Raw genomic sequence first — 91,352 nt, forward strand, 5'->3', positions numbered from 1 at the left:
CAAGAAGAAGGCGACCGCCAAGAAGACCACCAAGAAGGCGCCCGCGAAGAAGGCCGCGAAGAAGAAGGCGGCGAAGAAGAAGGCGGCGAAGAAGAAGGCACCCGCCAAGAAGGCCGCCGGTGGCAAGACCACGGGCAAGGCGGCGCGCGAGGCGCTCGGTTCCGTGAAGGGTCTGGGACCTGCGAAGGTCGACGCGCTGCTGAAGGAGTTCGGCTCCCTCGAGGACATCAAGGGCGCCAGCGAGTCCGACCTCGCCAAGGTCAAGGGCGTGGGCGACACGCTCGCCAAGCAGATCCAGAAGGCCCTGTAGACCGCTGCCAGCTCCGACTCACGCCCCGGGCTCGCCCGGGGCGTCGTCGTCCAGCGACCGCCGCGCCCCGACTCGCGCGGCCCGCTCGAGGGGGTTGTCGCGGTAGCCGTGGCGCGCCCACCACCACGCGTACAGGGGGATCAGCAGCGGACCGAGCCGTTCGGCTTGACGTACGTGCGTCGCCTCGTGCGCCAGCAGCAGAGCAGACGGCTGATCGTGGCGCGTGAGGATCACCTGACCGACGGCGTTCGCTGTGGTCGGCACGATGCGGAACAGCCACGACGCGCCGCCGTCCGCCGATCGGAACACCCAGCAGCCCAGGTCGTGATCGCGTTCGGGGCGCCGCCCGGAGGCGAACCCGATCACCGCCCCGACGAGGGTCAGCGGGGCCGACCAGGCCGCGGCGAGCACACGCCCCGTCCGGGTCCTCGGCCTACCGGGGATCCAAGCAGCGGTGGCCCGCGCCAGCGGGCCCTCACGGGCCGGCGGGGTGGTCCGGGTCGCGGCCGTGACCGGCGCGAGCAGGCCCCGGTCGACCAGTGACGCCTCGTGACGTTGCCGCAGGATGCCCACGACCCCGGCGGTGACCAGGGCGGCAACGGCGAGCCGGGCGGGGGGCACGAGCTCAGGCCCGTACGTCGACGGTGGCGTGCCCGAGCTCGCCGAGGTCGACCGCGACACCGCCGGTGACCGCCTCCCTCCGCACCTCGTCCGCCAGGACCTCGGCGGCGACCACGTCGTACCAGCCTCCCTCAGCCAGCAGGCGGTCGAGGTCGGGGCTCGACACCTCGACGATCACCTCGATGCGGTCGTTGAGCGCGAGGTCGAGCGCCTTGCGGCGGTCGTTCAGTGCCCTCACGAGCTCACGTGCGGCGCCCTCGGCGAGCAGCGTGTCGTCGAGGTCGAGGTCGAGCGCGATAGAGGTGCTCGCCTCCGCCGCGAGCTCCCAGCCCGTCCGAGGGGTCTCCACCACCTCGACCATCTCCGGTGTCAGCGACCAGGACACGCCGCCCACGCTCAGTTCGGCCGTGCCCGCTGTGCGCAGCGTCTCGACGACACGCGCGACGTCCGCGGGATCGGCGCCCGAGATCGCCTCCGCCACACGGGGGGCATCCTTGCCGAACACCGGCCCCAGGCCGCGGAAGTTGGGCTTGAGGGTGCGATCCACGAGCTCGTCGGAACCGGTCGCCAGTTCGATCGTCTTGACGTTCAGCTCATCCGCGATCTCGTCGACGAGCGTGGCCAGACCCTTGCGCTCCTGCTCGGGGACCGTGACGAGCGCCCGGCGGAGCGGCTGGCGTACCTTCACCCCGGAGCTGTTGCGGGCCTGGCGACCCAGCTCGACCACGCGCCGGGCGGTGCTCATCGCAGCGCGCAGCTCGTCGTCGCGCCACGCCGCCTCGGCGGCCGGGAAGTCGGTCAGGTGCACCGAGACGGCGGCGTCCGCGTCCCAGGAGGCCACGAGGTCGTACCACAGGCGGTCGGCGATGAACGGGGTGAACGGGGCGAGCAGTCCCGCGAGCGTCCGTAGCGAGGTCCAGAGCGTGTGGTAGGCGGCGGACTTGTCCGCTGGGTCGTCGTCGATGGCGCGCCAGAAGCGCCTCCGGCTGCGCCTGACGTACCAGTTGGAGAGGTCGTCGACGAAGCTCTCGATGCGCCGACACGCCGTCGTCACGTCGTAGCGGTCCATGGCCGCGTCGACCGTGTCGGCGAGGTCGGCGAGCTCAGCCAGGATCCAGCGGTCCAGAAGGGGGCGGTCACCGACCACCGGCGCGGAGTTGCGTGGATCGAAGCCGTCCAGGCGGGCGTAGGTCATGAAGAAGTAGTGCGTGTTCCACAGGGTCAGCAGAAAGCGGCGGACGACGTCCTCGACGGTGTGGTGACCGACGCGGCGGTTCACCCACGGGTTGCCCTCGGCGAGCATGAGCCAACGCAGGGCGTCGGCCCCGTGGGCCTCGATCAGCTCGAACGGATCGATCACGTTGCCGAGCGACTTCGACATCTTCTTGCCGTCCTCGTCCACGATGTGGCCCAGGCACAGCACCGTCCGGAAGCTCGAGGTGTCGAACAGCAGCGTGGACTCTGCGAGCAGCGTGTAGAACCACCCCCGCGTCTGGTCGATGGCCTCGGCGATGAAGTCGGCGGGGAAGTGGCGTTCGAACTCCTCGTGGCCCTGGTGGGGATAGCCCCACTGGGCGAAGGGCATGCCGCCGGAGTCGAACCAGGCGTCCGCGACCTCGGGTACACGGCGCTGGGCGCCTCCACACTCGGGGCAGGTCAGCTCGATCTCGTCGACGTACGGTCGGTGCGGGTCGAGCTGCGACAGGTCGCGCCCCACCAGCTCCCCGAGGTGGGCACGTGACGAGGCCACGGTCACGTGCTCGCAGCTGTCGCAGCGCCAGAACGGCAGGGGCGTGCCCCAGTAGCGGTCCCGCGACAGAGCCCAGTCGACGTTGTTCTCGAGCCAGTTGCCGAAGCGGCCCTCGCGGATGTGCTCCGGGTGCCACGAGATCCCGGCGTTGTTGGCGAGGAGACGGTCGCGCTGCGCGGTCGTGCGGATGTACCACGACGGCTTCGCGTAGTACAGCAGCGGCGTGCCACAGCGCCAGCAGAACGGGTAGGTGTGCTCGTAGCGGCCGCTCTTGACGAGCACCCCGAGCGCGTCGAGTTCCTGGGTGATGGCGTCGTCGGCGTCCTTGACGAACCGGCCTTCCTGCGACCCCCTCGTGAACCGTCCCTCGAGGTCGACGGCGGAGACGACGGGCAGGTCGTGCGCGCGCCCGATCGCCATATCGTCGGCACCGAACGCCGACGCCGAGTGGACCAGCCCGGTCCCGTCGGTGGTCGTCACGAAGTCGCCGGTCACCACGTAGCGGTAGTCCGTGTCGACGTCGACGAACTCGAACGGCGCCTGGTAGTGCAGACCCACCAGCTCATCGGCCGTGACGTCGCGGACCACCTCGGTCTCGTCGCCCAGCACCGGGGCGCGCAGGTCGGCAGCGATGACCAGCAACCGTCCCTCGTGGCGGACGAGCTGGTAGGCGATGTCGACCCCGACCACCACCGCGTTGTTGGCGTGGAGGGTCCACGGCGTCGTCGTCCACACGAGCAGCGAGGCGCCCTCGTCCGCCAGCGGTCCGTCGAGGAGCGGGAACCGCACGTACACGCTGGGATCGGAGGCGGTCGCGTACCCCTGGGCGACCTCGGCGTCCGACAACGCGGTCCCACAGCGCGCGCAGTAGGGCGTGACCCGGTGGTCCTCGTGGATCAGGTCCCGGTCCCACAGCTCCGCGAGTGCCCACCACAGCGAATCCACGTAGCTGGCGTCCATGGTCCAGTAGGCGTCATCGAGGTCGACCCAGAACCCGATCCGCTCGGTGAGGTCTGCCCAGACGTCGACGTACTGGGTGACCGAATCCCGGCACCGCCGGTTGAACTCCTCGATGCCGAAGCGCTCGATGTCGGACTTCGAGTTGAGCCCGAGCGCTCTCTCGACCTCCAGCTCGACCGGGAGCCCGTGGCAGTCCCACCCGCCCTTCCGGAGGACGAGGTGACCCTTCATCGTGCGGTAACGCGGGAAGACGTCCTTGAAGGTGCGCGACTCGACGTGGTGGGTACCGGGCCTGCCGTTGGCGGTCGGAGGGCCCTCGTAGAAGGTCCACACGGGCCCTTCGGCGCGCAGGGCGACGCTGCGGTGGAACACGTCGTGCTCGCGCCACCGGGAGAGCACCTCGGCCTCGAACGCCGGCAGGTCGGGGCGGTTGGGGACGTCGGGCCAGACGGTCTCGGGGTCGGTCATCTCGGGCTCTCGTCTCGCCCCGCTCCCCGGAGCGGCGGGTGGTCACCGTGCCCCGAGGGACGACTCCGCCGGGGCGCGAGCCGCGGTACCACCCTCGTTGACGGCTCGTGGGAACCGTCCGCTCTAGGAGGCCTGTGCGCAACCCTCCTGGCGGCTGTCGGGCCGCGCGGCCGGAGCCGCATCCGTCCGGACCTACTTCCGATCTGTGGTACCGCTTCGCTGCTTGATCACTCTCGGTTCGGCCCGGCCGCTCGGAGGGGATGACGTCGGGGGCTCCACCCGCCGGCTCCCACCGTCCCGGCTCGCTCGTGGGGGAGTGGTCCCCGCGCCGTGTCCTCGTCGACGCGTTGCGCGACATCCTACGCTGTCCGACACGCCGTCTCGCGATCGCGGGCGGGGAGCCGGGGCGCTCAGCGGGTGATCGGTACCCGAGCTTCACGCGGCTGGAACCTGGCGGTAACCCGGACCCCGTACCATGAGGACATGACCACCACCACCGAGACCACCATCCGCCCCGGTACCGACCCAGATGCCGGACTCGTCCGGCTCCGAGCCCGTCTGCTGGACCAGGCCTACCTGTTCGACGACCCCGCGGCGTACGCGGCCGGCGTCGAGGACACCCTGCGAGCGCTCGAGCCGCCCGCGGACACCGCCCCGCAGCACGTCTGACGCCCCACCATCGGTGACGCGGGCGCCGTGGTAGCGTTCGCGCCCCATGGCGACCACCAAGAAGACCTCCTCCAAGCCCAAACGGGCCCGGAAGCCGACGAAGACGCAGCTGAAACAGCTGCGTGCGCGGCTCGAAGAGGAGCGTGATGAGCTCGTCGCACAGAGCGACGAGCTCGAGGCTGCCGCGGACGTGACCCAGTGGCGCGACGCGGGCTTCGATGACGACGCCGCGGACACCGGAACGGCGACGTTCGAGCGCGAACGGGCTCAGTCGCTGGCGCTGAACGCTCGCCGCCTCCTCGAGCAGATCGAGGACGCGCTGAGGCGGATGGACGAGGACGCTTACGGTCGCTGCGAACGGTGCGGCAACTACATCGAGTTCGCACGGCTCGAGGCCATCCCCTACGCGACGCTGTGCATCGAGGACAAGCGGCGGGAAGCGCACGGCTACTGATCCATGCCCGTCCTCAGCCCGCTCTCCGGTCCGCCACTCCGTCCGTCCGCCGGCCCCGGCTGGCCCGGTGAGGGCGACCGTGGCGCGTTCGCGCGCGTGCTCGCGCGGGTGGAAGCCGCCGGTGCGGGACGCAGCGCGGTGTTCCTGGGTCTCATGACGGCGGCCGTCGCGTTCCTGTTCGACCAGCAGACCAAGCACCTCGCGGTGAACCAGCTCAGCCGGACGCGCCCCGTCGAGGCGCTCGGGCCGCTGCGCTTCCACCTGACCTTCAACGAGGGCGGGGCGTTCGGGACCACGGTGCCCGGGGGGCGCTGGTTCTTCCTGATCGTGACCGTCGTCGTCGTCGTGATCGTCGTGCGCAACCTGCCGACGGTCGAGCGCGGCGGCCAGGCGGTCGCCTACGGGTTGCTCCTCGCGGGCGCGCTCGGGAACGCCGCGGATCGCGTGTTCCGTGGCGATCACCGCGTCGTGGACTTCCTCCAGCTCCCCGGTTGGCCCATCTTCAACATCGCCGATGTCGCCATCACTTCCGGTTTCCTGCTGCTGCTGCTCCTGCTGTGGCAGCACGATCGCGCCACCGCCGCTGAGCAACGTCCGCAGCCGCCTCCGCCGCTGGGCTCCGCCCCGCCGGGACAGCGGCCGAGCCGGTGAGCGAGCACGCCCCTCCTCGGCGCTTCCGCGTGGACAGCGGCCAGGACGACGAGCGTCTCGACGTCGTCGTCAGCGCCCTGCTCGGTGACTCGCGGACCTCCGTCGCGGCGCGGATCCAGCGGGGCGACATCAGGGTCAACGGACGCCAGCCCGCCAAGTCAGAGCGGCTCCGGGAGGGCGACGTGATCGAGGTCACCGCCCCCGCCCCCGAACCGACCGGTGCGGCCGGCGTCGCCCCGCCACCGGTTCGCTACGAGGACGACCACATCCTCGTGGTCGCCAAGCCCCCGGGGCTCGTGATCCACCCCGGAACGGGACACCCGGCGGGGACCCTCGTGCAAGCGCTCGCGGAGGCGGGCTACGACCTCGCACCGGCTGGCGGCCCCACGCGTCCGGGGATCGTTCACCGCCTCGACCGTGACACTTCCGGTCTGCTCGTGGTCGCCAAGACCGACGGCGCGTACCACGGACTGGTCGAGGCGCTGCGCGAACGCGCGGTTGAACGCCGCTACGTCGCCCTCGTGCAGGGCGTGCCAGGGGCATCGACGGGGCGGATCGACGTCCCCATCGACCGCGACCCCCGCGACCGCAAGCGCTTCGCTGCGCTGTCGCACGGCAAGCCGGCCGTGACGCGGTGGCAGGTGCTCGGCGAGGGCACCGTGCCTGGCCTGGGGGCAGGACGGGACACGGTGACCCTGGTGGCCTGCACGCTCGAGACCGGCCGGACCCACCAGATACGCGTCCACATGGCCTACGCCGGTCACCCGATCGTGGGCGACCCCGTCTACGGCGCCACCGGGGACGTGGCGTCAGCGCTGGGTCTGCAGCGACCCTTCCTCCACGCCGCGCGGCTGGGTCTCGACCACCCCATCACGGGGGAACGCGTCGAGTTCGAGGAGCCGCTCCCCGATGACCTCCGCGCTGCCGCACGGCGCGCCTCGTTAGAACCCGGTTGAAGGGGTCAGCCGGACGAGTCCGAGGGCTCAACCGCGTCTACGGACCGTACGGGACCGCTGCCCCGCCCCACACCGCTCACGACCCCGAGGGATGCGGCGAGCACGCGGACGCTCGCACCGATCACGGGCAGCGGACCGCCGCGGCACCGCCCGGTCCGCGATCAGGGGCTGGGCGCCATCGACGACCGTGTGGTGCCCCGGATGCAGCTCGCCGCACGGCGCGCCGCCACCCGACTCGCCGCTCCGATCCGAGCCCTCGACCGCCTCGATCGTGCCGTGCTCGGCGATCGCGCGGTGCGTCGCATCTACCGGGCACGCGGCGCGGTGACGCTGCTGCTCGTGGCGATCGCGTTCACCGGCACGCTCGTGCACCTCGATCGACTGCCGGAGCAGCGTGAGCAGGAGCGTGCGCGGCGGGAGGCCGCCTCGGAACAGGACGTGCGTCGCCCTGGCCAGGGTCCGTCCGGGCCCGAGGACGCGCTCGCCGGCGGGGCGCAGGTCATCGGCCCCGGCCTCGGCCAGCCGCTGGAGGAGTACGTCGCGCAGCGCCGCGCGGCGCTGTCGCAACTCGACCCCGCGAGCGAACCCCGTGTGGCGGTGGTGTCGTTGCGGGAGTACGTCACCCCCGAGCAGGTCCTCGAGCTGCTCCCCGACGACGCGTCGCTCCGCTTCGCGCAGATCCGCCTGCCGGCCGAGGGTCTGACGCCGGTCGAGACCGAGGTCATCGGGGGTGACCTGGCCGGCAGCATCGAGCGGGCGATCGAGGTGCCGATCGCGGAGCTCGCAGCCGAGGAGGAGGACGCACGCACGCTCCTGGAGTCCGGCACGGTCGAGGACGAGGAGTTCCGGCGCGACCTGCAGCTGCGGGTCGAGGAGCTCGCTGCGGTGCGCAGCCTGGTCAACTCGGGTTCGGGTCTGATCTTCGCCGTCGTGATCGAGGCGTCCGTGGAGGACCTACTGGCGCTCTCGGAGGCCGAGAGCGTCCGACTGGTCGACGTCGGGGCGCCCGAGACCGATCCGGACAACTCGGGCTTCTTCGGGTTGCTCCCCGAGGACGCCGAGGTCGCCACCTACGGGGAGGAGGGCTGGTAGTCTCGCGGTGAACCACATCCGTGTGACTTCCCCCGCACGGGCACCGAACCGCTGACCGCCGTTGACCACCGCACCACCGGAGCCGTACGTGGGGACCGTTACGACCGCCCAGGATCCCGACCAGCCGGGCGGGCCCTCGGAACCGTTCGTCCACCTGCACGTCCACACCGAGTACTCGATGCTGGACGGAGCGTCGCGCATCGACGAGCTCATCGGGGCGGTCGCCGCGGCCGGGCAGCCGGGGGTCGCGATCACCGACCACGGGGTGCTGTTCGGGCTCGTGGACTTCTACGAGACCGCCACGGCCGCAGGCGTCAAGCCCATCCTCGGATGCGAGCTGTACCAGGCTCCTCGCTCACGGCACGACCGCGCCGCCCGCTCGAGCGGCGGCGACCCCTACTACCACCTGGGTGTCCTGGCGATCGACGATGCCGGTTACCGCAACCTGGTGCAGTTGTCCACGAAGGCCTACCTCGAAGGCATGTGGTACAAGCCGCGCATCGACCGCGAGCTGCTGGCGCAGCACAACGAGGGGCTGGTCGTCCTGTCCGGTTGCCTCGGTGCCGAGGTCAACCAGCACCTGCTGCACGACGACCGGTCCGCGGCGCGGCAGGCCATCGGCGAGTTCGTCGACATCTTCGGGCGAGATCGCTTCTTCGTCGAGCTGCAGGACCACGGGATCCCGGAGCAGCAGCGCACGAACCCGCTCCTCATCGAGCTCGCTCGCGACTTCGGTCTTCGGCTCGTCGCCACCAACGACACGCACTACACCGCTCCTGAGGACGCCGAGGCTCACGATGCCCTGCTGTGCATCCAGACCAACGCGCAGATCGACGATGAGGATCGGTTCCGCTTCAAGGGCAGCGACTTCTACCTCAAGTCGGCCGCGGAGATGCGTCAGCGGTTCCGCGAGATCCCCGAGGCCTGCGACAACACCCTCCTGATCGCCGAGATGGCGGACGCGAGGCTCGAGTTCGGGCTCGACCTGTTGCCGGCGTTCCCCTGTCCCGACGGGATGGACGAGGCTGCGTACCTGCGCCACACGGTCTACGAGGGCGCGCGACGCCGTTACGGCGATCCCCTGCCCTCCGAGGTGGCTGACCGTCTCGAGCACGAGCTCCGGGTCATCGTGCAGATGGGCTTCCCGGCCTACTTCCTGATCGTCGCCGACCTCTGCGACCACGCCCGCGCCAACGGGATCCGTGTCGGCCCCGGCCGCGGCTCCGCGGGCGGCAGCGCCGTGGCGTACTGCACCGGCATCACGAACATCGACCCCATCGAGTACGGCCTGATCTTCGAGCGCTTCCTGAACCCGGAGCGCATCTCGATGCCCGATATCGACATGGACTTCGACGATCGGCGCCGGGCCGAGGTGATCCACTACGCGGCCGAGAAGTACGGTCACGACCACGTGGCGCAGATCGTCACGTTCGCCACCATCAAGGCCAAGTCCGCCATCCGTGACGCTGCCCGCGTCCTCGGCTACCCGTTCCAGGTCGGCGACAAGCTGTGCAAGGCGATGCCGCCGCCGGTCCTCGGCAAGGAGCCGCCGCTCGAGCAGGCCTTCGAGCACTCCGCCGAGCTCCGCGACGCCTACGAGGCTGACCCCGACGCGCGGCGCGTGCTCGATACCGCCAAGAAGCTCGAGGGCCTCCGCCGGCAGCACGGCATCCACGCGGCCGCGGTCGTCATCGGGGCACGACCGCTCACCGAGACGGTGCCGCTGCTGAAGACCGACCGCGACGAGATCGTCACGCAGTACGAGATGGGGGCGGTTGAGGCCATCGGCCTGCTGAAGATGGACTTCCTCGGCCTGCGCAACCTGACCGTCATCTCCGACACCGAAAGGCACATCCGCGACAACCGCGGGATCGAGGTGGACGTCGATGGCGGTCTAGCGCTCGACGATGCCGCCGCCTTCGAGATGCTCGCGCGGGGCGAGACGCTCGGGGTGTTCCAGCTCGACAGCTCCGGCATGCAGAGCCTGGTGCGCCTGATGAAGCCCGACAGCTTCGATGACATCATGGCGCTCGTTGCGCTCTACCGACCGGGTCCTCTGGGCGAGCACATGCACGTCGAGTACGCCGAGCGCAAGCACGGCCGCAAGGAGGTCGTGTACGACCATCCCGATCTCGAGCCGATCCTGGCCGAGACCTACGGGATCATCGTCTACCAGGAGCAGGTGCTCCGGATGGCCGTCGACATCGCCGGGTACACGATGGGTGAGGCCGACAAGCTGCGCAAGGCCATGGGGAAGAAGGACCCCGAGGTCATGGCCCAGCAGCGCAGCAAGTTCGTGGACGGTGCTGTCGCGAAGGGCTACGAGCGTCCGTTCGCGACCCAGCTGTTCGACCAGATCGAGAGGTTCGCCGGGTACGGCTTCAACAAGTCGCACTCGTGCGGCTACGGCCTGGTCGCGTACCAGACGGCGTGGCTCAAGGCCAACTACCCGGTCGAGTACATGGCGGCGCTGCTCACGTCGGTCAAGAACAACAAGGACCGTCTCCCCCTGTACCTCAACGAGTGCCGCCGGATGGGCATCACCGTCCTGCCGCCCGATGTCAACGAGTCCGACGTGGACTTCTCGCCCCGCGGCGAGCAGATCCGGTTCGGGCTCTCCGCCGTCCGCGGTATCGGCGAGACCGTCGTGGAGCAGATCATCGCGGCGCGGCGTGAGCACGGCCGGTTCGAGGGGTTCCGTGACTTCTGCGACAAGGTCGATGCGGCCGTGCTCAACCGCCGCGTCATCGAGTCACTGGTCAAGGCCGGCGCGTTCGCGACCCTGGGGCACACCCGCAAGGGCCTGCTCGGAGCGTTCGAGCCGCTCGTCGAGGCCGCGGTCGCCCGCAAGCGCGCCGAGGCCGCCGGGCAGTTCAGCCTGTTCGGTGAGGACGCGGGGCCTGGCGGCGACGGGACGGTCGAACTCGAGGACGGGGTGATCATCCTCGATGACGAGTTCGACAAGCAGCAGCTGCTGGTCTTCGAGCGCGAGATGCTCGGCCTCTACGTCTCCGACCATCCGCTCTTCGGTGCGGAGCGCCTCATCGACGAGATGACGGACCACACCTGTGCCGACCTCCGAGAGGCCGAGGACGGCGGGGCGGTCAAGGTCGGCGGTGTCCTGACCGGACTGGTCAAGAAGTTCACGCGCAAGGGCGACACCTACCTGATCGCGACGCTCGAGGACCTCTCGGGGGCGGTCGAGGTCGTGTTCTGGCCACGCGTCTACCAGGCCGCTCATGAGCTGCTGGCCGAGGATCAGGTCCTGGTCGTCACGGGGCGGCTCGAGTCCCGCGACGAGACCGTCAAGCTCACCGCGAACGAGGTGAGCGCACCGGACCTGGCCGAGGTTCGCGGGGCACCCGTCGTCGTCCACCTCGACGTGGTCCAGTGCACCGACGAGGCCGTCTCACGTCTACGCGCGGTCCTGTCACACCACCCCGGGCACGTGCCCGTCCACGTGCACCTCCACCACGGCGGCGAGCGCGCGGGGGAGTTCCGGCTCGGGGACGCCCACCGCGTCACGCGCCGACCGGGACTGTACGGCGAGCTCAAGTCCGCCTTCGGGCCCGACGTCGTCGAGGACGAGATCGGCACACGGACGATCACGGTCGATGAAGCTGAGCCCCGCGTCCGGGTCGGCGCCGCCCCCTGACCGACGTGGGGTCCCCAGAGGCGGTCCGCTAACGTCGCGCAGCCTCCCGGTGGAAGTCCGTCCCCCGTGCCACGTCTCGACGTCCTCGACCTGCGTGACGACCGTTCGGATCCGACCTCGCGGCTGCCCCGGCCGCGGATCGACACGGCGGCTGTCGAGGGCGCCGTGCGCGCCACGCTGGCAGCTGTCCAGGAACGCGGTGACGACGCGGTCCGGGAGCACACGCGCCGCTTCGATCGGGTCGACGTCACCGACCTGCGCGTCCCGGACCCCATCATCGAGGCGGCGTCGTCGCGTCTCGATGGTGCGGTGCAGGACGCCATCGATCGGGCCATCGACCAGGTCCGCTGGTTCCACGAGCGGGCGCGGCCACGCGATTGGGAGGACGCGCGGGACGGTGCGCGGATGGGACAGTGGTACCGACCTATATCGCAGGTCGGCGTGTACGTGCCGGGCGGCAAGGCGGTCTACCCCTCGACCGTCGTGATGACGGTCGTCCCTGCGCAGGTCGCGGGTGTCGCGGGGATCGCTCTGTGCTCACCCCCCCAGGCGGACGGCTGGCCGCACCCCGCGATCCTCGCCACCGCCGCCCGCCTCGGCGTCCGTGCCATCTTCCGCGTGGGCGGGGCGCAGGCCATCGCCGCGATGGCGCTCGGGACCGAGACCATCCCCGCCTGCGACAAGATCGTCGGTCCCGGCAACATCTACGTCGCCACCGCCAAGCAGCAGGTCCAGGCCGCGGGCCTGTGTGGCATCGACGCGGTCGCGGGCCCGACCGAGATCGCCATCATCGCCGACGAGAGCGCCGACCCGGGTCTCGTGGCCGCGGACCTCGTGGCGCAGGCGGAGCACGACGAGCTGGCCACGTGCCTTCTGATCACGACCGACCCCGGACTCGTCGATGCGGTCGAGGCGGCGCTGGAGACCGAGATCTCCGGCACTCGTCACCGCGCCCGGGTCGAGGCCGCGTTCGAGGGCCAGGGGACGGCCGTCGTCGTCGCCGACATCGAGCACGCGGTCCTCGTGGCGGAGGCGTTCGCACCGGAGCACCTCGAGGTCCACACCGTGGAGGCGGCCGCGGTCGCGGCGCGTGTCCGCTACGCGGGGACGACGTTCATCGGTCCGGACACCCCGGTCTCGCTCGGCGATTACGCCGCCGGACCGAACCACACCCTGCCGACGATGGGCACGGCGCGCTTCTCCGGTGGGCTGTCGACCTCGTCCTTCCTGGTTCCCGTGAACTGGGTGCAGTACGACCGCACCGCGCTGGCGGACCTCGCGTCCACGGTCGAGCGACTGGCCGCGACCGAGGACCTGCCGGCGCACGCTCGTGCCGTCGCGATCCGGCTGGAGGGCGGATCGTGACCGGTCGAGCCTCACCCCCCAGGCCGGCAACGCCGGCCCCTCCCCCCTCAAGGGGGGAGGTATGACCGGTCGAGCCGACCGCGTCCCCGTCAGAACGGACCTCGAGGACCTCGAGCCGTACGGGGCACCGCAGCTCGACGTCCCGGTCCGGCTCAACACGAACGAGACGGCGGAGCCGCCGCCGTCCGAGTACCTCGAGGCCGTCGCATCGCGGCTCGGCGACCTCGGGCTGAACCGCTACCCCGATCGCAGCCACGCCGAGCTGCGCCAACGGCTCGCGGAGGCGCTCGGCACCACCGCCGAACGTGTCTGGGCCGCCAACGGTTCGAACGAGATCCTCCTACAGCTCCTCCAGGCGTACGGAGGCCCCGACCGCCGTCTGCTGCTGTTCCGGCCCGGGTACTCGATGTACCCGGTCATCGCACGCGTGACCATGACACCGATCGTCGAGCACGACCTGCCCGAGGACTTCGTCCCCACCGTGGAGACGGTCGAGAAGGCAGCCGATCGACACGCCCCGCACGTCGTGTTCCTCGCCAACCCCAACAACCCCACCGGGATCCGTGCCGAACGCGAGGTGATCCGCGCGCTGCACGACGCGGCACCACAGGCGCTCGTGGTGGTCGACGAGGCCTACGTCGAGTTCGGCGGCGTGTCGGTCATCGACCTGATCGAACAACTGCCTCGGCTCGTCGTGGTCCGCACCTTCTCGAAGGCCTTCCGCCTCGCTGGTCTGAGGCTGGGCTACCTCGCCGGACAACCCTGGGTCGTCGACGACGTCCGCCGTGTGCGCCTTCCCTACCACCTCGACACCATCAAGCAGCTGGCCGCGATCACCGCCCTCGAGATGCAGGACGTCTTCCTCGAGCACCGTGCCAGGGTCGCCGCTGAACGGACCCGGATCACGGGGTCGCTGCGCACCATGCCGGACGTCGAGCCCTTCCCGTCCGATGCCAACTTCGTGTTGTTCCGGCTCCCGCAGGCGAAGCGGGCCTTCGAGGCGATGCTCGAGCGGGGCGTGCTGGTACGCGACTTCTCGGACCGGCCCCGGCTGGAGGGCTGCCTGCGGGTGACCATCGGCACGGTCGCCGAGAACGACGAGTTCCTGGCGGCGCTGCGCAAGGTCGCCGGGTGACCGCCTCGCGAGGGTGAGCCGGCGGGGTACCGTGCTCGCGATCCGAGGAGGTGGACGATGACGCGGCGCGGCCGCATCGAGCGCAGCACGGGCGAGACGAGCATCCTCGTCGAGGTCGACCTCGACGGTTCGGGAAACACGACGATCGCGACCGGTGTCCCGTTCTTCGACCACATGCTCGACCAGCTCGGTCGTCACGGCCGCCTCGACCTGACCGTCAAGGCGGAGGGTGATCTCGAGATCGATGCTCACCACACCGTCGAGGACGTCGGGATCGCGCTCGGACAGGCGCTCGCCGAGGCGTGGGGCGACCGTGCGGGTGTGGAGCGCTTCGGCGACGCGCACGTGCCCATCGACGAGGCCCTGACCGAGGTCGCGATCGATCTGTCGGGGCGCCCCTACCTCGTCTACGACGTGGTGACGCCGGTCGAGGTGGTCGGCACGTTCGAGACCACGCTGATCAGGCACTTCTTCGAATCCGTCACCGCCAACGCCCGTGTGACCCTGCACGTGCGCAACCGATCGGGCGACAACACCCACCACGTCTACGAGTCGGTGTTCAAGGCGGTTGCGGTCGCGCTACGACGTGCGGTCGCGGTCACGGGAGCGGGCGTGCCATCGACCAAGGGCGTGCTCGAGTGAGCGAGGCAGGTCCGCGGGTCGCGCTGCTCGACTACGGGGCAGGCAACCTTCGCTCGGCGCAGCGCGGACTCGAACGTGCGGGCGCACGGGTCACCGTGACCGACGACGCCCCGACCGCCGCCCGCGCCGAGGCGCTCGTCGTCCCCGGGGTCGGCAACTTCTCCACGTGTCTCCACAACCTCCGATCAGCAGGACTCGCCGATCTCGTGATGCGCTGGGTGGAGCAGGATCGGCAGGTCCTCGGCATCTGCGTCGGGATGCAACTGCTGTACGAGCACTCTGAGGAAGGTGACGTCGCCGGCTTGGGGGTCCTTCCGGGACGGGTCGTGCGCTTCGACTCCGAGGTCGTCGTGCCACACATGGGCTGGAACGTCGTGCACGAAGCGCGCCCCGACTGGCTGCTCGCGGGCGTCGATGGGGAACGGTGCTACTTCGTGCACAGCTACTACGCCCAGCCCGAAGAGCCGTCGCACGTCGTTGCCACGGCGTCGTACGGGGGCGAGTTCCCGTGCGTCGTCCGGGTCGGCAACGTCGTCGGGACCCAGTTCCACCCCGAGAAGTCCGCCGACGTGGGAGCGCGTCTGCTGCGCAACTGGGTCGCGTCCGTCCGGGAGGAGGCACCCGCGTGAGTCTGACGCTGTACCCGGCGGTCGACATCAAGGACGGGCGCGCGGTCAGGCTCACCCAGGGGAGGGCCGAGCAGGAGACGGTCTACGACGCCGACCCGGTCGCGGCGGCGCGTCGCTGGGCGGATGCCGGTGCTGAGTGGCTCCACGTGGTCGATCTCGACGCCGCCTTCACCGGCGAGCCGCGGAACCGCCACCTCATCGCCGCCATCGTCGAGGCCACGGGTCTGCCGGTGCAGGCCTCCGGTGGCGTCCGGACCGTGGCCGACGTCGAGGCATCCCTCGGGTACGGGGCGCAACGGGTCGTCATCGGCACGATGGCGCTGCAGCAACCGTCCTTCGTCGCCGAGGTCCTCGACCGCGTCGGGGCGCGCATCGCGGTCGGACTCGACGCCGAGGGACGGACCCTGAAGGCACGGGGATGGACCGAGGAAGCGGGCGATCTGTTCGACGCTCTCGCGACGTTCACGGAGATGGGGGTGCCCCGTTTCGTCTACACCGACATCACCAAGGACGGGATGCTGACGGGACCGAACGTCGAGATGCTGCGACAGGTCGCTGACGCCACGTCCTCGATGGTGACGGCCTCCGGGGGCGTCTCCACGCTCGACGACCTGCAGGTGCTGGCGGCGTGTCACGAGCGCGTCGATGCCGTCATCGTCGGCAAGGCCCTGTACGCGGGGGCGTTCACCCTCCCCGAAGCGCTGACGGTGACGCGCACGTGAGCGACGGTCTGGCTATCCGGGTCATCCCGTGCCTCGACGTCACCGGCGGCCGGGTCGTCAAGGGTGTCCGGTTCGTTGAGCTGCGGGACGCCGGCGATCCGGTCGAACTCGCCGCCGCCTACGACGCCGAGGGTGCCGACGAACTCGTCTTCCTCGACATCACCGCCTCCTCCGACGACCGGGGCACGATGGTGGAGGTGGTCCAGCGGACCGCCGAGCAGGTGTTCATCCCGCTCACCGTGGGTGGGGGAGTACGGACGGCGGAGGACGTCCGGGCGATGTTGCGGGCCGGAGCCGACAAGGTCGCGCTGAACACCGCAGCGGTGCAGCGTCCCGAGGTGCTGTCGGAAGCCGCTGACCGCTTCGGGTCCCAGTGCGTCGTGGCGGCGATCGATGCCCGCGCACGGACGCTGGGTGGCTGGGAGGTGGTCACCCACGGCGGCCGGACCCCGACCGGCCGCGACGCCGTCGAATGGGCCGCGGAGTGCGAGGTGCGCGGGGCGGGCGAGATCCTGCTCACGTCGATGGACCGCGATGGCACGAAGGAGGGCTTCGACGTCGACCTGCTCCGCGCGGTGACCGACGCCGTCAACCTCCCCGTGATCGCCTCGGGCGGGGCGGGGACCGCCGAACATATGGCCGAGGCGGTCACCGTTGGTCACGTCTCGGCCGTCCTGGCCGCGTCCATCTTCCACTTCGGCGAGCTGCGCGTCGACGAGGTGAAGCGGACGATGGCCGATCACGGCCTGCCCGTCCGGTTGGTGCCGTCCCGACGTTGAAGGCAGCGCGGCGGTCTCCCGGGAACCCGCGCCAGCGGTGGTTTCCCAAGCCCGCGGAAACCACCGCGTGGCGTGGGTTTCCCAAGCGGGTCAGTCGGTGCGCTCCACGACGAAGAGGTCGACGCGGTAGCGCATCGTCGAGCGCGCGTGGAGCCGGACGTCCCAGGGCAGATCCGGCACCTCGTCGAGGAGCCGCAAACCCGCGATCGCATCGGGTCCCTCACCCGACAGCAACCGGCGCAACACCGTGGGGCTGTCACCGTCCTGCTCAGGGCCGGGGCGTCCGCCGAGCCAGTGCGCGGGGTCGGTCGCGTTGGGGGCCCAGTCGTACGGGCTGGAGACGATGGCCACGCCCCCCGGCTGGAGCAGGTCGTGGAGCGCCTGCAGGTGGGTGTACGGGTGCTGGATGCAGTCGACCAGGTTCAGGCTGGTGATCAGTCCGAAGCGCTCGGCCTGGACCGGCAGGACCGCGACGTCCGCGACCCAGATGTCGACGAGCTCCGAGTGCTCGACGGGCACGTCGAAGGACCGACGCTCGTAACGGGTCCCAGTCACGCGCAGGTCGTAGGCGACGTGGCCCGTGTCGATGATGAGCATCGCCGCCCGAGCGAAAGACACGTTGAGCTCGATACCGAGCACGGCCTCCCCGGTCGCTTCGGCGAGGCGCAGGCTCGTGCGACCGAGGCCCGCGCCGAGGTCCAGAGCCGGTCCGGAGACCTCACGCCCCGTGCCCCGCGTGACCTCCAGCCCTCGCTCGAGCAGCGCGAGGACGCTGGCCTCCTTGGGGCCGTCGCCGGCCGGGTCGAGGTCGCCCCAGTGCCCCCAGGTGTAGGTCGACAGGTTCTGACGGCGCGCGTCGAGCGGGCTGCCGGGCCCGCCGGCGTCACCGAGCAGCACCGCGACGTCGGTGTCGATGGCATCCGGGTGGACGAGGTTCAGGACCTGGTTCTCGACCACGCCGGAGAGGTCGGCCACGATGACCGGCACGCCGTGGAGGAGCGGGTGGCGAGCGCCGCACGCGTCCATGTCGCACGCCAGCACGCCATCGCCGCTCAGGTCGGTGTCCTGGACCGGTGCGAGGTGGCCGCTGCGACAGACGGGGCACCCCGGCGTGAAGTGTTCGAGGTGAAGGGCGCGCACGCCCTCAGCCGCCGATCTGGACCGTGGGAACGCCCGGCGGGATGATCTTCCCGGTCGGCGACGGGATGGGCGCGATGCAAGTCGGGAAGTTGACGATGTCGCCGACCCGAGCTGCGGGCCTGCCGCCGATCGTCACCGTCATCGAGCCCTTCAAGATCGTCCCGGGGCCGCCCGGTACGCACGGCGGCACGGTGCACGGCTTGGTCATCGCCCCGACGGTCATCGCCGGCTTGTTCCCGATCATCACGTTCGGGACGGGTGGGCCCACGAGCGCCTGCGGGATCGGCGGGTGCGGCATCGGCGTTGGAGTCGGCGCCGGCGGGTGGATCGGTGCATGGCAGTGCGGGGCATCGTGCAAGGCGTTGTCGCCCATGACCGCTGCGGGTGGCACCGTGCTCTCCTCTCCGCGCCCGAGGGTACGGCGTGGGGAGAGGGCCGACAACGGGGGCGGACCCGATCCTGCCCGTAGGGGCAGCCGATGGTTCCCCGCGCGTACCCTGCGCCGGCCGAACCCGGAAGCCGTCGTGTCACACCAGGCCCCGCCGCCCACCGAACACTTCAGCGACGAGTACGCCGCCATCGCCGAGGTCTACGACCTGTGGTCGGCCGACATGACCGCCGACGTGCCCTTCTACGTCTCCGAAGCGGTCGCTACGGGTGGCCCCGTCCTGGAGGTCGGGGTGGGAACGGGACGGGTCTCGGTGGCCATGGCGCGGGCTGGCGTCGACGTCGTCGGCATCGACGTGTCGCCCTCGATGCTGGGTCGAGCTCGCGACCGGGTCGAGCGTGAGCGCCTTGGAGACCGCATCGAGCTCATCGAGGCCGACATGCGCGGCTTCGAGCTGGACCGAACCTTCAAGCTCGCTGTGTTGCCCTACCGCGTGCTGGCTCACGCGCTGACGCCTGATGAGCAGCTCGCGACGCTGCGGAGCATCCGGGCGCACCTCCCGCCAGGCGGGCGTCTGGTCTTCAACCTCCCCGTCCCCCGCCCCGACGATCTCACATCCCACGACGGGTTGCGACGCGAGGGCCGCTACCGGCTCGACGATGGTCACGAGGCGGTGCTGTGGCGCCACGCCGACTACGAGCCCGGCACCCAGCGCATCCGCTTCCACTTCGTCGTCGACCATCTCGACGCCGAGGGTCGGGTGACGGACCGGGTGCACGGCGAGTCGCTCGTGCGCCAGAGCTCCCCGGGCGAGCTCGAACATGCGCTGGCGCGGACCGGGTTCGAGATCGTCGACCGTTGGGGCTGGTTCGACCAGCGCGCGTTCGGTGCCGACTCACCGGAGATGGTCTGGGGCGCCGTGCGGACCGAGGGCTGGATCAACCCCGGTCGTTGATCGCGGCAACGGCGAGTCGCACCGCGTCCTCCGCTGACGACGCGCGGAGCAGATCGTCGGACGTCCCATCCGGCCGCGTCAGGATCCACGTCGCAACACCCACGACCGGGACACCCAGCTTGCGCGCCAGCGCGATCTCCGACAGGGTCCCGTACTCGCCGCCGAGCGCTATGACGGCGTCGACCGTCCGCACGATGAGCGCGTTGCGCATCTCACCCATGCCCGTCGGGATGGCGATGGTCACGTGCGGGTTCGCGCTGCGTCGGTCGTCGCCCGGCAGCATCCCGACCGTGATGCCACCGGCGTCGCGGGCACCACGGCAGGCGGCCTCCATCACCCCACCGAGCCCGCCGCAGACGAGGATCGCGCCCGCCGACGCGACCGCCCGACCCACGTCGGCGGCGGTGGCGTCGAGGGCGTCGTCGGAGGTGCCGGCGCCCACGACGGCGATGTAGAGGCCGGTGGGGAAGAGGTCGCTGTCCACGCTGCAGACGGTAGCCGTGGTGGGGCCGGCGCTACGCTCGCCCCCCGCTCCCACCAGGAACCACGTATGGGACTCACCGAGGCGCAGTTCGCTGAGCTGAAGTTCGACGACCAGGGGCTGATCCCCGCGGTCGTGCAGCACCACCGGACCGGCGAGATCCTCATGGTCGCGTACATGAACGCCGAGTCCCTCGGCAGGACGCTGGACGTCGGCGAGACCGTGTTCTGGTCGCGGTCGCGCCAGGAGCTGTGGCACAAGGGCGCGACGTCGGGCAACACCCAGCCGGTCACGCGGATCCTCTACGACTGTGACGGCGACTGCCTCGTCGTCCAGGTCGACGTCCCCGACGACAACGTCGCCTGTCACACCGGGGAGCGGACGTGCTTCTTCCGCGACCTCGGCGAGGTCGCCGGGTGACGAGCGGGCCCGACCGCGACGACTTCCTCCGGCTCGCGGGCGACCACGGCGTCGTGCCCGTGTGGCGTGAGATCCTCGGGGATCTCGAGACCCCGCTGTCGGTGTACGCCAAGCTCGCAGGCGACGGACCCACCTTCCTGCTGGAGTCCGCCGAGCACGGCGATCGTTGGGGTCGTTACTCGTTCGTCGGCACCGATCCGTTCCTCGTGCTCCGCGGCAGTCGTGGCATCGCCAGCTGGGAGGGCGACCCCCCGCCCGCCGCGCGCGATGTCGAACAGCCGCTCGCGGCTCTCGCCGCAGCGACCCAGGCGTTGCACGCGCCGAAGCTCGATCAGCTGCCCCCCCTGCACGGTGGTGCCGTGGGGTACATCGGCTACGACGCGGTGCGCGAGATCGAGCGCATCCCCGACACGGGCGTCGACGATCTCGCCATCCCCGACCTCCTGATGATGTTCCCACGTCACGTGGTCGCCCTGGACCACCTCCGTCAGGTCCTGACCGTGGTCACCAACGTCGTCATCGGGGAGGATCCCGGGTCCCAGTACGACGCGGCCGTGGCCGCGACCGACGCGATGATCGAGCGCCTCGCCGGCATGGCGGCGCCCGGACGACCCGTCCAGCCACCCGTCGCAGAGCCCGTCGACGATGCACGCTCCAACATGGCACCGCACGAGTACGAGGCCATGGTCGAGCGGGTCAAGGAGTACATCCGCGCCGGTGACACGTTCCAGACCGTCGTCAGTCAGCGGTTCGCCGTCGAGACCTCCGCGGACCCCTTCGACATCTACCGCATCCTGCGCGTCGTCAACCCCTCGCCGTACCTGTTCCTCTTCGACCTCGGGGGCTGGCACGTCATCGGTTCCTCACCTGAGGCGCTCGTGCAGGTGCACGACCGTCACGTCGAGACGTGGCCGATCGCCGGCACGCGCCCGCGTGGGGAGACGCCGGAGGAGGATCGGGCCTACGAGCGCGAGCTGATCTCCAGCGCGAAGGAGCGTGCCGAGCACGTCATGCTCGTGGACCTGGGACGCAACGACCTCGGTCGCGTGTGCGAGACCGGCACGGTGCGTGTGGACGAGATGATGACCGTCGAGCGCTACAGCCACGTGATGCACCTCGTCAGTTCCGTGGTCGGTGAGTTACGTCAGGACCTGGGACCCGTGGACGTCCTGCGATCGGTCTTCCCCGCGGGGACGGTGTCCGGCGCCCCGAAGGTCCGGGCCATGCAGATCATCGACGAGCTCGAGCCCACCCGCCGCGGCGTCTACTCGGGTGCGGTCGGGTACGTCGACCTGTCCGGCAACCTCGACACCTGCATCGCCATCCGCACCGTCGTCGTCAAGGACGGCGTCGCCTATGTCCAGGCCGGCGCGGGCATCGTGGCCGACAGCAAGCCCTCGGACGAGGAGCAGGAGTCTCGGGACAAGGCACGAGCGCTGTTAGCTGCGGTCCGAGGGGCCGAACGGCTCGCGTCGTCGGCCTGACCGAGGTGGCCACCCGTGTCCTCCTCGCCACCGTGGCGGTGGCGGTCGCGTGCTCCAGTGGGCCCGTCACCCCGACGGGCTCGCCGACTACGGCGGCGTCGCCGGTCGCGCCGACCGTCGATGTCACGACGACGATGGGGCCCGGTCCGGCCCTTTCCACGAACACGGGTGCCCCGTCGCCGGCCCCGGCGTTCGGGGAGTTCGATACGCGGCTGGCCGTGGGGTTCGCCGAGCGGTTGGTCGCCGCGACCGGTCCGCGTCCCGCAGGATCGGCCGGGGACATCGCCGCGCGTGAGCTGCTGGCGTTGACGTGGGCGACCACAGGCTGGCACGTGGTGGCCGAGCCGTTCCCACTCCCGCAGGGCGGCGAGAGCGCCAACCTCGTCGCGTGGCGGGGGGACGATCCGCGCGGGGGTCCGCACATCGTCGTCGGCGGCCACATCGACACGGTTGCGGGCTCACCGGGCGCCAACGACAACGCCTCCGGGATCGGTGTCCTGGTGGCCCTGGCGGACGAGCTGCGCGACGAGGACGTCGGCCCTCTGGTGCTCGTCGCGTTCGGGGCGGAGGAGAAACAGCCGTCGACGCCCCGTGAGCACCACATCGGTTCGAAGGCCTACGCGGCCGGGTACGCCGACCGTGTCACCGCGATGCTCTCGGTGGACATGATCGGCCACGGCAGCCCCACCTGCCTGTGCTGGTACCGCGATGGACCCGCGACCCTGGCCCAGGAGCTGGCTGGGCTCGCCGACGACGGCTTCCACGTCGAGGCCCGTGGGGACATCAGCGATCACGTCCCGTTCGCCGAACGGGGTGTGCCGGCCGTACTGCTGTGGACGGGCCGGTCGCCGGGCTACCACGGTCCCGGCGATACGGTGGAGCTGCTCCGACCGGGGGACATCGAGCGCACCGGCGAGCTCGTCCTGCGGTGGCTCCGGATGCGCTGAGAGGAGGTGCGCACTTGAGTGACACGGTGTCGATCGGTCCGCGCTTCAACGGACCGCCGGGTTCCGCCAACGGCGGTTACGCCTGCGGGGTGGCGGCTGCGTTCATCGACGGGACCGCTCGCGTCACGCTGCGGCGACCACCACCGCTCGCCACCGAGTTGGAGGTCCACCACACGAACGGCTGCGTCGAGCTCCGCGAGGGTGATCAACTCGTCATCGAGGCCGAACCCGCGACGCTCGAGGTCGCGGGTCCCCCCGTCGCCGTCGACCTCGAGACCGCCGACGACGCGACCCGTCGTTACCCGGGGTTCGACCGCCACCCCTTCCCCACGTGCTTCACGTGCGGACCGCGACGGCCTGACGATGACGGGCTGCGGATCTACCCGGGCCGTGTCGAGGGCACCGACCTGTACGCCTCTCCGTTCGTCCCCGACGCGTCGGTGGCCAATGCCGCCGGCCAGGTCTCGCCGGAGGTCGTCTGGGCCGCGCTCGACTGTCCATCCTCCTTCCCGTTCACCGGGCTCGGTGTCGTGGCCGTGCTCGGTCGGCTCGCGGCGCGGCTCGATCGCCCACTGGTGGTGGGAGAGCGTTACGTGGCGATCGGGTGGCCGTTGGGGCGGGAGGGTCGCAAGCTGCACTCGGCGTCGACCATCACCGACGGGTCCGGTGCGCCCCTCGCGATCGCCGAGGCCACGTGGGTGATCCTGCGTGATCAGCCCGCGCCTTGAGTTGATCGGGGCGGCCACTCGGTCACCCCGTAGGATGCGGTCCCTTGACGACCTACCTCGACGGACTGCTCGACGGCGCTCGTGCCCGCGTTGCCGCGGCTCGCGCCGCGCTCCCACTCGACGAGTTGCGGGAGCGTGCCAGCGCCGTGAGTCCACCGCCGTCGCTCCTGGAGGCGCTGGGTCGGACCGGCGTGCAGGTCATCGCGGAACTCAAGCGGGCGTCGCCATCACGTGGCGATCTGGCCCCCAGTGTCGACGCGGCGGGTCAGGCGCGTGCATACCTCGCCGGTGGCGCGGCTGCGGTGTCCGTCCTCACCGAGCCCGACCGGTTCAAGGGATCGCTCGACGACCTTCACGACGTGGCCACGCTCGGTGCTCCGACGCTCCGCAAGGACTTCCTCGTGGATCCCTACCAGGTGTGGGAGGCGAAGCGGGCCGGCGCATCGGCGGTGCTCCTCATCGTGGCGGCACTCGACGACGACCTGCTGGAGGTGCTGCTCCGCGAAGCCCGTGACGCCGGTCTGGATGCGCTCGTCGAGGTCCACGACGCGCCGGAGGGCGCACGAGCCGTTGCTGCTGGCGCGGCCATCATCGGTGTCAACGCCCGCGACCTGCGCACGTTCGAACTCGATGACGACGCGTTCGCGCGCATCCGACCGCAGCTGCCGGACAGCGTCGTGACCGTGGCCGAGTCCGGGATCAGTGGACCGGACGACGTCGCGCGTGCCGGGCGCGTGGGAGCGGATGCGGTGCTCGTGGGCGAGGCGGTGGTCACGGCCGACGATCCGACCACGGCGGTGGCCGCGCTCGTGGCCGCCGGCCAACGGACGACGACAGGATGATCAGGTGAGCGAGCTACCGGCCGAGGAGTCCGGGCGACCGGGCTACTTCGGGCGCTTCGGTGGACAGTTCGTACCCGAGGCGCTGTCGGGAGCGCTCGCGGAGCTCGAGAGCGCTTGGGACCAGGCACGTGACGACGACGCTTTCACGACCGAGCTCGACCGGCTCCGCCGCGAGTACGGCGGCCGTCCCACACCGCTGTACCTCGCCGAGCGGCTGTCGGAGGCGGTCGGCTTCACCGTCTACCTCAAGCGCGAGGACCTGGCCCACACCGGCAGCCACAAGCTGAACAACGTCGTCGGCCAGGCGCTGCTCACCACGCGCATGGGCAAGCCACGCGTGATCGCCGAGACCGGTGCCGGACAGCACGGCGTGGCGACCGCCACGGCGGCGGCGCTGTTCGGGTTGGAGTGTGTCGTCTACATGGGGGCCGAGGACTGTCGACGGCAGCGCCTCAACGTGGTCCGCATGCAGCTGCTCGGCGCCGAGGTGGTACCGGTCGAGGCGGGGACGCGAACGCTCAAGGACGCGATCAACGAGGCGATGCGCGACTGGGTCACGAACGTCGCATCGACCCACTACCTCATCGGGTCGGTGGTCGGTCCCCACCCGTTCCCGCTCATCGTCCGTGAGCTTCAGCGCATCATCAGCACCGAGGCGCTCACCCAGTTCGATCAGCGCGAGGGCGGCTTACCCGATGCGGTGATCGCGTGCGTCGGGGGCGGCTCGAACGCGATGGGCAGCTTCGCCGACTTCATCGGACACGACGCCGTCCGCCTGATCGGTGTCGAGGCGGCCGGCGACGGGATTGGGTCAGGTCGCTCCGCCGCGACCTTGACCGAGGGTCGCGAGGCTGTGCTCCACGGTACCCGGTCCGTCGCGCTGGTCGACGCGGACGGCCAGGTCCTACCCGCCCACTCGGTCTCCGCCGGCCTGGACTACCCCGGCGTCGGACCCGAGCACGCGTGGCTGGCCGACACCGGACGTGCCACGTACGTCGCGGCGACGGATGCGGACGCGCTCGACGGCTTCCGGCGTCTGTGCGAACTGGAAGGCATCATCCCCGCCCTCGAACCGGCACACGCCGTGGGGTGGCTGCTGCGACACGGGCGGGACCACTTCACCGCCGACGCCAGGGTGATCCTTACCGTCTCGGGCCGTGGCGACAAGGACGTCGACGAGGTGGTCCGTGTCCTGCGCGAGCTCGGTCGGGGCGAGGGACTCGGGGTCGCCACGGAGGACGACTGATGGCGGGGCGCGAGGACGTCGAGCACGCGTTCCGACGGACCGTTGGTCAGGGTCGCGCGACGTTGGTGATCTACCTGCCGGCTGGGTACCCGGACATGGACACATCTCGCGCATGCCTCGAAGCAGCAGCCCACGCCGGGGCCGACGTGCTGGAGGTGGGGATCCCGTTCAGCGACCCGATGATGGACGGACCGACGATCCAGGCCGCGACCCAAGCAGCGCTCGAGCGTGGCTACACGGTGGACGCCGACCTCGAGATGTGCGCCGCGCTCACCGAGGCGGTCCCCACGCCGGTGCTGGCCATGACGTACTACACGATCCCGGATGCGCGCGGACTCGACCGCTTCGCCGATGACCTCGCGTCGGTGGGGATCGACGGCGCGATCCTGCCCGACCTGCCAGCTCAGGAAGCGCAGCCATGGCTCGATGCGGCAGCTCGGCACGATCTCGCAACCGTCTTCCTGGCGAGCAGTGTCTCCGCGGAGAGCCGGCTCACTTCGATCGCGGCGATCAGCACAGGTTTCGTCTACGCCACGGGGCTGTTGGGTGTCACCGGCGTGAAGGACGTCGACCACGGCGACGCGGCCTCGTTGGTGAAGCGTCTGCGGGCCCTCACGAACGCGCCTGTGGCGGTCGGCGTGGGGGTCAAGACCGGCGAGCAGGCTGCCACCGTCGCTGGCTACGCCGATGGGGTCATCGTCGGGTCGGCGGTCGTTACCGCGGCCGGGGACGGCGACCCTGCCGGGGCGCCGGAGCGCGTGGCCGCGCTGGTCCGCGAACTCCGTGCCGGCATCGAGCGCGCAGCCTCGTGATCTCGGCACCGGTCCGCGCCCCGGCCCTCGCCGCCGGAGACCGTGTGGCGGTGGTCGCCCCGTCGGGGCCGATCCTCGATGAAGGTGCGGTGCGCGCCGGGCTCGACGTCCTCGCGTCGTGGGACCTCGATGCGGTCCTGATGCCGCACCTCCACGCGCAGGTCGGGCACCTCGCGGGGACGGACGGGGAGCGTGCCGCCGATCTGAACGCCGCCATCCGGGACCCCTCGATCCGAGCCATCTGGGCCGTTCGCGGCGGGTACGGCGCGGGGCGGATCGTCGACCTCGTGCGGTGGCAGTCGCTGCGTGAGGACCCCAAGCTGCTGTTGGGCTTCAGCGATGTCACCGCCTTGCTCGTCGCGGCGTGGGAGCGGACCGGGTTGATCACGATCCACGCCCCGTCGGTGAGCGGCCTCGCCGGTGTCGTGGGCACCGCAGGGGAGGCGCACCTGCGACGCCTGGTGTCGGCCACGGAGGCACCGGGCGAGGTGGTGTGGGCGTCAACACCACCGACGAGCCTCCACGACGGGCGGGGTGCAGGCAGGTTGGTGGGTGGCAACCTGGCCATGCTGTGCTCGTTGCTCGGAACGGTGGACGAGCCCGACACCCGCGGGACGATCGTCTTCCTCGAGGAGGTGGGGGAGCCCCCGTACCGCATCGACCGGATGCTGATCCAGCTCCTGCGTGCCGGCCTCCTCGACGAGGTCGAGGGCCTCGTCATCGGCCGCCACGTGCGGTGCGATCCAGCCCCCGGACGTGCGTCGTTGAGCGCCGACGAGGTCGTGGCCGACGTCCTCGGTGGACTGGGCATCCCCACGATCGTGGACGCCCCGATCGGTCATCACGCGGGACAGTTCGCGCTGCCGCTGGGTGTCCGCGCCACCCTCGACGCGGACACGGCCTCGCTCACGCTCCACGAACCGGCGGTCAGCTGACGTTCAGCCGTAGGTGCGGACGAGGAACCCGTCACGCGGAGCGGCGACGTCGGACCAGTCCGACGGGTAGGTGACCACGGTCGCGTCTCCGTCGGAGACGAAGCGACGTCCCGGCTCCTCGTCGAGCCAGGCGACCCACTTGTCGAACTCCTCGACGAACGCCTGGACGCGCTGCACCGACCGACGGTCGTACTCGACGTGGTGGGGTGACCTGGTGGGCATGAAGCCGACCTCGAGCGCGATGTCGTGCTCGTAGGCGAACCCGTCGTGCTCGCCGCGCAGCGCGAGATCCGGGTTCTGCGGCCAGATGCCCTGGGTGAGGGTCATGACCCGGACGTGGTAGTCGTCGCCGACGACCGCTGCCAGCTCCGCCTCCGCCCGGGCGAGGTTGGCGACGACATCGGCATCGCTCAGCTCGCTGAGGTCGTCGTGGGTGTAGGTGTGGTTCGCGAGGTCGAAGCCGTTGGCGACCAGGTAGCGCAGCTTGCGCTCGATCAGGTCCCGGTCGGTCTCCCGGAACGGGTAGGGCCAGTAGAACGAGAACACCGCCCGGGCACGCCACGTCGGATCCTCGGCCTCCATCGCCTGCAGGATCCCCACGACCGAGTCGGGGTCGGGGGTCGAGCCGTCCGGGCCGAAGTACAGGTGCTCCTTGTAGGAGTCGTCGAAGGTCAGCAGGACCGGAGTCGTGCCGGCCGGGATGGGGAAGGTGCCCTCGATGAACTCCGAGGCGGACACGGGGCGGTAGCCGCGCTCGTACAGGACACGGAGCTGCGCCCGGAACGTGGCGATCGAGTTCTCCCAGCGGCCGTCCACGTCCTGGATCTTGTGCCACTGCACGACCAGCACGCGGCCGAGCTCGTTGACGCCGAGCTGCGCCGCTCGCTCGTCGGTGAGGTCCGGCCCGGTTCCCTCCGTGGGCTGACTCGAGCGATCCGGCGTCGGTGAGGCCGTCGGGGCCAGCGCCGGCGACGGTGCCCGCGTGGCCGTCGGTGTTGGGGAGGCGACCGCGGCGGCCTCCGACGCGACCGGGGCCGCAGGCTCGGCGCCGCCGCCGCAGCCGGTGGCCAGCGCCCCGGTGGCCGCCAGCAGCGCGAGGCTACGCCGCACCGGTGCCACCCTCGGTCGGCTGCTCCGTCGGCTGCTCGGTCGGCGACCGCTCCGGCTCCGTCGCCGGCGGGTCCTCGGGCGGGGCGGTCGGGTAGGGGACACCGGGGAACGTGCCCGCGGAGTTGCCTTCGCCGATCAGCGACGGCGCGACATCGAGCCCCTCGACGTAGCCAGGCCAGCGACGCCGGTCGGCGCCGGGCGCCACCGCGGGATCACGGGTACGGGGAGGTGGCACGAACCCGGGGTCCGCGCGCGACTCCTCGGTGGGCTCGAGCGCCTCCTCCGAGAAGCGGTTGGAGGCGTTCCACAGCATCCACCCCTCGATGCCGTTGTCGTAGACGGCGCGCTTCTGGTCGAGGACGCGCTGGGGGGAGTGGCCGCGCCCCATCCACACCGGGGCGAAGTCCTCGATCCAGGGCCGGATCTTGGCGCGCAGCCCCTGGCTGCGCATCTGGGCCTCCTGCATCGCGTTCCACACCGTCTCGTAGGGGTGGTCCACGGGGTGGGGTTGCAGGCCGTAGTTCCCTGGGCCGTAGTGGCTGGGGTAGACCATGGGGGAGACGTAGTCGAGGTGCTCGGCGAGACGCTCGAAGACCTGACCCGTGCCGTCGCCGTCCCACGACCAGTTGTAGGTGGTGAGGCCGAAGATGTCGGCGGACACGCGCACGCCGGCTGCGTGCAGCTGCTGTCGTGCCGAGGCGAGGAAACGCGTGATGGCATCGGGGTGGCGCCACACCTCACGGGGAGCATCCGCTGGACGGCCCGGGAAGTCGAAGAACTCGCTGGGTCCGTCACCGCCGTTGGGGAATCGCACGTAGTCGTACTGGACCTCGAGGAAGCCCATCTTCGCGGCCTCGATACCCACGTCGATGCAGTACTGCCACGCCTCGTCGTTGTAGGGGTTGAGCCAGTACTGGCCGTCACGGCCCTGCCACGGGCCGCCGGTGCGCGTGTCGACGACGGCGAGGTCGGGGCGCGCCTGCGCGACGTAGCTGTCCTTGAAGCACACGACGCGCGCGATCGGGTAGCCGCCTGCCCTGCGTAGCTCCATGATCCGGTCGCGGGGGCTGGCATCGGGGTGCCACGAGGCGCCGCCACCTTCGACGGCGAGGGGGACGACGGGCATGTGCCAGGCGAGCTGGCCCTTGTCGTCCTTCACGTCGATGACGATGGCGTTCAACTCCGTATCGCGGATGAGCCCCATCAGGTGCTCCCAGCGCTCCCCCCACAGGCTGTGCATGGTGGAGTACATCCCGCGGACGATGGGCCATTCCGGAGGCAGTGGGTCGGGGTTCTGGGTGACGCGCGTCGCGAGCGCGTGATCCGACCGGGCGACCACGGCGAGGTCGGCTGGGCTCGGCGAAGCGGACGGCGCTGGACCGGCCGGTGCCGTTGGCGACGCCGGGGCGGTGGTTGCCGCAGCGACCGGTTCACGCTCGGCGTCCGTCCGGCCGAAGGCCACGACGAAGGCGGTCGCGAGCGCCAGCAGCGTGATGAGCACGCTCCAGCGCAGCCACGGGCGGGCGGGTCGGTTGGGCCCGTCTCCGGGCACGTCGGCACCTGTGGTCAAGGGCGGGTTCCCCCGTCGTCACGCGGTCGTGCCCCCCGCGGACGGCGAACCGTAGCAGCGGCTCAGCGCAACACACGCAAGCGCCGCACCGCTACCTTCAACCCCGCGCGGAGGAGGGAGCGTGGTGGACGCTGGCGGTGCGACGATGGCCCGTGAGCTCATCGAGGCGGCCGAGCGTGTCACGGTCCTCACCGGCGCGGGCATCTCGACCGAGTCGGGGATACCCGACTACCGCGGCCCCCAGGGCGTGTGGACCAGGAACCCCGAGCGCGAGAAGCTGTCGACGATCGACAACTACGTCGCCGATGCCGAGATCCGCAAGGAGGTGTGGCGGTTCCGGCTCGCGCACGAGGCGTGGGAGGCAGAGCCCAACGACGGACACCGCGCGCTCGTCGACCTCGAGACGGCGGGCAAGCTGCACCTGCTCGTCACCCAGAACGTCGATGGCCTGCACCACCTCGCCGGGACCTCTCCCGACCGCATCGTCGAGGTCCATGGCACCATCCGCGAGGCGCTGTGCCTGTCGTGCGGTGACCGGATGCCGATGGAGGCGGCACTGGACCGGGTCCGGGGCGGCGAGGACGACCCGCACTGTCGTGACTGTGGCGGACTGCTGAAGTCCGCCACCATCTCCTTCGGTCAAGCCCTGATCGAGGAGGATCTGCGTCGTGCGCGGGCGGGCGCCGAGGCGTGCGACCTCTTCCTCGCCATCGGCACGTCGCTGCAGGTCTTCCCCGTCGCCTACCTGCCCGGCATAGCGCTCGACGCGGGCGCGGACCTCATCGTCATCAACGCCGAGCCGACGCCCTACGACGACGCTGCGGCGGTCGTGCTCCGAGGCCGCATCGGCGAGGTTCTGCCCGGGCTCGTCGCGGACCTCGCGGGCGAGCGGAGACACGCGTGATCCCTCGCTGTGCCCGGTCGGCGCTGTGGTTCGGCGCGCTGCTGGTGGCGATGTGGGTCCTGGCGGCCTCGGCGTCGGCCCAGGCCGAAGGACCACTCGTGTCGGCACATCGGGGCGGGGCCGCTTACGCCCCCGAGAACACGATGGTGGCCTTCGAGAACGCGAGCCGGCTCGGAGCCGACGTCCTCGAACTCGACGTCGTGCTCAGCGGCGACGGTGAACTCGTGGTCATCCACGACAGCACCCTCGACCGGACCACCGACTGCACCGGCGAGGTCGCGGCCAGGACGGTCGAACAGCTCGGGGAGTGCGACGCGGCGCACTGGTTCACACCCGGCGTCGCGACCACGGTGAACGACACGACGGCCGAACATCCCCTACGCGGTAGCGGCATAGGCATCCCCACCCTCGCCGACGTGCTCGCGTGGGCGGCGACACTCGACCCGGTCCCGCAGCTGTTCATCGAGTCGAAGAACCTGCCGACCGAGGCCGGTTTCGACCCGACCGGGACCGCGATCCCCTCGGTGCTGGTGCCGCAGATCCAGGGCTCGGGCCTGGCGGATCAGGTCGCGATCCTGGCCTTCTGGCCGGCGGACCTCGAGACGGTCAAGATGCTCGATCCCAGCATCCGCACCCACTTCCTCACGACCCACGAGTTCGGCCAGACCGCCTTCCAGAATCTGGCCTACGTGACCGCGCGCGGACACGACATGTCCGGCCCCAACCACCAGAGCCCCGACCTGAACGAGGCCTACGTCGAGGCCACGCACGCAGCCGGCGTCCCGACCGTGCCGTGGACCGTTGATGCGGCGGAGCGGATGGACGAGGTCATCGTGCTCGGCGTCGACGGCATCACGACCAACTACCCCGCGTGTCTCCTCGACCGGCTGGGTCGTCCACGCCCCGCGGATGTCCGACCTCCCGAACTGGTCGCAGCTGGGTACGGGGCGGTGCCGGTCTGCGGCGGCGACGCGACTGGTGACGCCGACCCGCCGACCGACGACGACCCACAACCGCGGCCCGACCAGGACACGCTGCCCGGCCCAGAGGCGCCGCTCCCGGTGTCGGGCGGAGGTGGGTCCGCGTTCGCGCTGACCGCGGGCCTCGGCGTGGTCGTGCTCTCTCGCCGGCTGCGCGGGTGACGGCGATCGGACAGCATCGGCCGGTCAGGTGTCGAGGACCTCGGCGGCCGTGACCTCGGGCTCCGCCTCGATGTGCGTCAGCGGCAGGTCGTAGCGACGCTGGACCCGGTGGGGCAGGTCCATGTTGAGCCACCGTGACACCCCCGCAGGCAACGTCGACAGGACGATGGCGTCGTAGTCGCCGGCGCGTAGCGCGTCGTCGATGGCGTCGCCCGGACGGTGGTCGCCGATCTCGCCGGTCACCTCCGCATCGAGGCCACCGAAGCGCTCGAGCGCGCGCTCGAGCCGGACCTCCGCGAGGGTGATGCCCTCGCCCTCGATGCGGAAGTCGTGGTCGGCCGGTTCGGTGGCGGGGACGAGGAAGTGGAACGACGCGTCGCCGGGGGCCGCGAGTTCGGTGAGGTGCTCGCGCAGGCGCTCTCCGCCGAGGGTCTGGTTCGCGACGACGAGGTAGCGGGTCACGGGCTCCCCTCCGTGCCGATTCCACTCCCACCGTAACGCGGAACGGGACCGCTGTCGCGTGGCGGCGTCACCGTCGTCGTCACTACGGTTCGGGGCCGAGAGCGTGGGGGAGCCGATGGAGCACGGTGGGATCTGGACCGAGCCGTTCCAGGGGACGTACGGGGCGATGGCATCGCTGCGACTGCCGGGCAGGGCACGCATCCTGTCCGGCGGCTCACGGCCGCCCATCCACTACCTCACCGGACTGCGCCCCACCGAGACCGGTCTGGGAACGAGCACCTTCGTCATGCCCGCGACCGGTTGGTTGCAGCTCGGAGTCGGGACCTACAGCGGCGGGGCGATGGCGTGGGTCGCCGACGCCCCGCTCACGTCGGCCATCGTCACCGGACTTGCCCCGGGCTGGATCGCGACCACCTCCGAGATGTCGATGAACTTCCTGCGCGCGCCCCGCGTCTCCAGCGGCTCGTTCACGGGGCGCGCACGCACCATCCACGCCAACCGCCGCGTGGGACTCTCCGCTATCGAGGTCACCGACGCGGTGGGACGGATCGTGGCCCACGGCACCACCCGCGCCGTCATCGCCAAGGTTCCCGGTGTCATCGACGGCGACCTCGAGGAGTCGGCGCTGGAAGGGAAGACGGGGCCGGGCACCGGGCCGCCGCCGTTCGAGCAGGAGGCCGTAGGGTTCGTCGCCCCGCCGGAGTACTGGGGCGCGTTCACCGGACGCGAGAGCCTCCAGGAGGGGATAACGAACGACGAGGTGCTGCCTCCGGTGCACCACCTCACGGGTCTACGGCCGGTCGAGGCGTCCGACGCCCACACGCTCTGGACGCTGCCGAACACCGAGTGGCTGTGCAGTCCCGCGCCCTACCTCTACGGCGGGGCGATCGCGTGGTTCGCCGACCACGCCCTCATCGGGGCCTACACCGTGACGATGGAACGCGGCCACGTCGCCACGCCGCTCGACCTCAAGGTGCAGTTCCTGCGCCCCGTCTTCCCCAACACCGGGGACCTGCTGGCCCGGAGCGAGGTCGTGCACCGAGGCCGCAGCATCGTGGTCGCGCGCAGCGAGGTGACCGACCACGAGGGCCGCACCGTCGCGCTGGCGACCGGGTCCGCGATGGTCGTGCGGGGCGGGGTCCGGCGCCTCCTCGAGGACGATCCCGAGTCCCTCGCCGCCGACAGCGACCGCGGGGCGTAGCTGTCACAGCTAGCTGCTGTACTGGTCGGGTCCGAAGGGCGGGGGCGCCCGACGCCGGTGGGCAACCGGCACCGGAGCTGCTCAGCCATGCCCCGACCCCGATCCTGGACCGACGACCAACTCCGCGACGCCGTCGCCACCAGCACCACCTACCGCGAAGTCGTACTGCGACTCGGGCTCGCTCCCAGCGGCTACGCGTTCAGCGCCGTTCGTGGCCGTGCCGCGCAACTGGAGCTCGACGATAGCCATCTCGCGGTAACTGCATCCTGGACCGATGCCGACCTGCGCGAGGCGGTCACGCGAGCCAAGTCGTTGAACCAGGTCTTCGCGAACCTGGGCTTGCAGGTCGGCGGTAGTCAGTGGCTCACCATCCGGGAACGCATCAACGAACTCCGACTCGACACCAGCCACTTCGAAGTCGGCGTTCTCGCTCCACGCCCGCGGCGTGGTCGCCGCAGATCCTGGACCGACGATGACCTTCGTCGGGCCGTGGACGGAGCACGCTCGATCGCCGAGATACAGCGACGGCTGGGGCTGACACCTGGGGGGAGCTCGCACGAGACGATCAAGAGGCGGATGAGCGAACTTGGCTTGGAGACGAGCGCACTGAAGGGCCAGGGCTGGTCGCGTGGGGTACGCACCGGCACGGATCGTGGCCGCCCTTTGGACGAGATCCTCATCGAGAACTCCGACTACAGGAGCACACGGACTCTCAAGCGGCGGCTACTCCGAGTCGGATTGCTCGAACCTCACTGCGAGCTCTGCGGCGGTGACGAGTGGCAGGGACGACCCATGCCGCTGCGGCTCGATCACATCAACGGCGACCGTCGTGATCACCGACTCGAGAATCTGCGGTTGCTCTGCGCGAACTGCGATGCGCAGACGGATACCTACTGTGGGCGCAACATCGGTCGCTACAGCGAGGGGTAGCCTTGCGACGGCATGCCCCCGTACCCGAACTGGCAGCAGGGGATCGGCTCAAAACCGATCGGCGAAAGCCCATGTGGGTTCGAGTCCCACCGGGGGTACCAACTCGACGTACCGCCCCGCCGGTGTTTGGCCCGGTTCCGGGGCCAGCAGTAGGCTCGGCTGCCCGATGGCTCCGCGCTGGAGGGCGGAGGCGTCCCGCCCGACCGGCCCCTAGCATGCGTGAACCCCACCCGGGGACGGTCCACGACAGGTGACGCCACGGCCGACACGCGCGAAGCCAGACGCATCGAGGAACGCCTCGCTCGCGTCCAGGACGAGCTGAGACGCACGCGCAGTAACGTGCGCGTGCTGACCGAGCAGGTCGCCCACCTCGCCGAGGTGGCGGACGAGGCCGAGACGCGCGCGGTGGTCGCCGAGACGCCGCTGGCCGACCGCGAGTACCGGGTGGCGGCGGTGGACCGCGACAACCACGCGAAGCTGCTGGCCGAGGCTCGGGACGAGGTGGTGCGTCTCGAACGGACGCGCGACGAACTGCTGGATCGACTGCTCGACCTGGAGGGCTCGCGGTGAGCGACACGACGGGCACGGCCCCCGACGGCCGCCCCACGCGTGTGCTGATCGCCGAGGACGAAGCGCTGATCCGCCTCGATCTCAAGGAGATGCTCCAGGAGGAGGGCTTCGACGTCGTCGCGGAGGTCGCGGACGGTGCGTCGGCAGTGCGCCTGACGCGCGAGCTCAAGCCGGACCTGGTCATCCTCGACGTGAAGATGCCGGTGATGGACGGCATCCAGGCGGCCGAGGAGATCGCCAAGGAGCGGCTCGCCGCGATCCTGATACTCACCGCGTTCAGCCAGCGCGACCTCGTCGAGAAGGCGCGCCGGGCGGGTGCGATGGCCTACCTCGTCAAGCCGTTCCAGAAGCACGACCTGCTCCCCGCGGTCGAGATCGCGGCAGGGCGCTTCCGCGAGATGTCGGGGCTCGAGGCCACGGTCGACGACCTCCAGGGTCGGCTCGAGGCGCGCAAGCTGGTCGAACGCGCCAAGGGCGTGCTCATGGAGCACGAGGCGCTGTCGGAGTCGGAGGCGTTCCGGTTCATCCAGAAGCAGGCGATGCAGCGGCGCCTGACCATGCGGCAGGTCGCCGAGCAGATCCTCGACAAGTTCGAGGCCGAGAGCGCGGTCGACGACGCCTGATCCGCGGGGCCTCCTACCGGCGTAGTAGACCTCGGGGCGCGCTGCTCCTAGGCTGCCGCACGGGAGATACGCCGCGGCCATGCGACCGGCGGCGCCACCACACCCACACCTCGGATGACTCGAGACAGGTGCTCAAGCAGGCCGAAGGCCGGTAGCACGATGAGGACTGCTCAAGTAGCAAAGGCGATAGCACCATCACAGAGGGAGACACCATGCGTTCATCCAAGTTCCTGAAGGCGGCGGCGTTCACGGCTGTGCTCGCGATCGGCCTCACGGCCTGCGGCGGGGACGACGACGACACGACCACCGGCGACGCGACCGCCGAGCCCACGGGCGACGCGACCGCGGCGCCGACCGACGACGATGTCGACACCGGCGAGCTCAACCTCGTCGCCGACGGCACGCTGACCGTCTGCACCGACGCCCCGTACCCCCCGATGGAGATCGAGGACCCCGAGAGCCCGACCGGCTTCAGCGGCTTCGACATCGAACTGATGGGTGCGATCGCGGACAACCTCGGCCTCGAGTTCGCCGTGATCAACTCGGGCTTCGACCCGATCACGACCGGCTCGGCGTTCGCGGCCGGACAGTGCGACATCGCGGCCGCCTCGATCACGATCACCGAGGAGCGCGAGGAGAACATCGACTTCACCGAGCCGTACTTCACGGCGGACCAGTCGCTGCTCGTGAAGGCGGACTCGGGCATCACGAGCTTGGCTGACCTCGCGGGCCAGACCATCGGCGTGCAGTCGGGGACGACTGGCGAGGCCTACGCCAACGAGAACGCCCCCGAGGGGGCGACCGTGCAGTCCTTCGATGACCCGGGCGGGCTGTTCCCGGCGCTCGAGGCCGACACGATCCAGGGCGTCCTGCAGGACATCGTGGTCAACCAGGGTCGTGCGCTCGAGGACGACACCGTGGTCGTGGTGGAGACCTTCCCGACCGACGAGCAGTACGGGTTCGCCGTGGCCGAGGAGGGCAGCGACGCGCTGCTCGAGGCTGTCAATGGCGCGCTCGAGACAGTGCAGAACGACGGCACCTACGACGCGCTCTTCGACGAGTGGTTCCCGACCGCCTGATCCCCGGGAACACCGTGGCGATGAGGGGGACCCGACTAGGGTCCCCCTTGTTGCGTCCCGGAGGATCGAGGAGGGCGACGTGACGCCCCGCCAGCGGGCGCAGCTGATCCGCATCGTCTTCTACGTCGTGCTGATCGCCGGTACGGCAGCGGTCGTCTTCCTGGGGTGGCGCAACTGGGCCACTATCCAGCGAGGGTTCTTCCAGCCCGACATCGCCAGGGCCATGTTCCCCGAGGTCATCACGATCGCGGCGAAGAACACGATCATCTACACGGCTCTCGCGTTCTCGTTCGGTCTCGTCGTAGGTCTCGTGCTCGCGCTCATGAAGCTGTCTACCATCGCCCCGTACCGGTGGATCGCCAACGTCTACATCGAACTGTTCCGCGGCTTGCCAGCGCTGGTCACGATCATCCTGGTCGGGTTCGGGCTACCCATCGCCCTCGGGATCAGGATCCCCGGCGGTGTGCCGGGGAAGGCCAGCATCGGGCTGGGAGTCGTGGCGGCGGCGTACATGGCCGAGACGATCAGGGCGGGCATCCAGGCCGTCCCGCGCGGTCAGATGGAGGCGGCCCGGTCACTCGGTATGTCGTACGGCCGCGCGATGGTGTCGATCGTGATCCCGCAGGCCTTCCGCATCATCATCCCACCGCTCACGAACGAGCTCGTCCTGCTCATCAAGGACTCGTCGCTCGTGTTCGTGCTCGGGACCACCCCGGTGACCAAGGAGCTCACGAAGTTCGGTCGTGACCTGATGTCGCAGCACTTCAACGGGACGCCGCTCACGGTCATCGCTCTGGCCTACCTCGCGATCACGGTGCCGCTGACACAGATCGTGGCCGGTCTCGAGCGGCGCCAAGCCCGCGCCCGCTAGGAGCGAACGATGAGCGCTGACCCCTTCCCGGAGGTCCACTCCGGACCGGCCATCGATGTGGTCGAGCTCCACAAGAGCTTCGGGGATCTCGAGGTACTCAAGGGGATCGACTTCCAGGTGGCTCTGGGCGAGGTCGTGTGCGTGATCGGTCCGTCCGGATCCGGCAAGTCCACGTTGCTGCGTTGCGTCAACCGTCTCGAGGAGCCCACATCGGGGCGCATCCTCATCGAGGGGATCGACATCACCGATCCGGACCTGAACATCGACGCGGTACGGCGCAAGATCGGGATGGTGTTCCAACAGTTCAACCTCTTCCCACATCTCACGGTGCTGCGCAATCTGACGATCGCCCAGACGAAGGTGCTCAAGCGTGACAAGGCCGAGGCTGTCGACGTCGCTCAGGCGATGCTCGAGCGTGTCGGTCTGGTGGAGAAGATCGATGCCTACCCGAACCACCTGTCCGGGGGACAGCAGCAGCGCGTCGCGATCGCTCGTGCGCTGTGCATGAACCCCGACATGATGCTGTTCGACGAGGTGACGTCGGCGCTCGACCCCGAGCTCGTCTTCGAGGTGCTCGAGGTCATGCGGACCTTGGCGTCCGAGGGCATGACCATGATGGTGGTCACTCACGAGATGGGCTTCGCGAAGAAGGCTGCCGATCGCGTCGTGTTCATGGACGACGGCGTGGTGGTGGAGGATGGTCCTCCTGCCCAGGTCATCGGAGAACCCCATGAGCCCCGCACGCGCGAGTTCCTCTCGATGGTGCTGAACCGCTGACACCGAACGTTGAGCCGCTGAACCCGTCGGACCGGTTCAGCGGCTCAAGCTTCGGCGTAGGCCTCCAGGATGGCGTCGCTGAGCACGGGCCAGCGCTCGGCCGCCGGCCAGTCGTCGAAGCTCATGCTCGCCAGCTCGACGCAGGCCAACTCGGCCTCCGGATCGACCCACAGGAACGAGCCGCTGCCGCCGAAGTGGCCGAAGGTGCGAGGCGAGTTGCGGCTGCCGGTCCAGTGGGGCTGCTTGCGGTCGCGGATCTCGAAGCCGAGCCCCCACGCGTTGTCCTCGTGACGACCGAAGCTGGGTAGGACACCGCTGAGACGGCCGAACTGCGGAGTCGTCGCGGCGGTGAACAGCTCGTCGGGGAGCAGCGTCGGGGCGAGCAGCTCCGCGGCGAACGTGACCAGGTCGTCGAGTGGCCCGATGAGGCCGTGAGCGGGGGAGCGGTCGCCGAGTTCGGTTGCCTCCATGCCCAAGGGGCGCAGGACACGCTCCCGGAGCAGTGCCGCCGGCTCCAGCCCGGTTCGTGCCGAGACGTGCCGGGCCAGCACCTCGTACCCCTCGTTGGAGTAGACCCGCCGGTCGCCCGGCGTGGTCGTCATCGTGCTGCCGAGCCCGGGGAGTCCGGAGGCGTGGGCGAGCAGGTGGCGCAGCGTGGACCCTTCCGGCCCGGCGGGCTCGTCGAGCCGCAGCGTGGCGTCGTCGACCAGCGTGAGGACGGCGTACGCGTAGACCGGCTTGGTCAGCGACGCCCACCGGTACGGCTCGTCCGTCGGCCCGCGGCTCGCTCTCACGCCGCTGGGCTCCACGACCGCGACCGCGACCGTGGGCTCCCAGTCATCGACCTGCTCGAGGGGATCCACAGCCCCGCATGCTATTCGGGTCGTGCTACCGGCCTCCGGCCTGCTTGAGCACGGTCGGGTCGTGCTACCGGCCTCCGGCCTGCTTGAGCACGGTCGGGTCGTGCTACCGGCCTCCGGCCTGCTTGAGCACGGTCGGGTCGTTACGGGCCTGGTGCGTGACGGTGCTCAGGCGTCGACACCGGCCTCCAGCAGCTCCTTGAGCTTGGCCAGGTCGGACTGCACGTCCCGGGTGTAGAGCTTGACGACGAGGGGGTCGGTGAGCTTGCCGAAGAACCCTCGGAGTGAGCCGGACTCGTTGCGGAAGGTGACCTTCGTTCCCTCGCCCGCGTCCTCGAGGGTGGTGCGGATCATGAACTCGACCGGTGCCTCGATGCTCTTCGTGGCCCAGATCCTGCCGTCCTCGATCTCGGTGATCTCGGCCGTCCAGTGCATCTTCTTGCCGGCCACGCGGACCGTGCCCTTGTTGATGTTGCCGACCTTCGGCTCTGGGTCGTCGTACTGGAAGTCGATGAGCGACCCCTGCCACAGCACCTGGTTCTCAGGGTTGATCATGAACGCCCACACCTCGTCGCGTGGGCGGTCGATGTGGATGGATTCCTCGATGAGCGGCATAGCGGGTTCCCTTCGGTCATCCGGCTGCCCCACTCTCGCGCTCGATCGCGCCCACCGCAAGGGGAACCGCCGCATCTACGCCGAAAGGACGCCCCGCCCCCGTGTGGACCGGCGCGCCGCCCCGTGTGGACCGGGCCCCCGCCTCAGCGGCGCCGTCGTGCGGTCGCCAACGCCACCAGCAACGCCCCGATGGCCACACCGCCACCGGTCGTTGGAAGGGGGGCACGGTCAGGTGTGGGTGCCGGCGGAGGTGGAGGAGGAGGCGGCGGTGTCGCCGGAGCCGGGGGTTGCCACAGGCCGACGCCGTCCGGGAAGTCGAACCCGGCCCCGAGCGTCTCGGGTGCCAGCGGCTCACCATCTGCGTCGAAGCGGATGCGACGGACGGTCCCGTGGCTCGGTGCCGGCTGAGCGACGAGGATCCCGAGGTCGGCGTAGTACAGCGAGCCGTCGGTACCGAGCGCCAGCCCGAACGGTGTGCCGGTCGTCTGGGCCGGTGGTCCAGGTGCCCGCAGGATCTCGCGCACGAACCCCCCGTCGCGGTCGTACTCGGCGATGACCCCGTTGAAGACCGACGAGACGTAGAAGCTGTCCCGGCCGCTGTCGATGATCGCGCTCGGCGTGAGCACGTGCTCGTCCTGCTGGATGAACGGCTCCTTGGTGATGCGGCCCTCGTCGACCAGCGGCGCGCCGGTGCCGTCCGTGCGACCGCAACCGCCGGCGGCATCCGGGCCCGTCGGCCAGCGGCCGTCGTAGCGGTAGATGCCGCCGGGGTTGCCGGCCTCGTCGGGGCGGTTGGAGGCGACGTACACCGCGTCGTCCTCGTCGACCCAGATGCCTCCAGCGGTGGCGATGCCGACATCGATCTTGCAGTACGCGACCTCGAACGAGTTGAACGGGGGGAACCACACGATGAGCTGGCCGTTGCCTGGGAAGCCGGGGAACTGGTCGCCGACGTCAGAGGTCAACACGCGGCCATCCGACAGGAACCCGCAGCCGTAGTTCTCGGGGTTGCTCTGGGTGTCCTGGAACGTCGGGGCGAGCTTGCCGACGTGCTCGTACGTCAGCGCCCCGATGCGGTCGCCCTCGAGGCGGATGATGCCCCACCCCTGTGTGCCTGCGCCCCCCTGATCGGTGTCCTCGCCGGCGATGATGCGACCGGACCCGTCCGGAAAGGCGCAGATCTGGGCGTTGATGTCCAGCCCCCGGGCTGGATCGTCACCCGACGAGGGGATCACGACCTGGTGGCGGAGCGTGGAGACGTCCCAGGCGTGCAGCCGGTCGCCCTCGCCTCCGAGCAGGATCCCGCTGCCTGCGCCGGCCGTGGCCGCCGTGTGGCCAACAGCTGCGAGTTCGAACGCGTGGACCGCCCCCGTCGCACCTAGTGCTTCGTCGAAGGCGGCGAGGCACAGGTCCGAGAAGATCGGGACGTCCTTCGCGCAGGCGTCCGATGACGACGTCCCCGAGCCGATGTACACGCGGTCGCCGACGATGGCCGGGCTGGACGAGATCGGACCCGCGAGCGGTGCAGTCCACAGCTGCATGCCGCTGGTGCCGTGCCAGGCCTTCAGCTCGTTGTCGAGCGCACCCGCGATCACGATGCCGTTGGTCGTGGCGGTCGCCGCGTACGTCGGTCCGGCCACTCCGCTCCACATCACCTCCCCGGTGCGACCATCGAGTGCGTGGAAGTACGGCGGCCCTCCGATGGCGGTTCCCCCGAAGACGTCTCCGCGGGACGTCGCGGTCGAGCCGATGAAGCCTCCGATGGCGAAGTCCTCGTTGACGTTGCCGGGCTCCGCCACCTGGGTGGACCACAGCTCCTCGCCGGTGTCCGGGTCGAGGGCGTAGTAGACGGCGTTCTTCTTCCCGATCCCGAGGATCTCGCGCCCCGCCCTGTCCCGGAACAGGTTGGGTGTCGCGCCGAAGTCGGTGTCGTCGCGGTTCTCGGGTTCCGGTTGGAACGACCAGATCGGCTCGCCGGTCGGCAGGTCGAGCGCGGTCACCGCCTCGGTATGGGGGGTCCAGGGGTAGTCGTCGTGGGGGCAGTTGCCGGTGGCGAGGTAGACCTGCTCTCGGGCGTCGTCGATCGTCGGAGACGACCACACGCTGGAACACCCCGATGCCTCGTTGTCGAGCTCGGGGTTGAAGAACCACAGCGTCTCCCCGGTCGCCACGTCGAGCGCCCACAGACCACCCCGCACCCCGCCGGTCTGGTCGACGGTGCGGTTGTGGACGTCCATCCCGACGTAGACCACACCCTCGTGCACGACCGGTGACGACTCGATCTCGGTCTGCTCATCCGGCACGTCCGCGCCGAAGTAGCGCACCCACACCTGGGAGCCGTCCTCGGCATCCAGCGCGTACAGGCGCGGTCCCGCCCCGAACACGACCAGCGCCGTCGTCGCGCCATCCACCGTGACGTCCGTGACCGCAGCGGACGACACGATCGGGCCGAACGGCGCACCGGGCGCGGGTTCGGTGGTCACCTGCCACAGCTCAGCGCCCGTGTCGGCGTCGAGCGCGTACATCGTGCCGGTCCAGTCCCCGACGAACACGCGTCCGTGCCCGACGGCTGGCGAGGCGGTGACGGTCTTGGTGGTCTTGAACGCCCAGAGCGGACTGAGGCTCGCCACGTTCTGTGGGGCGATCGCGGAGGGGCAGCGGGTCTCGAACGTGCGCCGGATGTCGTTGCCGTACATGGCCCAGTCAGGGCAGCCGGGCTCGGACGTGGCGGTGGGGTCGGTGACCCGTGGCTCCTGGTCCTGTGCCCCCGCCGGGAACGCGAGGAGGATGCTGAGCGCGATGCTCGCGGCGGCGGTTCGTCTCACGTCCGCGATCTCCTGGGCAGCACGGTCACGTGCTCCGACGCCGCCACGCCAGCGCGAGACCCGCCAGACCGAGCGCCGCCGTGGCACCGCCGCCCGTCGTGGGCAGCGACGCCTCGGGTGCGGGGGCGGGCTCGGGCGCAGACGGGCCTGACGGCGGGGGTGTCGGGGCGGCGACCGGGACCTCGAGGATCCCGATCCCGTCGGGGAACGCCAGGCCGTCGTCGATGACCTCGGGATCACTGGGGTTGCCGTCGGCGTCGACGGTGATGCGGCGGACGTGACCGTTACTGTCGCCGGGTCCTGGCGGCGGCCCGAGCACGATGCCGATGTCGGCGTAGTACAGCGTGCCGTTGCGGTCGATGCCGAGCCCGAAAGGTGTGCCGGTGTCGTAGGGCGGCACGGGGTTGGTCGGCGAGGGAACGAGGATGGGACGGACGAACCCGCCGTCGGCGTCGAACTCGCTGATCTTACCGTCGAACACGCTCGACGCGTAGTAGCCCCCGGCGGGGGAGGGGACCACCGCGCTCGGCGTCTGCAGGAACGGGTGGCCGGCGCGGATGAACACCGAGCGCTCGACGCGACCCTCGTCTACCAGCGGCGAGCCGTTGGGATCCTGTCGCCCGCAGCCGCCCGCCGCGTCGTCCGCGGTCGGCCAGTCGCCCTCGTAGAGGTAGATCCCCCCGGGGTTGCCGACCGGGTCGGCGAAGTCGGGGCGCTGCGCCCCGACGAACACGCGGTCGTCCTCGACCAGGATCTGGCCGGCCGTCGGGATGGTGACGTCGATCTTGCAGTACGGGACGTCGGTGCGATCGAGCGGGGGGAACCAGACGATGAGCTGGCCGTTGGCGCCGGACTGAGGCTGCTGGTCGCCGACGTCGCTGGTGAGCAGGCGTCCATCCGACAGGAACCCGCAGCCGTAGTTCTCGGGATTGTCGGCGGTGTTGTTGTAGGTCGGGTCGAGCTTGCCGATCTGCTCCCAGTTGAACTCGCCGACATGGTCCCCGTCGAGCTCGAAGTAGCCCCAGCCCTGACCACCTTCGACCGTCTGTCCCGACTGCTGGCCGGTGTCCTCTCCGGCGATGAAGAAGTGGGGCGTCTCGGGGTCGTCGTCTCGGTAGCCGGGGTCGAAGCAGATCTGGGCGTTGATGTCGCGACCGCCGTCGGGGTCGTCGGCGGCCGACGGGATGACGGTCTGCTTCTCGAACGTGTCCGCGTCGTACGCGTTGAGGCGGTTGCCCTCACCGTTGAACACCGAGATGTGCACGTCCGGGCCCGCCGAAGCCGGAGCGGCGAAGAGCGCAGCCGCCAGGGCGAGCAGTGCGAAGCCGATCGTGGCCACAGCGGGCCCCTCTCGTCCCGTTGCTGACATGACCGTCAGTCTTCGACGCTAGCCGGTCGCATCCCTGTCGGCTCGACGGGTGGGGGATGGCAGCGGGCGAGACCGCGCTCTCGCCTGCGGGCGCGCCTCGATCGCTCCATCGACGACGCGGATGCGGCGTCGCCAATATCAGAAGAGCGCGTTGGCCAGCTCGCGGCGCCCCGTCTTCACCAGCGGGTCGGTGTCACCGAGGATGGTGAACAGCTGTACCAACTGGTCACGGGCCGCATCCCGCGTCGCTCCACCGAGCCTCACGGCCCTCAGGAGGTGATCGATCGCGGCGCGATACTCGCCGGTCGCTGCCAGAGCGCGGCCGAGCTCGAGCTGCGCCGCGGCGTCCGTCGGATCGGCGCCCGCGGCGGTGCGGAGGACGTCGAGGTCGAGGGAGTCGGCGAATGCCAGCTGGGCCTTGGCGGCGATCGCCTCGGCCGACACCTCGGGGCGATGCGGGGAGACGAGATCGAGCGCGCGCTGCGGGTCGTCATCGAGCACGAGCTCTGCGAGGCCGAGCGCCGCCCCGAGGTGCCTGCCGTCCAGCTCGAGCGCCTCCTCGAACGTTGCTGCGGCGCCGGCGGGATCGTTCGGCAGGCGCGCGGCCGCCTGGGTGGCCAGCCGGTCCGCCGCGGTCGGGGCGATGCGGTCGAGGAACGCCTCGATCTGCTGTGGGGGCAACGCGCCCGTGAACTGGTCGACCAGCTTGCCGTCCTTGAACGCCTTCACCGCGGGGATGCCCCGGATCCCGAACTGCGCAGCGAGCTGCTGGTTGCGGTCGACGTCGACCTTCGCGAGCACGATGTCCCCGTTCCGTGCCGTCACGGCCGCCTCGAGGGCGGGACCCAGGGTGCGGCACGGCCCGCACCACGCGGCCCAGAAGTCCACGACGACGGGGACGTCCTTCGACCGCTCGATGACGGCGGTCTGGAAGTCGGCCGTCTCGACGTCCTGCACGTGCGAGCTCGTGCTCACGGTGGGCTCCTATCGTTGGGTGGCCGTCAGGATGCGGAGGATGGCGCTCGGAGCCCCCGAACGCACAGTCGACCCCGTCCTGACGGTCGCACTCACAGGCAGGAACGCCGCTGGCGAGCGTCGAAGTCCCGATCGAACGATCCCACCCACCAACGGAGCACTCGATGCGTCGGTCCTCGATCGCCGCCCTGACGGCCGGTCTTCTCGTCGCGCTGGCCGCCCCCGCCTCGGCCCACCCCACCGTCCCCCTGGCGCCGACACTGCCCACCGACCTGACCCACGCCAAGACCGACAACCTCGAGTACCACGGACGCTTCCCCGAGCACACGGGGAACGCCGGGGGACGGGTTCTGGGGGACCGTTACTACGTCACCGACCCGCGGGGCGTGTACGTCTACGACGTCTCCACACCGGAGTCGCCCGAGCTGCTGGGGTTCACTCCGCTCTTCCAGCACGCGGCCGGCCTCGGAGCGACCGGGATCGCGCTCGCCCAGGAGGATCCCGACACCAACGGCGAGATCCTGCTCGTCGACGGCAGCCCGCTGCCCAACGGTGACACCGCCCTCCAGGTCGTCGACGTCAGTGATCCCGCTGAGGGCGTGGCGATTATCGGGACCGCCGACGTGACGGACCACACCTGGACCTGCGTCAGCGGCGAGGTCGATGGCGAGGTCAACAGCTGTGCCTACGCCTACGGACGGACCGGCTACATCGTCGACCTCACCGACCCGACGAACCCGACGCTGCTGCCGGGCCGCTGGCGCCAGCACGTCGGCTACGGATCGACCAGCAACGATCCGTACGCGCACGACCTGACCGAGGTCGCGCCCGGACTCGTCATCGCTGCCGGCGCGAGCCTGGTGTTCATGGACACCACAGATCCGGCCGCGCCGGTGCTCCTCAACCGGATCGAGCAGCCGGGCCGCTGGCACACCTTCGGGTACCACGCCGTCGAGTGGGCCAACGAGGGCCGCGACCCGATCCTCGTCGCCGGCACCGAGATCCCCCCGACCGCGGACGAGCGCGCTGGCAGCGAGTGCGACGAGGGACCGACCAAGGCCGCGGTCATCGACACGTGGGACACGACCACGTTCCTCGCCGCCTATGACGCCTGGAAGGCGGGCGAGGAGGGCGCGACGCTCGAGGACGTCCGCGCCGCGGAGTTCGCCTTGCTCGACTCCTTCGACGCCGGTTCGAGCGGGATCTTCCTCGACGGCGAAGCGACCGGCAACGTCCTCTACTGCGCCCACTGGATGGAACTGCACCCCGAGTTCGACGGTGGCGGCAAGATGGTCGTCGGGTACTACAACCGCGGGACCCGCTTCGTCGACATCGCCCCGGACGGGACGATGAGCGAGATCGCGTGGATCGTGGGGGCGGACGGCTTCACCGGATCGGCGCAGTGGGTCAGCGGCGACGTCGTCTACATCCACGACTACACCCGGGGGATGGAGGTCGTGGAGCTCGGCGAGGAGCCCGCCACGGGCGTCCACCACGCACAGGGCGATGCGGTGGCACCTTCGAGCGTGACCCTCCTGGCCGCGGAGGCAGGTGGCGGGGTCCCCGCCGCCAGCACGATCCCTGCCAGCTTGGGGCTTCTGCTCCTCGCCGTCGAGCTGTGGCGCCGTCGCCGGCACGCAGCAGCCGCGGATCTCACCGTCTGACCCGGTGACTACCCTCGGTCCCCATGACGGAGGCCGAGGAGCGACCCACGCTCGTCCTGTTGGACGGGCACTCGCTGGCGTACCGGGCCTTCTACGCGCTGCCCGATTCGCTGCGTACCCAGACCGGTCAGCTCACGAACGCCGTCTACGGCTTCACGAGCATGCTCATCAAGCTGCTGGGGGACCGCCACCCCGACGGCATCGCCGTGTGCTTCGACAAGGGCCGCGACGTGCAGCGCACGGCGGCCTACCCCGAGTACAAGGCCAACCGATCCCAGACACCGGACGAGTTCCGGACCCAGCTCGACCTGATCCGCGAGGTGCTCGCGGCGATGACGATCCCCGTCGTCGAGCTCGCGGGGGTGGAGGCCGACGACGTCATCGCGACGATCGCCGAGCGGGGCAAGGCCAAGGGCTTCCACGTGCTGATCCTCACCGGCGACCGCGACACGTTCCAGCTGGTCGACGACGACCTCACGGTGCTCTACACGGCGCGGGGCGTGAGCGACATCCGCGAGATGACCCCGCCGGAGGTCGAGGAGAAGTACGGCATCCCACCTGACCGGTACGTCGAGTACGCGGCCCTGCGCGGCGACAACTCCGACAACCTCCCCGGCGTGCCCGGGGTCGGCGAGAAGACCGCCGCGAAGCTGATCACCGAGTTCGGTCACCTCGACGGCATCTACGCCCACCTCGACCAGATCAGCGGCAAGAAGGTCCCCGCGATGCTCGCGGAGCACCGTGATCAGGTCTACATCAACCGCAGCATCATGACCCTGCGCCGTGATCTGGCCGACCTCGAGGTCGACCTCGCCGACCTGCGCATCACCCACATCGACGCCGACGCGGTCCGCGGCCTGTTCGGGACCCTGGAGTTCCGCGCCCTCTACGACCGGCTCGTCGACGAAGTGCTCGGTGATGTCGAGGAGGAGGAGGCCGCAGGCTTCGACACCGCGCCCCGCCACCTCGGGGCGGGCGAGCTGCGGGAGTGGCTCGACGGACTGACCGGACCTCTCGCCATCGTGCCCCTGACCGAGCGGCCCGTCCCGCACCTGCGCTGGGTGTCCATCGGCCTGGCGGCTGTCGGACGGAGCCCGGCCACGGCCGTGCTCGACGATCTGGCCGACGAGGACCGGGCCGCGCTCGCGGACGCACTCGCTGACCATGAGCTGCCGAAGGTGGTCCACGACGCCAAGGCACTCGACCACGCGGCGTTGTCGCGGGGCTGGGACGTGGCCGGCGTCCGCACCGACACGGAGCTGGCGGCGTACCTCATCAACCCCGAGCAGCGGAGCTTCGACCTCGAACGCATCGCGCTGCAGTACCTGTCCCGCACGCTCACGGTCGAGGACGCGGGTGACGACGAGGGCCAGCTGTCGCTGGGCGTCGAGGACGAGCCGTGGCACGAGCGTGCGCTGCGAGCGCAGGCGACCCTCGAGCTCGCCGAACACCTGCACGGCGAGCTCGTCGAGCGCGACCAGGTCGAGTTGCACGACGACATCGAACTGCTGCTGGCACCCGTCCTCGCGCGCATGGAACGGGCTGGCATCGCGATCGATCGCTCGGTGCTCGACGAGATCCGTGGACGGCTCGCCGAACGGGCGGCCGAGCTCGAGCGCGAGGTCTGGGACCACGCCGGCGAGCGCTTCAACGTGGGATCGGGACCGCAGCTGCAGGAGGTGCTGTTCGACCAGCTCGGGCTGCCCAAGACCCGGCGTATCAAGACCGGCTACTCGACCGACGCCACCCAGCTCCAGAACATCATCGACGCCCACCCGATCGTCCAGGCGATCCTCGACTGGCGCGAGGTCACCAAGCTGCTGTCGACCTACATCGACGCCCTCCCGCCGCTGATCGACGACGAGACCGGCCGGGTCCACACGACCCTCAGCCAGACGACAGCCGCGACGGGGCGGCTCGCCTCATCCAACCCCAACCTGCAGAACATCCCGGTACGCCGCGAGGAAGGCCGCGAGATACGCCGGGCGTTCACCGCAGGCGAGGGCTACGACACGCTGATGGTCGCCGACTACAGCCAGATCGAGCTGCGCATCATGGCCCACCTGTGTCAGGACGACGGGCTGCTCGAGGCGTTCGGGTCCGGCGAGGACATCCACGCCACCACCGCGGCCAAGGTGTTCGACCTGCCGCTCGAGCACGTCGACGCCGCCCTCCGGGACCGTGCGAAGGCGATCAACTACGGCTTGGCGTACGGCCTGACCTCGTTCGGGTTGAGCCAGCAGCTCGGCATCCCACCGGATGAAGCGCAGGAGATCGTCGATGCCTACATGGAGCGCTTCCCGGACGTCGCCGGGTTCCTGCGGGGCGCGGTCGAGACCGCGCGCAAGACCGGGTTCACCCGCACGCTCTTCGGGCGTCGGCGCTACCTGCCCGACCTGCTGTCGGACAACCGCAACCGCCGGGGCATGGCGGAGCGCATGGCCCTCAACGCCCCGATCCAGGGGACGGCCGCCGACATCATCAAGCTCGCGATGGTCCGGGTCGATCGTGCCCTCGCTGAGACCAGCCTGCGCATCCAGATGCTCCTGCAGGTCCACGACGAGCTGATCTTCGAGGTCGCCGACGACGATCTCGACGAGGCCCGGGAGCTCGTCGTCACCGAGATGTGCGCCGTCGCCGACCTCGACGTGCCGTTGGAGGTTGACACCGCCGCCGGCGTCACCTGGTTCGACGCCCAGAAGCACTGACCTTGGCGACGGCGCATCCGCGTCGCTGGTCACGAACTTGAATCTGAATACCTGGGCACATCAGCGTGTACCCAACCATTCAAGTTCGCGAGCCAGCGACGAGTCGCGGGCGGACCGTGAGGCGGTTTCTGACGCTCCCCGAGGGCCTCGCGTGTTCCTCGAGGTGCCGCCGGCGGGTGAGGTCAGGGCCGACTTCGTCGGGGAAGATCCGGTCTTCGTTGTTCACGGTCAGGACGGTGCCGTGCGCGTGCTCGACGCGGTGAGCCCGCACAGACGGCCAGACTTCCGCAAGGTGCTGGCGTGGTGCTAGGCCAGCGAGCAGTTCGAGGATCTGTGGCACGGGTCCCGGTTCGACCGGAACGGGACGTGGCTGCGCGGCCCCGCTCCGACGGGTCTGGCGAGCTACGTGGTGACGTGGTCAGGGTCAGGTCGCGTGCTGGTGGGAGAGCGGCAACCACCCCGCCTCGACCTTCGGACCAGGCCGAGCCGAGGGTCGAGGGCGAGCCGTGCGATGCGAAGACCGCGCTGTACGGTTCCGGGCATCCGGCAGATCCCGCAGTCCTCGACGGCGTGGTGGTTCACCACGCCTCGCCTGGGATCGGCCTGTGGTACCCGACGCCGGAGCGGATGCTGGGTCAGGTTCAGACGCACCCGAAGCAGATCCACTTTGTCCCCCGATCCGATCGGATATGCGATCAGACCGGGTGATGAAGTTGCGCAGCCGAGGGGGGAGGAACCCTGCCGCTGGTCAGGCGGTGGTCACACAGCGGGTGGGGCCCGCATCACGGTCCCAGTCGAGGCCGCCGGCGCCGACGTCGAGGACCTCGATCGCGTAGCGCCCTGCCGGCCCCGTCATCCGGAACTCGGCGGCGCCCATCACGTTCGTGTTCGCCGTCCCCGTCCCTGACCGCTCCGGTCCGTCGATACGGGCCTGGACGTAGATGTCGGGGCAGCGGCGCCCCTCGGCATCCTTCACGGTCAGGCGGAAGCGCACCCGGAGCTCGCCCTCACCTCGCGACTCGGGCTCGAGCGCCCGCAGATCGGCGACGACCAGCGGCTCGGCGAACAACCCCTTGCGGGGCAGGTCGTCGGGGATCTGGAAGAGCCCGTCGGGCTCGCGGGACGTGTCGGGCACGGGGAGCCTGTCGCGCGCGAGAACGGGCTCGTACGGTACCCTGCACGGCCTGGCAGCGTTGACGCACGCTCGCGTGCGTGCGATGCTCGCCACTCGCGTCGCCTGCCTGCAGCCGGTGTGAGGCAGCGGACGGGCGCAACAGACCCTCCCAGCCCCGCAGCGCTGTCGGCCTGCGCGACGCGGACAACCGACCTGACCGGACCGAACAAGAGACCGACCACCACATGGAACCGACCGACAGCCCGACGCCCGAACAGCCTACGACCGCTCCCGAGGCGTCGACACCCTCGCAGATGGTGGTGCTCAGCGATCCGGGACGTACCCACACCTCGACCGGCGAGGACATCGTCGAGCGAGACGTCAGCGACGAGGACTTCGAGTCGGCGCTCGAGGACACGCTCCGCCCCATGAACGAGGGCGACATCGTCGAGGGCGTCGTCGTCAAGATCGATCCCGACGAGGTGCTCCTCGACATCAGCTACAAGTCCGAGGGCGTCATCCCGCTGCGTGAGCTGTCGATCAAGGCGGACGTCGATCCCAACCAGGTCGTGCAGATCGGGGACGTGGTCGAGGCCCTCATCCTCGAGAAGGAGGACGAGGAAGGTCGGCTCGTCCTGTCGAAGAAGCGTGCCCAGTACGAGCGCGCCTGGGGCACGATCGAGCGCATCTACAACGACGACAAGACCGTCCAGGGCACCGTCATCGAGGTCGTGAAGGGTGGTCTGATCCTCGACATCGGACTGCGTGGCTTCCTGCCCGCCTCGCTCGTCGAGATGCGGCGCGTCCGCGACCTCAACCCCTACGTGGGTGAGGTGCTCGAGTGCAAGATCATCGAGCTGGACAAGAACCGCAACAACGTCGTGTTGTCGCGGCGCAAGTTCCTCGAGGAGACCCAGTCCGAGTTCCGTCAGGAGTTCCTCCAGACGTTGCAGAAGGGCGAGGTCCGCAAGGGCGTTGTCAGCAGCATCGTCAACTTCGGGGCGTTCGTGGACCTCGGTGGTGTCGACGGCCTCGTGCACGTGTCGGAGCTGTCGTGGCACCACATCGACCACCCGTCCGAGGTCGTCGAGGTCGGTGACGACGTCGCCGTCGAGGTCCTCGACGTGGACATGGACCGCGAGCGCGTGTCGCTGTCGCTGAAGTCCACCCAGGAGGATCCGTGGGACAAGTTCGCCCGCGAGAACCAGGTGGGCGACGTGGTCGAGGGCGAGGTCACCAAGCTCGTGCCGTTCGGGGCCTTCGTCAAGGTCGCCGAGGGCATCGAGGGCCTGGTCCACATCTCCGAGCTGGCCGACCGTCACGTGGAGGTCCCCGAGGCTGTCGTCAACGTCGGCGACAAGATCGACATCAAGGTGATCGACATCGACACCGTCCGCCGCCGCATCAGCCTGTCGCTGAAGCAGGTGGCCGGTGGCGACGGTCCGGTCATCGTCGACGAGCACGACGAGGACGCCGAGCCGACGGTGGCGCACGCGTACACGTCCGGTGGCGAGGAGGACGAGACCCCGCAGAGCACGATGGCCGGAGCGCTCGCTCAGGCTGGTCTCGTCAAGGAGCCCCAGCTCAGCCCCGAGGAGATGGCTCTGCAGGAGGCGCAGCTCCCGCAGGAGCGGCTCGGCACGCCCGAGGCCGACGAACCGCAGGCTCCGGTCGGGGACGCGGCGCCGCCCGCGGACGCGGACATCCCGACCGAGGCCGCACCGCTGGATGACGAGACGCCCGCCAGCGAGTCCGCACCGACCCCCGACGAGGCTCGCGGCGACGACGCAACCCCGGCCGAGGGCGACGACACCACCGCCTGATCGGCGCGTGTACCTCGTCGGACTCACCGGAGGCATCGGCAGCGGCAAGTCGACCGTCGCCGCGGGGTTCTCGGCTCGCGGGGCGGTGGTCGTGGACGCCGACCGCATCGCGCGCGAGATCGTCGAGCCCGGTGAGCTGGCGCTCACCGAGCTGGTCGAGCGCTTCGGCGATGACATCCTGCGCCCCGACGGCACGCTCGACCGCCCCGCCCTCGCGGCCATCGCGTTCGCGGACGACGACGCCCGTGCCGCTCTGAACGCGATCACGCACCCGCGCATCAGCCAGCGTCTCGCCGACCGGATGGCCGAACTCGCGGCGGCTGATGACACCGGCGACCCCACGATCGTCGTGCTCGACATCCCCCTCCTCGTCGAGTCCAGGCTGTACGAGCAGCACGACGCCCTCGTCGTGGTGACGGCACCACCCGAGATCCGGCTGGAACGCCTCGTCTCCCAGCGCGGCATGGACGAGTCGGACGTCCGGGCACGGATGGCGACGCAGCTCACCGACGAGGACCGGCGCATCAACGCCACACACATCATCGACAACAGCGGTGACCGGGCGGCGCTCGAGCGTCGCATCGACGAGGTCTGGTCGCAGTTGACCGCCGCGGCCGAGGCCGCTCACCAGGAGCGGGCGAGCTCGTGACCGTCCACACCGTGATCTTCGATGCCGGACTCACGCTCCTGACGATCGCCCCCTCGTGGTGGGAGGTGTTCGTGCGCGGCTGCGAGCGCGCCGGGATCGACGTGCCCGACCTCGACGGCGACGTGTCGCGCGTGTCACACCTGTTCGGAGAGCACCACGAGGAGTGGCGGGCCCGGGGTCAGACCTCGCCCCACATCGGTGACGATGCCTCCGAGCAGGCGTTCTGGCGTGCTCTGTACGCCCGGTTCCTCCAGGCACTCCAGATCGAGGGTGACCACGAGCACGCCACGGCCGAGATCTTCGAAGCGTTCCGGGAACCGGGCGTCTTCGTCCCGTTCCCCGAGGTCGACGACGTCCTCGCGGACCTGACACGGCGGGGCGTGCGGATCGCGATCGTGTCGAACTGGGGTACGTGGCTTCGGGAGGTCCTGCAGCACGCCGACCTGCTCCACCGGTTCGAGGCGATCGTCGTGTCCGGCGAGGAGGGCATCGAGAAGCCGGACCCCACGATCTTCGTCCGTGCGCTCGACCGCCTCGGCCTCGATCCGACACCTCAGGTCGCCTACGTCGGCGACGACCTGCGAGCCGATGTCGAGGGCAGTGCGGCGGCGGGGCTGCTGCCCGTGCTCGTCGACCGGCGCGGGCGGCATCCCGACCACACCGGACACCGGGTGACCGACCTGCGTGAGCTCGTGGACGTGCTGCCCCTCCCAGGGCCGATCAGGGCGTGAACCACCCTCCGGCCCCCGATCGGCGGCTTCGTCTGCTCGCCGCGTTCGTCTGCATCGTGCTGCTCATCGGCGCGGTGGTGGCCGTGAGCCGTGGCCGCAGCGACGACGTCCGTGCGCCGGCGACCTCGGCGCCGACCGCTCCTGACGGGACGAACCCACCGACGCCCGATGCACCGGCGGCACCCACCGATCCACGCCCCGGGACGAGCGCCCCGCCGACCGCTGACCTGGACGCGCTCGTCGATCCCGACGCGGCGGAGGCGCTCGGCGCGGAGGCACTGCTGGCGCTCGGTGTCGCTGCGGCGCGAGGGCCCTGGGCCGAGACCGGGCACCCAGCGTGGCCTGTCGAGGAGCGGCCGGTGTACGTTGCGACGGTCGATCTCGACGAGGACCGCGACCACGTCACGGCCGACGTCGTCATCGCTGCGCGGTCGGATGCCGATCTCGACGCGATCGTCCTGCGTCTGCTGCCGGCTGCAGAGGCGCTGGCCGACGCCGGAACCAACCTCGCCGTCACGGTGCGCGGTGGTGGCGGCGGTGCCCCGCACGAGATCGACGCCGCTGGTGCGCGGCTGGTCGTCGACCTCGAGCCGACGGTCGTGCAGGGCGAGGCGTACCTGCTGCGCATCCAGACGAGCTACGACGTACCCCCCAGGGTCGCCATCGAGGGCGACGGCGGTGCCGCCGGGTTCGGCCTGCTGGCCCACAACGAGGCGGTCACCTTCCTCGGCCACTGGCTCCCAGTGCTGACGCTGCCGACCGACGCGGGCCCCATGATCCCGTGGGGCGATGTCGGGGCGTTCCCCGCGGCGGTGTGGTCCGTGACCATCACCCACTCGGGGACTCTCCTCACGGGCGGCGTCGACGGACCCTGCCCCGACCCCGCCCCGACGTGCACCTGGGCCCGCGGCATCGCACTGCGTGACGTGTCCGCCGTCGCCTACGACGCGGGTGCGATCGCGACCGACTCCCTCCAGGGCGATCTGCTGGTCCGCACGGTCGTTCCCGCGGTGGCCCCGCTCGACGAAGCCGCGCCGCGAGCGCACGAGGAGGCCGTCTCTGCGGTCGAGAGCTTCACGCAACGGTTCGGCCCGCTGGCCTGGTCGGAGTTCGACGTGGCGGTCGCCCCGATGGGCACCGGTGCCGCCGGGATGGAGTTCCCCGGCCTGATCGTCATCGACGACTCCGACTTCACCCAGCTCGGAGGAGAGTTCGGCAGCTTCGTCCTGGGACACGAGGTCGCCCACCAGTGGTTCCACGCCCTCGTTGGGAACGGCTCGCTGTCGAGCCCGGTCGTGGACGAGGCGGCGGCGCAGTACCTGACGTACCTGTGGTACCGCGACCACTTCGGACCGGCCGCAGCCGATCAGCTCGTGTCGACCTACCTGCGTGGTCGGTACGACCGCTACCACGTGCAAGGTGGGACCGACGCCCCGCCGGCACAGCCACTGGACGCGTTCACGTCAGCCGCGTCGTACGGCGCGATGGTCTACGCGAGGGCGCCCCTCGCGTGGTTGCGCGCGGAGGACCGGCTCGGGGCCGACCGCGTCGAGACGTTCCTGGACGAGGTCATCGAGCGGTGGGGGCTGGGCTTCGTCAGCGACGACGAACTCATCGACGCCGCGACCGTCTTCGATGCCGACCTCGGGGCCATCCTGACCCGTTACTGGCTCGAGGCGGCACCCATCGAGGAGTGAGGGGGCGTGTCACAGGCCGTGGGTACCCTCGCGCGCATGTCCGAGTTCCACGTCGTGAGCGACTTCGAACCGTCCGGTGACCAGCCGACGGCGATCGACGCCATCGTCGAGGCGTTCCAGGGGGGCGAGAAGGCGGTCACGCTCCTGGGGGCCACGGGGACGGGCAAGACCTACACGGCGGCGAAGGTCCTCGAGCGCATCCAGCGCCCCGCCCTCGTCATCGCCCCGAACAAGACCCTCGGAGCGCAGCTCGCCAACGAGTTCCGCGAGTTCTTCCCGGACAGCGCGGTGGAGTACTTCGTCTCCTACTACGACTACTACCAGCCGGAGGCGTACATCCCGCAGTCCGATACCTACATCGAGAAGGACGCGACGATCAACGACGAGATCGACCGTCTCCGGCACCGCGCCACCATGGCGCTGCTGTCCCGACGGGATGTGGTCGTGGTGGCCTCGGTCTCCTGCATCTACGGCCTCGGGTCGCCGTCGGAGTACGAGGATCACATCGTCTGGTTCAAGACCGGCGGGCAGATGGATCTCGACCCGACGCTCCGTAAGCTCGTCGACCTGCAGTACAGCCGCAACGACCTCAACCTCGTGCGGGGAACCTTCCGGGTCCGAGGTGACGTGCTCGAGATCTTCCCGGCCGACGCCGACCAGGCCATCCGGGTGGAGTTCTTCGGCGACGAGGTCGACCGCATCGTCCGCGTCGACACCGTGACGGGTGAGGTCTCCGCGCCGATCGGCGACTACGCCGTCTTCCCGGCGTCGCACTACGTCTCGTCGCGCGAGTCGATCGACCGCGCGGTGCAGACGATCCAGCAGGAGCTGGACGAGCGCCTGGCCGAGCTGCAGCAGGAGGGCAAGCTGCTCGAGGCACAACGGCTCCGCATGCGCACGAACTACGACCTCGAGATGATCCGCGAGGTCGGCTTCTGCAACGGCATCGAGAACTACTCCAGACACTTCGACGGCCGTACGGAGGGCGAGCCTCCGTTCACCTTGCTGGACTACTTCCCCAAGGACTTCGTGCTCCTCGTCGACGAGTCGCACGTGACGGTGCCACAGATCGGAGCCATGTACGAGGGCGACCGCTCCCGGAAGGAGACGCTCGTCGAGCACGGGTTCCGCCTGCCGTCGGCCAAGGACAACCGGCCGCTGCGGTTCGATGAGTTCCTCGAGCGCATCGGCCAGCGGCTGTTCATCTCGGCGACCCCGGGGCCGTACGAACGGCGCGAGTCGGACACCATCGCCGAGCAGATCATCCGCCCGACCGGGCTCGTCGACCCCGAGGTGATCGTGCGTGCGACCAAGGGCCAGATCGATGACCTCATGGCCGACATCAGCGCCCGGGTCGAGGCCAACGAACGTGTCCTCGTCACCACCCTCACCAAGAAGATGTCGGAGGACCTGACCGACTACCTCGTCGAGAACGGCGTCCGGGTCCGCTACCTGCACTCCGACATCGACACGGTCGAGCGCGTCGACATCCTGCGCGGGCTGCGCCTGGGTGAGTTCGACGTGTTGGTCGGCATCAACCTGCTGCGCGAAGGTCTCGATCTGCCTGAGGTCTCCCTGGTCGCGATCCTCGATGCCGACAAGCAGGGCTTCCTGCGCTCCGAGACCTCGCTGATCCAGACGATCGGGCGCGCGGCGCGGAACGTGAACGGTCAGGTCGTGATGTACGCGGACGAGGTGACCGATCAGATGCGGTCGGCCATCGACGAGACCAACCGGCGACGCGAGAAGCAGGTCGCGCACAACACCGAGCACGGCATCGACCCCCAGACCATCCGCAAGAAGGTGGGTGACATCATCCGTGCGGTGCGTGCCGAGGAAGCGGGAGAGGCCTACGCCCCGCTGGAGTACGCCGGCGGCCAGCGGACGGCGGAGGTCGACGTCAGCGACCTACCACGCGAGGATCTCGGCGCCCTGATCCGCAGCCTCACCGACGAGATGCACGAGGCGGCGGGCGAGCTGCGGTTCGAGTACGCGGCGCGGCTGCGGGATGAGATCGCCGACCTCAAGCGTGAGCTGGCCGCCATGGAAGCCGCCAACGTCTGATCCTGGCGGAGTCGCATCCGGCGTCGCCGATCTCAATCGGGGAGCACGGTGGCGGCGAGTGAGATGCCACAGGCCTCGCAGTACACGAACACGACCTGACGGGTGCCGCCCTCGTCGGAGGGGAGTTCCCGGGTCTCGGTCCGCGCCCGTTCCGACAGCAGCGAGCGGCACCGGGGACAGTGCGGTTCGACGTGGTGCTCGGGCGCTGGGTCCGGGCCGTGGTCAGCGGTGTCGGTCGCGCGCTCGCGTTCGAGCGCCGCGACGACGTGGTCGCGGTCCACGTGGAGGGCCGCGAGGACCTTTCCAACCTCGTCCGTGCGGAGGATGGACTCGAGCAGTTCACCCGTGCCGAGGCCCTCACCACCTGCCGAGCCGGCAGTGGCGACGGCGCCGTCGAGGGCACGCTTGAGGGACGGTGCGAAGGGGACGATGTCGCCGCTGCGGCGGTCGCTCCCGCCCGACACCGCATCCACGGCCTTGCGCGCCGCGTCGAGGTCGATGCCGGCGAGCCGCAGCGCGGCCGGGGCCGACCCGCCGGGCACCCGACGCAGACCGAGGAGCAGGTGTTCGGCACCCACGTGAGGGTGTCCGAGCTCGCGTGCTTCGTCCTGCGCGAGCGCGACCGCTTGACGAGCCCAGTGTGAGAACTGTTGGAACACGGCGCCGACCTCCCGAGAGCGTCACAGCCTACGCGGCTCGCGTGAGGTGCGGCCCTATCCGCGCCATCCCGATCGCCACGAGTACAGCCGCCACCCCGAAGAGGACGCCGATCTCGGGCAGGATGCCGGCCAGCCCCGCGCCCCGCTCGAACAGGTCCGCGAACGCATCCATAGCCCACGCGTGCGGGGTCAGGTGGCCGACCGTCCGCATCGGTGCCGGGACGATCTCGAGCGGCCACATGCAGCCGCCGAGCATGCCCAGCGCGATGCCGATCGGTGGTCCTACGGCGCTGGCCTGGTCCTCGGTGCGGAGGATGGTCGCCGCCACCAGGCCCACGCCGGTGCCCGCGAGCGTCAGCGCGAGTACGAGCACGAACGCCGCCACCGGGTCGCCCCAGCGCACCCCGAACACCAGGCCTCCGGCCACCACGATGACGACGGCCTGGAACACCGCGATGGCGAACCGACCGGCGGCGAAGCCGAGCAGGACGTGGCTGGGGCGGACCGGTGCTGCCAGGGCGCGTCGGGCGATGCCGAGTCTGCGGGCTCGGATGATGCCGCCCGACGCCACGAGCGAGGTGATGAACACGAACAGCACGAGGTTGCCAGCCGCGATGTGGTTGGTCTGGAGCCCGGTTCCGCCGTCGCCCTCCGCAGCACCGACCGTGGTGGTGGTGACGGATGCACCGGCACGGACGGCGTCGGTAGCCAGTCGTGCCGCCACGTCGCTGCGTTCCGCGTCGGCGACCTCAGCGACCACGACGACCACGGCGGCACGGCGCGCGAGGTCGTCGACGGTGCTGCGCAGGACGGTCGCGACCCCGGCCGAACCGGTCCGCGTCGGATCGGTGACCAGCTCCACCGTGACCGCACCCTCGCCCCCCACGGCGGCGCCCAAGCCAACCGGTACGACCAGGCCCGCGATGACCTCGGTGCCGCGGACGGCCTCCCGCAGTGCCCGCTCCGAGTCGTAGGGCACCACCTCGACGACGTCGGGTAGCGATGCCACCAGATCCGCGGCCACGGAGGTGTGGTCGAGGTCCGCGATACCGACCCGGGGTTGGAAGTCCTCTCCCTCGAACGCCAGGCCGATGACGTAGATGATCATCAGTGGGAGGAGCACGGTGAAGAACAGCGCGGTGCGATCATGACTGAGTCGACGCAGATCCGTCTGCGCGACCGTGAGCACGGTCCGGGTGAGTCGGGGTGGATGTGCCTGGGTCACGTCGAGACCAGCCTGCGTGCTCGCAACGCCCCGAGCGCCCCGACGACCGTGGCGATCCCGAGGAGGACGGCGAGCTCAGGGACGACGGCCTCCAGCGCCTGCCCACTCGACAGGTCGACGTAGCCCTGGAGCGCCCAGCCGTTCGGTGTGAGCTTCGCCACGGCGCGCAGCGCCGCCGGGGCGCTCGTGAGATCGATGAAGTTGCCTCCGACGAGGGCGAACACGATGGCGACACCCGAGGCGTAGCCGTCGGCCTGCTCGCGGGTCCGTGCGCTGACGGTCACCAGGGCCACGACCGCGGTCACGGCCAGGACCGTTGCCACGCTGAGGAGGGCGACGCCGGATGGGTCGCCGTAGTGCGCATCGAGCAGGACGCTCGTGAGCACGATGACGACCGCCATGCTCGAGATCCCGAGGGCGAGGCTGCCGAGGGCCTTGCCACCGAGGATCGTGGTTCGTGCGATGGGGGCGGCGAGCAGGCGCTGCAGTGCGTGGGTCTCGCGCTCGTCGAGGAGGCTGCGCGGACCGAACTGGACCGTGAAGTAGAGGAACAGGATCACCATCGCCGCCCCGAAGTAGGCAGCCGTGGCGCCCGAGAGCGAGGCCTCGGTCCCGTCGTCGATGGAGATCTGGGAGGGCTGTGCCACCGCCCGCGCAGCCGCTGTGCGGGCCGTCTCGGGGTCGGCCCCGAGAGCGAGGGCGGTGGCCGCGGCCAGCTGCCCCGTCGTGACCCGGTCGGCCAACCCGTTCGCGACCGCCGTCGCGACGGCGGACGTCACCGGGGCGTCGGCGTGTCGCAGCACCTCGACATCGACGGCAGCTCCCGACGTTGCTCCGGCGGAGAAGCCAGCCGGGATGACGACGCCACCCAGAGCCCGCTCCTCCTCGATGGCACGGACCGCCTCGTCCCGGCTGCCGACCCGTTCCACCGTCACGCCGTCGAGGCCGAGCAAGCCGGCGACGAAGGTCGAGGCGATGGCGCCGTCGTCCTCGGTCGCCACGACCAGTTCGATCTCGAGATCGTCGGTCCCGCCCAGCGCCAGGCTCAGGATCGCCGCGAGCGTGGCCGGGGCGATCACGGCGAGGATCAGAGCGGTGCGGTCGCGGAGCCGTTGGAGGAGGTCCTTGCGAGCGATCAGGACGATGGCGCGCACGTCAATCCCGGAGGGCGCGGCCGGTCAGGTGCAGGAAGACCGCCTCGAGGTTGGGTTCGTGGACTTCCACCGCTGTCACGGTCGCACGTCGGCTGGCCGCGGCGATGAGTTCGGGGAGTACCCCTCGTGCGTCGGCGACGAGCACATCGAGGCTGTGACCCTCGACCGAGACCTCGGACACGGCAGCGACGGTGCGGACGTCCTCGGTGGCGAGGGCCACGTCCCCTTCGATCCCGACGACGACGCGGTCACGTTCCCCCATGCGGCCGACCAGTTCTCGGCGCGTGCCCTCGGCGATGACGCGTCCGTGGTCGAGGATGGCGAGGCGGTCGCAGAGCCGCTCGGCTTCCTCCATGTAGTGGGTCGTGTAGAGCACCGACAGCCCGTCCCGCCCCAGGGTCTCGACCGCTTCGAGGATGGCGTTGCGGCTCTGGGGATCGACACCCACCGTCGGCTCATCGAGGACGAGAAGGCGGGGATCGTGCAGCATCCCCGCGGCGATGTTGAGGCGGCGCTGCATGCCGCCGCTGTAGGTCTCGACGCGGTCACCGCCGCGGTCCTGCAGCCCCACCACCTCGAGGACCGTGTCGATGCGGTCGTCGAGGGTGCGCCCGGTCAGCCCGTACAGTCGCCCGAAGAAGCTCAGGTTCTCGCGGGCACTGAGATCGGGGTAGAGCGCGATCTCCTGTGGGACGACGCCGATGTGCGCGCGTGCGGCACGATCGAGGGATCGGCCCGCGACCAGCACCTCACCGGCGTCGGGTTCGAGGATGCCCACGGCCATGGAGATGGTCGTGGTCTTGCCGGCGCCGTTCGGCCCCAGCAGCCCGAAGGTCTCGCCCCGGGCGACACGGAACGACACACCATCCACGGCGAGGCGGTCGCCGTACGAGCGGGAGAGGTCGCGGCACTCGAGGGCCGCCGGGTCCGTGACCGCTCCACTCCGGGTCGTCACCACTTGCGCTCGTACCAGGCTCCCAGCTGCGGTCGTTGTGCACCGAGCGTGGTGTCGTCGCCGTGGCCCGGGTACATCCACGTCTCGTCAGGTAGGCGGTCGAAGACCTCGCGGATCACGCTGCGGTAGAGCTGCTCGAAGTGGTCGGGGGAGGTGGTCCGCCCCAACCCTCCGGGGAAGAGCGCGTCCCCCGTGAACAGGTGGGGACGCTCGTCGCCTTCGACCAGGAACATGACGCCTCCGTCCGTGTGCCCCGGGGTGTGCAGCACCTCGAGCGCGAGCGAACCGACCGGTATCCGGTCCTCGTGGCGCAGGAGGTGGTCGGGCTCGGCGGGGTAGCGGTCCCGGTCGTCGGCGTGGGCGTGGACCGGCAGGTCGTCCTCGTCCTGCAACGTCGGCCACGCCCCGACGTGGTCGGCGTGCCCGTGGGTGATGAGCACCCCCAGCACGTCGACATCTGCCGCCGCCGCGCGGATCCGCGCGGGATCGGTGGGCGCGTCGACCACGAAGGCGTCGCCCGCCGCCGTGTCGGCGACGATGTAGACGTTGTTGTCCATGGCGCCGACGGACAGCTTGCGGATCAGCAGGGGTCCGTCACGTCGCTCGATCCAGGCACCTCCCGGTTCGACGTGCCCCTCGTAACGGTCCACGCTGCCTCCTCGACGTCTCGAGACGGTAGTCGTGCGCGGCGAGCGTGTACGGTTCGAACGGATGTTCGGTTCCAGAGGGAGACCACGCTAACCTCGGTACCATCGCCCGACCTCCCCGGGCCCGCCACCGTCCGACCCGTCCACGACCATCCACGATGATCCGAACCGCCACCTGAACCGCCACCGGCAACGGCTCACCACTGAAAGTCCGAACGAGTGTCCAGCGACCGCATCATCGTCCGGGGCGCCCGCGAGCACAACCTCAAGAACATCGATCTCGAGCTGCCGCGCGAGGCCCTCGTCGTCTTCACCGGCCTGTCCGGATCCGGTAAGTCGAGCCTCGCCTTCGACACCATCTACGCCGAGGGGCAGCGCCGCTACGTCGAGTCGCTGTCCGCCTACGCACGCCAGTTCCTCGGTCAGATGGACAAACCCGACGTGGACTTCATCGAAGGCCTGTCGCCGGCCATCTCGATCGACCAGAAGTCGACGTCGCGCAACCCGCGGTCCACGGTCGGCACCATCACCGAGATCTACGACTACCTGCGCCTCCTGTTCGCCCGGGTGGGCACACCGCACTGTCCCAACTGCGGCCGCGAGATCGCGTCGCAGACGGCGGAGCAGATCGTCGATCAGGTCCACGAGCTCCCGGCCGGGACGAGGTTCCAGGTGCTCGCGCCGGTGGTCCGCGGCAGGAAGGGTGAGTACGCCGCGCTGTTCCAGCAGCTGTCCAAGGACGGGTACGCCCGCGTCCGCGTCGACGGCGACGTCCACGCGCTCGACGACGTCCCCAAGCTCGCCAAGAACCGCAAGCACTCGATCGAGGTCGTCGTCGACCGCCTCGTGCAGAAGCAGGACATCCGCCGACGGCTGACCGATTCGATCGAGACCGCGCTGCAACTCGCTGAGGGCGTCGCGCAGATCGAGGTGGTCGCTGGTCCCGATGACGACTTCGAGCCCGAGCTACTGACCTTCTCCGAGCACCTCGCCTGCCCACACTGCGGTCTGAGCTTCGACCAGCTCGCGCCGCGCAACTTCTCGTTCAACTCGCCCTACGGGGCCTGCGAGGAGTGTTCCGGTCTGGGGGTGCAGCTCCAGGTCGACCCCGAACTCATCATCGGGGACGAGGACCTCACCGTGGCCGAGGGTGTCGTCCTGCCGTGGGCAAGCGGCCACCAATCGAACTACTACGAGCAGCTGCTCCGTGCGGTCATCCGTGACCAGGGCGGGGATCCCGATGCGTCCTGGGGCGAGCTGCCGGGATCCGTGAGGGACGCGATCCTCGACGGTCTCGACCACAAGGTCCACGTCCAGTACACGAACCGCTACGGCCGCCGACGCGCTTACCGCGCCAACTTCGAGGGTGTGCTCAGCAGCCTCCTGCGTCGCTACGAGGAGACCGACTCGGACTGGGTGAAGTCCCAGATCGAGCAGTACATGCGCGAGATCCCCTGCCCCGCCTGCCGTGGCCAACGGCTCAAGTCACTGCCGCTCGCCGTCACCGTCGGACAGCTCAACATCGCCGAGCTCACCGCGATGTCGGTCGGCGAAGCGCAGGGCTGGATCAGCCAACTCGAGCTCACCGACCGGCAGGAGCTCATCGCGGCGCGGGTCCTCAAGGAGATCCGGGCGCGTCTGACCTTCCTGCTCGACGTGGGCCTGGAGTACCTCACGCTCGACCGTCCCGCCGGATCGCTGTCAGGGGGCGAGGCCCAGCGCATCCGGCTCGCGACCCAGATCGGCGCCGGACTCGTCGGAGTGCTCTACGTCCTCGACGAACCGTCGATCGGCCTGCACCAGCGCGACAACGCGCGGCTCATCGAGACGTTGCTGCGGCTACGCGACCTCGGGAACACGCTGATCGTGGTTGAGCACGACGAGGCCACCATCGAGGCGGCCGACCACATCGTCGACATCGGTCCTGGCGCCGGGGAGCACGGAGGCGAGATCGTGCACTCCGGGACGCTCGCCCAGCTCAAGCGTGAGAAGCGCTCGATCACCGGCCAGTACCTCGTCGGCAAGCGCTGGATCGAGGTCCCCGAGCAGCGCCGCGCGATCGATCCCGACCGGGTGCTCCGGGTTATCGGTGCCACCGAGCACAACCTCCACGAGATCGATGTCGAGTTCCCGCTGGGCACCTTCACGTGCCTCACCGGGGTGTCCGGCTCGGGCAAGTCCACCCTCCTGAACGAGGTACTGGCGCGCGTGCTGATGCGCCACGTCTACAGCTCCCGCGAGGCCCCCGGACGACACAAGCGCGTCGAGGGGCTCGACCTGGTGGACAAGGTCGTGGTCGTCGACCAGTCCCCGATCGGACGCACCCCCCGCTCGAACCCCGCCACCTACACCGGCGTCTTCGACCACATCCGTAAGTTGTTCGCGAAGACCCCCGAAGCCAAGGTGCGTGGCTACCAGCCGGGACGTTTCAGCTTCAACGTCAAGGGGGGTCGGTGCGAGGCATGCAAGGGCGACGGGACGATCAAGATCGAGATGCACTTCCTCCCCGACGTGTACGTGCCGTGCGAGGTGTGCAAGGGTCGCCGCTACAACCGCGAGACGCTCGAGGTGCACTACAAGGGTCGGACCATCAGCGAGGTGCTGGACATGACGGTCAGCACCGCGCGGACCTTCTTCAGCAACATCCCGGCCATCGAGGCTCACATGGCGACGCTCGAGGACGTCGGTCTGGGCTACATCCGGCTCGGCCAGCCGGCGACCACTCTGTCAGGTGGTGAGGCCCAGCGGGTCAAGCTCGCCAGCGAGCTCAAGAAACGCGCGACCGGGCAGACCGTCTACATCCTCGACGAGCCAACGACCGGGCTGCACTTCGAGGACATCAAGCGGCTGCTCGATGTCCTCCACCGGCTCGTCGAGAAGGGCAACACGGTCATCCTCATCGAGCACAACCTCGACGTGATCAAGACCGCCGACTACGTGATCGACCTCGGACCCGAGGGCGGTGATGGCGGTGGCACGGTCGTCGCGCTCGGCACGCCGGAGGACATCATCGAGGTGCCCGCGTCCTACACCGGCAAGTTCCTGCGCGAAGTGCTCAAGTAGCGCAGCGGTAGCACAGAAGGACGTGCTCAAGTAGCGAAGCGGTAGCACAACCCGAACGTGCTCAAGTAGCGCAGCGGTAGCACAGAACGAGGTGCTCAGGTAGCGCACCGATCCAGGCCGAGCCACGCGCTACCGTCCCAGCGATGACCCAGGGCACCTCGTCCGCACCTGCTCCCGCGCCCCCACGCTCCGTCGTCGGTGGCCTGATCCGGGCTGCACGACCCCAGCAGTGGCCCAAGAACGTCCTCGTGTTCGCCGCCCCGGGCGCCGCCGGCGCCCTGTTCGAGGCCGACGTGCTCGGTCCGACGCTGCTCGCCCTGGTCGCCTTCGTGCTGGCATCGGCGGGCACCTACCTGGTCAACGACGTCGCGGATCGAGAGGAGGATGCGCGACACCCCGTCAAGCGTTCCCGACCGGTGGCGGCGGGACTCGTGCCGTACCGCCTGGCGGCCGGGGTCGGCATCGTGCTCCTCGCCGTCGCGGTGGCCCTCCCGTTCACGATCGGGGCGCCCGCCCTCGCAGCCGTCATCGGGACGTACGTGGCGATCACCGCCGCGTACAGCGCGTGGTTGAAGCACGTCGCCCTGATCGATCTCGTGGCGGTCGCCGCGGGCTTCGTGCTGCGCGCGGTCGCCGGAGCGGCTGCGACCGATCTCGCGCTCAGCAAGTGGTTCCTGATCGTGGCGTCCTTCGGGTCGCTCTACGTCGTCGCGAACAAGCGGTTCGCGGAGCTGCGAGCGGGCCTCGACCGCACCCGACCGGCGCTGGCGGCGTACACCCCCGAGTTGCTCCGAGAGATCCGCTTCACCTCGGCCGCGGTGACGATCGCGGCGTACGTGCTGTGGGCGTTCGAGAACGCCGAGATGCTGGGCGCATCGGCCTTGTTCGAGCTCTCGATCGTGCCGTTCGTGCTCGCGCTGTACCGCTACGCGCTCGCGGTGGACCAGGGCGCCGGTGAGGCTCCGGAGCAGATCTTCCGGCGCGATCGACCGATCCAGATCCTCGCGTTGGTGTGGGCGGTGCTCTTCGCGGTGGCGGTGACGCGTGTCCGGTGAGCGCCGCGATCCGCTGCCCACTCGGCGCGCCGTGCTGACCGGGTGGGGCCGTACCGCGCCGTCGGCGGCGGATGTGTTCGCGCCCACGGTGCCCGAGGACGTCGGTCGAGCGATCGGAGCGGCGGGGGAGCGGGGCGTGCTGGCGCGGGGCCTGGCGCGCAGCTACGGCGACGCGGCCCAGAACGCCGGCGGGCTCGTCCTCGACATGACCCACCTCGCCGCGGTGCGTGCCTTCGATCCCAGAACCGGGCTGCTGACGGTCGACGCCGGTGCGTCGCTGGACGCCTTGATGCGCGCGTTCGTCCCACGCGGCTGGTTCGTCCCCGTGACCCCAGGGACGCGCCACGTCACGGTGGGTGGAGCGATCGCCGCCGACATCCACGGCAAGAACCACCACGTCGACGGCACCTTCAGCCAGCACGTGACCGAGCTGGTCCTGGCAAGCCCATCCGGGGTCCACCGCGCGACCCCCGAAGACGAGCTGTTCTGGGCGACGGCAGGAGGGATGGGTCTCACCGGGATCGTCACCGAGGCCACCGTGCGTCTGCTGCGGATCGAGACGAGCCGGGTCGTGGTGGACACCGAGCGGGCGTCCGACCTCGACGATCTCATGGCCCGCATGGTCTCCGGCGACGAACGCTACCGCTACTCCGTCGCGTGGATCGACCTGCTCGCCGCCGGGGCAGCGCTCGGCCGTTCGGTGCTCACCCGTGGCGACCATGTGTCGGTGGACGCCCTGCCCACCCTGCAGCGCGACGAGCCGCTGGCGTTCGATCCACAGGAGCTCATCAGCGCCCCGCCATGGATGCCACCCAAGCTCCTGAACCGGCTCACGATCCGCGCGTTCAACGGGGCGTGGTACCGCAAGGCGCCGAGGGAGCGTCGGGGCGAGATCCAGACCATCCCCGCCTTCTTCCATCCTCTCGATGCCGTCGCAGGTTGGAACCGGATGTACGGATCGCGCGGCTTCCTCCAGTACCAGTTCGTCGTGCCCGACGCGGCGGCCGAGGATCTTCGTGCGATCGTCGAGGAGCTCTCACGGGCGCAGGTAGCCTCGTTCCTCGCCGTCCTGAAACGGTTCGGTGCGGCGAACCCCGGGCCGCTGTCGTTCCCTGCTCCCGGCTGGACCTTGGCCCTCGACCTCCCGGTCGGTGATCGCCGCCTCGCGCCGATGCTTGAGCGGTTCGACGACCGCGTGGCTGACGTCGGCGGCCGCGTCTACCTCGCCAAGGACTCCAGGCTCCGCCCCGAGCATCTACCGATCATGTACCCACGACTCGATGAGTGGCGCAAGGTGCGCGACAGCGTGGATCCCGATCGTCTCCTGAACTCCGATCTGGCCCGCCGCCTCCGCCTCCTCGAGTCGTGACCGACCCCAACGGAGTGACCCATGCGTGATGCTCTCGGTTCGATCCGCAGCGTCCTCGTTCTCGGAGGAACGTCCGAGATCGGCCTCGCGACCGCCGAGGCGCTGGTGCGGCAGCGCGGCGCGACGAGGGTCGTGCTGGCAGGGCGCGACCGTCCCAGGATGCAGGCCCGTGCCGCTGCTCTCGAGCGGGCAGGAGCGCAGGTCGACCTCGCGGACTTCGACGCCGAGGCGGTGGACGCCCACGAGGGGGTCGTGGAGCAGATCTGGCAGGAGCACGGCGACATCGACGTCACGATCGTGGCGTTCGGTGTCCTCGGTGACCAGGCCGTTGCCGAGAAGGACCCGCGTACCGCAGTCCACATCGCGATGGTGAACTACGTCGGGGCGATGTCGGTGGGCCTCCACGTGGCGAACCGGATCGAACGGCAGGGGCACGGCACGATCGTCGTCCTGTCATCCGTCGCCGGTGAGCGTGCTCGCCGTGCCAACTACGTGTACGGCTCGTCCAAAGCCGGCCTCGATGCCTTCGGCCAAGGCCTCGGCGATCGCCTCGCCAAGGCCGCCGGTCACGTGCTCGTCGTCCGTCCCGGTTTCGTGCACACGCGCATGACCACGGGCATGGATCCCGCCCCGTTCTCGACGACACCGGAGGCGGTCGCGACCGACATCGTGCGTGCCCTCGACAGACGCGCGCACACGGTGCACTCGCCCAACGTCCTCCGCTGGGTCATGACCGTCCTCCGTCACCTACCCCGCGCGCTGTTCCGGCTGCTCCCGCGTTAGTGCCCAGACGACGGCGAGCAAGAAGGCCCCGCGGGCGATCCATAGCCACGCCTGCGGCCAGGCACGGAGCATCCCGAGGCTGATCCAGTCGGGGTGGTTGACGGCGTACGTCTGCGCGAAGCGATGGGCGGCCGGATCTTCGGTCCGACAGTAGATGCGGGCCACCGGATCGCCGTCGCGATCGGCGAAGGCCACGTGCGGATCGCGGTCCTGCTCGTTCCATCCCGCGGCCGCCGTGGGAGGCGGTTGCACCTCGAACTCCTCGGTGGACGGTCGGAGGAGGCGGTAGACGCCGACGGGCGGGCCCGCCTGGTGGTCGGGGCGCCCCGACAGCGACAGTGGCTGTTCGCGTCCACCGGTACGCGCGACGACGGCGGCTGGCGGCTCCGATGCGAAGGTCAGGCCCACCGCCTCGGCCTCGCACGGCGGCCGGAAACGGAGGGTCGCCCCCTGCTGCCAGGCGTCGTTGTGCCACTGGTCGACGACTGGGGTCAGGCCCTCGAACGTGCCGCTCGCGTAGACGATGTCGATGTAGGTGCGTACGTGCATCGGCTCGAAGCTGAGCGCGAGCGCGGCGATCCCCGCGAGGGCGACCGTGCCGACGCGTCGCTCGAACGCCACGACGGCGCCGCCGGCCAACAGTACGACGAGCGGCACCAGGGACGTGTACATCATCCGGCCCATGGTGATCTGGGCGCCTCCGAGGGTCGCGTACACGATGACGAGGAACGTGACGAGCGTGATCGGTGCCGTCGCCAGCAGCCACCCGATCGCGGCGAACTCTCCGGTGCTGCGCCGCCGTCGCGCCCTCAGCAGACCTACGACCGAGGCTCCGACCACGGATGCAGACCACACGGCGGTCTGGGCGTCGAGCAGCATGAAGTCGAGGAGCGAGGTCTTGGGCACGACCTGGCCGTTCCAGTACGAGGCGACGGCCAGCTCGACGTGCTGCCAGATCCCCCCTGGACTGAGAGGGAGGGCGGGTTGGAGGGGTCCCGTGATCGTCGACAGGACCTCATCGGCCGCGGACGGAGAGCCGTACGCAGCCAGGTTCCAGATGAGCCACGGGACGTACACGAGGACACTGGCACCCGCCGCGAGACCCAACCAGCGGGCTCCGTCGTGCCACGTGTGCCTGCCGATCACGACGGCGGCGGCCACGCCGGAGGCGACGTACACGGGTACGGGTACCGCTGTGCTCTTGACGAGCAGCGCGGCACCGATGAGCACACCAGTCGCTACCGCCAGACGCGTCGTCAGTCCGTACCGGATCGCCCGCGCCGTGGGGATCATCGCCGCCGCAGCAGCTGGGACGAGTGCGTCGTTGGTGACCGTCGCCAGGTTGGTGTTGAAGCCGCTGACGAGGACGAGGAGCGTAGGCGCGAGCAACCACACCGACGGTCTGCGTGGGAAGAGTTCGCGTGCGAGCCCGTAGGCCACCAGGACGGCGAGGAGGCTGATCGCGACCGTTGCCCCACGGACCGCGAAGATCGCGGATCGGATACCGGCGAGGGACCCCAACCGCTGCGGCGCCAGCATCGACACGTAGTACAGCGGGGGCTGTCCGGCCTCGTACTGCTCTCGGGCTGCACCCCACCGCTCGTCATCAGCCTCACCGCGGAACGGCTGCGATCGCGTGCTCCCGACGGCCGTCGCCAACGCCACCTCGAGCACCTCATCCGGGACCAGATCCTCACCGATGACCGGGACGTCGCCTTCCCCGAGAGCGGCCATATAGCTGTAGTGCTGGGGCTCGTCGATGGGGCTCCAGACCTCGATCGTCGCCGCCCAGAAGAGCCCGCGGACCAGGCCGGCGAGCACGATCGCGACGAGGATCCAGCGGTGTCGGGGCGGGACGTCAAGGAGCCGTGGTGCGGAGGACGTGGGCACGCGCGGGTCCCTCAGGGTTGTGCTACCGCTTCGCTACTTGAGCACTCGGAGGCGTGAGCGTGCGCAGCGTAGTGGCGCCTCGTGTGTCACCATCGAGGCGTGGAGAACCCCGCTCTCGCCTTCCGTCCCGAGCCCGGCTCGATCCCCGACGCGCCGGGCTGCTACCAGTTCAAGGACCGACGCGGTCGCGTGGTCTACGTGGGCAAGGCGAAGTCGCTCCGCCAGCGGGTCTCGAGCTACTTCCAGGCGTGGCACAACATCGCACCCCGGACCCAGGCGATGCTCGAGGCTGCGCACTCGGTCGAGTGGATCGTGGTCGACAGCGACGTCGAATCGCTGCACCTCGAGTACAACCTGATCAAGCAGCACCGGCCGCGCTACAACGTTAAGTACCGCGACGACAAGAGCTACCCCTACCTGGTCCTCACCACCTCGGAAGAGGTCCCGCGGGCGCGCGTCATGCGCAACCCCCGGTCGAAGGACGATCGGCGCTTCGGCCCGTTCGCGCACGCCTACGCCATCCGCGACACCCTGGACCTGCTCCTGCGTGTCTTCCCCGTGCGGACGTGTTCGCAGGGCATCTACGACCGTTGCGCACGTACGGGACGGCCGTGCCTCTACTACCACATCGGTCGTTGCTCGGCTCCGTGCGTCGGGCACGTGTCGGTGGATGAGCACCGCACGCTCGTCGAGGCACTGGCCGACTTCCTCGACGGCAACAGCGCGCCCGTCCTCGATCGCCTCGAGAGCCAGATGCGCGAGGCGTCCTCCGAGCAGGAGTACGAGCGCGCGGCGATGCTGCGCGATCAGCTCTTCGCCGCCCGCCGAGCGCTCGAGAAGCAGCAGATGGCGCTCGACCGCCCCGAGGACCTCGATGCCATCGCGGTCCACCAGGACGAGCTCGAGGCCGCCGTTCAGGTCTTCTTCGTGCGCGGCGGACGCGTCGTCGGACGCAAGGGCTGGACCGTCGACAAGGTGGAACCCCTCCAGCTGGCGGAGCTGTTGACCTCGTTCCTCCTCCAGTTGTACGAGGAACGTGATGACGACGTCCCACCCCTCGTACTCGTGCCGACCGAACCCGAGGACGCGGAGGCGCTGTCGGACCTGCTCGCGGAACTGCGCGGCCGGAACGTGGCCTTCCGCGTGCCGCAACGAGGGCACAAGCGCGCCCTCCTGGACACGGTCGCCGAGAACGCGCGCGAGTCGTTCCAGCGCCACCGGCTGAAGCGTGCGTCGGACTTCAACACACGATCGCAGGCGCTCCGTGAGCTGCAAGCGGCTCTCGATCTCGACGAGGCGCCCTTGCGTATCGAGTGCTTCGACATCAGCCACCTCGGCGGTACCGAGGTCGTGGGCTCGATGGTGGTGTTCGAGGACGGGCTGCCGCGCAAGTCCGACTACCGGCGCTTCAAGCTCTCACTCGACCGCAACGACGACTTCGCAGCGATGCGTGAGGTGATCCGCCGACGCTTCCGCCGCTACATCGACGAGCAGTCCGCGCCGGTCGAGGGCCGCAGGTTCGCCTACCCGCCCAACCTGGTGATCGTCGACGGAGGAGCGGGGCAACTGGGGGCAGCACTCGAGGGGGTCGGGGATCTCGACCTCGACGGCGTCGAGTTCGCTGCTCTGGCGAAGCGCTTCGAGGAGTTGCACCGACCCGACCAGGCTCGCCCGGTGGCCCTCCCCCGCGGCAGCGAGGCGCTCTACCTCGTGCAGAGGATCCGCGACGAGGCTCACCGCTTCGCCATCACCTACCAGCGTCAGCGGCGTTCGCGCGCCGTGCGCGGCTCGGTCCTCGAGGACATCCCCGGAGTGGGACCGGCGCGACGCCAGGCGCTGCTCAAGCACTTCGGATCGGTCAAGGCGATCCGACAGGCGTCGCTGGACGACCTCGCAGCCGTGCCCGGGGTCTCGCTTACCATCGCGACCGCCGTCCGACAGCATCTGGAGTCTGCGGACGACGACCAGCCGGCGGTCGCGGGACCGGGAGGAACGTGAGCAGCCAGACCATCCCCGAGCCCGTCGACGACGTGGCGTCGCGCGTCGAGGTCCTCGTGGTCACCGGCATGTCGGGGGCGGGGCGAACCCACGCCGCGAAGGTGCTCGAGGACCTGGGGTACTTCGTGATCGACAACCTGCCCCCGATGCTCATCTCCCGTGTCACCGAGCTCGCACGGACGCCGGGGAGCAGCGTGGATCGCATCGTGCTGGTCACCGATGTGCGGGGCCGCGAGTTCTTCGACGCCCTCGAGGACGAGGTGAGCCGGCTGCGGGAGGCCGAGGACGTCGACCTCCGCCTCATCTTCCTCGAAGCGTCGGACGACGAGCTCGTCGCTCGGTTCGAGGCGTCGCGTCGGCGACATCCCATGGGTGCTGACGACGGCGTCCTCACGGGCATACGGCGCGAGCGCGAGCACCTCGAGGCGCTACGAGGCAGCGCGGACCTGGTCCTCGACACCTCGGATCTGACGGTCCACGATCTGCGCGACCGTCTCGTCGAGGTCTTCGGCACCGCGGCGCGAGCCGCACTGCAGATCTCGGTGGTGTCGTTCGGTTTCAAGTACGGCCTGCCGCGCGATGCCGACATCGTGCTCGACGTACGCTTCCTGCCCAACCCTCATTGGGTCGAGGACCTGCGTCCGTACAACGGGCTCGACGATCCCGTGCGCGACTACGTGCTCGGCCAGGACAGCACCGGTCCCTACCTCGAGCGTGTGGAGCAGCTCCTGGAGGTCAGCGTCCCGGGGTTCATCGAGGAGGGCAAGCGCTACCTGACGATCGCGGTCGGCTGTACGGGCGGCAAGCACCGGTCGGTCGTGGTCTCCGAGCGGATCGGGGCGCACCTACGCGCGTCGACCGATCTGCCGGTCACCGTCGATCACCGGGACCTGGGGCGCGAATGAGCTCGTTCGACACGGCCGTGCTCATCGACCGGGGGGTCGGTCCGGGCCCTGGTGACGGCAGCCGCGCGGTCGCCATCGGCGGTGGGCACGGTCTCAACCGCTGCCTCCGGGCACTGACGCACGTCGCCGACGACGTGACCGCGATCGTCACCTCGGCGGACGATGGTGGGTCGTCGGGACGGTTGCGTCGCGATCTCGGTGTCGTTCCGCCCGGCGATCTGCGCATGGCGTTGGCGGCCCTCAGCCCACGGGGCGATCTCATCGACTTGCTTCAGTACCGGTTCGGGTCGGGCGAGCTCGACGGACACAGCCTCGGCAACCTCATCATCGTGGCCGCCGCCGATCTGGCGGACGGCGACCTCGTCGAGGGACTCGAGCGGGTGGGGAGACTCCTGGGATGCCGCGGACACGTCGTCCCGTGCTCGCTCGAACCCCTCCACCTGGGCGCGCGCGTCGGAGGTAGGGACATCGAAGGCCAGGTCAGGGTCGCGCTGTCCGCCCGCGTCGAGAAGGTCTGGATCGCTCCCGCCGACGTCGCTGCCACACCACGCGCCCTCGAGGCCATCGAGAGGGCCGACGTGATCGTCCTCGGTCCGGGGTCGCTCTACACGAGCATCATCCCCAACCTCCTCGTTCCTGACCTTGCCATCGCCGTGGCCTCGAGCCGAGTTCCGGTGGTGCTCGTCGCCAACCTCCGAGAGCAACCGGGCGAGACCGAGGGCATGGCTCTCCACGAGCACGTCGAGGCGCTGCTCGAGCACGCCCCGAAGCTGACCGTGGACACGGTCATCGCCCACGTGGGAGCCTCGCCGGTGGGAGCGGGAGCTCCGCTCGAGGTTGACGACGAGGCGCTGCGCACCCACGGCGCACGCGTGGTGACCGCCGACCTCCTGGACGGCGCAGACGGACACGATCCGCTCAAGCTCGCCTCGATCCTCGCCAAGGTCCTGCGCGAGAGCTCGAAGCCGTCGCCGTGACGGAGAGCGTGGGCGAGGGGCGGAGAGCGGGCACCTCCTTCACCGATCGGGTGCGCCAGGAGCTGGCACGGATCGAGCCCGAGCGCGCGTGTGACCAGCTCGCCGAACTCGCCGCGTTGCTGCGCTTGGCGGGTGGCTTGCACCTTCGGGGCGGCGACGCCGGGAACAGCGTGGCGCTCGAGGTCGAGACGACGTCAGGCGCGGTCGCCCGCCGTGTCTACGCGCTGCTCCAGCGCTACGAGGTCGACACCGAGCTGCGGGTCCGGCAACCCGGCGGCGTCCGGCGCCGCTCGACCTACGTCGTGGCCGTCACCACGGGAGCGCGCGCGGTCGCGACGGCCACGGGCCTGCTCGACGGCGATGGCCGCCCCGGTCACGACGTGTCCGAGACCCTGCTGCGCGGCGAGTGTGACCGTCGCGCGTACGCACGCGGAGCCCTGTTGGCGGCAGCGAGCTTCAGCACTCCTGGGCGGGCCCCTCACCTCGAGATCGCGGTGAGGGACGCGGCGGTCGCGCAGCGCATCGCCGGCCTGCTGACCGACCTCACGGCGGGCAACGCGACGGTCAACCGGACACGGCGGGGTCACCGCGTCGTGCTGAAGTCGACGGAAGCGATCGCCCACCTGCTGGCCGCGACGGGGGCGGGGGACGCGTACCTGGCCTGGGAGGAGCACCGTCTGCGTCGTCAGTTGCGGGCTGAGGCCACGCGCCTCGCGAACGCCGACGCCGCGAACCTGCAGCGTGCGGTCGCTGCCGCGAGCACCCAGCTCCGAGATGTCGAGCGCGCGGTCGCCGTACTCGGATGGCAGGGGATGTCGGATGGACTGCGCCAGGTAGCGCTGGCGCGACTCGCGAACCCGTCGGCTTCGCTCTCCGAACTCGGCGAGCTGTGCGATCCACCGGTCGACAAGTCCTCGGTGCTGCGCAGGCTCCGGCGGCTCAGCGAGCTCGCGGACGAGGCGGGCAGCGGCGTGACCGAGGCCTGACCTGCCCGAGCGGAGGGGGTCGGTACATCCGACCTCACACGGGGAGACTACGGTACGAGGGAAGCACCTCCCCGAGCAGAGGAGCTCCCGCCATGGCCCTGCGCGTCGCGATCAACGGCTTCGGTCGCATCGGCCGCAACTTCTTCCGCGCGGCGAAGCGGCGCGGCCTCGACCTCGATCTCGTGGCCGTCAACGACCTGACGGACCCCGAGACGCTGGGGCTGCTGCTCAAGTACGACAGCGTTCACGGTCGCTACGACGGGACCGTCGAGGTGAGCGGTGACGGCCTGATCGTGGATGGCGACGAGTTCAAGGTGCTCGCCGAGCGGGATCCCGCCGAGCTGCCGTGGAAGCAGCTCGAGGTCGACGTCGTGGTGGAATCGACCGGCTTCTTCACCGACCGCGATGGCGCATCGAAGCACCTCGAGGCCGGTGCCAAGAAGGTGATCATCTCCGCGCCGGCCAAGGGTCCCGACACGACGTTGGTGCTCGGGGTGAACGAGGACACCTACGATCCTGCCGAGCACCACATCATCAGTAACGCCTCGTGCACCACGAACTCGGTCGTGCCGATGGCCAAGGTCCTGCACGAGGCCTTCGGGATCGACAAGGGCCTGATGACGACGGTCCACGCTTACACGGGCGACCAGAACCTCCAGGACGGACCGCACAAGGATCACCGCCGCGCGCGCGCCGCTGCGGTGTCGATCATCCCGACGACGACGGGTGCAGCCCGCGCTGCGTCGCTGGCGCTGCCCGATCTCGAGGGTCGACTCGACGGCCTCGCGCTGCGGGTGCCGGTCCCCGACGGCTCGATCACCGACCTCGTCTGCGTCCTCTCGCGGGAGACGACGATCGACGAGATCAACGACGCGTTCCGGCAGGCGGCCGAGGGTCCGTTGACCGGCATCATCGAGTACTCCACCGAGCCGCTGGTGTCCGCCGACATCGTGGGCAACCCGCACTCGTGCGTCTTCGACGCGCCGAGCACGATGGCCAACGGCAGCCTGGTCAAGGTGATGGGTTGGTACGACAACGAGTGGGGCTACTCCAACCGGCTGGCGGAGCTGGTCGAGTTCGTGGGCGAGCGGCTCTGACCGGGTGACCGTCCCCGCACTCGAGGGCGTGAGGCTCGTCGCGGACCTGGATGTCGACGGCGAGCGCGTCCTGCTGCGGGCCGACCTCAACGCTCCCTTGACCGACGGTGCGGTCGCGGACGACCTCCGGCTCACCGCAGCGTTGGACACGCTGCGACACCTGCTCGAGCGCGGTGCTCGGGTGGTGCTGTGCAGCCACCTGGGTCGGCCCGCCGGCGAGCCCGATCCCGCCCTGAGCTTGTCTCCCGTCGGTCGGCGCCTCGGCGAGCTTCTGGGGCAGCCGGTCCCGGTCGCGGCTGACGTCATCGGACCGGATGCGCGCGCCCGCGTCGACGCGCTCGGTGCCGGCGAGGTCGTGCTGCTCGAGAACCTCCGTTTCGAGCCGGGGGAGATGGCCAACGACGACGCCTTCGCCGACGCCCTCTCCGACCTCGTCGACCGGTACGTGGACGACGCCTTCGGGGCGTGCCACCGCGCCCACGCCTCGATCACCGGGGTCCCCGCGCGCGTCCCGGGGGCGGCCGGACTGCTGCTGCAGCGCGAGCTCGCGGTCCTCGGCCGACTCCTGCACGACCCGCCGCGCCCGTACGTCGCGGTGCTCGGTGGTGCCAAGGTCAGCGACAAGCTCGGCGTCCTGCGCAACCTGCTCACGAAGGTGGATGCCCTGGTCGTCGGCGGGGCGATGTGCTTCACGTTCCTGCGTGCGGAGGGTGCGGACGTGGGCGGCTCACGGGTGGAGGACGAGCAGGTCGAGACCGTGCGGGACCTGGTTGCCGACGCGCGCGCGGGGGGCGTGGAGGTGCACCTTCCGGCTGACGTCGTCGCGGCGACGGAGTTCGCCGCCGATGCGGATGCGGTCACCGTCCGGGTCGCGGACGGCATCCCCACCGATCGGATCGGCCTCGACATCGGCCCGGAGACCGCCAGTGGGTACCGCGAGGTGATCTCCGGTGCGGGGGCGGTGCTGTGGAACGGCCCGATGGGCGTGTTCGAGTGGGACCGCTTCGCAGCGGGGACGCGTGCGGTGGCCGAGGCCGTGGCTGGCTGCGCGGGCTTCACCGTCGTCGGTGGGGGTGACTCGGCTGCTGCGGTCCGGCGGTTGGGTCTCGACGGCGACGTCGGGCACGTGTCGACGGGCGGAGGCGCCGCGCTCGAGTTCCTCGAGGGCACCGACCTGCCGGGCGTGGCCGCGCTCCGCGCCCCCTGACCACCGTGTGTAGGCGTGCGTTCGGCGCATGCACTCGACGCGCACCGGGAGCGTCGTTGCAGTGGTGGGCGCGACCAACTACCGTCCTCCTATCGCTGTAGTACGTACAGCAGTCTCCAGGAGGAACACACCTGATGAAGCCTTCCCGCAGCTTCACTCGCGTCATCGCGGGTGCCGCCGCCGTGGCGCTCCTCGCCACGGCGTGTGGCGGCGATGACGACACCACCGACGAGCCCACCGATGGTGCGACCGCGGCACCCACCGACGGTGGCACCGCGACCGACGGAGAGGTGCCCACCGAGCTCTCCGGTGTGACGGTCGTGGACGACCGGACGCTCGAGGTCGCTCTGAAGTCGCCCGACCCCGCCTTCGTCCAGCAGCTGCAGTACCCCGGCTACTACGCGGTGCCGCAGGCGTTCTTCGACGACCCGGAGGGCTTCGACGAGCAGCCCATCGGCAACGGCCCGTTCATGCTCACCGAACCCTGGAACCACGACGTCGAGATCGTGACCGAGGCGTTCCCCGACTACCAGGGCTCCGACCCGCCCGACGCCCCGGGCATCATCTTCGCGATCTATCCCGACAGCGAGACGGCGTACACCGACCTGATCGCCGGCAACCTCGACGTCAGCGACGAGCTGCCAGCGCCGCAGGTCGCGGACGCGCAGGAGCGCTTCGGGGACCGCTTCGGCGAGTCGCCGGACACGTCCATCAACTACCTCGGTCTGCCCAGCTACGTCGATTGGCTCGCCGACAACCCGCAGATGCGTGCGGCGCTGTCGATGGCGATCGATCGCGCGGCCATCACCTCGACCGTCCTCGACGACACCCGTGATCCGGCCGCTGGGTTCATCGCGCCGGGTATCCCGGGCGCCCGCTCCGAGGACGCACCGTGTCCGAACTGGGCGTTCGACGCCGACGCTGCCGCGGCGGCGTTCGAGGAGGCCGGTGGCCTCGACGCCTTGCCCGAGACGCTCGAGATCTGGTTCAACACCGGGTCCGTCCACGAGCTGTGGACCGAGGCCGTCGCCAACCAGTGGAACCAGGTGCTCGGCATCCCGATCGAGCGCGTGGCGTTCCAGGGCCTGGAGTTCTCCGAGTACCTGCCGCTGTCGGACGAGCAGGGCTTCACCGGCCCGTTCCGTCTCGGCTGGGGCATGGACTACCCGCACCCCCAGAACTTCCTCGAGCCGCTGTTCCACAGCGCCAGCCACCCGCCGGCGGGGTCGAACACGACCTTCTACACCAACCCGGACTTCGACGCGAAGCTGGCTGAGGCGAACGAGACGGCGGCGTCCGAGGGTCTGGATGCGGCCATCCCGCTGTACCAGGAGGCCGAGGACATGCTGTGCAACGACATCACGGTGATCCCGATGTTCTACGGGCAGAACCAGTACGCGTGGAACGAGACGGTGGACAACGTGTTCGTCGATGCGTTCGGGGACATCAACTACACCGAGATCACGGCGGACGCGCCGTTCACGACGTTCATCGTCGAGCCTGAGCACCTGACGCCGATGCTGTCGAACGAGTCCGAGGGGATCGCGGTCCTCAAGGGTGTCTTCAAGGGCCTGGTCGACACCGACCCGCGCACGACGGAGACGTTCCTGCAGCACGCGGAGTCGATCGAGTCCGAGGACGGTGGCCAGACCTGGACCATCGTGCTCAAGGACGGCTGGACGTGGCACGACGGGACGGCGATCACCGCGCAGGACTACGCGAACGCGTGGAACTTCGCAGCGCTGGGTTCCAACGGTGCGCAGAACAACTCGTTCTTCTCGAACTGGCAGGGCTACGACGAGATGAACCCACCGTCGGCGACCGAGAGCCCGACGGGCTGACGGTGTACGACACCCAGGCTGACGTCGTCAGCCTGGGCTAGCCTCGGGGGCGGCCAGGGCGACCTGGCCGCCCCCGATCCACGTCCGCGGGCGCGCGCGAGGGAGCCGCGAGCGAAGGAGGAGCCCGGGTGGGCCGGTACATGATCCGCAGGCTCCTGCAGTTCATCCCGGTCTTCTTCGGCGCGACCCTCCTGATCTTCTTCCTCGTGTTCGCGATGCCGGGCGATCCCATCCGGGCGCTCGGCGGCGAGCGCTCGATGCCGGACTCCGTCCGGACCGCCCTGCGTGACGCGTACCACCTCGACGATCCCTTCTTCGTCCAGTACGGCAAGTACATGGGGGTCGTCCCCGACGACGAGACGGGGTTCTCGGGGATCGTCCAGGGCGACTTCGGGACCGACTTCCGGCGCCGTCCCGTCTGGGACATCATGAAGCAGCGCATCCCCAACACCATCCGGCTGGCGATCGGTGCGTTCATCTTCGAGGCCGTCCTCGGGCTCATCGCCGGGATCATGGCCGGCATCCGGAAGAACAGCTTCGTCGACAACCTCGTCCTCGTCTCGACGATCGTGGTGATCTCGATACCGATCTTCGTACTGGGCTTCATCGCCCAGCTGCTCGTCGGCGTCCAGTTCGACCTCCTTCCTGTCGCGGGGACCCGTCAGGGCTGGCAGAGCTTCGTGCTGCCCTCGATCGTCCTCGGGTCGGTCTCACTCGCCTACATCGCCCGGCTGACGCGGACGAGCCTGGTCGAGAACCTCCGCGCCGACTACGTCCGCACCGCGACCTCGAAGGGCCTCACGCGAGGCCGCGTGGTCGGCATCCACGCACTGCGCAACTCGCTCATCCCGGTCGTGACGTTCCTGGGCGTCGATCTGGGCAACCTCATGGGCGGGGCGATCATCACCGAGACCATCTTCAACATCCCTGGCGTGGGACGCGAGGTGTTCCAGGCGACGCTGCGACAGGAGGGCAGCGTCGTGGTCGGGATCGTGACCTTCCTGGTGATCGTGTACGTCGTCTCGAACCTGCTCGTGGACGTGCTCTACGCCGTCCTCGATCCTCGGATCCGGTATGACTGATCAGACCGACGAGCCGACGGGCGGTCCGACGCAGCAGGTGGACGACGCCCGCCCGGGCATGCCCGACGCCCCGACGCTGCCGTCCGAGGAGGTCGCGCGCGAGGCGGATCCCGCAGCCCCACCCGAGGGTGAGGTCCAGCGCGAGGGCAGCCTGTGGGGGGACGCGTGGCGCGATCTGAAGCGCAACCCCCTGTTCATCGTGTCTGCCGTGATCATGGTGATCTTCCTGCTCATGGCCTACTTCCCGACCCTGTTCACGTGGTTCTACCCCGGTGACACCAACCCGCGGAACTGCCTGCTCTCGCGCTCGCTCCAGCGCCCCGATGCGACCCACTGGTTCGGCTTCGACCTCCAGGGCTGCGATTACTACGCCCGCACCGTCTACGGAGCGAAGGTGTCCATGAGCATCGGTCTGCTGGTCACGGGGTTCGCGCTCCTGATCGCGGTCACGCTCGGCTCGATCGCGGGCTACTTCGGCGGCCTCGTCGACACTCTCATCGCGCGGATGACCGACATCTGGTTCGCGATCCCGGTGATCCTCGGTGGCATCGTGATCCTGTCGACCCTGCGGGACCGCACCATCCTCGGTATCAACCTGGGGCAGCGCGGCCTGATGCAGGTGAGCCTGGTGCTGGTCCTGCTGGGGTGGCCGACGATGCTGCGGCTGATGCGCTCGCAGGTGATCCAGACCAAGGAGGCCGACTACGTCGAGGCGGCGCGCGCCCTCGGAGCTCGCGATCTGCGCATCATCATCCGTCACATCCTGCCCAACGCCATCAGCCCGGTGATCGTGTACGCGACCATCACGATCGGCATCATCATCACCGCCGAGGCGGCGCTGTCCTTCCTGGGCGTGGGTCTGCAGCTGCCCGAGATCTCCTGGGGCCTGATGATCAACGGTGCCCAGAACCGCATCCTGCAGACCCCCCATCTGCTGTTCTTCCCGGCACTCTTCCTCAGTCTCACGGTGTTCAGCTTCATCCTGATGGGTGACGCGCTCCGTGACGCTCTCGACCCGAAGCTGCGCTGATGACGACACCGGTGGCCTCCCCCGCCCTGCTCGGTGGTCGTCCCGTCGATCCGGGCGCCCCGCTGCTCGAGGTCACCGACCTGCACGTCGAGTTCCGCCTGCAGGACGGCGTGGTCAACGCGGTGAACGGTCTGAGCTACCGGCTCGAGGCCGGCAGGACCCTCGCCATCCTGGGCGAGTCCGGATCCGGCAAGAGCGTGAGCGCGCAGGCGGTCATGGGCATCATCGACACCCCTCCCGGGCACGTCACCGGGGGGTCGGTGCGCTTCCGCGGCGTCGACCTGTTCGACCTACCCGAGTCGGAGCGTCGCGCGGTCCGCGGCAACCGCATCGCGATCATCTTCCAGGATGCGCTGTCGGCGCTGAACCCCGTCTTCACCGTGGGGTGGCAGATCGGCGAGCTGTTCCGACGCCACCGTGACCTGTCGAAGTCGCAAGCGCGCGAGAAGGCGATCGAGCTGATGGATCGCGTGCACATCCCGTCGGCACGCGAACGGGTTGACTCCTACCCCCACGAGTTCTCGGGTGGGATGCGCCAGCGGGTGATGATCGCGATGGGGCTGGCGCTCGATCCCGACGTGCTCATCGCGGACGAGCCCACGACCGCACTCGACGTCACGGTCCAGGCCCAGATCATGGAACTGCTCGCGGAGCTGCAACAGGACACGGGCATGGGCCTGATCCTGATCACCCACGACCTGGGGGTGGTCGCGGAGGTCGCCGACGAGGTGGTGGTGATGTACGCCGGCCGACACGTGGAGACCGGCGAGATCCACGCGGTCTACGGCAAGCCCGCCCACCCGTACACGCTCGGCCTCATGAACTCCATCCCGCGGACGGATCGCAAGGGCTACGCGCTCGAGCCGATCGAGGGATCACCTCCCGACCTGATGCACATCCCGCGCGGCTGCCCCTTCCACCCGCGCTGCCCGTTCGTGCGCCAGCACTGCATCGACGAGGAGCCACCCCTGTACGAGGTGGCCGGCACCGAGCGCCGCAGCGCTTGCCACTACTGGCAGGAGGTCATCGGTGTCTGATCTGGGGACCAGCACGTGGACCGAGGCTCAGCCGCTCCTGCAGGTCGTCGACCTGGTCAAGTACTTCCCGATCCGGAAGGGGATCCTGCTGAAGCGTCAGGTCGGCGAGGTCAAGGCCGTCGACGGGGTGTCGTTCGACCTGTTCAAAGGCGAGACGCTCGGGCTGGTGGGCGAGTCGGGGTGTGGCAAGTCCACGGTGGCGCGGACGCTGCTGCGGCTGCACGAACCGACCTCGGGCTCGGCCTTCTACCGCGGGAGCGACGTGTTCACGCTCGATGCGGGGGCACTCCGGGCGCTCCGTCGTGAGATCCAGATCATCTTCCAGGATCCCTACTCGTCGTTGAACCCCCGCATGACCGTCGGCGACATCATCTCGGAGGCGTGGCGGATCCACCGCGGGGTGGTCCCGAAGAGCGAGTGGCGCAAGCGCACCCACGAGCTCCTCGAGCGCGTCGGTCTCAACCCCGACCACATCAACCGCTACCCGCACCAGTTCTCGGGCGGCCAGCGTCAACGCATCGGGGTCGCTCGGGCCCTGGCGCTCGAACCCTCCGTGATCATCTGCGACGAGCCCGTCTCGGCCCTCGACGTGTCGGTGCAGGCGCAGGTCGTGAACCTGCTCGAGGAGATCCAGGCCGATTTCGGGCTGTCCTTCATCTTCATCGCCCACGACCTGTCGGTGGTGCGGCACATCTCGGACCGGGTGGCGGTGATGTACCTCGGCAAGCTCGTCGAGGTTGGGACCGAGGCGGAGATCTACGAGGGTCCCACCATGCCCTACACCCAGGCGCTGCTGTCGGCGGTCCCGATCCCCGACCCGTCTATCGAGGAACGCAAGGATCGCATCATCCTCGAGGGGGACCTGCCCAGTCCCGCCGACCCTCCCTCCGGCTGCAACTTCCGGACCCGCTGCTGGAAGGCGGACGACCTCTGCGCACGCGAGGAGCCCGAACTCATCGACCGCTTCAACCACGGACACCCCAGTGCCTGCCACTACGCGGAGGTCCGCAAGGTCGTCCCGGTCGACTGACGTCGCGGTCGTGGCGCTAGGGTGCGGTGTCGGGCCACGAGGGGAGCGACGTGGGGTCACACGCGCGCGATCTGTCGCGTCGGGCGTTCATCCGGCGGGTCAGCGGCACCTTCGCGGCTGCCGGTGTCGTCGCCACCGCCCCGGACCTGCTGCGTTGGGGTGCGCGGTCCGATGCCGCGGCTCAGACGCCCGACATCGTGCTCGACACGTTCCGGGGGTTCGCCGCGATGGTGTTCCCCGGCGACGATGACTACTCCGTCGCGCAGCAGGAGGCCACCGACGGGCCAGGCGCTGTCGCCGCCGGTGCCGCCGAGGCGATCATCGCGGGCCTCGACTTCTTCGTTCCCGCCCCGGATCAGCCGGTCCCCAACGACGAGACCCTGGCGCTGTCCCAGCTTGCCGCAGGAGGGATGAACTCCGTGGCGCTGACGGTCAACCCCGCCGCGGCCGGTGGCGCCTTCCCGTCGCCGTTCGCCCGCCTGAGTTTCGACGAGAAGATCGAGACCTGGCGCGTCCTCGAGGAGGACACCCGCCAGGCCACCGTGACCGATGACCTCGCTTCCGTGCAGCTCCTGTACGGCCTGCTGCCGGGGTTCGTGCAGTTCTTCGCCTTCACGGAGCTGAGCGCCTGGGACCCGCAGGCGCGGGCCCTGACGGGACGGCCGGTCGGGTGGGAGCACGCCGGGTACCAGCCGGGGCGCACCGTTCCGGTCGAGGGCTGGGACGAGTTCAAGGGTTACTGGGCCGATCGCCGCGCTGCCGATCCGACGTGACCTGACCTGAGCACCGTGCTCAAGTAGGCCGGAGGCCGATAGCACACCAAGGAGGAGGAGGAGGAGGAGACGATGTGGCTCGCGATGTGATCGTCATCGGCTGCGGCGGCGGGGGACCGGTCGTCGCCAAGGAGCTGGCCGCCCGGGGTCTCGACGTGCTCGTCCTCGAAGCGGGTCCGAGGCACGCCGATCCCGAGGACGAGTGGACGCACTTCGAGAACGACGCCAACAACATCCTCACCGGGTTCTTCCGGTGGGGACCCACCGACCGCAGCAAGCCCGCTTGGTTCCGCGAGACCCCCCAGAACTCGGTCGTGTGGCAGCTGTCGGGCGTCGGCGGCACGACCCAGCACTACTACGGCAACTCGCCCCGAGCGATGCCCGGCGCTTTCGTGGGCTACAGCGGCGCCGATGCCGCCGCCTACGACACCGCCCATCCGTTCCCCTTCACGTACGAGGAACTGGTGCCGTACTACGAGTGGGTCGAAGCAACGCTGCCGGTCCAGACCGCGGCGATGGGTACCAAGGAGGAGCTGTTCCTGACCGGTGCCGAGGCGATGGGCCTGCCCTACAACGCCTCGAAGAACGTGACCCGCGACAGCTTCCGGCCCCAGGAGAACGCGATCCTGCAGCCCGGCGGCAACGCGGGGCTCAGCACCGACGCGGGGGCGCTGGAGTACCCGGAGGCGACCGGTTGCACCTTCTGCGGCTACTGCTTCCAGGGCTGCTACCAGCCGATCAAGGCGCCCCGCAACCTCAAGGCGAAGCGCTCCACCGACAACAGCTACGTCCCGATGATGCTCACGGCTGACTGCTGGGCCCCGGAGGGACAGGCAGCGGAGCTGATCACGGACGCCTTCGTGACCCAGATAGCGACGGTCGACGAGGGCGGGGCGACGGTCGCCCGTGCGGTCACCTGGCGGGTGGGCGCGACCGGCGAGACCCAGACCGAGGAGGCCACGGTCATCGTCATGGCCGGCGGCTGCACCGAGAACCCCCGGCTGTGGCTCAACTCGGAGCTACCCAACCCCAACGACTGGGTGGGACGGGGCTACACCGACCACTACTTCGACTGGGTCATCGGGGAGTTCGACACCTACACGGGCTCGTCGAAGGGCGTCGGCTCGTCCGCCCGCGCCGACTTCCCCGGGCTCGGCGGACTCGAGAACGTGGGGCTCCCGCCCGCCCTCCAGGGGTTCAGCAACGGTTTCTCGGATGGCGGCTTCGCCGGCTACTACACCAACGGCTACACACCGCCGTCCGACGCTGACACGTTCGGGCGGCTCGCCGGCGTCCCGTTCGCGGAACTCACCTCGAGGATCGACCAGCTCCTGAACGTGCTGGTCATCACCGACGACGACGTGGAGGCGCAGAACCGGGTGACGTTGTCGAGCAGCTACGGTCCGGACGAGCACGGCCCCGTCCCCAAGGTGACGTTCCGACACCGCGAGCGTTCCCAGCGGACGCGCCAGAACCGCGCGACGCTGACCCAGAAGGCGGTCGATCTGCTCCGGGCGGCCGGGGCGGAACGGGTCCACCACATCAACTGGCCGCCGCTCATCCTGCACGTGCAGTCCACGATGCGGATGGGGCTGGACGAGGCGGATTCGGTGTTGACGCCCGATGGCGAGGCGCGCTTCGTGAAGCGGCTGTTCATCGCGGACAACTCCGCCCTCGCGAACGGCATCGGCGGACCGAACCCCACCATGACGATGCAGGCCGTCGCGACGCGCACGGCGGAGCGCATCTTCCGGATGTACTTCGACGGCGACGCCTGGGTCGGCAACGAGGCACCCGTCGCGAGCATCGACGACCACGTCACGCAGGCCGTCCTCGAGGGCCGTTGCGACGACCTCGAACCGTCCTCGCCGTCGCCTCCTCCCGTCGATCGTGCTCCGGCGCCGCTGCCGACGACGGGGAGCGGGTCCCTGCCACTTCTCGCCGGAGCCGCAGCACTTGCGGCACGCGAGGTCATCCGGCTCCGGACGCGGAACGAGCGCGACTGACCGGGCCCCGGACCGGGGCACTCGTGGTGAGCACTAGGCTCGGGGGTCCGCGCACCAGGAGGCACCTGTGGCCGATCGGCGGCCGATCATCGCCGGCAACTGGAAGATGCACAAGGACCACCTCGAGGCGATCCAACTGGTCCAGAAGCTGGCGTACCACCTCGACGAACGCGATTACGAGGGGCAGGACGTCGTGGTGTGCCCTCCGTTCCCGGCGCTGAGGTCGGTGCAGACCTTGATCGACTCCGACCACCTGCCGCTCTCGGTCGGGGCGCAGAACTGCCACTGGGAGGACGAGGGCGCCTACACGGGCGAGGTCTCCGCCGGGATGCTCGCCAGGCTCGACGTCGATCTCGTCATCTGTGGGCACTCCGAACGTCGGGCGTTGTTCGGCGAGACCGACGCGGTGGTCAACCGCAAGGTGAACGCCGTCCTGGGTCACGGGCTGGTGCCGATCCTGTGCGTTGGGGAGCGCCTCGAGCAGCGTCAGGCAGGTCAGGCCGCGGCCGTCGTCGTCGGACAACTCGAGGGCTCGCTGCACGGAGTCGAGATCGCCGCCCCGGAGGCGCTGGTCGTCGCGTACGAGCCGGTGTGGGCCATCGGGACGGGAGAGACCGCGACACCCGATGATGCCCAGGAGATGTGCGCGACGATCCGGACCTGGCTCGCCCAGCGCTACAGCGACGGTCTCGCGGCCGGGATCCGCGTGCAGTACGGGGGCAGCGTCAAGCCCGGCAACGTCCGCGAACTGATGGCGCAGCCCGACGTCGACGGGGCGTTGGTGGGGGGCGCCAGCCTCGATGCCGACGACTTCGCGCTGATCGTGGGACACCGGCGCTGAGGTCCTTCGAGGGCCAGGGGCGGCGCCCCGAGCTATAGTGGGGTGCCGTACGACGCGAGGTTCCCCCCGTGGCCAGACGGAACGATCCCCTCGAATCCCTGCTCGGCCCGCTCGAGACCGAGGTGATGGATGTCGTGTGGCGGCTCGGCGATGCCACCGTCCGCGACGTCCACGACGAGCTCGCGCGCAGCCGTGACATCGCCTACACGACCGTCATGACGACCATGACCCGGCTCGCAGCGAAGGGTTTCCTCCGACGCGACACCAGCGGCTTGGCACACCGGTACGGCCCGGCCGTGACCCGCGAGAGCTACGCACGCTCGACCGTGGCTCGGGTCTTCGGCTGGCTGGTTGACCGCTACCCCGAGCCCGCTGCCGCCTACCTCGCGGATGTCGTGGACGGCTTGGACGAGGTCACGATGGAGGAGCTCCGCTCCGCCGTCGAGCGTCGCCGCGAAGAGGAGCGCTGACCCCTGTTCAGCACCGACGTGCTGCTCAGCATCCCCACCGAATCGCTGGCCATCCGTGCCGTGATCGCGTCGGTGGTCGGTCTGCTGCTGGCCCGGTGCCTGCTGGCGGCGGGCCTGCGGATGCCGCGGACACGGACCATCGCCGTCCTGGTGCCGACCGCGGCACTGGTGACGATCGCCGTGATGTCGTGGGGCGAGGCGGCGCTGCCGTCGCTGATGCTCCCCGTCGAGGCGGTCAACGGCCTACCTATCCCCGTGGGGGACGGCTACCTGCGCGTCGGGCCATCAGGCTGGCCACTGCTCCTGGCGGCGTGGAGCATCGTCGCGACCATCGGCCTCGTGCGCCGCGCGTGGCGCATCGGCCGGACCCGACGGATCGCCGGTGAGGCGTTCGCCATCGCCACGACACCAGACGCTCGGGTCAAGAACACCGTCCGGCGTCTCGCTGCGGCGATGCGTGTACCGGTTCCGCCGGTGGCGGTGACCGAGGAGTGCGACGGCGGAGCTCGCGTCGTCGGTCTGCGACGCCCCCTGCTGTTGGTGGACCGGCGGTTGGTCGAGGGGCTCGATGACGAGGAACTCGAGGGGCTGCTGGCACACGAGCTGGCCCACGTGCGCCGGCGCGACAACCTCGTGTCAGTCCTGGTGGGTGCGGCCCGCGACCTGGCCTTCTTCGTCCCGGGCGGGCGCTGGGTGCTGCGACGCCTCCACGCCGAGCGTGAGCTCGCGGCGGATCAACTCGCCGTCGAGTTGACGGGTCGGCCAGGTGCGCTTGCCAGCGGGTTGCTCAAGGTGGTCGACCGGGGCGCGCCCGCTCCCGCGTGCGCGTCGTTCGCGCCGACCTCCCAGGTGACCACGGTCGAGCTCCGTGTGCGGCGGCTGATCGAACGCGAGGCCCCGGTGGGATGGGCGCGACGTTTGGCCGAGAACACGGCCGTCCTCGCCGCGCTGGGAGGCGCGGTGGTCGCCGCGATCGGCATCCCGGCCTCCATCGCTGGGAGCGCACCGGAGGGGCGCGACGCCCTAGCCGTCCTCTACACCCACGCGCGTCACGAGCCCGAGGTCGCTGCGGCGCCCGAGGCGACGGCCTTCCAGGTCTACCGTTCCAACGGTTTCCCCATGACTGAGCGCGGCGTCGGCAGAGACCGCTCGACACCCGATGACGGGCGGGACGTCAACCCCGCCGTGCTGCGAGCCGACGCCGCGTCGCGGGTCGGCTACTCCCCGTACCGCGAGCGCGGCTTGGGACTGCGGCCCCGCGCGCGCGTCGCGATGGAGTCCGACCTCGCAGGGCGCTGGCGTGCCACCCCGGTCGTACCGGCGCAGGACGGCGGGTTCGGCGTCTACTGGCTGTCACGGCTACCGCAGCCGGACTGACGCACGACCCACGCTGGTACCCTCTGCGTTCCATCTCCGACCAGTTCTGGGAGAAGCCGCGTGATCACCATCGCCGTCGTGGTCCTGCACCTCATATTCTCGAGTCTGCTAGTCCTCTTCATCCTGATGCACCGTGGCGCAGGCGGCGGCCTGAGCGACCTGTTCGGCGGCGGGATGGGGGGCGCGCAGGGCTCCGCGGTGGTCGAGCGCAACCTCGACCGGCTGACGGTCGCGTCAGGCACCGGCTTCCTGCTGACCAACCTGATCCTGGTCGCCCGGATCTGATCACGCGGCGTCACGACGACGGACGCTGGGGTGGTCGTTCCCTGTCCTCTGCGCTCCACGTACCCATCCTCGCGCTCCTCGCCGCGGTCCTGGGTGCCGCGTGCACGGTCGCACCTGCGGAGCCGGTCGGGGAGCCCACGGCGACCGGCACACGACCGGCCCCGATCGCGTCCCCGTCCGCCGAGAGCGGTCCGCGTGCGGGCGGCTCCCTCAAGTACCAACTCGTCGCCGAACCGGAGTTCATCGATCCCGGCTCGGTCCTCGAGAGCGAGGGACGGGCGGTCGTTGACGCCCTGTTCGACTCGTTGTTCCGGGCCAACGACGAGCTCGAGATCGTCCCTGCCGCGGCAGCGGACTGGACGGTCAACCGCGAGGGCACGCTCTACCGGTTCGTGATCCGTCGCAACGAACGTTTCCACGACGGTTCCCCGGTCGTCGCCGATGACTTCGTCCGGGCGTGGAACCGGATCGTGAACGGCACACCGGGGGAGCTCTCGCCCAACGCTCACCTCCTGCGCGAGGTTTTCGGCTACGAGGACTCGCGGTCGACCTCAACGCCCCTGACCGGGGTGCGTGCGGTCGATCGCCGGACGCTGGAGGTCGAGCTGAGCGCACCCAACTTCTCGCTCCCGGAGGTGCTGACCCACCCGAGCCTCGCGCCGGTCCCGGCCGACGTCGAGGACGGGCGGTTCCGAGCATCGCCGATCGGGAACGGTCCGTTCAAGATGGCGCAGCCGTGGGAGCACGGCCGGTTCATCCGCGTCGTGCGTAACGACGACTACGCCGGCTCGCGCCCGTGGCTCGACGAGGTCGTGTTCCAGATCTACGGCGACGAAGCCGACTCGGATGCCTACCGCGACTTCGAGGAGGGCCAGCTCCACTACGCGGTCGTCCCCCCGGACGAGCTCGAGCAAGCACGAGCCCTGCACGGCCGCTCACCGGACGGCTACAGCGGGCCGGGAGTCATCGACGGCGAGAACCTGATCCTGTACTACCTGGGGTTCAACGTCCAAGCGCCACCGTTCGACGACCCGGACGTGCGGCGTGCCCTGTCGATGGCGATCGACCGCACCACCATCGCGGAGGAGCTGCTCGACGGGACCCGCGTGCCCGCCGACCGTCTGGTGCCATCCGGCATCCCGGGCAGCACCCCGGACACGTGTCCGTACTGCGTGCACGATCCCGAGGCCGCGCGTGCGCTGCTCGAGGGACGCGAGCTCGAGCCCATCGCGCTCGCGTTCAACGCGCACCCCGCACAGGAGGCGATCGCGCGGGCCGTCCGTCAGGACATCGAGGAGAGCCTCGGGATCAAGGTGAACCTGTCACCGCGCGAGTTCGACGAGTACCTGCCGCAGCTTCGCGCGGGCGAGGTCGCTTTCTTCCGCCTCGGCTGGGAGGCCGAGTACCCCAGTGCGGACAACTACCTGGAGCCGCTGTTCGGATCGGCGAACGTGGGCGACACCAACGTCGTGCGGCTGGCGGATCCCGACATCGATCAGCTCATCGCCCAGGCCCGCGGCACGGCCGACGAGCAGCGCCGGCGGGAGTTGTACCTCGAGACGGAGCGGCGGGTTCTGGGACTCGCCCCGCTGGCACCGGTGATGTTCTACCGCCACAACCGCATCGTCGATGACGTCGTGCGGGACCTTCGCGTCCGCGCCGACGGGAGCGTCGATCTCACGCGCGTGTGGCTCGCAGACGGGGCGTAGCGGGTGACGGTCGGGGGGGCGGCTGGTTCTCGGTTCGCGGTCGCGGTGCTCGCTGTCCTCGCCCTCGGCGTCGCGTGTGCTCCCGCGCCACGGGAGCTCGACCCTGCCTTGCCCACGCCGAGCGCCGCACCCGACGCCACCCACGATCCCGCAGGCTCGGTTTCCGTGGCCTACCCCGAGGAGCCGGCGGCGTGGTACCCGGCGTTCTTCGACGATCCTGCCGCGGTGGATCTCGCCGTGCTCTGGGGAGTGCCGTTGTTCCACCTCGACGAGCACGGTCAGCTGCGCCCCGCCCTGGCACGGTCCTGGACGGAGGCCGACGATGCCGAGGG

The 91,352-nt window shown here is 70.0% G+C and carries 81 protein-coding genes and 1 tRNA gene (1 of these 82 only partly in view); 62 read left to right on the forward strand and 20 right to left on the reverse strand.

What is annotated here, in order from left to right; translation table 11 throughout:
* Positions 1 to 310 carry the final stretch of a hypothetical protein gene (locus tag KY469_03785; GenBank protein ID MBW3662199.1) on the forward strand. The gene continues 443 nt to the left of window position 1, outside the view, so 310 of the gene's 753 nt are visible here — the last part of the coding sequence; the start codon falls outside the window, past its left edge; the stop codon is at positions 308 to 310.
* 18 nt (positions 311 to 328) lie between these two features.
* On the opposite strand, the gene KY469_03790 is transcribed toward KY469_03785, so the two are convergent.
* Together KY469_03790 and ileS are read right to left on the reverse strand one after the other, a co-directional pair.
* Complete coding sequence (locus KY469_03790; protein ID MBW3662200.1) at positions 329 to 931, reverse strand: hypothetical protein; 603 nt, start codon at positions 929 to 931, stop codon at positions 329 to 331.
* Positions 932 to 935: 4 nt separating this feature from the next.
* A complete protein-coding gene (gene ileS, locus KY469_03795) occupies positions 936 to 4,109 on the reverse strand; it encodes an isoleucine--tRNA ligase (protein ID MBW3662201.1) in 3,174 nt (1,057 codons plus the stop codon).
* 483 nt (positions 4,110 to 4,592) lie between these two features.
* Between ileS and KY469_03800 the strand changes: the two genes are divergently transcribed.
* The 12 genes from KY469_03800 to hisF all read left to right on the forward strand — a co-directional run bounded on the left by KY469_03800 (position 4,593) and on the right by hisF (position 16,858).
* The gene (locus tag KY469_03800; protein ID MBW3662202.1) at positions 4,593 to 4,778 is read left to right on the forward strand and encodes a hypothetical protein; all 186 of its coding nucleotides are present in this window, start codon (positions 4,593 to 4,595) and stop codon (positions 4,776 to 4,778) included.
* Between the two features lie 46 nt (positions 4,779 to 4,824).
* On the forward strand, positions 4,825 to 5,232 hold the full coding sequence (locus KY469_03805) for a TraR/DksA family transcriptional regulator (protein ID MBW3662203.1): 408 nt from the start codon (positions 4,825 to 4,827) through the stop codon (positions 5,230 to 5,232).
* A gap of 3 nt (positions 5,233 to 5,235) precedes the next feature.
* Positions 5,236 to 5,883, forward strand: coding sequence for a signal peptidase II (gene lspA / locus KY469_03810; protein ID MBW3662204.1), 648 nt, complete (start codon positions 5,236 to 5,238; stop codon positions 5,881 to 5,883).
* Positions 5,884 to 5,912: 29 nt separating this feature from the next.
* On the forward strand, positions 5,913 to 6,839 hold the full coding sequence (locus tag KY469_03815; GenBank protein MBW3662205.1) for an RluA family pseudouridine synthase: 927 nt from the start codon (positions 5,913 to 5,915) through the stop codon (positions 6,837 to 6,839).
* A 192-nt stretch (positions 6,840 to 7,031) separates the two neighbouring features.
* A complete protein-coding gene (locus KY469_03820) occupies positions 7,032 to 7,931 on the forward strand; it encodes a hypothetical protein (protein ID MBW3662206.1) in 900 nt (299 codons plus the stop codon).
* A 178-nt stretch (positions 7,932 to 8,109) separates the two neighbouring features.
* Positions 8,110 to 11,586, forward strand: a complete 3,477-nt coding sequence (gene dnaE, locus KY469_03825; protein MBW3662207.1) for a DNA polymerase III subunit alpha — start codon at positions 8,110 to 8,112, stop codon at positions 11,584 to 11,586.
* A gap of 66 nt (positions 11,587 to 11,652) precedes the next feature.
* Positions 11,653 to 12,951, forward strand: a complete 1,299-nt coding sequence (hisD, locus tag KY469_03830) for a histidinol dehydrogenase (GenBank protein MBW3662208.1) — start codon at positions 11,653 to 11,655, stop codon at positions 12,949 to 12,951.
* 61 nt (positions 12,952 to 13,012) lie between these two features.
* Positions 13,013 to 14,086: a histidinol-phosphate transaminase gene (hisC, locus tag KY469_03835; GenBank protein MBW3662209.1), complete on the forward strand. Its 1,074-nt coding sequence runs from the start codon at positions 13,013 to 13,015 to the stop codon at positions 14,084 to 14,086.
* Positions 14,087 to 14,143: 57 nt separating this feature from the next.
* Complete coding sequence (gene hisB / locus KY469_03840; protein MBW3662210.1) at positions 14,144 to 14,728, forward strand: imidazoleglycerol-phosphate dehydratase HisB; 585 nt, start codon at positions 14,144 to 14,146, stop codon at positions 14,726 to 14,728.
* Positions 14,725 to 15,357 (forward strand): imidazole glycerol phosphate synthase subunit HisH, encoded by a 633-nt coding sequence (hisH, locus tag KY469_03845; protein ID MBW3662211.1) that lies wholly within the window; start codon positions 14,725 to 14,727, stop codon positions 15,355 to 15,357. Before hisB ends, hisH begins: the two co-directional genes overlap by 4 nt.
* Positions 15,354 to 16,079, forward strand: a complete 726-nt coding sequence (gene hisA / locus KY469_03850) for a 1-(5-phosphoribosyl)-5-[(5-phosphoribosylamino)methylideneamino]imidazole-4-carboxamide isomerase (protein MBW3662212.1) — start codon at positions 15,354 to 15,356, stop codon at positions 16,077 to 16,079. Before hisH ends, hisA begins: the two co-directional genes overlap by 4 nt.
* Before the next feature lie 8 nt (positions 16,080 to 16,087).
* Positions 16,088 to 16,858 carry an imidazole glycerol phosphate synthase subunit HisF gene (gene hisF, locus KY469_03855; protein ID MBW3662213.1) on the forward strand — a complete coding sequence of 257 codons (771 nt, stop codon included), beginning with the start codon at positions 16,088 to 16,090 and terminating at the stop codon, positions 16,856 to 16,858.
* 90 nt (positions 16,859 to 16,948) lie between these two features.
* Here hisF and KY469_03860 read toward each other — a convergent pair whose 3' ends face one another.
* Together KY469_03860 and KY469_03865 are read right to left on the reverse strand one after the other, a co-directional pair.
* A complete protein-coding gene (locus KY469_03860; protein ID MBW3662214.1) occupies positions 16,949 to 17,998 on the reverse strand; it encodes a methyltransferase domain-containing protein in 1,050 nt (349 codons plus the stop codon).
* Positions 17,999 to 18,002: 4 nt separating this feature from the next.
* Entirely contained in the window at positions 18,003 to 18,371 is a 369-nt protein-coding gene (locus KY469_03865) for a PAAR domain-containing protein (GenBank protein ID MBW3662215.1), read from the reverse strand.
* 151 nt (positions 18,372 to 18,522) lie between these two features.
* Here KY469_03865 and KY469_03870 point away from each other — a divergent pair, with 151 nt between their 5' ends.
* A complete protein-coding gene (locus tag KY469_03870) occupies positions 18,523 to 19,341 on the forward strand; it encodes a class I SAM-dependent methyltransferase (protein ID MBW3662216.1) in 819 nt (272 codons plus the stop codon).
* On the opposite strand, the gene KY469_03875 is transcribed toward KY469_03870, so the two are convergent.
* On the reverse strand, positions 19,325 to 19,792 hold the full coding sequence (locus KY469_03875) for a TIGR00725 family protein (protein ID MBW3662217.1): 468 nt from the start codon (positions 19,790 to 19,792) through the stop codon (positions 19,325 to 19,327). The two genes, KY469_03870 and KY469_03875, sit on opposite strands and share 17 nt — an antisense overlap.
* 99 nt (positions 19,793 to 19,891) lie before the next feature.
* Here KY469_03875 and hisI point away from each other — a divergent pair, with 99 nt between their 5' ends.
* The 8 genes from hisI to KY469_03915 are packed head-to-tail and all read left to right on the forward strand — an operon-like array spanning position 19,892 to position 27,236.
* On the forward strand, positions 19,892 to 20,242 hold the full coding sequence (gene hisI, locus KY469_03880; protein MBW3662218.1) for a phosphoribosyl-AMP cyclohydrolase: 351 nt from the start codon (positions 19,892 to 19,894) through the stop codon (positions 20,240 to 20,242).
* Positions 20,239 to 21,726, forward strand: a complete 1,488-nt coding sequence (trpE, locus tag KY469_03885) for an anthranilate synthase component I (GenBank protein MBW3662219.1) — start codon at positions 20,239 to 20,241, stop codon at positions 21,724 to 21,726. Before hisI ends, trpE begins: the two co-directional genes overlap by 4 nt.
* A 5-nt stretch (positions 21,727 to 21,731) precedes the next feature.
* Positions 21,732 to 22,673: a M28 family peptidase gene (locus tag KY469_03890; protein MBW3662220.1), complete on the forward strand. Its 942-nt coding sequence runs from the start codon at positions 21,732 to 21,734 to the stop codon at positions 22,671 to 22,673.
* A gap of 14 nt (positions 22,674 to 22,687) precedes the next feature.
* Positions 22,688 to 23,401: a hypothetical protein gene (locus KY469_03895; GenBank protein ID MBW3662221.1), complete on the forward strand. Its 714-nt coding sequence runs from the start codon at positions 22,688 to 22,690 to the stop codon at positions 23,399 to 23,401.
* Between the two features lie 44 nt (positions 23,402 to 23,445).
* The gene (locus tag KY469_03900; GenBank protein ID MBW3662222.1) at positions 23,446 to 24,243 is read left to right on the forward strand and encodes an indole-3-glycerol phosphate synthase TrpC; all 798 of its coding nucleotides are present in this window, start codon (positions 23,446 to 23,448) and stop codon (positions 24,241 to 24,243) included.
* Positions 24,146 to 25,489, forward strand: coding sequence for a tryptophan synthase subunit beta (trpB, locus tag KY469_03905; GenBank protein ID MBW3662223.1), 1,344 nt, complete (start codon positions 24,146 to 24,148; stop codon positions 25,487 to 25,489). The genes KY469_03900 and trpB overlap by 98 nt, the downstream gene beginning before the upstream one ends.
* A complete protein-coding gene (trpA, locus tag KY469_03910; protein ID MBW3662224.1) occupies positions 25,489 to 26,301 on the forward strand; it encodes a tryptophan synthase subunit alpha in 813 nt (270 codons plus the stop codon). Before trpB ends, trpA begins: the two co-directional genes overlap by 1 nt.
* Complete coding sequence (locus tag KY469_03915; GenBank protein MBW3662225.1) at positions 26,298 to 27,236, forward strand: LD-carboxypeptidase; 939 nt, start codon at positions 26,298 to 26,300, stop codon at positions 27,234 to 27,236. The genes trpA and KY469_03915 overlap by 4 nt, the downstream gene beginning before the upstream one ends.
* A gap of 3 nt (positions 27,237 to 27,239) precedes the next feature.
* On the opposite strand, the gene KY469_03920 is transcribed toward KY469_03915, so the two are convergent.
* Together KY469_03920 and KY469_03925 are read right to left on the reverse strand one after the other, a co-directional pair.
* Complete coding sequence (locus tag KY469_03920; GenBank protein MBW3662226.1) at positions 27,240 to 28,346, reverse strand: polysaccharide deacetylase family protein; 1,107 nt, start codon at positions 28,344 to 28,346, stop codon at positions 27,240 to 27,242.
* Positions 28,336 to 29,916, reverse strand: coding sequence for a hypothetical protein (locus KY469_03925; protein MBW3662227.1), 1,581 nt, complete (start codon positions 29,914 to 29,916; stop codon positions 28,336 to 28,338). The genes KY469_03920 and KY469_03925 overlap by 11 nt, the downstream gene beginning before the upstream one ends.
* 145 nt (positions 29,917 to 30,061) lie before the next feature.
* On the opposite strand from KY469_03925, the gene KY469_03930 reads away from it, so the two are divergent.
* Together KY469_03930 and KY469_03935 are read left to right on the forward strand one after the other, a co-directional pair.
* On the forward strand, positions 30,062 to 30,820 hold the full coding sequence (locus tag KY469_03930) for a Sir2 family NAD-dependent protein deacetylase (protein MBW3662228.1): 759 nt from the start codon (positions 30,062 to 30,064) through the stop codon (positions 30,818 to 30,820).
* Positions 30,817 to 31,962 (forward strand): hypothetical protein, encoded by a 1,146-nt coding sequence (locus KY469_03935; protein ID MBW3662229.1) that lies wholly within the window; start codon positions 30,817 to 30,819, stop codon positions 31,960 to 31,962. The genes KY469_03930 and KY469_03935 overlap by 4 nt, the downstream gene beginning before the upstream one ends.
* A gap of 24 nt (positions 31,963 to 31,986) precedes the next feature.
* On the opposite strand, the gene KY469_03940 is transcribed toward KY469_03935, so the two are convergent.
* Complete coding sequence (locus tag KY469_03940) at positions 31,987 to 32,424, reverse strand: universal stress protein (GenBank protein ID MBW3662230.1); 438 nt, start codon at positions 32,422 to 32,424, stop codon at positions 31,987 to 31,989.
* Between the two features lie 115 nt (positions 32,425 to 32,539).
* Between KY469_03940 and KY469_03945 the strand changes: the two genes are divergently transcribed.
* The 8 genes from KY469_03945 (at position 32,540) to KY469_03980 (ending at position 38,475) form a co-directional block, all read left to right on the forward strand.
* Positions 32,540 to 33,625, forward strand: a complete 1,086-nt coding sequence (locus KY469_03945; protein MBW3662231.1) for a PaaI family thioesterase — start codon at positions 32,540 to 32,542, stop codon at positions 33,623 to 33,625.
* 87 nt (positions 33,626 to 33,712) lie between these two features.
* Positions 33,713 to 34,555: an HNH endonuclease gene (locus KY469_03950; GenBank protein MBW3662232.1), complete on the forward strand. Its 843-nt coding sequence runs from the start codon at positions 33,713 to 33,715 to the stop codon at positions 34,553 to 34,555.
* A 14-nt stretch (positions 34,556 to 34,569) separates the two neighbouring features.
* Positions 34,570 to 34,656 (forward strand) — tRNA-Leu (locus KY469_03955).
* Positions 34,657 to 34,774: 118 nt separating this feature from the next.
* Positions 34,775 to 35,125: a hypothetical protein gene (locus KY469_03960; protein ID MBW3662233.1), complete on the forward strand. Its 351-nt coding sequence runs from the start codon at positions 34,775 to 34,777 to the stop codon at positions 35,123 to 35,125.
* A 41-nt stretch (positions 35,126 to 35,166) separates the two neighbouring features.
* A complete protein-coding gene (locus tag KY469_03965; GenBank protein ID MBW3662234.1) occupies positions 35,167 to 35,748 on the forward strand; it encodes a response regulator in 582 nt (193 codons plus the stop codon).
* 212 nt (positions 35,749 to 35,960) lie between these two features.
* Entirely contained in the window at positions 35,961 to 36,827 is an 867-nt protein-coding gene (locus KY469_03970; protein ID MBW3662235.1) for a transporter substrate-binding domain-containing protein, read from the forward strand.
* Positions 36,754 to 37,698 carry an amino acid ABC transporter permease gene (locus tag KY469_03975; GenBank protein MBW3662236.1) on the forward strand — a complete coding sequence of 315 codons (945 nt, stop codon included), beginning with the start codon at positions 36,754 to 36,756 and terminating at the stop codon, positions 37,696 to 37,698. The genes KY469_03970 and KY469_03975 overlap by 74 nt, the downstream gene beginning before the upstream one ends.
* Positions 37,699 to 37,707: 9 nt before the next feature.
* Positions 37,708 to 38,475: an amino acid ABC transporter ATP-binding protein gene (locus tag KY469_03980; GenBank protein ID MBW3662237.1), complete on the forward strand. Its 768-nt coding sequence runs from the start codon at positions 37,708 to 37,710 to the stop codon at positions 38,473 to 38,475.
* 44 nt (positions 38,476 to 38,519) lie between these two features.
* Here KY469_03980 and KY469_03985 read toward each other — a convergent pair whose 3' ends face one another.
* The 5 genes from KY469_03985 to KY469_04005 all read right to left on the reverse strand — a co-directional run bounded on the left by KY469_03985 (position 38,520) and on the right by KY469_04005 (position 45,119).
* Positions 38,520 to 39,338 carry a beta-lactamase family protein gene (locus KY469_03985; protein MBW3662238.1) on the reverse strand — a complete coding sequence of 273 codons (819 nt, stop codon included), beginning with the start codon at positions 39,336 to 39,338 and terminating at the stop codon, positions 38,520 to 38,522.
* Between the two features lie 165 nt (positions 39,339 to 39,503).
* On the reverse strand, positions 39,504 to 39,950 hold the full coding sequence (locus tag KY469_03990; GenBank protein MBW3662239.1) for an SRPBCC family protein: 447 nt from the start codon (positions 39,948 to 39,950) through the stop codon (positions 39,504 to 39,506).
* A 143-nt stretch (positions 39,951 to 40,093) separates the two neighbouring features.
* On the reverse strand, positions 40,094 to 42,775 hold the full coding sequence (locus KY469_03995) for a PQQ-binding-like beta-propeller repeat protein (protein MBW3662240.1): 2,682 nt from the start codon (positions 42,773 to 42,775) through the stop codon (positions 40,094 to 40,096).
* A 25-nt stretch (positions 42,776 to 42,800) separates the two neighbouring features.
* Positions 42,801 to 44,114, reverse strand: coding sequence for a hypothetical protein (locus KY469_04000; GenBank protein MBW3662241.1), 1,314 nt, complete (start codon positions 44,112 to 44,114; stop codon positions 42,801 to 42,803).
* 168 nt (positions 44,115 to 44,282) lie between these two features.
* Positions 44,283 to 45,119 (reverse strand): tetratricopeptide repeat protein, encoded by an 837-nt coding sequence (locus KY469_04005; protein MBW3662242.1) that lies wholly within the window; start codon positions 45,117 to 45,119, stop codon positions 44,283 to 44,285.
* 164 nt (positions 45,120 to 45,283) lie between these two features.
* Between KY469_04005 and KY469_04010 the strand changes: the two genes are divergently transcribed.
* Both KY469_04010 and polA read left to right on the forward strand, forming a co-directional pair.
* Positions 45,284 to 46,783, forward strand: coding sequence for a hypothetical protein (locus KY469_04010; GenBank protein ID MBW3662243.1), 1,500 nt, complete (start codon positions 45,284 to 45,286; stop codon positions 46,781 to 46,783).
* Positions 46,784 to 46,806: 23 nt separating this feature from the next.
* A complete protein-coding gene (gene polA, locus KY469_04015) occupies positions 46,807 to 49,491 on the forward strand; it encodes a DNA polymerase I (GenBank protein MBW3662244.1) in 2,685 nt (894 codons plus the stop codon).
* 748 nt (positions 49,492 to 50,239) lie between these two features.
* On the opposite strand, the gene KY469_04020 is transcribed toward polA, so the two are convergent.
* Positions 50,240 to 50,626 carry a hypothetical protein gene (locus tag KY469_04020; GenBank protein ID MBW3662245.1) on the reverse strand — a complete coding sequence of 129 codons (387 nt, stop codon included), beginning with the start codon at positions 50,624 to 50,626 and terminating at the stop codon, positions 50,240 to 50,242.
* 293 nt (positions 50,627 to 50,919) lie between these two features.
* On the opposite strand from KY469_04020, the gene rpsA reads away from it, so the two are divergent.
* From rpsA to uvrB, 5 genes are read left to right on the forward strand one after another with little or no spacing between them, the layout of a single operon-like run.
* Positions 50,920 to 52,428 carry a 30S ribosomal protein S1 gene (gene rpsA, locus KY469_04025; protein MBW3662246.1) on the forward strand — a complete coding sequence of 503 codons (1,509 nt, stop codon included), beginning with the start codon at positions 50,920 to 50,922 and terminating at the stop codon, positions 52,426 to 52,428.
* Between the two features lie 7 nt (positions 52,429 to 52,435).
* Positions 52,436 to 53,077: a dephospho-CoA kinase, long form gene (gene coaE, locus KY469_04030; GenBank protein ID MBW3662247.1), complete on the forward strand. Its 642-nt coding sequence runs from the start codon at positions 52,436 to 52,438 to the stop codon at positions 53,075 to 53,077.
* Positions 53,074 to 53,808 (forward strand): HAD-IA family hydrolase, encoded by a 735-nt coding sequence (locus KY469_04035; GenBank protein ID MBW3662248.1) that lies wholly within the window; start codon positions 53,074 to 53,076, stop codon positions 53,806 to 53,808. Before coaE ends, KY469_04035 begins: the two co-directional genes overlap by 4 nt.
* A complete protein-coding gene (locus KY469_04040; protein ID MBW3662249.1) occupies positions 53,805 to 55,505 on the forward strand; it encodes a hypothetical protein in 1,701 nt (566 codons plus the stop codon). Before KY469_04035 ends, KY469_04040 begins: the two co-directional genes overlap by 4 nt.
* 36 nt (positions 55,506 to 55,541) lie before the next feature.
* Positions 55,542 to 57,569, forward strand: coding sequence for an excinuclease ABC subunit UvrB (gene uvrB, locus KY469_04045; GenBank protein ID MBW3662250.1), 2,028 nt, complete (start codon positions 55,542 to 55,544; stop codon positions 57,567 to 57,569).
* A 32-nt stretch (positions 57,570 to 57,601) separates the two neighbouring features.
* Here the strand turns inward: uvrB and KY469_04050 are convergent, their stop codons facing one another.
* The 5 genes from KY469_04050 to KY469_04070 are packed head-to-tail and all read right to left on the reverse strand — an operon-like array spanning position 57,602 to position 62,212.
* Positions 57,602 to 58,228 (reverse strand): hypothetical protein, encoded by a 627-nt coding sequence (locus tag KY469_04050; protein MBW3662251.1) that lies wholly within the window; start codon positions 58,226 to 58,228, stop codon positions 57,602 to 57,604.
* Positions 58,229 to 58,256: 28 nt separating this feature from the next.
* Positions 58,257 to 59,453, reverse strand: a complete 1,197-nt coding sequence (locus KY469_04055; protein MBW3662252.1) for an ABC transporter permease — start codon at positions 59,451 to 59,453, stop codon at positions 58,257 to 58,259.
* Positions 59,450 to 60,607, reverse strand: a complete 1,158-nt coding sequence (locus KY469_04060) for an ABC transporter permease (GenBank protein MBW3662253.1) — start codon at positions 60,605 to 60,607, stop codon at positions 59,450 to 59,452. Before KY469_04060 ends, KY469_04055 begins: the two co-directional genes overlap by 4 nt.
* A gap of 1 nt (position 60,608) precedes the next feature.
* On the reverse strand, positions 60,609 to 61,562 hold the full coding sequence (locus KY469_04065; GenBank protein MBW3662254.1) for an ABC transporter ATP-binding protein: 954 nt from the start codon (positions 61,560 to 61,562) through the stop codon (positions 60,609 to 60,611).
* A complete protein-coding gene (locus tag KY469_04070) occupies positions 61,559 to 62,212 on the reverse strand; it encodes an MBL fold metallo-hydrolase (protein ID MBW3662255.1) in 654 nt (217 codons plus the stop codon). Before KY469_04070 ends, KY469_04065 begins: the two co-directional genes overlap by 4 nt.
* Positions 62,213 to 62,428: 216 nt before the next feature.
* Between KY469_04070 and uvrA the strand changes: the two genes are divergently transcribed.
* The 4 genes from uvrA (at position 62,429) to KY469_04090 (ending at position 68,479) form a co-directional block, all read left to right on the forward strand.
* On the forward strand, positions 62,429 to 65,272 hold the full coding sequence (gene uvrA / locus KY469_04075) for an excinuclease ABC subunit UvrA (GenBank protein ID MBW3662256.1): 2,844 nt from the start codon (positions 62,429 to 62,431) through the stop codon (positions 65,270 to 65,272).
* Between the two features lie 143 nt (positions 65,273 to 65,415).
* On the forward strand, positions 65,416 to 66,327 hold the full coding sequence (locus tag KY469_04080; protein MBW3662257.1) for a decaprenyl-phosphate phosphoribosyltransferase: 912 nt from the start codon (positions 65,416 to 65,418) through the stop codon (positions 66,325 to 66,327).
* 13 nt (positions 66,328 to 66,340) lie between these two features.
* Positions 66,341 to 67,696, forward strand: a complete 1,356-nt coding sequence (locus KY469_04085; GenBank protein ID MBW3662258.1) for an FAD-binding oxidoreductase — start codon at positions 66,341 to 66,343, stop codon at positions 67,694 to 67,696.
* A 21-nt stretch (positions 67,697 to 67,717) separates the two neighbouring features.
* Positions 67,718 to 68,479 (forward strand): decaprenylphospho-beta-D-erythro-pentofuranosid-2-ulose 2-reductase, encoded by a 762-nt coding sequence (locus tag KY469_04090; protein MBW3662259.1) that lies wholly within the window; start codon positions 67,718 to 67,720, stop codon positions 68,477 to 68,479.
* Here KY469_04090 and KY469_04095 read toward each other — a convergent pair.
* Positions 68,444 to 70,369 carry a glycosyltransferase family 39 protein gene (locus tag KY469_04095; GenBank protein ID MBW3662260.1) on the reverse strand — a complete coding sequence of 642 codons (1,926 nt, stop codon included), beginning with the start codon at positions 70,367 to 70,369 and terminating at the stop codon, positions 68,444 to 68,446. The two genes, KY469_04090 and KY469_04095, sit on opposite strands and share 36 nt — an antisense overlap.
* Positions 70,370 to 70,468: 99 nt before the next feature.
* Between KY469_04095 and uvrC the strand changes: the two genes are divergently transcribed.
* The 19 genes from uvrC to KY469_04190 form a co-directional block, all read left to right on the forward strand.
* Positions 70,469 to 72,367, forward strand: coding sequence for an excinuclease ABC subunit UvrC (gene uvrC / locus KY469_04100; GenBank protein MBW3662261.1), 1,899 nt, complete (start codon positions 70,469 to 70,471; stop codon positions 72,365 to 72,367).
* Positions 72,364 to 73,272, forward strand: a complete 909-nt coding sequence (rapZ, locus tag KY469_04105; protein MBW3662262.1) for an RNase adapter RapZ — start codon at positions 72,364 to 72,366, stop codon at positions 73,270 to 73,272. The genes uvrC and rapZ overlap by 4 nt, the downstream gene beginning before the upstream one ends.
* Entirely contained in the window at positions 73,269 to 74,249 is a 981-nt protein-coding gene (locus KY469_04110) for a YvcK family protein (protein MBW3662263.1), read from the forward strand. The genes rapZ and KY469_04110 overlap by 4 nt, the downstream gene beginning before the upstream one ends.
* Positions 74,246 to 75,235: a DNA-binding protein WhiA gene (gene whiA, locus KY469_04115; protein ID MBW3662264.1), complete on the forward strand. Its 990-nt coding sequence runs from the start codon at positions 74,246 to 74,248 to the stop codon at positions 75,233 to 75,235. Before KY469_04110 ends, whiA begins: the two co-directional genes overlap by 4 nt.
* Before the next feature lie 92 nt (positions 75,236 to 75,327).
* Positions 75,328 to 76,332 (forward strand): type I glyceraldehyde-3-phosphate dehydrogenase, encoded by a 1,005-nt coding sequence (gene gap / locus KY469_04120; GenBank protein MBW3662265.1) that lies wholly within the window; start codon positions 75,328 to 75,330, stop codon positions 76,330 to 76,332.
* Positions 76,333 to 76,336: 4 nt separating this feature from the next.
* Positions 76,337 to 77,539 (forward strand): phosphoglycerate kinase, encoded by a 1,203-nt coding sequence (locus KY469_04125; GenBank protein MBW3662266.1) that lies wholly within the window; start codon positions 76,337 to 76,339, stop codon positions 77,537 to 77,539.
* Positions 77,540 to 77,673: 134 nt separating this feature from the next.
* Positions 77,674 to 79,380 carry an ABC transporter substrate-binding protein gene (locus tag KY469_04130; protein ID MBW3662267.1) on the forward strand — a complete coding sequence of 569 codons (1,707 nt, stop codon included), beginning with the start codon at positions 77,674 to 77,676 and terminating at the stop codon, positions 79,378 to 79,380.
* A gap of 128 nt (positions 79,381 to 79,508) precedes the next feature.
* A complete protein-coding gene (locus KY469_04135; protein MBW3662268.1) occupies positions 79,509 to 80,462 on the forward strand; it encodes an ABC transporter permease in 954 nt (317 codons plus the stop codon).
* Positions 80,455 to 81,492 carry an ABC transporter permease gene (locus KY469_04140; GenBank protein ID MBW3662269.1) on the forward strand — a complete coding sequence of 346 codons (1,038 nt, stop codon included), beginning with the start codon at positions 80,455 to 80,457 and terminating at the stop codon, positions 81,490 to 81,492. Before KY469_04135 ends, KY469_04140 begins: the two co-directional genes overlap by 8 nt.
* Positions 81,492 to 82,529: an ABC transporter ATP-binding protein gene (locus KY469_04145; GenBank protein ID MBW3662270.1), complete on the forward strand. Its 1,038-nt coding sequence runs from the start codon at positions 81,492 to 81,494 to the stop codon at positions 82,527 to 82,529. The genes KY469_04140 and KY469_04145 overlap by 1 nt, the downstream gene beginning before the upstream one ends.
* A gap of 1 nt (position 82,530) precedes the next feature.
* A complete protein-coding gene (locus KY469_04150) occupies positions 82,531 to 83,559 on the forward strand; it encodes a dipeptide ABC transporter ATP-binding protein (GenBank protein MBW3662271.1) in 1,029 nt (342 codons plus the stop codon).
* Between the two features lie 50 nt (positions 83,560 to 83,609).
* Positions 83,610 to 84,332, forward strand: coding sequence for a hypothetical protein (locus tag KY469_04155; protein MBW3662272.1), 723 nt, complete (start codon positions 83,610 to 83,612; stop codon positions 84,330 to 84,332).
* Positions 84,333 to 84,418: 86 nt separating this feature from the next.
* Complete coding sequence (locus KY469_04160) at positions 84,419 to 86,338, forward strand: GMC family oxidoreductase N-terminal domain-containing protein (GenBank protein ID MBW3662273.1); 1,920 nt, start codon at positions 84,419 to 84,421, stop codon at positions 86,336 to 86,338.
* Between the two features lie 67 nt (positions 86,339 to 86,405).
* A complete protein-coding gene (gene tpiA, locus KY469_04165) occupies positions 86,406 to 87,179 on the forward strand; it encodes a triose-phosphate isomerase (protein MBW3662274.1) in 774 nt (257 codons plus the stop codon).
* A gap of 68 nt (positions 87,180 to 87,247) precedes the next feature.
* Positions 87,248 to 87,649 (forward strand): BlaI/MecI/CopY family transcriptional regulator, encoded by a 402-nt coding sequence (locus KY469_04170; protein ID MBW3662275.1) that lies wholly within the window; start codon positions 87,248 to 87,250, stop codon positions 87,647 to 87,649.
* An 18-nt stretch (positions 87,650 to 87,667) separates the two neighbouring features.
* Positions 87,668 to 89,026, forward strand: a complete 1,359-nt coding sequence (locus tag KY469_04175) for a M56 family metallopeptidase (protein MBW3662276.1) — start codon at positions 87,668 to 87,670, stop codon at positions 89,024 to 89,026.
* A 63-nt stretch (positions 89,027 to 89,089) separates the two neighbouring features.
* Positions 89,090 to 89,311, forward strand: coding sequence for a preprotein translocase subunit SecG (gene secG, locus KY469_04180; GenBank protein MBW3662277.1), 222 nt, complete (start codon positions 89,090 to 89,092; stop codon positions 89,309 to 89,311).
* Positions 89,312 to 89,616: 305 nt separating this feature from the next.
* On the forward strand, positions 89,617 to 91,020 hold the full coding sequence (locus KY469_04185) for a peptide ABC transporter substrate-binding protein (GenBank protein ID MBW3662278.1): 1,404 nt from the start codon (positions 89,617 to 89,619) through the stop codon (positions 91,018 to 91,020).
* Positions 91,021 to 91,128: 108 nt separating this feature from the next.
* The coding region (locus KY469_04190; protein MBW3662279.1) for a hypothetical protein at positions 91,129 to 91,352 on the forward strand (224 nt) is incomplete at its 3' end.

The organism is Actinomycetota bacterium, assembly GCA_019347575.1.
GTDB lineage: Bacteria > Actinomycetota > Nitriliruptoria > Nitriliruptorales > Nitriliruptoraceae > JAHWKY01.

Coding starts and splice junctions, on each gene's coding strand:
- KY469_04110 (MBW3662263.1), top strand. CDS start 73,269: ATGAGCTCGTTCGACACGGCCGTGCTCATCGACCGGGGGGTCGGTCCG.
- KY469_03945 (MBW3662231.1), top strand. CDS start 32,540: ATGGAGCACGGTGGGATCTGGACCGAGCCGTTCCAGGGGACGTACGGG.
- hisI (MBW3662218.1), top strand. CDS start 19,892: ATGGGACTCACCGAGGCGCAGTTCGCTGAGCTGAAGTTCGACGACCAG.
- KY469_04130 (MBW3662267.1), top strand. CDS start 77,674: ATGAAGCCTTCCCGCAGCTTCACTCGCGTCATCGCGGGTGCCGCCGCC.
- gap (MBW3662265.1), top strand. CDS start 75,328: ATGGCCCTGCGCGTCGCGATCAACGGCTTCGGTCGCATCGGCCGCAAC.
- KY469_03975 (MBW3662236.1), top strand. CDS start 36,754: ATGGCGCGCTCGAGACAGTGCAGAACGACGGCACCTACGACGCGCTCT.
- KY469_04140 (MBW3662269.1), top strand. CDS start 80,455: ATGACTGATCAGACCGACGAGCCGACGGGCGGTCCGACGCAGCAGGTG.
- KY469_03930 (MBW3662228.1), top strand. CDS start 30,062: ATGGCCCGTGAGCTCATCGAGGCGGCCGAGCGTGTCACGGTCCTCACC.
- KY469_03970 (MBW3662235.1), top strand. CDS start 35,961: ATGCGTTCATCCAAGTTCCTGAAGGCGGCGGCGTTCACGGCTGTGCTC.
- rpsA (MBW3662246.1), top strand. CDS start 50,920: ATGGTGGTGCTCAGCGATCCGGGACGTACCCACACCTCGACCGGCGAG.
- ileS (MBW3662201.1), bottom strand. CDS start 4,109: ATGACCGACCCCGAGACCGTCTGGCCCGACGTCCCCAACCGCCCCGAC.
- KY469_03800 (MBW3662202.1), top strand. CDS start 4,593: ATGACCACCACCACCGAGACCACCATCCGCCCCGGTACCGACCCAGAT.
- KY469_04080 (MBW3662257.1), top strand. CDS start 65,416: ATGACCCAGGGCACCTCGTCCGCACCTGCTCCCGCGCCCCCACGCTCC.
- uvrB (MBW3662250.1), top strand. CDS start 55,542: ATGTCCGAGTTCCACGTCGTGAGCGACTTCGAACCGTCCGGTGACCAG.
- KY469_04010 (MBW3662243.1), top strand. CDS start 45,284: ATGCGTCGGTCCTCGATCGCCGCCCTGACGGCCGGTCTTCTCGTCGCG.
- KY469_04145 (MBW3662270.1), top strand. CDS start 81,492: ATGACGACACCGGTGGCCTCCCCCGCCCTGCTCGGTGGTCGTCCCGTC.
- KY469_03805 (MBW3662203.1), top strand. CDS start 4,825: ATGGCGACCACCAAGAAGACCTCCTCCAAGCCCAAACGGGCCCGGAAG.
- polA (MBW3662244.1), top strand. CDS start 46,807: ATGACGGAGGCCGAGGAGCGACCCACGCTCGTCCTGTTGGACGGGCAC.
- KY469_03865 (MBW3662215.1), bottom strand. CDS start 18,371: ATGGGCGACAACGCCTTGCACGATGCCCCGCACTGCCATGCACCGATC.
- lspA (MBW3662204.1), top strand. CDS start 5,236: ATGCCCGTCCTCAGCCCGCTCTCCGGTCCGCCACTCCGTCCGTCCGCC.
- KY469_04090 (MBW3662259.1), top strand. CDS start 67,718: ATGCGTGATGCTCTCGGTTCGATCCGCAGCGTCCTCGTTCTCGGAGGA.
- KY469_03990 (MBW3662239.1), bottom strand. CDS start 39,950: ATGCCGCTCATCGAGGAATCCATCCACATCGACCGCCCACGCGACGAG.
- dnaE (MBW3662207.1), top strand. CDS start 8,110: ATGCTGGACGGAGCGTCGCGCATCGACGAGCTCATCGGGGCGGTCGCC.
- KY469_03980 (MBW3662237.1), top strand. CDS start 37,708: ATGAGCGCTGACCCCTTCCCGGAGGTCCACTCCGGACCGGCCATCGAT.
- KY469_03950 (MBW3662232.1), top strand. CDS start 33,713: ATGCCCCGACCCCGATCCTGGACCGACGACCAACTCCGCGACGCCGTC.
- trpA (MBW3662224.1), top strand. CDS start 25,489: ATGGCGGGGCGCGAGGACGTCGAGCACGCGTTCCGACGGACCGTTGGT.
- trpB (MBW3662223.1), top strand. CDS start 24,146: ATGCGGTGCTCGTGGGCGAGGCGGTGGTCACGGCCGACGATCCGACCA.
- hisB (MBW3662210.1), top strand. CDS start 14,144: ATGACGCGGCGCGGCCGCATCGAGCGCAGCACGGGCGAGACGAGCATC.
- hisC (MBW3662209.1), top strand. CDS start 13,013: ATGACCGGTCGAGCCGACCGCGTCCCCGTCAGAACGGACCTCGAGGAC.